Annotated in this window: 117 protein-coding genes (1 of these 117 running past the window's edge); 27 read left to right on the top strand and 90 right to left on the bottom strand. The window is 44.7% G+C overall.

Going from position 1 to position 115,343, the window contains the following annotated elements; genetic code table 11:
* A protein-coding gene (locus SFC25_RS11645; RefSeq protein WP_411215440.1) for a cation:dicarboxylate symporter family transporter crosses the window boundary here: on the top strand, positions 1-30 show its 3' end. The gene continues 1,248 nt to the left of window position 1, outside the view; the window shows 30 of its 1,278 coding nt (coding positions 1,249-1,278); the start codon falls outside the window, past its left edge; its stop codon occupies positions 28-30.
* A gap of 22 nt (positions 31-52) precedes the next feature.
* Here the strand turns inward: SFC25_RS11645 and SFC25_RS11640 are convergent, their stop codons facing one another.
* The 4 genes from SFC25_RS11640 to SFC25_RS11625 are packed head-to-tail and all read right to left on the bottom strand — an operon-like array spanning position 53 to position 4,306.
* On the bottom strand, positions 53-1,105 hold the full coding sequence (locus tag SFC25_RS11640; RefSeq protein ID WP_411215439.1) for a DUF871 domain-containing protein: 1,053 nt from the start codon (positions 1,103-1,105) through the stop codon (positions 53-55).
* Positions 1,106-1,153: 48 nt separating this feature from the next.
* Positions 1,154-2,530: a PTS transporter subunit EIIC gene (locus SFC25_RS11635; protein ID WP_411215438.1), complete on the bottom strand. Its 1,377-nt coding sequence runs from the start codon at positions 2,528-2,530 to the stop codon at positions 1,154-1,156.
* A 15-nt stretch (positions 2,531-2,545) separates the two neighbouring features.
* Entirely contained in the window at positions 2,546-3,436 is an 891-nt protein-coding gene (gene murQ / locus SFC25_RS11630; protein ID WP_411215437.1) for an N-acetylmuramic acid 6-phosphate etherase, read from the bottom strand.
* Positions 3,437-3,445: 9 nt separating this feature from the next.
* Positions 3,446-4,306, bottom strand: a complete 861-nt coding sequence (locus SFC25_RS11625) for a MurR/RpiR family transcriptional regulator (RefSeq protein WP_411215436.1) — start codon at positions 4,304-4,306, stop codon at positions 3,446-3,448.
* Positions 4,307-4,620: 314 nt separating this feature from the next.
* On the opposite strand from SFC25_RS11625, the gene SFC25_RS11620 reads away from it, so the two are divergent.
* The 7 genes from SFC25_RS11620 to SFC25_RS11590 are packed head-to-tail and all read left to right on the top strand — an operon-like array spanning position 4,621 to position 8,185.
* Positions 4,621-4,968 (top strand): YwqH-like family protein, encoded by a 348-nt coding sequence (locus tag SFC25_RS11620; RefSeq protein WP_411215435.1) that lies wholly within the window; start codon positions 4,621-4,623, stop codon positions 4,966-4,968.
* A 14-nt stretch (positions 4,969-4,982) separates the two neighbouring features.
* Complete coding sequence (locus SFC25_RS11615; RefSeq protein ID WP_411215434.1) at positions 4,983-5,267, top strand: DUF5344 family protein; 285 nt, start codon at positions 4,983-4,985, stop codon at positions 5,265-5,267.
* Complete coding sequence (locus SFC25_RS11610) at positions 5,264-6,688, top strand: T7SS effector LXG polymorphic toxin (protein ID WP_411215433.1); 1,425 nt, start codon at positions 5,264-5,266, stop codon at positions 6,686-6,688. Before SFC25_RS11615 ends, SFC25_RS11610 begins: the two co-directional genes overlap by 4 nt.
* 22 nt (positions 6,689-6,710) lie before the next feature.
* Positions 6,711-6,947, top strand: a complete 237-nt coding sequence (locus SFC25_RS11605; RefSeq protein ID WP_411215432.1) for a hypothetical protein — start codon at positions 6,711-6,713, stop codon at positions 6,945-6,947.
* Entirely contained in the window at positions 6,947-7,255 is a 309-nt protein-coding gene (locus SFC25_RS11600) for a DUF4176 domain-containing protein (protein WP_411215431.1), read from the top strand. The genes SFC25_RS11605 and SFC25_RS11600 overlap by 1 nt, the downstream gene beginning before the upstream one ends.
* Positions 7,245-7,640, top strand: coding sequence for a DUF4176 domain-containing protein (locus SFC25_RS11595; RefSeq protein WP_411215430.1), 396 nt, complete (start codon positions 7,245-7,247; stop codon positions 7,638-7,640). Before SFC25_RS11600 ends, SFC25_RS11595 begins: the two co-directional genes overlap by 11 nt.
* Before the next feature lie 41 nt (positions 7,641-7,681).
* Entirely contained in the window at positions 7,682-8,185 is a 504-nt protein-coding gene (locus SFC25_RS11590; protein ID WP_411215429.1) for a hypothetical protein, read from the top strand.
* Positions 8,186-8,543: 358 nt separating this feature from the next.
* Here the strand turns inward: SFC25_RS11590 and SFC25_RS11585 are convergent, their stop codons facing one another.
* From SFC25_RS11585 to SFC25_RS11500, 18 genes are all read right to left on the bottom strand, one after another.
* Positions 8,544-9,251 (bottom strand): ABC transporter ATP-binding protein, encoded by a 708-nt coding sequence (locus SFC25_RS11585; RefSeq protein ID WP_411215428.1) that lies wholly within the window; start codon positions 9,249-9,251, stop codon positions 8,544-8,546.
* The gene (locus SFC25_RS11580) at positions 9,248-10,036 is read right to left on the bottom strand and encodes an ABC transporter ATP-binding protein (RefSeq protein ID WP_411215427.1); all 789 of its coding nucleotides are present in this window, start codon (positions 10,034-10,036) and stop codon (positions 9,248-9,250) included. The genes SFC25_RS11585 and SFC25_RS11580 overlap by 4 nt, the downstream gene beginning before the upstream one ends.
* A complete protein-coding gene (locus tag SFC25_RS11575; protein ID WP_411215426.1) occupies positions 10,017-11,318 on the bottom strand; it encodes a branched-chain amino acid ABC transporter permease in 1,302 nt (433 codons plus the stop codon). Before SFC25_RS11575 ends, SFC25_RS11580 begins: the two co-directional genes overlap by 20 nt.
* 7 nt (positions 11,319-11,325) lie before the next feature.
* Entirely contained in the window at positions 11,326-12,285 is a 960-nt protein-coding gene (locus SFC25_RS11570) for a branched-chain amino acid ABC transporter permease (protein WP_411215425.1), read from the bottom strand.
* Between the two features lie 63 nt (positions 12,286-12,348).
* The gene (locus tag SFC25_RS11565) at positions 12,349-13,521 is read right to left on the bottom strand and encodes a branched-chain amino acid ABC transporter substrate-binding protein (RefSeq protein WP_411215424.1); all 1,173 of its coding nucleotides are present in this window, start codon (positions 13,519-13,521) and stop codon (positions 12,349-12,351) included.
* A gap of 227 nt (positions 13,522-13,748) precedes the next feature.
* Complete coding sequence (locus tag SFC25_RS11560; protein ID WP_411215423.1) at positions 13,749-14,717, bottom strand: sugar phosphate isomerase/epimerase family protein; 969 nt, start codon at positions 14,715-14,717, stop codon at positions 13,749-13,751.
* Complete coding sequence (locus SFC25_RS11555) at positions 14,714-15,775, bottom strand: Gfo/Idh/MocA family protein (RefSeq protein WP_411215422.1); 1,062 nt, start codon at positions 15,773-15,775, stop codon at positions 14,714-14,716. The genes SFC25_RS11560 and SFC25_RS11555 overlap by 4 nt, the downstream gene beginning before the upstream one ends.
* A 24-nt stretch (positions 15,776-15,799) precedes the next feature.
* The gene (locus tag SFC25_RS11550) at positions 15,800-16,621 is read right to left on the bottom strand and encodes a carbohydrate ABC transporter permease (protein WP_095224178.1); all 822 of its coding nucleotides are present in this window, start codon (positions 16,619-16,621) and stop codon (positions 15,800-15,802) included.
* 19 nt (positions 16,622-16,640) lie between these two features.
* Positions 16,641-17,969 carry a carbohydrate ABC transporter permease gene (locus SFC25_RS11545; RefSeq protein WP_411215421.1) on the bottom strand — a complete coding sequence of 443 codons (1,329 nt, stop codon included), beginning with the start codon at positions 17,967-17,969 and terminating at the stop codon, positions 16,641-16,643.
* Between the two features lie 13 nt (positions 17,970-17,982).
* Complete coding sequence (locus tag SFC25_RS11540; RefSeq protein ID WP_411215420.1) at positions 17,983-19,257, bottom strand: ABC transporter substrate-binding protein; 1,275 nt, start codon at positions 19,255-19,257, stop codon at positions 17,983-17,985.
* A 217-nt stretch (positions 19,258-19,474) separates the two neighbouring features.
* A complete protein-coding gene (gene pfkA / locus SFC25_RS11535; protein WP_095224181.1) occupies positions 19,475-20,440 on the bottom strand; it encodes a 6-phosphofructokinase in 966 nt (321 codons plus the stop codon).
* A 91-nt stretch (positions 20,441-20,531) separates the two neighbouring features.
* Positions 20,532-21,542, bottom strand: a complete 1,011-nt coding sequence (locus SFC25_RS11530) for a zinc-binding alcohol dehydrogenase family protein (protein WP_411215419.1) — start codon at positions 21,540-21,542, stop codon at positions 20,532-20,534.
* 66 nt (positions 21,543-21,608) lie between these two features.
* A complete protein-coding gene (locus SFC25_RS11525; RefSeq protein WP_374074937.1) occupies positions 21,609-22,337 on the bottom strand; it encodes a ThuA domain-containing protein in 729 nt (242 codons plus the stop codon).
* Positions 22,338-22,496: 159 nt separating this feature from the next.
* On the bottom strand, positions 22,497-23,027 hold the full coding sequence (locus SFC25_RS11520) for a chromate transporter (protein ID WP_411215418.1): 531 nt from the start codon (positions 23,025-23,027) through the stop codon (positions 22,497-22,499).
* Entirely contained in the window at positions 23,024-23,578 is a 555-nt protein-coding gene (locus SFC25_RS11515; RefSeq protein ID WP_411215417.1) for a chromate transporter, read from the bottom strand. The genes SFC25_RS11520 and SFC25_RS11515 overlap by 4 nt, the downstream gene beginning before the upstream one ends.
* Before the next feature lie 14 nt (positions 23,579-23,592).
* On the bottom strand, positions 23,593-25,203 hold the full coding sequence (gene ggt / locus SFC25_RS11510) for a gamma-glutamyltransferase (protein ID WP_411215416.1): 1,611 nt from the start codon (positions 25,201-25,203) through the stop codon (positions 23,593-23,595).
* Positions 25,204-25,242: 39 nt separating this feature from the next.
* Positions 25,243-25,998, bottom strand: a complete 756-nt coding sequence (locus SFC25_RS11505) for a Cof-type HAD-IIB family hydrolase (RefSeq protein ID WP_411215415.1) — start codon at positions 25,996-25,998, stop codon at positions 25,243-25,245.
* 24 nt (positions 25,999-26,022) lie between these two features.
* Entirely contained in the window at positions 26,023-26,715 is a 693-nt protein-coding gene (locus SFC25_RS11500; RefSeq protein ID WP_411215414.1) for an HAD family hydrolase, read from the bottom strand.
* A 90-nt stretch (positions 26,716-26,805) separates the two neighbouring features.
* Here SFC25_RS11500 and SFC25_RS11495 point away from each other — a divergent pair, with 90 nt between their 5' ends.
* The gene (locus SFC25_RS11495; protein ID WP_411215413.1) at positions 26,806-27,540 is read left to right on the top strand and encodes an alpha/beta fold hydrolase; all 735 of its coding nucleotides are present in this window, start codon (positions 26,806-26,808) and stop codon (positions 27,538-27,540) included.
* Here the strand turns inward: SFC25_RS11495 and SFC25_RS11490 are convergent.
* From SFC25_RS11490 to SFC25_RS11455, 8 genes are all read right to left on the bottom strand, one after another.
* Positions 27,531-28,004, bottom strand: coding sequence for a hypothetical protein (locus SFC25_RS11490; RefSeq protein WP_411215412.1), 474 nt, complete (start codon positions 28,002-28,004; stop codon positions 27,531-27,533). The genes SFC25_RS11495 and SFC25_RS11490 overlap by 10 nt on opposite strands.
* A gap of 161 nt (positions 28,005-28,165) precedes the next feature.
* A complete protein-coding gene (locus SFC25_RS11485; protein ID WP_411215411.1) occupies positions 28,166-29,074 on the bottom strand; it encodes a hypothetical protein in 909 nt (302 codons plus the stop codon).
* A gap of 63 nt (positions 29,075-29,137) precedes the next feature.
* Positions 29,138-29,944, bottom strand: a complete 807-nt coding sequence (locus SFC25_RS11480) for an alpha/beta fold hydrolase (protein WP_411215410.1) — start codon at positions 29,942-29,944, stop codon at positions 29,138-29,140.
* Between the two features lie 2 nt (positions 29,945-29,946).
* Positions 29,947-30,144 carry a hypothetical protein gene (locus SFC25_RS11475; RefSeq protein WP_095224191.1) on the bottom strand — a complete coding sequence of 66 codons (198 nt, stop codon included), beginning with the start codon at positions 30,142-30,144 and terminating at the stop codon, positions 29,947-29,949.
* Between the two features lie 103 nt (positions 30,145-30,247).
* On the bottom strand, positions 30,248-30,658 hold the full coding sequence (locus SFC25_RS11470; protein ID WP_411215409.1) for a hypothetical protein: 411 nt from the start codon (positions 30,656-30,658) through the stop codon (positions 30,248-30,250).
* 99 nt (positions 30,659-30,757) lie between these two features.
* Complete coding sequence (locus SFC25_RS11465; protein ID WP_411215408.1) at positions 30,758-33,415, bottom strand: MMPL family transporter; 2,658 nt, start codon at positions 33,413-33,415, stop codon at positions 30,758-30,760.
* Positions 33,412-33,861 carry a MarR family winged helix-turn-helix transcriptional regulator gene (locus tag SFC25_RS11460; protein ID WP_411215407.1) on the bottom strand — a complete coding sequence of 150 codons (450 nt, stop codon included), beginning with the start codon at positions 33,859-33,861 and terminating at the stop codon, positions 33,412-33,414. The genes SFC25_RS11465 and SFC25_RS11460 overlap by 4 nt, the downstream gene beginning before the upstream one ends.
* Positions 33,862-34,203: 342 nt before the next feature.
* Positions 34,204-34,752, bottom strand: a complete 549-nt coding sequence (locus tag SFC25_RS11455) for a PadR family transcriptional regulator (RefSeq protein ID WP_411215406.1) — start codon at positions 34,750-34,752, stop codon at positions 34,204-34,206.
* A 104-nt stretch (positions 34,753-34,856) separates the two neighbouring features.
* Between SFC25_RS11455 and SFC25_RS11450 the strand changes: the two genes are divergently transcribed.
* Together SFC25_RS11450 and SFC25_RS11445 are read left to right on the top strand one after the other, a co-directional pair.
* The gene (locus SFC25_RS11450) at positions 34,857-35,309 is read left to right on the top strand and encodes a DUF3237 domain-containing protein (protein ID WP_411215405.1); all 453 of its coding nucleotides are present in this window, start codon (positions 34,857-34,859) and stop codon (positions 35,307-35,309) included.
* A gap of 13 nt (positions 35,310-35,322) precedes the next feature.
* Positions 35,323-35,811: a phenolic acid decarboxylase gene (locus SFC25_RS11445; RefSeq protein ID WP_411215404.1), complete on the top strand. Its 489-nt coding sequence runs from the start codon at positions 35,323-35,325 to the stop codon at positions 35,809-35,811.
* 40 nt (positions 35,812-35,851) lie between these two features.
* Here the strand turns inward: SFC25_RS11445 and SFC25_RS11440 are convergent, their stop codons facing one another.
* Positions 35,852-36,208, bottom strand: coding sequence for a nuclear transport factor 2 family protein (locus SFC25_RS11440; protein WP_411215403.1), 357 nt, complete (start codon positions 36,206-36,208; stop codon positions 35,852-35,854).
* Positions 36,209-36,352: 144 nt separating this feature from the next.
* Between SFC25_RS11440 and SFC25_RS11435 the strand changes: the two genes are divergently transcribed.
* A complete protein-coding gene (locus SFC25_RS11435) occupies positions 36,353-36,619 on the top strand; it encodes a hypothetical protein (protein WP_411215402.1) in 267 nt (88 codons plus the stop codon).
* Positions 36,620-36,647: 28 nt separating this feature from the next.
* Here SFC25_RS11435 and SFC25_RS11430 read toward each other — a convergent pair whose 3' ends face one another.
* The 5 genes from SFC25_RS11430 to SFC25_RS11410 form a co-directional block, all read right to left on the bottom strand.
* Complete coding sequence (locus SFC25_RS11430) at positions 36,648-38,555, bottom strand: BglG family transcription antiterminator (protein ID WP_411215401.1); 1,908 nt, start codon at positions 38,553-38,555, stop codon at positions 36,648-36,650.
* A 64-nt stretch (positions 38,556-38,619) separates the two neighbouring features.
* Positions 38,620-38,952: a PTS lactose/cellobiose transporter subunit IIA gene (locus SFC25_RS11425; RefSeq protein ID WP_411215400.1), complete on the bottom strand. Its 333-nt coding sequence runs from the start codon at positions 38,950-38,952 to the stop codon at positions 38,620-38,622.
* A gap of 12 nt (positions 38,953-38,964) precedes the next feature.
* Positions 38,965-40,311, bottom strand: coding sequence for a PTS cellobiose transporter subunit IIC (gene celB / locus SFC25_RS11420; RefSeq protein ID WP_411215399.1), 1,347 nt, complete (start codon positions 40,309-40,311; stop codon positions 38,965-38,967).
* Positions 40,312-40,316: 5 nt separating this feature from the next.
* Positions 40,317-40,628, bottom strand: a complete 312-nt coding sequence (locus SFC25_RS11415) for a PTS sugar transporter subunit IIB (protein ID WP_411215398.1) — start codon at positions 40,626-40,628, stop codon at positions 40,317-40,319.
* Positions 40,629-40,764: 136 nt separating this feature from the next.
* Positions 40,765-41,643, bottom strand: coding sequence for a TetR/AcrR family transcriptional regulator (locus tag SFC25_RS11410; protein WP_411215397.1), 879 nt, complete (start codon positions 41,641-41,643; stop codon positions 40,765-40,767).
* Between the two features lie 203 nt (positions 41,644-41,846).
* On the opposite strand from SFC25_RS11410, the gene SFC25_RS11405 reads away from it, so the two are divergent.
* Complete coding sequence (locus SFC25_RS11405) at positions 41,847-45,095, top strand: efflux RND transporter permease subunit (RefSeq protein WP_411215396.1); 3,249 nt, start codon at positions 41,847-41,849, stop codon at positions 45,093-45,095.
* A 131-nt stretch (positions 45,096-45,226) separates the two neighbouring features.
* Here the strand turns inward: SFC25_RS11405 and gvpU are convergent, their stop codons facing one another.
* The 18 genes from gvpU to gnd form a co-directional block, all read right to left on the bottom strand.
* The gene (gvpU, locus tag SFC25_RS11400; RefSeq protein WP_411215395.1) at positions 45,227-45,598 is read right to left on the bottom strand and encodes a gas vesicle accessory protein GvpU; all 372 of its coding nucleotides are present in this window, start codon (positions 45,596-45,598) and stop codon (positions 45,227-45,229) included.
* Between the two features lie 13 nt (positions 45,599-45,611).
* The gene (locus SFC25_RS11395) at positions 45,612-46,235 is read right to left on the bottom strand and encodes a hypothetical protein (protein ID WP_411215394.1); all 624 of its coding nucleotides are present in this window, start codon (positions 46,233-46,235) and stop codon (positions 45,612-45,614) included.
* Between the two features lie 13 nt (positions 46,236-46,248).
* The gene (locus SFC25_RS11390; protein ID WP_411215393.1) at positions 46,249-46,557 is read right to left on the bottom strand and encodes a gas vesicle protein; all 309 of its coding nucleotides are present in this window, start codon (positions 46,555-46,557) and stop codon (positions 46,249-46,251) included.
* 4 nt (positions 46,558-46,561) lie between these two features.
* Positions 46,562-46,858 (bottom strand): gas vesicle protein K, encoded by a 297-nt coding sequence (locus SFC25_RS11385; protein ID WP_411215392.1) that lies wholly within the window; start codon positions 46,856-46,858, stop codon positions 46,562-46,564.
* Positions 46,809-47,105, bottom strand: a complete 297-nt coding sequence (locus SFC25_RS11380) for a gas vesicle protein (protein WP_411215391.1) — start codon at positions 47,103-47,105, stop codon at positions 46,809-46,811. Before SFC25_RS11380 ends, SFC25_RS11385 begins: the two co-directional genes overlap by 50 nt.
* Positions 47,106-47,118: 13 nt before the next feature.
* Positions 47,119-47,928, bottom strand: coding sequence for a GvpL/GvpF family gas vesicle protein (locus tag SFC25_RS11375; RefSeq protein ID WP_411215390.1), 810 nt, complete (start codon positions 47,926-47,928; stop codon positions 47,119-47,121).
* 5 nt (positions 47,929-47,933) lie between these two features.
* A complete protein-coding gene (locus SFC25_RS11370; RefSeq protein WP_411215389.1) occupies positions 47,934-48,203 on the bottom strand; it encodes a gas vesicle protein GvpG in 270 nt (89 codons plus the stop codon).
* Positions 48,200-48,955 carry a GvpL/GvpF family gas vesicle protein gene (locus SFC25_RS11365; protein ID WP_411215388.1) on the bottom strand — a complete coding sequence of 252 codons (756 nt, stop codon included), beginning with the start codon at positions 48,953-48,955 and terminating at the stop codon, positions 48,200-48,202. The genes SFC25_RS11370 and SFC25_RS11365 overlap by 4 nt, the downstream gene beginning before the upstream one ends.
* 13 nt (positions 48,956-48,968) lie before the next feature.
* On the bottom strand, positions 48,969-49,244 hold the full coding sequence (gene gvpO, locus SFC25_RS11360; RefSeq protein WP_411215387.1) for a gas vesicle protein GvpO: 276 nt from the start codon (positions 49,242-49,244) through the stop codon (positions 48,969-48,971).
* A gap of 46 nt (positions 49,245-49,290) precedes the next feature.
* Positions 49,291-49,554, bottom strand: a complete 264-nt coding sequence (gvpJ, locus tag SFC25_RS11355) for a gas vesicle protein GvpJ (RefSeq protein WP_411215386.1) — start codon at positions 49,552-49,554, stop codon at positions 49,291-49,293.
* Between the two features lie 15 nt (positions 49,555-49,569).
* Entirely contained in the window at positions 49,570-49,986 is a 417-nt protein-coding gene (locus SFC25_RS11350; protein ID WP_411215385.1) for a hypothetical protein, read from the bottom strand.
* Between the two features lie 303 nt (positions 49,987-50,289).
* A complete protein-coding gene (locus SFC25_RS11345) occupies positions 50,290-51,066 on the bottom strand; it encodes an AraC family transcriptional regulator (protein ID WP_411215384.1) in 777 nt (258 codons plus the stop codon).
* 19 nt (positions 51,067-51,085) lie between these two features.
* Complete coding sequence (locus SFC25_RS11340) at positions 51,086-51,661, bottom strand: LysE family translocator (RefSeq protein ID WP_411215383.1); 576 nt, start codon at positions 51,659-51,661, stop codon at positions 51,086-51,088.
* 147 nt (positions 51,662-51,808) lie between these two features.
* A complete protein-coding gene (locus tag SFC25_RS11335; RefSeq protein ID WP_411215382.1) occupies positions 51,809-53,266 on the bottom strand; it encodes a sodium:solute symporter family protein in 1,458 nt (485 codons plus the stop codon).
* The gene (locus SFC25_RS11330; RefSeq protein WP_411215381.1) at positions 53,263-53,463 is read right to left on the bottom strand and encodes a DUF3311 domain-containing protein; all 201 of its coding nucleotides are present in this window, start codon (positions 53,461-53,463) and stop codon (positions 53,263-53,265) included. Before SFC25_RS11330 ends, SFC25_RS11335 begins: the two co-directional genes overlap by 4 nt.
* Positions 53,464-53,754: 291 nt before the next feature.
* The gene (locus tag SFC25_RS11325) at positions 53,755-55,077 is read right to left on the bottom strand and encodes a GntP family permease (protein ID WP_411215380.1); all 1,323 of its coding nucleotides are present in this window, start codon (positions 55,075-55,077) and stop codon (positions 53,755-53,757) included.
* A gap of 59 nt (positions 55,078-55,136) precedes the next feature.
* A complete protein-coding gene (gene gntK / locus SFC25_RS11320) occupies positions 55,137-56,663 on the bottom strand; it encodes a gluconokinase (protein ID WP_411215596.1) in 1,527 nt (508 codons plus the stop codon).
* Positions 56,664-56,698: 35 nt separating this feature from the next.
* Positions 56,699-57,595, bottom strand: coding sequence for a phosphogluconate dehydrogenase (NAD(+)-dependent, decarboxylating) (gene gnd, locus SFC25_RS11315; protein ID WP_411215379.1), 897 nt, complete (start codon positions 57,593-57,595; stop codon positions 56,699-56,701).
* A 134-nt stretch (positions 57,596-57,729) separates the two neighbouring features.
* Here gnd and SFC25_RS11310 point away from each other — a divergent pair, with 134 nt between their 5' ends.
* Entirely contained in the window at positions 57,730-58,575 is an 846-nt protein-coding gene (locus SFC25_RS11310) for a MurR/RpiR family transcriptional regulator (RefSeq protein WP_411215378.1), read from the top strand.
* Between the two features lie 19 nt (positions 58,576-58,594).
* On the opposite strand, the gene SFC25_RS11305 is transcribed toward SFC25_RS11310, so the two are convergent.
* Genes SFC25_RS11305 through SFC25_RS11280 form a run of 6 tightly spaced genes read right to left on the bottom strand, consistent with a single transcriptional unit; the run spans position 58,595 to position 62,823 of the window.
* Entirely contained in the window at positions 58,595-59,308 is a 714-nt protein-coding gene (locus SFC25_RS11305; protein WP_411215377.1) for a GntR family transcriptional regulator, read from the bottom strand.
* Positions 59,283-59,447: a hypothetical protein gene (locus SFC25_RS11300; protein WP_411215376.1), complete on the bottom strand. Its 165-nt coding sequence runs from the start codon at positions 59,445-59,447 to the stop codon at positions 59,283-59,285. Before SFC25_RS11300 ends, SFC25_RS11305 begins: the two co-directional genes overlap by 26 nt.
* A complete protein-coding gene (locus SFC25_RS11295) occupies positions 59,411-60,826 on the bottom strand; it encodes a glycoside hydrolase family 1 protein (RefSeq protein WP_411215375.1) in 1,416 nt (471 codons plus the stop codon). The genes SFC25_RS11300 and SFC25_RS11295 overlap by 37 nt, the downstream gene beginning before the upstream one ends.
* A 1-nt stretch (position 60,827) precedes the next feature.
* Positions 60,828-62,156, bottom strand: a complete 1,329-nt coding sequence (gene celB / locus SFC25_RS11290) for a PTS cellobiose transporter subunit IIC (protein ID WP_411215374.1) — start codon at positions 62,154-62,156, stop codon at positions 60,828-60,830.
* Between the two features lie 23 nt (positions 62,157-62,179).
* On the bottom strand, positions 62,180-62,512 hold the full coding sequence (locus SFC25_RS11285) for a PTS lactose/cellobiose transporter subunit IIA (protein ID WP_411215373.1): 333 nt from the start codon (positions 62,510-62,512) through the stop codon (positions 62,180-62,182).
* On the bottom strand, positions 62,509-62,823 hold the full coding sequence (locus tag SFC25_RS11280; protein ID WP_411215372.1) for a PTS sugar transporter subunit IIB: 315 nt from the start codon (positions 62,821-62,823) through the stop codon (positions 62,509-62,511). The genes SFC25_RS11285 and SFC25_RS11280 overlap by 4 nt, the downstream gene beginning before the upstream one ends.
* A 288-nt stretch (positions 62,824-63,111) precedes the next feature.
* Here SFC25_RS11280 and SFC25_RS11275 point away from each other — a divergent pair, with 288 nt between their 5' ends.
* Positions 63,112-64,173, top strand: coding sequence for a tetratricopeptide repeat protein (locus SFC25_RS11275; RefSeq protein WP_411215371.1), 1,062 nt, complete (start codon positions 63,112-63,114; stop codon positions 64,171-64,173).
* Positions 64,174-64,217: 44 nt separating this feature from the next.
* Here SFC25_RS11275 and SFC25_RS11270 read toward each other — a convergent pair whose 3' ends face one another.
* The 3 genes from SFC25_RS11270 to SFC25_RS11260 are packed head-to-tail and all read right to left on the bottom strand — an operon-like array spanning position 64,218 to position 66,713.
* Entirely contained in the window at positions 64,218-64,595 is a 378-nt protein-coding gene (locus SFC25_RS11270) for a hypothetical protein (protein WP_411215370.1), read from the bottom strand.
* 15 nt (positions 64,596-64,610) lie between these two features.
* A complete protein-coding gene (locus SFC25_RS11265) occupies positions 64,611-65,465 on the bottom strand; it encodes a pentapeptide repeat-containing protein (RefSeq protein WP_411215369.1) in 855 nt (284 codons plus the stop codon).
* Between the two features lie 15 nt (positions 65,466-65,480).
* Positions 65,481-66,713: a PucR family transcriptional regulator gene (locus tag SFC25_RS11260; RefSeq protein WP_411215368.1), complete on the bottom strand. Its 1,233-nt coding sequence runs from the start codon at positions 66,711-66,713 to the stop codon at positions 65,481-65,483.
* A gap of 216 nt (positions 66,714-66,929) precedes the next feature.
* Between SFC25_RS11260 and SFC25_RS11255 the strand changes: the two genes are divergently transcribed.
* Complete coding sequence (locus SFC25_RS11255) at positions 66,930-68,933, top strand: methyl-accepting chemotaxis protein (RefSeq protein ID WP_411215367.1); 2,004 nt, start codon at positions 66,930-66,932, stop codon at positions 68,931-68,933.
* Positions 68,934-68,993: 60 nt separating this feature from the next.
* Here the strand turns inward: SFC25_RS11255 and SFC25_RS11250 are convergent, their stop codons facing one another.
* From SFC25_RS11250 to SFC25_RS11220, 7 genes are all read right to left on the bottom strand, one after another.
* Positions 68,994-70,040 carry a family 20 glycosylhydrolase gene (locus SFC25_RS11250; protein ID WP_411215366.1) on the bottom strand — a complete coding sequence of 349 codons (1,047 nt, stop codon included), beginning with the start codon at positions 70,038-70,040 and terminating at the stop codon, positions 68,994-68,996.
* 228 nt (positions 70,041-70,268) lie between these two features.
* Entirely contained in the window at positions 70,269-71,444 is a 1,176-nt protein-coding gene (locus SFC25_RS11245; RefSeq protein WP_411215365.1) for a GTP-binding protein, read from the bottom strand.
* 3 nt (positions 71,445-71,447) lie between these two features.
* Positions 71,448-71,717 carry a 30S ribosomal protein S14 gene (rpsN, locus tag SFC25_RS11240; protein ID WP_411215364.1) on the bottom strand — a complete coding sequence of 90 codons (270 nt, stop codon included), beginning with the start codon at positions 71,715-71,717 and terminating at the stop codon, positions 71,448-71,450.
* A gap of 16 nt (positions 71,718-71,733) precedes the next feature.
* Complete coding sequence (locus SFC25_RS11235) at positions 71,734-72,936, bottom strand: GTP-binding protein (protein WP_411215363.1); 1,203 nt, start codon at positions 72,934-72,936, stop codon at positions 71,734-71,736.
* 60 nt (positions 72,937-72,996) lie between these two features.
* Positions 72,997-74,004, bottom strand: coding sequence for a CobW family GTP-binding protein (locus SFC25_RS11230; protein ID WP_411215362.1), 1,008 nt, complete (start codon positions 74,002-74,004; stop codon positions 72,997-72,999).
* 917 nt (positions 74,005-74,921) lie between these two features.
* Positions 74,922-76,469: an L-glutamate gamma-semialdehyde dehydrogenase gene (gene pruA / locus SFC25_RS11225; RefSeq protein WP_411215361.1), complete on the bottom strand. Its 1,548-nt coding sequence runs from the start codon at positions 76,467-76,469 to the stop codon at positions 74,922-74,924.
* Positions 76,470-76,489: 20 nt separating this feature from the next.
* Entirely contained in the window at positions 76,490-77,407 is a 918-nt protein-coding gene (locus tag SFC25_RS11220; RefSeq protein ID WP_411215360.1) for a proline dehydrogenase family protein, read from the bottom strand.
* Positions 77,408-77,652: 245 nt separating this feature from the next.
* Between SFC25_RS11220 and SFC25_RS11215 the strand changes: the two genes are divergently transcribed.
* Both SFC25_RS11215 and SFC25_RS11210 read left to right on the top strand, forming a co-directional pair.
* Positions 77,653-78,690, top strand: a complete 1,038-nt coding sequence (locus tag SFC25_RS11215; protein ID WP_411215359.1) for an endo-1,4-beta-xylanase — start codon at positions 77,653-77,655, stop codon at positions 78,688-78,690.
* A gap of 18 nt (positions 78,691-78,708) precedes the next feature.
* Positions 78,709-80,967, top strand: coding sequence for a glycosyltransferase family 2 protein (locus tag SFC25_RS11210; protein WP_411215358.1), 2,259 nt, complete (start codon positions 78,709-78,711; stop codon positions 80,965-80,967).
* Between the two features lie 542 nt (positions 80,968-81,509).
* Here SFC25_RS11210 and SFC25_RS11205 read toward each other — a convergent pair.
* The 8 genes from SFC25_RS11205 to SFC25_RS11170 form a co-directional block, all read right to left on the bottom strand.
* A complete protein-coding gene (locus tag SFC25_RS11205) occupies positions 81,510-82,175 on the bottom strand; it encodes a hypothetical protein (protein WP_411215357.1) in 666 nt (221 codons plus the stop codon).
* A 121-nt stretch (positions 82,176-82,296) separates the two neighbouring features.
* A complete protein-coding gene (locus tag SFC25_RS11200; protein WP_411215356.1) occupies positions 82,297-84,414 on the bottom strand; it encodes an RNA degradosome polyphosphate kinase in 2,118 nt (705 codons plus the stop codon).
* Between the two features lie 84 nt (positions 84,415-84,498).
* Positions 84,499-86,046, bottom strand: a complete 1,548-nt coding sequence (ppx, locus tag SFC25_RS11195) for an exopolyphosphatase (RefSeq protein ID WP_411215355.1) — start codon at positions 86,044-86,046, stop codon at positions 84,499-84,501.
* A 108-nt stretch (positions 86,047-86,154) separates the two neighbouring features.
* Positions 86,155-86,871: a hypothetical protein gene (locus SFC25_RS11190; protein WP_411215354.1), complete on the bottom strand. Its 717-nt coding sequence runs from the start codon at positions 86,869-86,871 to the stop codon at positions 86,155-86,157.
* The gene (gloA2, locus tag SFC25_RS11185; protein ID WP_411215353.1) at positions 86,868-87,266 is read right to left on the bottom strand and encodes an SMU1112c/YaeR family gloxylase I-like metalloprotein; all 399 of its coding nucleotides are present in this window, start codon (positions 87,264-87,266) and stop codon (positions 86,868-86,870) included. Before gloA2 ends, SFC25_RS11190 begins: the two co-directional genes overlap by 4 nt.
* A gap of 90 nt (positions 87,267-87,356) precedes the next feature.
* Positions 87,357-89,897, bottom strand: a complete 2,541-nt coding sequence (locus SFC25_RS11180; RefSeq protein WP_411215352.1) for a winged helix-turn-helix domain-containing protein — start codon at positions 89,895-89,897, stop codon at positions 87,357-87,359.
* Between the two features lie 172 nt (positions 89,898-90,069).
* A complete protein-coding gene (gene bglH / locus SFC25_RS11175) occupies positions 90,070-91,482 on the bottom strand; it encodes an aryl-phospho-beta-d-glucosidase (protein WP_411215351.1) in 1,413 nt (470 codons plus the stop codon).
* A 3-nt stretch (positions 91,483-91,485) separates the two neighbouring features.
* Positions 91,486-92,391, bottom strand: coding sequence for an ROK family protein (locus SFC25_RS11170; RefSeq protein WP_411215350.1), 906 nt, complete (start codon positions 92,389-92,391; stop codon positions 91,486-91,488).
* 132 nt (positions 92,392-92,523) lie between these two features.
* Between SFC25_RS11170 and SFC25_RS11165 the strand changes: the two genes are divergently transcribed.
* On the top strand, positions 92,524-93,513 hold the full coding sequence (locus SFC25_RS11165; protein ID WP_411215349.1) for a helix-turn-helix domain-containing protein: 990 nt from the start codon (positions 92,524-92,526) through the stop codon (positions 93,511-93,513).
* A gap of 33 nt (positions 93,514-93,546) precedes the next feature.
* Here SFC25_RS11165 and SFC25_RS11160 read toward each other — a convergent pair whose 3' ends face one another.
* Both SFC25_RS11160 and SFC25_RS11155 read right to left on the bottom strand, forming a co-directional pair.
* A complete protein-coding gene (locus tag SFC25_RS11160) occupies positions 93,547-94,893 on the bottom strand; it encodes a UDP-glucose dehydrogenase family protein (RefSeq protein ID WP_411215348.1) in 1,347 nt (448 codons plus the stop codon).
* Positions 94,894-95,059: 166 nt separating this feature from the next.
* Complete coding sequence (locus tag SFC25_RS11155) at positions 95,060-95,578, bottom strand: sigma-70 family RNA polymerase sigma factor (RefSeq protein ID WP_411215347.1); 519 nt, start codon at positions 95,576-95,578, stop codon at positions 95,060-95,062.
* Positions 95,579-95,930: 352 nt separating this feature from the next.
* Between SFC25_RS11155 and SFC25_RS11150 the strand changes: the two genes are divergently transcribed.
* A complete protein-coding gene (locus SFC25_RS11150; protein WP_411215346.1) occupies positions 95,931-96,551 on the top strand; it encodes a LysE family translocator in 621 nt (206 codons plus the stop codon).
* Here the strand turns inward: SFC25_RS11150 and SFC25_RS11145 are convergent.
* Positions 96,528-97,820 carry an amino acid permease gene (locus SFC25_RS11145; protein WP_411215595.1) on the bottom strand — a complete coding sequence of 431 codons (1,293 nt, stop codon included), beginning with the start codon at positions 97,818-97,820 and terminating at the stop codon, positions 96,528-96,530. The genes SFC25_RS11150 and SFC25_RS11145 overlap by 24 nt on opposite strands.
* A gap of 467 nt (positions 97,821-98,287) precedes the next feature.
* Here SFC25_RS11145 and SFC25_RS11140 point away from each other — a divergent pair, with 467 nt between their 5' ends.
* Positions 98,288-99,937, top strand: a complete 1,650-nt coding sequence (locus SFC25_RS11140; RefSeq protein WP_411215345.1) for a Na/Pi cotransporter family protein — start codon at positions 98,288-98,290, stop codon at positions 99,935-99,937.
* Between the two features lie 61 nt (positions 99,938-99,998).
* Here the strand turns inward: SFC25_RS11140 and SFC25_RS11135 are convergent, their stop codons facing one another.
* The 5 genes from SFC25_RS11135 to SFC25_RS11115 all read right to left on the bottom strand — a co-directional run bounded on the left by SFC25_RS11135 (position 99,999) and on the right by SFC25_RS11115 (position 104,267).
* Entirely contained in the window at positions 99,999-100,748 is a 750-nt protein-coding gene (locus SFC25_RS11135) for an SDR family oxidoreductase (protein ID WP_411215344.1), read from the bottom strand.
* The gene (locus SFC25_RS11130) at positions 100,741-101,766 is read right to left on the bottom strand and encodes a zinc-dependent alcohol dehydrogenase (RefSeq protein WP_411215594.1); all 1,026 of its coding nucleotides are present in this window, start codon (positions 101,764-101,766) and stop codon (positions 100,741-100,743) included. The genes SFC25_RS11135 and SFC25_RS11130 overlap by 8 nt, the downstream gene beginning before the upstream one ends.
* Positions 101,766-102,434 carry a bifunctional 4-hydroxy-2-oxoglutarate aldolase/2-dehydro-3-deoxy-phosphogluconate aldolase gene (locus SFC25_RS11125; protein ID WP_411215343.1) on the bottom strand — a complete coding sequence of 223 codons (669 nt, stop codon included), beginning with the start codon at positions 102,432-102,434 and terminating at the stop codon, positions 101,766-101,768. Before SFC25_RS11125 ends, SFC25_RS11130 begins: the two co-directional genes overlap by 1 nt.
* Positions 102,435-102,447: 13 nt before the next feature.
* Positions 102,448-103,398, bottom strand: coding sequence for a sugar kinase (locus SFC25_RS11120; protein WP_411215342.1), 951 nt, complete (start codon positions 103,396-103,398; stop codon positions 102,448-102,450).
* Positions 103,399-103,487: 89 nt separating this feature from the next.
* Entirely contained in the window at positions 103,488-104,267 is a 780-nt protein-coding gene (locus SFC25_RS11115) for an IclR family transcriptional regulator (RefSeq protein ID WP_411215341.1), read from the bottom strand.
* 209 nt (positions 104,268-104,476) lie between these two features.
* Here SFC25_RS11115 and SFC25_RS11110 point away from each other — a divergent pair, with 209 nt between their 5' ends.
* Genes SFC25_RS11110 through SFC25_RS11090 form a run of 5 tightly spaced genes read left to right on the top strand, consistent with a single transcriptional unit; the run spans position 104,477 to position 109,271 of the window.
* On the top strand, positions 104,477-105,487 hold the full coding sequence (locus SFC25_RS11110; RefSeq protein ID WP_411215340.1) for a C-terminal binding protein: 1,011 nt from the start codon (positions 104,477-104,479) through the stop codon (positions 105,485-105,487).
* Entirely contained in the window at positions 105,475-106,386 is a 912-nt protein-coding gene (gene dapA / locus SFC25_RS11105) for a 4-hydroxy-tetrahydrodipicolinate synthase (protein WP_411215339.1), read from the top strand. The genes SFC25_RS11110 and dapA overlap by 13 nt, the downstream gene beginning before the upstream one ends.
* Before the next feature lie 22 nt (positions 106,387-106,408).
* A complete protein-coding gene (locus SFC25_RS11100) occupies positions 106,409-107,437 on the top strand; it encodes a TRAP transporter substrate-binding protein (RefSeq protein WP_411215338.1) in 1,029 nt (342 codons plus the stop codon).
* A 15-nt stretch (positions 107,438-107,452) separates the two neighbouring features.
* Positions 107,453-107,980 carry a TRAP transporter small permease gene (locus tag SFC25_RS11095; RefSeq protein WP_411215337.1) on the top strand — a complete coding sequence of 176 codons (528 nt, stop codon included), beginning with the start codon at positions 107,453-107,455 and terminating at the stop codon, positions 107,978-107,980.
* Between the two features lie 13 nt (positions 107,981-107,993).
* Positions 107,994-109,271 carry a TRAP transporter large permease gene (locus tag SFC25_RS11090; protein WP_411215336.1) on the top strand — a complete coding sequence of 426 codons (1,278 nt, stop codon included), beginning with the start codon at positions 107,994-107,996 and terminating at the stop codon, positions 109,269-109,271.
* Between the two features lie 141 nt (positions 109,272-109,412).
* Here the strand turns inward: SFC25_RS11090 and SFC25_RS11085 are convergent, their stop codons facing one another.
* A complete protein-coding gene (locus SFC25_RS11085) occupies positions 109,413-110,360 on the bottom strand; it encodes an LCP family protein (protein WP_411215335.1) in 948 nt (315 codons plus the stop codon).
* A gap of 219 nt (positions 110,361-110,579) precedes the next feature.
* Between SFC25_RS11085 and SFC25_RS11080 the strand changes: the two genes are divergently transcribed.
* Positions 110,580-112,565, top strand: a complete 1,986-nt coding sequence (locus tag SFC25_RS11080) for a hypothetical protein (protein ID WP_411215334.1) — start codon at positions 110,580-110,582, stop codon at positions 112,563-112,565.
* A gap of 74 nt (positions 112,566-112,639) precedes the next feature.
* On the opposite strand, the gene SFC25_RS11075 is transcribed toward SFC25_RS11080, so the two are convergent.
* The 3 genes from SFC25_RS11075 to SFC25_RS11065 form a co-directional block, all read right to left on the bottom strand.
* Positions 112,640-113,404 carry a tyrosine-protein phosphatase gene (locus SFC25_RS11075; RefSeq protein WP_411215333.1) on the bottom strand — a complete coding sequence of 255 codons (765 nt, stop codon included), beginning with the start codon at positions 113,402-113,404 and terminating at the stop codon, positions 112,640-112,642.
* A gap of 96 nt (positions 113,405-113,500) precedes the next feature.
* Complete coding sequence (locus SFC25_RS11070) at positions 113,501-113,914, bottom strand: acyltransferase (protein WP_411215332.1); 414 nt, start codon at positions 113,912-113,914, stop codon at positions 113,501-113,503.
* Positions 113,915-114,226: 312 nt separating this feature from the next.
* Entirely contained in the window at positions 114,227-115,141 is a 915-nt protein-coding gene (locus SFC25_RS11065) for an LCP family glycopolymer transferase (protein ID WP_411215331.1), read from the bottom strand.
* Positions 115,142-115,343 lie beyond the last annotated feature (202 nt).

The raw sequence follows: 115,343 nt of genomic DNA, 5'->3' as shown, positions 1-115,343 counted from the left end.
GGCGGTACAGAAGAAGTAAAAGTAGGCTGAGGATTTTCCTCGCCTACTTTTTTTATACCCATATGATCCTGAAATGCCTGCTTGCTTCGATATAGTTTAATAGTGGAACATCCTCCGATACAACCTGTCCGATCACATTGACCTTATCGTCTTGCGGTAAGTTTCTCCTAGTGATTTGTATTTCCCCTTTATAACGCATGTACAGATCATTATCGATGGTTATACTGCCTTCGTTTCGTTCGATACGGTTGAACGGTATCACCTGTACGTCCTGGAACATTCCGCTCAATCTGGATTCCTCCGATCGAACCACATCCCGTGCCCTATCAGGGCGGTTATGTGTTCCCCTTTCCAGCAGATGATGCGCTTCCGTTATTTCACCATAAGGTTTTGCGCGGAGCGTTATTGTGTTTGTTGCATCTTTCAGCTGCATTAAAGCCTGATCTGACACATCTGGATCTCCAATCAGGATTTTGTCCACGTTGTATGCTTTCAGTTCTGTATAGGCTGCAAATGTCCCATACGAACGATGCTGTTCCAATGTCGGCAGACCTCGATGAAGCGGTCCCCGCAGGTTACGGTCACCTGGTATGAAGGCTTGCACCTTGAGTCCATATGATTGGAACAGCTGATTTTTTGCCAGGAAGTCACTGAGTGCAAGCCCTGTTTCCGGCCGAGGGTAAAAATTATGCCAGACTTCTGTGTGGGTAGTACGCAGGCCTAATTGAATAAGTCTCTCTAGCTTATCTTTTGCAAGTGTACTAGCATTCAAAGCGACCTTCATCTTTTGCGATAAGCGGACAATAACATCATCTTCTATCCCGTAATCGATCCGCAGACCTGTCAGTCCCCAACTCAATACTGTTTCTGCAGTATCCCAGTCCAAATCGAGCTTCTCCATCGAAGCAGTCGAAATATCCGCAATCAACTCCATATCCAAGGCAGAGGCAATAGAACCAAGAAGCTGCAGCTTTGTCCGGTAAGCAGAAGCATCTTCCTCTGGGATGTGAAGTGATGTAAACAAACTCCGGAATCCAGCATCATAAAATCTTCTGATTTTTTCTTCCTCTATCCGTTCCTGTAAATACACAGATATCCCTAACACCTTATCCCTCCTATGTACAAAAAAGGCGTCATAAAGACGCCTTGATAATTATATATCCTTTGCCATGTCTTCCTTAAACCCGAAGAAGTAAGTAAACACGAACCCGGCAATATATGCGACAAATATACCAATCAAGTACTGCAGATACTTTCCTTCTGCGATGAGCGGCGTTAAGGAAAGTCCGGAGACACCGATTGAAGTCGCTCCTGTCGCAAACAGCGCTTGTGTAGCTCCACCGACAGCTGCCCCAAGACATGCAGTTAAGAACGGGCGTCCGAGCGGCAAGGTTACCCCGTATAAGAGCGGCTCCCCGATACCAAGGAATCCGGCCGGCAAGGCACCTTTGATAATATTCCGCAGACGTTTATTGCGCGTTTTGACGAAGACGGCAATAGAAGCTCCGACCTGACCGCCGCCAGCCATCGCCAATACCGGAAGCAAAGCTGTAAAGGTGAACGTCTGGATCAGTTCCATATGAATCGGTGTCAAGCCATGATGCAAGCCAACCATAACGAGCGGGAGGAAGAATCCTGCAAGCAAAGCACCTGCCACAACACCGCCGACATCAAGAATAGCGTTGATTCCGGAAGTGATGCCATCTGACAGCACACCGGCAACCGGCATGATGACAAGCAATGATGCAACACCGACAAACAGAACAGTTAATATAGGAGTAAAGATGATATCAATACTATTAGGCATGAATTTTCTTACGCGTTTCTCGATGAAACTCATCAGCCATGCAGCGAAGATGACGCCGAATAATCCGCCCCGGCCTGGAACGAGCGCTTCACCGAACAGCGTGATATTCGCCAGCGCAGGATTGAACAAGATCATACCAGCAATAGCACCAAGTACTGGAGAACCGCCGAATTCCTTGGCTGTATTCCACCCCACCAGAATTGCTAAAAAGCTGAACAAACTGCCGCCGATCAGCTGCAGGATCTGGATGATACCGAGCGTAGGATCCGCACCGGCATTGACCGCAAAGCTGACACCCCCATTGATGATACCGGAAGCAATCAAACCAGGGATAAGCGGAATGAAAATATTACCGATACGTTTCAATAAGAACTTGACCGGCGTCTTATTTTTCTCCTTCATGTTCTCCCGTTTGAGCTGTGCTTTTTCCTCAAAAGTAAGATTATCGATTTCGGCAGCTTCTTCCCCGACACCAAGACCAGTGATTCGGCTGATTTCATCGGAGACTTTGTTTACAGTTCCAGGGCCGACTACGATTTGAATCGTATCATCTGCCACTACGCCCATGACGCCGTCAATTCGTTTCAGAGCATCAAAATTCACCTTATTATCATTCTTAACCCGTAAACGCACTCGTGTCATACAATGTGTCAACGAAACGATATTCTGCTCTCCTCCGACTTCGCGGAGAATGTCTTCTGCCAATTGCTTCATCTTCGCCATTCTGATTCCTCCCCTTTACGCTTTTATCGCTGAACGGACAAACCCCTCTGCATCACGAAGCTTCGTCTCTGCCTCCTCTTTTGCAACATCAAGCAGCAGCATCACGATTGCTGTTTTAACCTGACCATCTGCTTGATCAAAAACCTTCTCTGCTGCATCATAGTTCGCACCAGTTGCTTCCATTATGATGCGTTTTGCACGCTCCTGCAGCTTGTCATTTGTCGGCTTCACATCAACCATCAAATTCTTATATACTTTCCCTACACCAACCATGCTGGCAGTGGAAATCATATTGAGCACCAGCTTTTGCGCTGTTCCGGCTTTCAGTCGTGTCGAGCCGGTCAGTATTTCCGGACCGGTTTCTACCTCAATGCTGATTTTTGCATATTTTGAAATAGCCGCCTCTTTATTGCAAGCGATACTGACCGTTGCAGCGCCTACAGCTGCCGCATAATCCAGCGCCCCGATCACATACGGCGTTCTGCCGCTTGCAGCAATGCCAATCACGGTATCTTTTGCCGATAATCCGATTTCCTCCAGCTCTCTCGCTCCAAGCTCTGGATTATCCTCTGCCCCTTCCTTCGCTTTACGGAAAGCGGACATACCTCCAGCCAGCAGTCCTTGCACCATGTCCTCCGGTGTACTGAAAGTCGGCGGGCATTCTACTGCATCCAAAATACCAAGTCTTCCGCTTGTTCCTGCACCAGTGTAGATGAGTCTTCCGCCAGCCTGGAATGTAGTGATTACTTGTTTCACTGCTGCTTCAATTTCCGGCAGCGCTGCCTCCACCGCGTCAGGCACTGTTCTATCTTCCTTATTCATCAGCTGCAATACTTCCTTCGTCGTAAGCTGATCCAGCTTCATCGTACTTTCGTTACGCTTCTCTGTCGTCAGTTTATCTAGCATTGTTTCCCCTCACTTTTGCTCTGCTTGGAATGCTTGCTGAATTGCCTGCCGTGATTTTTCCAGTGCTTCGATTGTGTGCTCGTAATCTCTTCCTGCCACTGCTGTGTAGATAATATCCATTAAATACATTTGGACAATTCTGGAGCTTGTTGCCGCGCTGCGTATACGGGCTTCTTTTGCCACGGTAAACAGCTGGATATCAGCCAGCTCCTGCAGCCGATTCGGTCCAAGCTTCGTCATCGCAATCGTTGTTGCTCCTGCTTCCCTTGCCTGCTTCAATACAGGCAACAGCTGTTCCGTTTCTCCGGAGTAGCTAATAAGAAAAGCAACATCCCCATACGTCAGATTAGCCGCCGAAGCCAGCTGCTGATGGGCATCACTATAAGCCGTGCACCATTTACCGATCCGGCCAAATTTCTGCTCACCATCTTGTGCAACAAGATAGGAAGCTCCAACTCCATAAAAATCAATCTTCCTTGCTCTGGAAATCATAGACACTGCCTGCTCAATTGCTGCGGATTCATTCACCTGCATCGTCTGGCTGATTGACTGCGTATGTTTCTCCGCAATTGCATCCATCAAATGCGCAACAGTATCATTCGGCTCGATTTCTCCAAACACATCTTTGTTACCGCTTTCATTTTGCAGATCTCCCGCAATCTTCAGCTTCAGTTCCCGGTACCCTGTCACGCCGATTGATTTACACAGACGGATAACGGCAGCCTCACTGGACCCGCTTTTCACTGCCAGTTCCTGCACCGAAAGCTTTACCACCTCAGCTGGATGGTCAAGTATGTAGTTGGCAGCATTCTTTTCAGAGGGCTTGATCGAAGGTAAGCTTTCTCGAAGCAGTGTTAACCCGCCCTTCACTGTCAGATCACCCGCTTTCAATATAAAATTTAAATTCATATTTAGATTATATTACTAAAATAAAATTTCATGAAGTGTTTTGTAAGAATTATTTACATATTTTTTCCTGGAAGTAGTTTGATAAGAAATAAACATGGGTATGGAATGTTGTTTACATTAAATGGATTTTTCGAATTCCTTCATCATGGGCATTTAGTTTCATAAATTTGTTCTAAATCACTGAAAATGAGTAAGTTTTTCCTGTTTATAACAGCATTTACCATTTGTTATTATACCTATAGTAATATTAAAAATTACCGATAGTAGGTGTTTTCATGTCCTTACTGGCATCTTTAATGGCTGGCCGCGCTGATAAGTTAGAGCAGCTTTCACGTCTTCGTTACGTTAAATCCTCTATAGAATCCCTTCAAATTGACATGGTTCAGCATAGCAAAACTATTACTGAACCAGCACTTCCCTCCAATGCATGGAAAGGAAGCACAGCAGATAATTTTGACGAGAAACGTGATAAAGCCTTACGTTCTTATAAGAAAATCTCTCAAAATGAGATGGACGATGCAATTAGGTTAATCGATAACAAAATCAATACGATTCAAACCAGTATTCATACTACTGATTTTAGAATAGAAAAAGAAAAACAGCGTATCGAGAAAGAAAAGTGAAGGGTGATAATCAAATGAGTGAAGAAATAAAAGTCGCCTATGAGGAGGCAAACAAATTAATTAGTAACATTCAAAGCAGTTCTGACAGCCTTGATTCAGATTTCTTACAATTATTTGCTGATAAAAATGAATTGAACGCAGTAAAAAAAGTAAGGGAATCTAATGAAGCATTGATTAAAGTGACGGAAGCATATAAACGGCTACTGACACAAAATAACGGAGCAGCTCTAAAAGCAATTGAATCTTTCCGCACGATGGATGATTCTCTATCTAATTCAATTAAGGGAGTGTCCAAGTGAAACAATTACATAACCACTCTCTGCATACTGACATTAATCAACTGCTGAACCAGTTAGACACAAAATTAGATCAAATGGACCAGCTTAGAAATGCTATAGTTGAACTTGTAAGTAACCAAGATTCCTTCACTGGAGCAACAGGTAATTCCATCAGAACCTATTATCAAAATATACACCTTCCTTTCATCTCTTTTTACCGTGTCTCGCTTGAAAACTATAAGTCCAGCCTTCAGAAACTTAGGGAAACATCTTTAGACTTGGAAGTAGATAAGAACGGTGTAATTATGCAGAAATTCCTAGAAGGAGAATTGACGGATAGTCTGGACAGAACAAAAAGAAAAGCAATCGATCTAGTTGATGAAGCAAATAGCACTTTTAGTTCCATAAGTGATATAGTCCTCATTAATCATTTGAACGCGGACAACTTTACAAGCAGCATGGATGAAGCACAAAAGGCAACTGATGACACAATAGAGGATCTTTTCGACTTCGATTCCAAAAACAGTGAAGGTTTGGAAACTGTCGGAGACGACATTCAGTTGATGGAGCAGTATGTAGCTGAAATGGAGAGCATGGTTAAGGACGGTACGTTGAGTGTGGAGGCTTATACACCGATACAATCTAAATTATCTTTAGCACATTCATCTATAAAGCATTCCTTAGAGTCAAGTTTAAATACTCATAATTCTATGAGTTTAACAATTAAAGATCAACTTGAAGCGACTAGGCTTCTTTATACAACTAATAATTACATAGTAACCGGAGAGAATGGAAAAGCGGCATCAGCTTACGTAGTTTCTCCTAAATCAACAAATGAGTATGAGTATGAATATAATCTGACGGATGGCTGGGAGGACGGTGTGGGAAATACTGAAGTACTAGCAAACATTAATTTAGATGATAAAGATATCAGTTTAAATACATCTGCTTCCATAGTAAATACAGAGTATAAAGATGAAGGTTTAGAAAATCTCAAAGCAAAGGTACTTTATGGCGAGACTAAATTCTATGCACCATATGGATTTGATTCACTAAAAGATAATTTTTTATACGGACAACATATTGGACAAAAAATTGAAGCAGGTGTTGGAAAAATTGAGGTTTCCCATGATAACTCGCCCCTATCAAGTACTATTAACTTTGGCCAAGTTGAAGCAAAAACTAATTACGAAGACTATACAGCAAGTGCAGGTATTAACGCATCAATAGCTAAAATAGAGTTTAAATTGGAACCATTCAACTTTTTCGGATATGATGCCTTGGAAGAATGGTTTGGTATAGAGAAAGATCCATATTTAGGATTTGATGTTTTACTTGGCTCTGCAGGAGTTGGCGGGTCCATAGGACAAGAAACTGGCATATATGCATCTCTAGGTTTGGGGTTTGGTAGTAAATTTGGAATTATGCCTGAAGAAGAGTGAAATTTAAAGGGGACTAAGGACTATGTTTCTAAATAAAAGAGATTTGAAGAAATTAATGCGATATGCATTACTTTTATACAGTATACTAATTGGACTAGGCGGTACGATTAGTATCGTATCTGCCATCCTAATTATTCCCAAAGAAGAATTACCTTATCTTATTGAGCCTTTTGTAGTAATGGGTATCTTTGTATACGGATCTTGTGCAATTGCATTATTTATAAGAGCGAAATTCTTCAATAGGGAGAAAATTAAATAATGAGTAGCAGCATTAAAATTGAATTAATACCAATAGGCAGTGTAGTTAAATTAAAAAAAGTCGAAAAGCCCGTCATGATATATGGTAGACACCAAATACAAACCAAATCCAAAAGAATATTTGATTACATAGCAGTACCATATCCGGAAGGGAACTTGACTGAAGATTTTAATGTCTTCTTTAATAGAGAATCAATAGAGACTGTTCTGCATAGAGGATACGATTCACCAATTGAAATAATGATGAAAGAACAAATAGAAAAAGATTTATCCAACAGCAGAAAGAATGGTATGAAACATGAAGATTAAAAAACTTATATCCTTTTTTTTCCTCACTCTATTCCTAACTGGCTGCAGTGTCGGATTCACTACTTCATCTGGTGATGATGGATCCACCGAACAGCCACCGAATGTAGAAAATGTAAATACTGAAAACCTTATCCCAATAGGATCTGTTGTAAAGTTAAAGGAAGCAGAAAAGCCGGTAATGATTCATGGTTATGAACAGCAGGAGTACGGATCTGAGAAACTCTATGATTACATATCCGTGCCGTATCCAGAAGGACATATCAGACCTGATTACAGCATCTTTTTTAACAGGGAAGATATTGAAGAAGTTTTGCATGTTGGTTATGCAACATCTGAGGATGAAAAACTTCGGGAAGAAGCTGATAGCAGGTTGAAAGAAAAGTAGAATGCTTAAACAGCTAGGAATCAACAAAGTGAGGTGCCTGCATGTTTCCGAATAAAATATGGTTTAGAAGTGCAATGCGTTTTGGTCTGCTTTTTTACAGTATCTTTGCGAGCATAGGAGGAACAATCCCTGTTCTTACTCTTTTCATATTTGATACAACTGCCGAAGAAGTGCCAAAGATGCTTATACTTGCAGCAGTTCTTTTACTACCTCTCTATATAACTTGTATTATCGCATTGTTTATTAGAGCAAAATTCTTCAAAAAAGAAGACGTCACACTATCTGATAAAGGTACCCTAACTCAAGATGAGATGGTTCTGCTTCAGGTTAAATCCTTTGTAAAGAAAGCACTTCGAATAGCTCTATTAATTTATTCGATCATTTTTAGCATTATAGGGACTATTATGTTTGGCATATTTATTTTCTGGCTTATACCAAAAGAAGACCTTCCAATGGCTATAACACCTCTATCTGTTGCTGCAATCTTTTTATACGGAACTTGTATTCTAGCAATGTGGTTCCGCACAAAGCTTCCCAAACAATAAACTACATATCAAAGAGGCTGGGACAAAAAGTGTTAACTAGATAAAAAAACCGAATTTATGCAATTCTTCTTACGAAAATTTGCATAAGTTCGGTTTTTTGATTCGTTGTCTAACCTAGCGTAAGTAGAACACGGAGACTCCTCGAAAATACCAATCAATTTTCTTCGTGCGATGTAAAGCTGTCGAAGCATTCCTTGTCCTACGGGAACAGCGCGTGATGAAGACCACGCAGTGGTGCACTTTCCACGAGGAGGCTGAGGCCGTGCCCGTGGAAAGCGGAGTTTTCTGCCGAAGCGGCACCCATGAATAAAATTCGGTTTAAAGCAATGGGCTTTAGTTATGTTCCAGCGGGTCTTTCCTATGCCAAATACGCTTCCGTAATCGTCGGATCTGCCAGCAGTGTCTGGCCTTTGCCGCTGCGCCAGATGCTGCCGGTTTGGAGGACGTAGCCGCGGTGGGCGACTTTGAGTGCTTGGAAGGCGTTTTGTTCGACGAGCAGGATGGTCATGCCGTCGTCGTTCAGCTCTTTGATGATGTGGAAAATCTGTTCAACGATGATTGGTGCTAGGCCCATCGATGGTTCGTCGAGCATGAGCAGATCAGGATCCATCATCAGCGCCCGGCCGATGGCGAGCATTTGCTGCTCTCCGCCGCTCATCGTACCGCCCAGCTGATAGAGCCGTTCCTTCACGCGCGGGAAGTAGCCGAAAACTCTCTCCATCCTTTGTTCGATCAGCTTTTTATCTTTTACCCCGAATGCGCCAATTTGCAGATTTTCCTTCACCGTCAGCTTCGGGAAGATTCGTCTCCCTTCCGGTACATGTGCCACACCAAGCTTCGTCGTCTGGTGGGCTTTTCGGGAAGTGATATCTTTTCCTTTATATAAGACAGTCCCTTCCTTTACAGGAACAAGTCCGCTGATCGTTTTTAAAGTAGTAGATTTCCCTGCTCCGTTGCTGCCGATCAGCGTAACGATTTCCCCTTCCTCTACTGTTATATCAATTTGCTTCAAGGCTTGGATAGCGCCATAAAAGGCAGTCACTTGTTTCAGCTCCAAATAGCTCATCCTTCTGCCTCCTGTTCCTCGGCTGCTCCTTTACCCAGATACGCTTCGATAACCTTTTTATCATGACGGATTTGAGCAGGCAGTCCATCTGCTATCAGCTCTCCATGGTCCAGTACGTAAATATAATCCGAAATTTCCATGACGAGCTTCATATCATGCTCGATCAAGATGATCGTCATATCCATCTCTTGTTTGATTTTCTGGATAAGACCCGTCAGATCCGCGGTCTCTTTTGGATTCATTCCGGCTGCAGGTTCATCGAGCAGCAGGACAGAAGGCTTCGTCGCAAGTGCCCTGGCAATCTCTAAACGCCGCTGACTGCCATATGACAAACTCGCAGCTTCATCATTATAATGTTCTTCCAAACCGACATATTCTAAAAGCCGATATGCTTCCCGTTCGGCAATTCTCTCCTCCTTATCCACTCCTGGCAAATGAAAGATGGTCCCGAAAATACCTGCTTTCAAATGGGTATGCATACCGACAAGCACATTTTCCAGAACCGTGATCGGGCCGAACAGGCGGATATTCTGGAATGTACGCGAGATACCTTTTTTCGCAACCGTATGCGGTTTTAGGCCACCGATTGATTCTCCGCGCAGTTTGATAGAACCCGATGTTGGTTTGTACACGCCGGTAATCATATTGAAGAAAGTCGTCTTTCCGGCACCATTCGGTCCGATAACTGCTGTGATCTTATTTGCTTCAGCTTGGAGGCTGATTTCCTTATTGGCAGTCAATCCTCCAAACGTTTTTGTCAGCTTCTCAACTTCCAGTATGGCCATGTTCATCCTCCTTTGGTGCGGCAACGGATTGCAGTCGTTTCTTCGTGCCTTTCTCAGACAGGAATTTCCGTTTATCGTATACAACATTCTTTGCCGGTATCAGCCCTTTCGATCGATACAATGCAAACAGAATGAGTAATGCCCCGAAAAAGAAGCGCTGCATTTTCACCGGCGACATAGCCTCCGGCAAGGTGATGATACCCGCTGTGCTCAAGCTGTTGAACCACATGGTCAATTCATTCAGCACCTGTGCGTTCAGGATTGTCACGACAGCTGCACCGAGGATGACGCCTGGCACACTGCCCATTCCTCCGAGCAGAACCATGACAAGGATATTGATGGATTGAAGCATAGTGAAACTGGTCGGATCGATGAATGCTTGCTTGGCAGCAAAAACAACTCCCATCATACCAGAGAATGACGCGCCGATTGCGAAGGCCATCAGCTTCGTCTTTACAAGCGGGATTCCCATCGCTTGAGCTGCGATTTCATTTTCACGGACAGCTTTCCAGGAACGGCCCAGCTTCGAATGCTCCAAACTGCGGACAGCGAAAATGACGAAGAGCAAAATGAACAAGACGACAAAATAAATCTGATTGGAATAAAGCAGCTCGATACCGAAGATTTGAGGTGGTGCGATCGAAGACAAACCTAGTGCACCATTCGTAATATTGACTGGCTGGTCCATGTTGTTGAATACGATCCGGATGATTTCCCCGAACCCGAGTGTAACAATGGCCAGATAATCACCCTTCACCCGCAGCACCGGGATTCCAAGCAGCACACCGAACAGTGCAGCAACGAAACAGCCGATGATGATGAAGATCCAGAAGCTGTTCCCCGATAATGGATACGTACCGAAAGGCATGAAGTTGGACGCCTGCGCTGTGGCGAAAATACCGTATGTATAAGCCCCGACGGCAAAGAAGGCCACAAAACCGAGATCCAGTAAACCCGCCATTCCGACGACGATATTCAATCCAAGTGCCATGCTGACGTAAATGCCGACAAGTGTTGCCACATCCATGTATTCCTGGTAAGCAGGTCCCTGCATCGCAGAAAACGGAAGAATGAAGAACATGATGGCAAGTCCGATTGCCCATTTAGACCAGTTTGGCAGCTTTGTATAATAAAGCAGCAAGAACGATAACAGCAGCAGCAAAAATGCTGCAACCGAACGCTGTGCCAGCATCAAGCTAAGCGAAGTAAGTGCGATATAACCGACTAACAGTCCCAGCTGGAGCCATTTGTTGCCGCGGATTTTTTCCAGGATTTTTTTCATATGTCACCTACACTTTCTCGATTGCGGCTCTGCCGAACAAGCCTTCAGGCCGGAATATCAATACGAGGATAAGGATGGCGAAAGCAAACACGTCTTTGTACTCGGAGCTGAGTACACCTGCAGTAATCGCAGATAGATTTGCTGCTGCGAACATTTCCAGTAATCCAAGCAGCATACCGCCAGCCATGGCACCCCGGATATTCCCGATGCCGCCCAAGACCGCTGCAGTAAAGGCCTTCAAACCGAGGATGAAGCCGATATATGGGTCGATCGTGCCATAATGGATGGCGAACAAGACGCCTGTCGCACCGCCTAGAGCAGAACCAACAAAGAAGGTGACGCTGATCACTTTATTTACATTCACACTCATCAAGGAAGCTGTATCCTGATCCTGCGCTACAGCACGCATGGCCAATCCCCACTTTGTCCGGTTGACGAAAAACTCCAATAGGACCATCATCAGAATCGCAACGATGATAACAACAAGGAAGGAATAGCGAATGTTCAAGCCGCCAAGCGACAAACTGCCTGGGAAAAGCGATGGTGTATTGACAATATAGTTATTCTGCTGTGTCTCAGTAATAAAGCGGACAATATCCTGCAGCAGGAAAGAAACACCGATTGCTGTAATCAAGGTAATCAGCTTCGATGCTTTCCGGAGCGGGCGGTATGCAAGTCGCTCGATTCCCATACCGAGCATGCCAGTGAGCCCTCCTGTAATTACCAATACAAGCAGCAAAACAAATATAGCTGGCATGACCGCAACCCAGCCAAGACCAGTCAAGCCGATCAGGACTGCTGTTCCAATAAATGCTCCTGCCATGAAAATTTCTCCGTGGGCAAAGTTGATCAGCTCCAAAATGCCGTAAACCATCGTATAGCCGAGAGCAATGATCGCGTATATAGCTCCAAGCGTCAGGCCATCGATCAGCACCTGCGGCAGTGTATCCCAAACCTGTGTCATCATTCCAACTCCTTTCTTTTTGTAATGGAAAAGGATATGGTACCGTGACCATATCCTTTTCACCTCTTACTGTGAAATTTCGCCTTGGATTTTGGCTGGATAGCTTGCTTCATCGAATTTGTATATGAATATTTTAGCGAATTCGTTGTCGCCTTTATCGTCAAAGCTGACCTGGGTCATCTCCCCTTCATAATCGTCGACTGCACGTACTGCAGCTGCGACTTTATCTTTCTCAGGAAGCTTGCCTCCGTTCTCCTCTGCTGCATCGAGTATGCCTTCCATCAGTACCTTGGCTGAATCATAGCCATAGATGGAGAAGGATTCGGGTTTGCCTCCATATTCTTCTTCATAGTTTTTGGCAAACTCAGTCGCACTGGAATCGCCTGCTACAGAAGTCAAATACACATTATTGACTGCGTCACCAGCAATCTCGACAAGTGTGGAGGAATCCATTCCGTCACCGCCCATGAAGGCAGCATCGATACCATTGTCGCGTGCCTGCTTGATCAGCAACCCGCCCTCAGAATACAGACCGCCAAAATAGACAAGATCCGGGTCAGCTGCTGACACCTGATTCAGGACGCCATTGAAGTCTTTCTCCCCGACTGTGATTCCTGCTTCGCCGACGATCTCGGCTCCTTCTTCTGCTGCAGCTTCAGCAAAAGCGGTCGCCAAGCCTTGCCCATAAGCTGTTTTATCATTGATGACGAAGATTTTCTTTGCGCCGATTTCCTGGACAGCATATTCCGCACCTGCTGGTCCTTGGAAATCATCGCGTGCTACAATCCGGTTGACCGATTTCAATCCGCGGTCTGTCACATCCGTTGCTGTCGAGGCTGGGGAAACAGAAGGAATATTATAACGCTCATACACTTCACTCGAAGGTATGAATACACCTGAGTTCAAATGGGCTACGACGCCGTACACATCCTGATCGGAACCGATGATTTGTGCGTTGGAAACCCCTTTCTGCGGATCACCCTGATCATCGTATTCCACTAGCTCCAAACTGAAACCAGCTTCCTCGAATGCAGCTTTTTCCTCTTCGACTGCCATGGCTGCTCCATTCTTGATTGCTTCACCTAATGTCGCACTGCCGCCAGACATAGGTGCTTGGAGAGCAATCTTCACCGTTTCACTGCTTCCCCCGCCTGATGCAGAATCCGTATTACCGCATGCTGCCAAAAAACCAAGTGCCAATGTACTCGTCATCGCTAAAGCCATTACTCGCTTCCTCATCTGTCTTCCCCCTTTGCTTCTTTCAGCGTTTGTCAATTATGTACGTCTCGCCTCGAAGTTAGGTCTAATAATATACAGGCCAAAGAAGCAAGTCAAGATAGTTTTTAGAAAATTAATAATATTATGTATATTTGTCAGAAACCCTGACACACCGCGGTTTTTGGCAGATGTTAGCGCATCTGACAAACAAAAAAAGCATCTGCCATCGTGGCAGATGCTCTCGATTTTTATGACCACCACATTGTAGTGGCGGGTTCATTTATCACGACATTTTTCAGGTTATCGACTGCGCGCTGGAATCCTTCTTCGATCGACATGAGCGAGTCTTCGTGCTCAATACTGATAACATAATCGTAGTCATACGTGCGCAGCGCACTGATCATCTTGTTCCATTCCTCTTGGCCGTGTCCAAGCCCGACTGTACGGAAGTTCCATGCCCGCTGCTTGATATTGCTGTATGGCTGCATATCAGTCAAGCCGTACATGTTCACATTATCAGGATCGATGTACGTATCTTTGGCATGGAAATGATGGATGGCGCCGGCTTTTCCGAGTATCTTGATGGCTGCAGTCGGGTCGATGCCCTGCCACCACATATGACTCGGATCAAAGTTAGCCCCGATTGCATCACTTGTCAGCTCACGCAGCTTCAGCATTGTATAGGGCGTGTGGACAAGGAAACCGCCGTGCAGCTCCAACGCGATTTTCACCTGATGCTCCTCCGCAAATGTGCCAAGCTCTTTCCAGTAAGGAACAAGTTTCTGCTCCCACTGCCAGTTCAACACATCTCCATATTCAGTCGGCCATGCTGTAACCGGCCAGTTCGGCTTTGTGGCACTCTCCTCGGAACCTGCCACACCGGAAAAGCAGTTTACAACCGGAACTCCCATTTTGGCAGCAAGCTTAATTGTCTTGCGCAAGGTCCAATCCGACTCTTCCGCAAATGCCTTGTCGGGTGAAATAGGATTGCCGTGGCAGCTGAAAGCCCCGATCGTAACCCCGTATTTCTCAAACGTCGCTTGGTATTGCTTTAATGCATCCTCACTCTCCAGCAGCTCATCGATCGGGCAATGCGCATTGCCCGGATAGCCGCCGGTACCGATTTCGACAGTGTCCAAACCGGCTTGCTTTACGCGCGCAAGCATATCCTCGAGTGAAAGCTCCTGGAACAGAACTGTAAAAACGCCTAATTTCATACTTGTTCCCCTTTCTCTGCAGTCTCGGGTGCAAGTGAGATTATTTTTTTCGTGCCATTGGAATCCAAGGCTGCCAGGATGACAGCTAGCGCAGACCGGCCTTTTTCTGCTGTGATGGGGCATTTGGAATTGTTATCCAGCACACAGCTGGCAAACGCGTCCACGACGCCGGAATTGGATTGTGTTTCAGAATCATTCGTCTGGATCGCGCCAAGCGAATGATTGCTGCGGTCTCCGTTGTGATACTCGACTACCAAGCTGTATTCAGGGCTTTCTTCGAGACGGATGACCCCTTTCTCTCCATAGATGATCGTGGAATTATCCTCTTCCGCCACATACGACCAGCTGGCAGTAAGTGTACCGATGATCCCTGATTTTGTACGCAGTACAGCGACTGCATTATCATCCACATCTGCGTATGGCTTTGCCAATGTATCGACAAAGGCCGCCACTTCCTGGATCGGTTCATCCAGCAGGAACTCAATCAAATGGGATTTGTGCACACCCAAATCACCAAGTGCCCCGATATAGGCTTTGTCTTTATCAAAGAACCAGCTGTTTTTCCCATCTATGCTCCACTGCTCCGGACCTCCGTGGCCGAAGGTAGTCCGGAAGCTGTAGATCTTGCCGAGCTCACCGTTTTGAATCATCTTCCGCGCCTTTTGATGAGACGGGACAAAGCACTGATTATGCGCAATCAGCAAAAGCTTGCCGCTCGCCTTTTGTGCAGCGATCATGTCATCCGCTTCTTCCAGTGTCGTTGCCATCGGCTTTTCACAGAGTACATGCTTTCCTGCTTGCAAAGCAGCGATCGATACAGGTGCGTGCAAATGGTTGGCCGCACAGACGATGACCGCATCGATACGAGGATCCTCGATCAGTTCTTCGTATTCGGTATATGCTGTTGCGTTATATTCTTTGGCAATTTCCTCTGACCGGCTCGGGACCACATCACATACAGCAGTGATTTCCGTGTGCGGGTTTTGTTCCAGCTCCGGCAAATGGCGATTGCGTGCGATACTTCCTAGTCCGACTACTCCTACGCGTAAGGTTTTCATTATCCAGCAGTACCTCCAAGTTTATTATTCTTTGACAGATCCGCTTGTCAGTCCAGCGACGATACGACGCTGGAACAAGAGTACAAGAACAACAATCGGGATCGTCACGATAACGGTTGCGGCAGTGATATCTCCCCACGGAACGGTGTATTGACTTTGATAGAATGAGATACCGACTGGTATCGTGCGCCAGCGATCATCTGTGTTGATCGTCAAGGCAAATAAGTATTCATTCCAGGCAGCGATAAATACAAGAATCGCTGTTGTAAACACGCCTGGTGCTGCCAGCGGGAAAATGATTTTGCGGAACGTCTGGAACGGAGTAGCTCCATCCAGCTTCGCTGATTCTTCCAATGCCAGCGGAATCTTGATGAAAAATGTCGATAGAATCCAGATTGCCAGGGGCAAACTGATTGTAATGTACGGGATTACCAGACCAAGATAGCTGTTGCGCAAGCCTGCATCGGTGACGAAGTTGAAGATAGGTGATAGGACTGCGATTTGCGGAAACATGGATGCAGCAAGCACCAATCCCAGGATCAAACCTTTGAAACGGATCGGCAGCCGTGTGACCGCATAGGCTGTGAATGATGCGACAATGATGGAGATGATCGTGGTGAGCGTTGCCACAACAAAGCTATTCAGCATGTACATAAGCAGCGGCCTTGTTTCCAAAGCTGATGCATAGTTATCCAGTGTCATATTGCTTGAGAACCATTGGAAGGAGGAAAAAATTTCTCCCTGTGGTTTGATAGAGGTCAGGAACACCCAGATAAACGGGAACATGACCAGGAATACAAAGATAATCAAGAAAATGTAGAAGCCGACTCCAGCACGTTTTACCATACTAATCTCCTCCTCCGTCCTATTGTTTTAGCCTTCCGCTGAACAAATCCGAGCCGATCAGCTTGATGAAAATCGTACTGAGCAATGCCACACTCAAGAATACGATCACACTCAAAGCAGAGCCTGCACCGAAATTCTGTTGTTCAAACAGCAGTTTGTAAGCATAGACGCTGATTGATTCCGTCGAGTTGGCAGGACCTCCGCCAGTTAGGACGTAGATAAGGTCGAACACACGGAATGCATCCAATGCACGGAATAAGACTGCAACTAGGATTGCCGAACGGATCATCGGCAAGGTAATGGAGATGAATTGCTGGAATTTATTTGCGCCATCCACATCTGCTGCTTCATACAGGGAGCGTGGAATCGTCTGCAAGCCAGCCAAAAGTAAAAGTGCCATATACGGTGTCGTTTTCCAAATATCCGCAAACATGACGGAGAACATACCGCCTGCTCCAGTGGAAAGCAGTGCACCTGGATCATCGATAAGACCAAACTGCGCCATATAATGGGCCATGATGCCTGACTGACCGTCAAACAGGAATGTCCACATCATTGCTGCTACCGCTGTCGGAATCGCCCATGGTACAAGAACAGCAGCCCGGACGAGCCCGCGTCCGATGAAGACACGATTGATCAGTAAAGCAACGGCCAATCCAACGGCAAGTTCAACACCTACCGTAACGACAGTGAACAATAATGTGTTCAGCATCGCCGTCCATGTCCGTCCATCGCCAAGGTAATTTGTATAATTCTTCACCCCGACAAAGTTCGGCTCCAGGATCGAGCCTTGTGTATTCGACAGCTGGGATTCCAGATCCGTCAACGGCTGGACAGCTTCCTCAGGAGCGTTTTCCCGCAAAGCCTGGACTGCGGCTACCTGATCATCCAACGTGTTTGAAAATCCATCTGCCCATTCTTCCGGAACCTCTGTCAGCCGGAGTTCCTCATCATTTACAGGCTGGAAATTTTCCAGCATAGTGTTGACTTCTTCATAACGCCCTGCAAGTCCTTCATCGGTATTCAATAATGTTTCATGCTGTTCATCCAGAGCTGTTGTAATATCATCCAGAGTCGCGCCCGCATCCGGCATCGCGTCTCTGACATCATCCATCGTGTCATAAACCAGATAGCGGTTATCGGCATATGTCTCGAGATTTATACTTAGAGATGAAATCCGTTCTGCTTTGGCCGGGTCATTCAAGCGGTAATCAAACAAGCTGTTCCAGGCTGACAACATAATCGGCCAAATGATGATGACGGCAATAAGAATGATAGACGGTGCGACCATCGCGTAACCAAGCTGCCGCTCACTCAGCTGAAACCGTCTTTTTTTCGGTTGCTTCATACACTCAGCTCCTTTAATTGGTTACGGATTCCAACGCAGCTTGCATTTTTGTCTCCATACGTGCCACCGCCTCTTCAGCAGTTATATCTCCTGCCAACGCGCGGGAAAGCTCGATTTGCATGATATCGGAGATTTCCGGATAAATTGGCGTGATCGGACGTGGTATCGCATTTTGCAAGGAATCATAGAAATCCTCGCTCGCAAGCACGGCACTGACATCCGTGATCTCTTTATCATCATATAAAGCTTCCAATGTCGGAGCCTTTCCGCCTTCGAGGGCACTGATCTTCTGCCCTTCTTCTCCGCTCATCCATTTCACGAACGTCCAGGATGCTTCCACTTCATCGGAGTAGCGGTTGATCATCCGCATCCATCCTCCCAGCGAGGATGCTGCTCCTTCACTTCCCGCAGGAAGCGTGGCGATGCCGACATTACCTGCTACTTTTGATATCTCTGGATCGTTGGCTGTATCATTCAAATATGGCCAGTTCCTTGCATATACAGCATTTCCTTCGTTGAAGGAAGACTCTGTGTCGATTTCCATGAAGTTAAGTATATTGTTTGGTACAAAATCGCTATTCGTTATGTCGATCATCTTCTGTAAGCCTTCTATTGCTTCCGGACTGTTAATGACAACGTTTCCATTAGCATCCAGCACTTGACCGCCGTAGGAATAAATATACTCTATGGCATTGGTCACGATTCCCTCATACTGAGCCGCCTGCATGAGATAACCAAATTTGGTGCCTTCCTTGCCCATATTCTCTTGAGCCAGCTGCTCCAGCTCATCCCATGTTTCAGGCACTTGATCGGTTATATCCTTCCGATAATAAAGCAATCCTGCATCGGCATAGCCAGGCATGGCATACTGCCTTCCGTTATAACGGCCAGCTTCTACCGTAGCCGGGAAATAAGCATCCATATCCACCTGATCCCGCTCGATCAGCCGGTCCAGCGGCAGCACGTAGTTTGCCTGACCGAACTCTGCTGACCAGACAATGTCTGCATCAAATACATCAATCTCCGGGCTTCTGCCGCTGAACATGGTCACATACTGGTTATGTGATTCCCCAGTATCAGATGGCATTTCCCGAACCACCACATCGATGTCCGGGTGCTCCTTTTCAAATGCTTCGACTAATACATCCGTAGCACCAGTCGTATCCGTCCCCCTCGCGTATGTAATCTGGACTTTGTCATCACTCGCACCATCTCCGCTCGTCACAGCCGAGCAGCCTGCCAGCCCAATACCGGCTAGTAAGGCAACCATCAGAAAGCTTCGCTTCATCACAGCTCCTCCTCGCATTTTGGTAAACGCTTTCTTTAGTGCGGTTATCTCATTCCCTCCTTTTTGTAAGATTAAGCCTATCCCCCTAATTTTTGTCTTTTCTGCAGAAGTTATAAAAAGTTTATCATAATATTGCAAACGCTTTCAACGATATTGTATATACAAGTTTCGCCAAAGAAAAAACACGCCTGTCTCAGGCGTGTTCCGTTTCGCTTACTTATATCGTATGCAATAGCATATCAAGCAAATCATAATTTGCTTGTTTATCAGTTTTCTCATCGAGCATCGTACGCAAATCCTTCTCGATCAGCTGATTGGCTTTGATTCCGATTGCATAGCCAGATTGCCCTTCCATCAGCATATTCACTGCTTTGACACCCATTTTGTTTGCAAGAATCCGGTCAAATGCAGACGGTTCACCGCCGCGCTGAATGAATCCAAGGACCGTTGTACGTACTTCGATATTCATCTGTTCTTCAATGAATTTCTGGAGTTCATCCAAATCATACATCCGTTCCGTGACAACAATGATATTATCATTCCGGCCCTTGGAAATTTTGTCTTGGAGCTTCTCACAAATCTGTTCGAAGCTAAGTTTATATTCAGGTGTGGAAATGATATCTCCTTCTCCTGCAACAGCTGTGAACAATGCCAGATCACCGCAATGTCTGCCCATTACTTCGACGATGGTCGTCTTGTTATGCGATAGACCAGTATCCTTGATTCGGCCGATGGAGCTGAGCACTGTATTCAATGTTGTATCGAAACCGATAGAGTAGTCAGTGTAATCCAGATCATTGTCGATCGTTCCCGGAATGCCGATGACTCGGATGCCCAATTCATGCAGCTTTTGTGCACCTTGAAGTGAACCTTCCCCACCGATGACGATAACATCGGCAATACCATAGTTGCGAAGCACTTCCACTGCCTGCTTTCTGCCAGACTCATCCATGAAAGCAAGCGAGCGTGACGTTTTCAGGATCGTTCCGCCTTTATTGGCGATCGTCTCTACATCAGGTGTACGGATGATGGATAATTTATCCTCGATCAGACCCTGATAACCGCCTTCCACACCATACACTTCGATATCATGATAATTTGCCGCCTTTACGATTGCCCGGATGGCAGCATTCATGCCCGGTGAATCTCCACCGCTTGTGATAACAGCTACTTTATGTAACATCGGTTCACCTCTCCACCATATATGTCTTACCTTCATTATACAACAAATTTGGCAGGAAACAGAACAAAGACAGGCTTAACGCCTGCCCAAGTCACACAGAAATGACCAGTTTCCCGATCATGCTGCCATCTTCCAATCGTTTATGCGCTTTCTGCACATTCTCGACGGTAAGGCCTTCCAGCTCCTCCGCTTTCGTCGTGCGAATGCGTTCATCCTCGACCAGCTCTGCCACTTTGGACAATATTTCCCCTTGTTTATATTTGCTTGGTGTCTGATGGAGCGTGCGTGTGAACATATACTCCCAGACAAGTGTCAGGCTCTTGGACGTCAGATCCGTCAGCTTGATATCCTCAACCGGGCCTGTGATGGCACAGATGATACCTTCTGGTTTCACGACTTCGATAATATCATCCCATGCCTTGTCCAGCTGATGCATACAAAAAACATAGTCGACACTATCTATCCCCAACTTTTCCAGCTGCGGATGGAAGCGTTCATGATGATTGATCACCCGTTCGGTACCATGCTGCTTGGCCCATGTAATCGTCTCTTCCCGTGAAGCCGTTCCGACTACATTCAGTCCATATAATTGTGCGAACTGTGAAGCAATCGAACCAACACCGCCGGCTGCATTGACCAGCAAAATCGTTTTGTCTTTATTCGCTTCCGCATCCAGCGGGATATGCATCTTCTCAAACATAGCTTCCCACGCAGTCAATGCTGTCAAGGGCAAGGCCGCTGCTTCTGCAAAGCTTAGATTTGCAGGTTTTTTGGCAATGACTTTATGGTCGACAAGCTGGTACTCACTATTGGATCCTTGACGGGTAACAGATCCAGCATAATAGACTTCATCTCCAGGCTGGAATCCCTCTACATCCTCTCCGACTTCCTCAATGATTCCTGCTGCATCGAAGCCAAGAATGCGGAATGTACCATCGTCCTCTTTCAGCTTGCGCTGTTTTGTATCAACTGGATTGACGCTGACAGCTTTCACTTGGACAAGCACATCCCCACCTGCTGCAGTTGGCTTATCCACCTGTTCTTCTGTAAAGCTGTCTGCCTGATCCACGGATGTATGTTTGTATATCCCGATTGCACGCATCTATTTCTCCTCCTCTATTTTGTATCTGTTTTATGTAAAAGCCGTCGTTTTGGGACGGCTTAATACTCACTTCTTCGCTAGGCGCAGTATCGGCTCCAAGGCTTCTGACTTTCCATAGTGCGGGACGACAGCTGATGGTGCTGCTGCCCACTCGCAAGCATTTCGGATAACAGTCTGCACATTTTTATCATGGTAAGTCGGGTACGTTTCATGACCGGGCCGGAAATAGAAGATTTTCCCTTTTCCTCGATTATACGTGCAGCCGCTGCGGAAAACTTCGCCGCCTTCAAACCAGCTGATGAACAGCGTATGGTCTGGTTCTGGTATATCGAAATGCTCTCCGTACATTTCTTCTTCCGGAAGCTCGAAATACTCCCCAAGTCCTCTCGTGATCGGGTGACTTGGCTGAACCACCCAAATGCGTTCCTTCTCGCCATCCTGTCTCCATTTCAGGTCACATGTTGTACCCATCAGGTTACGGAATATTTTGGAGAAGTGGCCTGAATGAAGGACAATCAGTCCCATACCTGCCAGAACACGCTGCTTCACTCGCTCGATAGCATCGTCATTTACTTCATCATGCGCCTTATGAGCCCACCAGATAAGGACATCCGTTTGTTCCAGCGTCGCTTGGTCCAATCCTTGCTCCGAATCATCAAGTGTCCTGGTTTGTACTGCAAAGCCTGCTTCCTCCAGGAATTCGGCTATTGCTCCATGAATGCCTCGGGGATAGATGCTTCTCACCTGGTCGTTTTCCTTCTCATGACGGTATTCGTTCCAAATGGTAACGCGCATAAGATGCTCCTTCTTGTTTTTTTATCCTATTCCCCTTGTTAAGTAGCTACCCGGTTCCCTACTAGATTATGCAGTGAATTTTATTTTACTAATTACATTAGCCCTTTTCCTTCCATCTCCTGCCCAGAGAAAAAGATCCTGCAAAAAAACTGCAGGATCTCATCCGAGAAGCAGGGCGCCATACACCAAAGCGCCAAGGATCACAAAGGCTGGATGCACCTTCCATCTTTCCATGAGCAAATAGCTTAACACAACCAAAATGATTGTATGTATCCAGCCAGCACTTTCATAGGATGTGCGGAAAAAGCTGATTGCCATCCCTGCCAGCAGCACAGCGATTGTCGGCCGGATATATGCTGTCATTCGCTTAACCCGGGGAGAATCCTTGAACTTCGCTAAAATACTTAATAATCCAATCATTAAGATGAGCGAAGGTGCTACTGTAGCGAATAAACCGATTGCCGCACCCAGGAACCCGGCTTGCTGGAAGCCGATCACCCCTGCCAGCTTAGTGGCAATCGGGCCGGGAAGTGCATTGGCCAGTGCCAGCATCTGGCTGTAATCAGCTGTTGTCATCCAGCCATATCTGTCCACCACTTCATTTTCGATGAGCGGAATGGTAGCCGGACCACCACCATATCCGACAATTCCAGGTATGAAGAAGGCCAGGAATATCTGCCAGTAAATCATGCTCCCTCCTCCTCCTTCCGTTTCTCCGGTTTGACAAGTGCAAACAGGAGAAGCGCCAGGATAAGGAATGCTGGATGGATATGAAGCAATTCAATCAGCACGACAGATGCAGCTAACAAAGCAACGATCTGCCAGCTCTTCAACCCATTACGGGATTTTTTAAGAAAGTCCAATGTCATCACTGCAAGCATGACCCCTACTACTGGGATGACAGCTGTTGTCATTCCGCTGAGCCAAGGCTGATCGCTCAAGGCATCAACAAAATAAAACAGCACGATGAGCAGCACGACTGTCGGAATGACAGTCGCAATCAATGCGCTCACCATCCCGATCCAGCCGCCGACTCGATAGCCGATGTAGCCTGCCAGCTTCGTTGCAATCGGTCCGGGCAAGCTGTTGCCAAGTGCCAGTGTGTTCCCGAACTCTTCGTCATCCATCCACTTATACTGTTTGACGACTTCCTTTTCCACCAGCGGGATCGATGAAGGACCTCCGCCGTATCCAAGGATGCCGACACGGAAAAATGCCATAAATAATTGCCAGTAAATCATGTTGTCCAACCTTTCTAATACGAAGCGATACTGCCGTCTGCTCGCGCTTCTGTTCCTCCATATAATGTTCCGTTATCCGGGTCGCGCCAAATGACTTGTCCGCGCCCGAATGTGGATCTGTCCGCTTTTACTTCGATATCATGCCCTTTACGGATCAGCGCCTCCGCAATATGCTTCGGGAAATCGGCTTCTACATGGAATGTCTTGCCTTTGATCCACTGCCAGCGAGGTGCGTCCAAAGCTGTTTGCGGGTTAAGCCCGAAATCAAGCATATTCATGACCACCTGGGCATGCCCCTGCGGCTGCATGAATCCGCCCATTACCCCAAAAGGTCCTATGGCTTGATCATCTTTCGTCAAAAAGCCTGGGATGATGGTATGGAAAGTCTTCTTTCCGCCTTGCAGACTGTTGGCGTGCTCTGGATCAAGACTGAAATTATGACCGCGGTTTTGCAGCGCAATACCTGTTCCCGGTACAACCAGCCCAGAACCAAAGCCATGATAGTTGCTTTGAATGAAGGAAACCATATTTCCATCGCTATCCGCCGTTGCCAAATAAACCGTTCCGCCTGCTTTCGGTTCTCCAGCTTCTGGTTCCTGGGCTGTCTCCCCGATTTGGTTCCTTCTTTTAGCTGCATAAGCATCGGACAACAATTCCTTCACAGTCACAGGCATATGCTGTTCTTCCGTTATGTATGCATGACCATCAGCGAACGCAAGCTTCATCGCTTCCATTTGCTTATGATAGGTATCAATCGATTCTTTTTCCTGGAAAGAGAAGCCTTTTAATATATTCAGGGCAGAAAGAGCAACCAACCCTTGGCCGTTTGGCGGAATTTCCCACACATCGTAGCCCCGGTAATGAACAGAAATCGGCTCCACCCATTCCGGTTCATAGGCTGCCAAATCCTCTTTTGTCAGGAAGCCGCCATTATCCGCAGAAAATTCCGTCATTTTGGCAGCCAGTTCTCCTTCATAAAAAGCAGCAGCATCTGTACGTGCTATTTGCCGGAGCGTTTCCGCATGATCTGGCGATCGCCATATGTCTCCAATCTTCGGATACTCTCCATTAGGAGCAAACGTGTCAAACCATCCATTGTACATGGTATCTGTACAAGAGGTGCTGAACTTTTTATATGCGCGTTCCCACAGCTTGGCAACTGTCGGTGTTACCGCAAAACCATTTTCAGCATAGTATATTGCTGGCTGCAGCACTTCTATCAAAGGAAGTTTGCCGAAGCGCTTGCTGAGGGCAGCCCATCCGCCTGGTGCACCTGGCACAGTTAATGGCAGAAAGCCATGTAATGGCATCTCTTCATGTCCAAGTTCTTTTACTTTTTCTATACTGATTGATTGTGGTGCTGGACCGCTGGCATTGAGCCCGTAGAGCTTGTCCTTGATCCAAACAAGCGCAAAAGCATCACCGCCGATTCCATTCGAAGTCGGTTCCACTACTGTCAGCATGGCTGCAGTCGCGATCGCGGCATCTACGGCATTGCCGCCTTTTTTCAGCATATCCAGCCCTGCTTGTGCAGCGAGCGGCTGTGATGTGGCTACCATTCCTTGTCTGGCAACAGTCGTCATTCGCTGCGAATGATATGGGTAATACAAATGATCTGTCTTCATTCTGTCTCCCCCTTATGTAAGAAGCCCGGAATACCGGGCTTATGACCATCCTAGCAGATGATGGATCGCTTTTGCTACCCCATCGGCTTCATTTGTATCCGTTTGATAGTCGGCAACTTCCTTGACTGCATCCTGGGCATTTCCCATCGCTACGCCGCATCCGACAGCTTCAATCATCTTGATATCGTTCAGGCTGTCACCCATGGCAATCACTTGCTCCATTTTGATATCAAGCCTGTCACAGACCTTTTGCACTGCTTCGGCTTTGTTTATTCCCACTGCATTGACCTCGATATTTGTCGGACTGGAGTTGGAAAGCTCCAGTTCATTTTTATCGGACAATGCTTTGACAATCGCTTCCCGCTTTTTATCATCGAATGTATCAAAGCCGAATTTCAGCCAATCGTATTCTTCCATATTGGCAGGGAAATTACCGCGGAATACATGTTCTGTGCTGACTGCCCAATAATGCGTGTCATACTCATCAGCCAGGCGTTTCATTTTTTTGATCAAATCATCCTCGATCAACACACGCTCGAGCAGCTCGCCATCAGCAGTCCAGATTTCACTGCCATTTACTGTCACCAGGAAGGATTGCAGCCCAAGATCATCCGCATAAGGCTTACATGTCCGAATGCCTCGGCCTGTGCTCAAGATGACATGGACGCCTTCCTCCTGTGCTCGTTGTATCGCCTGTCTATTCGCATCCGATACCTCTTCGCGCGGGTTGAGCATTGTACCATCCATATCAAGTGCGATCAGTTTGTAATCCTTTTGTTTAACGTTCTCAGCCATCCAATCTCCCCTTTATGTAAATGCTTAGTCCATGTCCATTATAGTATAGTCCCCATTATTTTTCCTTTCAGACCGATTCCAGTTAGCAAGCAGAGCTGGGAGCACACGCCAATCTGAAAAACTAGGCACACCTTCCAGCTTCCCGTCAAAGAAAACCGGCTGCAAGCCTGCATTTTTGCTGCCTGCAATATCCACTTCTGCATGATCACCAACAAAAACAGCTTCTGATGCTGCTGCCTCAACCTCGAGCAGCGCCATCTCAAAGATTGCCGGATCCGGCTTTCGCAAGCCGACTGCTTCGGAAATGATCAAGCTTTGGCAATGCCAGTACAAGCCAAGCTGTTCGATCACCTGCTGCTGAAGCAGAGCTGGTCCGTTCGTGACGACACCCAATGTATAAGACATACTCAATTCCTGCAAAGTCTCAAGCGCATCCGGAAATGCGACTGCGAACTGCGCTACCCTATCAAAGTAATCAGCTGTCAATACAGGCTCCATGTTTGGATCTAAGGAAAAGCGGCTTAACAGCTCTTTATACACAATCGGTTTCTCCACATAACCGTTTTGATCCAATTCCAGAAAAGCTGCTGTAAAACCTGATTCACTGACACCATGCAGCTCAGATTGAAAACGCTGGAATTGATCTGTTAAAAACCGCCGTAATGTAGTATGCCTGTCATGAATTGTTCCATCCAAGTCAAAAAGTATTGCTTTCATCCTGTCTCTCCGTTTCTCTTTTTCTCCATCATACGCCTTTCGAGAAGGATTGTCAGTACTGCGCTATACTTACAATAAGAGGTGAGAAAAATGAAAATATCTATCTATCATGATCATCAGGAGCAGACACTGCTATTCCTGCATGGAGGAGGTGTGGGTGGCTGGATGTGGAGAAAGCAAATCGTACATTTTAAAGACTACAGATGCGCTGTGGCTGAGTTGGACTTTGGGGCAGAAAATGTGTCCATAGAACACTTAGCGAATCAATTGCTGAATTGGGCAGAAAATAAGAAGGGCAGCGGTAAGTTATCTCTAATCGGATTTTCCATTGGCGCACAGATTGCCTTGCAGATGGTAAGCAAGCAACCTGAATTATTCTGTTTTACGATGCTAAACAGCCCTCTTACAATTCCAGTCAATCTGTCAAAAAATATTATACGAAATACTGTCCCCATAGTATATCCATTGGTCAAAATCAGAAGTTTTGCAGCTTTGCAGGCGCGCACCCTGTCTATTCCTACCGAAGACTTTGATACTTACTATCAGCATAGTTTGCAAATATCTTCTATGGCTCTTATTAAAATGCTTGAAGAAAACATGCGGTTTTCTATTCCCAAAAATTTCTCTAACGTTAAAACCGACATTCTTGTAACAGTAGGTGAAAAGGAGAAAAAAATCATGAAAAGATCTGCAGCTAAACTAACAAATGAAAATCCCTATTGCACCTGCCTTATAATCGCCGACATCGGACATGGCTTTCCTGTGGAACAGCCTCTGTTATTCAACCATCTGCTGCGTCAAAAGCTTGCCGATTATCAACTCTGATTTCGATAGTCCCATAGAATACGCCATTCTCCCTTTTCCTTTGTCACGTAGACATACTGCACAAAAGAAAATCGGCCGTACTTTCCTTGATAATTCTGTTTGACTGTATAGGAATAGACATCCTTATAGGTCTGGCCATTCGGTTCTGCCCGCCATTTCTTCTGCTTTTCCCCCTTTTCTATTTCAAACGAAAAAGTATCTGCACCAAAATGACTCATAAATACATGGGAACGATCCGTCACATAATCCTTAAGCGGGAAACGTACCTGCAAATCCTTATGCAGCAAACCCCATGAGGCAGAAAATTCGCCCTTCTGTTCCAATGTATAAAAGTCTTCCACAGTCTTTTTCGCCTGATTGGGAGAAGCGTTTTTCAGTAAAAGGGCAAACAGACAAAGCAGCAGCATAATCAGCAGGCATATGGCTATCAGCTGCTTTCGTTTGATTCTCCGGTAATGATGCATAAACCAAGCCCCCCTTCAGGACTAGCTTATTCACGACCGGCAGAAGGTAGTATGAAAAAATAATGGCGATAAAAGCGTTTAGTCAGCAAAGAATCCAAACCTGGACAAAATTCTTAAGGAAAGATTTTGCGTGAGTTTGGATTCTAAATCTATGCCCGGGGTTATTGCTTCTGCATCTTACCGAAGGATTCATTCGTAGCATAAAAGCCGCTTCCTTTACCGGTATACACCGACAAATCCTCTTCCTCCTCTTCTGTCGTTTCCCCTCTTAAACTGAGGAAATAAAGGAAACTCACATCCATCTCCTTGTCCTCTGCACTGCCTTCTGGCTCCGGCTGATGCTGACGAAGTTCCTCCGCATCCGCTTCCATCCCCCATTTAATATGGTTATATAAGTTTTCGAATGTCCTTTCTGCATCAGGCGTTATATTCTCCGCCATATACTCTTGTTTTACTTGCTCGAGGGTATGCGTCCGGATATAGTCGATAAACTCCTTCCCATCACCATATTGGAAGAATTCTCCCCAGATGGTTGGCGTCTGCTCTCCCAATTGGAACAGCAGCAAATATTTGATCTCGAAACGTTCTCTTTCCTCAGCGTGCCGCCCACCTCGTTCAGAAGCATCCTCGGTAATTTCCCCCTCAAAGAAATCCATACAAAACTGTTTGTATTCGTCTTCAAACTGGCGCATCACTTCCCATAGACGGTGGATTTCCTTACCAAATAATTCCTTGCTGCGAAAAACGGATGCAAGCATAAAGAAACGGAATAATCCCCGGAAATGCATGTTGATTTTTTTCTGGCTCCAATCGTAATGTTCTTTCCGAAAGGCATCATTAACCTTATCTAAATAGTCGAAATCCAATGCTCGTTTCATCCTGTCGAAATGCTCTTCATCCACTATTCCAGTTGGGCGCACTTTTAATGTGTCATACTGCAGCTTCAGCTGCTCCCGGTGGCGATCTGAATTCTGCATGGGACGTTTACGTGCCCCCGTATTGTAGAAAATAGCTATTCCCACAAGTATAATCACAACTGCCAGCCCTATAACCGTAACCAGTCCATCCATTAGCTTCTCCTCCTGCCCATGACAAATAGAGCTGACTCACTCGTCAGCTCTATTATGATTCCATTAGCTTCGCAATACACGCAGCAGCTCTTGATTGAATTTTTCTTTCTCATCGAACATCAAGCCATGACCGCTGTTTTCAAAAGGAATGATTGTCGAATTGACAATTCCGCCTGTTATTTCATTAGCGAAATTAAACGGACAAATCTCATCCTTCTGACCGTGGAAGATATACGTCGGTGTGCTGATCTGCACTAGTTCAGCGCGAAGATCTTCATCACGAAGTGCTTCCATCGCTTGAATCGTACCATGCCCGCTAGCTTCCAAACCTAAATGGAAGAACCATTCTTTGAATGGCTCAGAATGTTCTTGTGCGAAGAACATCTCTCTGAAATCCTGCAACGTTTTTGGACGATCTGCCTGGATTTGCGCAATCATATCATCTGCTTCTTCCTTCTTCATACCGAACGGATAAGCATCACGCTGTGTGAACACAGGAGCAGCGGCTGACAATAGAAGCAGCTTGTTCACTTTCGCAAGACCGTACTTATTCATATACCGAATAGCAATCGGACCACCCATCGAAAAGCCAGCCAAAACGAAATCATTCAGCCCTAGATGCTCCACAACAGCGTGTACTGCTTCTGCTTGTGCATCATAGGTGTAGCTGTCCCATGGCTTATCCGATTTACCAAATCCGAGCAAATCGATACCGATGAAGCGGAAGCCTTGCTCCGGAAGCTCATTCATCTGGTATTCGAACATCTTATGGTTTACCGGCCACCCGTGTATAAAGACGACAGGAATACCAGAACCAATATCCTCCGCAAATACGTTATACCCTGATTCTGTTTTGATGACATGTCCCATTATTATCGCCCCTTGCGGTTATAGTCTCTTTCTCTTGGTTCTTTCTTCTCTCTCGTTCTCAATTCTCTGAATAAGAAAAATGCCCCTACTACACCTGAAAGAATAGTGAGCAGAAGAAATAGCGTATTCGTTGTGAATGCAAAGATCAGCAGGAAGACAAGCGCCAGGATGAAAAATCCAAAATAGCCTGCTATCTTCATACGCCTCACTCCTTCCAATTATGTTCTATATTATGTTCTTGATGTTATATACCCGTTAGCAGCCAGCTTTAAGCAAAAGAAAAAGCATGCCTTGTCAGCATGCTTAGTGTGTGTGCAGCACTGTGCCTTCCGGTCCGATCAAATGAACCTCCATTTCGATTTCACGGCTGATGTCATCTTCCAGATCATGGGCTTCCACAACATCGGCCGCTTCGCCTTTTACTTCCTCCCAAACAGTCACCATATGATGATCAACTTCCTCGCCCTCGCTCTGGATGCGCAAGCTGATGATGCCTTCCGGCTGAAAACCGACTCCCAGTACTTCATACGTATCATAAACAGCTAGTTCCTCGACTGCTGTATCGTTCACTTCCTCCAATGCGTGGCGGATCATCTCTTCGTGGACATCATTATACGGAACAGGGTGGGTGGATCGGTCAGTGAAGAAAAAGAGCAGACCAGCCATCACCATTGTCCCCGCCAGTACAAGACGCAATCCTAGGCTTCGTTTCATCAGAATACCTCCATTCCTTGCTACTATATGCAGCGTGGTAAGAAAACTTGTCCATAGAAAAAAGGAGTACGCCTAGCGGCGAACTCCTTTTACTTTTCCTTATTTATCTTCTTCCCTACGCTTACGTTTGAACGGCCACCAGTTCAGTTCGCCAAGTGTCGTAGCAATTGCCGGGATAAGCAGCGGCAGAATCACAAGTCCATACAATAACAAACCGATGATGATGACTGTCGCAACTTCCAGAAGCGTCAAGACACCTGAGGGCATCATCGCAGCAAAAGTACCTGCTAGAATAATTGCAGCAGTGATGATGACTCCGCCCATTTTCTTCATGGAGTGAACCATGCCCGCCTGCAGATCGTCACGCGCTTCTTCGGTGAAACGATCAAGCAGGAAGATGGAGTAATCGACTCCAAGAGATATCAAGATTACGAAGCTGAAGAACGGAACAGCCCAGCTTACACCTGCATAATCCAACCCGTTGACAAAGATCAATTCGGTAATGGAGATAGCAGTATAATAGGTAAGCAGCAAGGATCCGATCATATAAGCCGGAATGACCATGGAACGGAACAGCAAGGTCAGGATGATGAATAAACCAACCATCATGATGACCATCGTCCGGGAAAGATCGGAGGTAGATAGATCCTCCAGATCAGCGTTGGTGCTTGTTACTCCGCCATACACGATTTCCGCATTTTCATACGGTGTATCCTTCACTTCGGCATCGACACGATCCTTGATTGTCTGTAATGTTTGAATCGCTTCCTCGGAATATGGATCAGCATTCAATACCACATCAAGTGTCACACCTTCTCCATCACGGAAGGCATACGTATCGATACTTTCCTGGAAGTCACCTTCCAGAGCATCTTCCGGAATATACATCCCAGTCTCACGGACTGTTTCGCTGTCGCTGATATCACGGAGTGTATCAGATGCAGTTGTCAGTCCATCTGAAACTTGTGTCAGCCCTTCGTTTGCAGAGCCAACCCCATCAGCAAGCTGCTGCAGCGTTTCAGTAAGTGTTCCAACCTGTTCCTGCTGCCCTTGAAGTTGCGTATCTGCTTGTTCCAAACCTGATTGAATCTGCCCTAGCTGTTCGCTGATACCAGCCAGTTGAGCAGAAGCTTGCTGGACATTACCAGTCTGCTGCAACTGAGCTGTTACTTGCTGCAGCGCAGTATTGACTTGGCCCAAACCTTCTGTCGCATCAGATAGTCCGCCGCCGCTTGATGAACCGGCACTGCCAGCCTGACCGGATATCTGATTCAGTCCATCTTGTACCTGTCTCAAACCATCCTGTACTTCTCCGATTCCATCCACTGCATCGTTGATACCATCCGCGATTTGACCAGTTTGGGAATCTACATACAAGTCATCGATTTTCTCCCCTGTAGGCTGTGTTGCTGTACGGACTTTTTCCACGCCATCTATCTTGCTGATCGCATCACTCAAGTTATCAAGATATGGCAGTGTGTTTGCTGTTGTCAGGTTCTCATCATCATTGATGACAACCTGTATCGGCATCGCTTCCCCTTTACCGATAGCGTCTCCAATAGCATTAAGTCCTTTGATTGAATTATAATCACTGCTGATTTCTTCAGTAGAGTTAAAGGAAACTTGCTCATCATACGTAAGCACAAACGGCACTGTGATTGCTGCTGTGATTGCCAGGAACAGCACCGGTCTTGCAACCGAATGACGCCCAAGGAAGTGCCAAAGCTTATTATCCCCATGAGAGGCAGCCTTTTTGGAAGGCCAAAACAGTTTCTCACCAAGCGTTACCATGAATAGCGGCAATACTGTCACAAGGACAATCAGCAATACCGCAACCCCTACTGCCACACCCACTGCAGATTGGAAGATAGCAAACTTCGCGAAGAAGATGGATGCAAATCCTACGAATACTGCAATTGCACTGATGAATAATGTGCGTCCTGCTGTCCGGTATGCCGTAACGGTCGCTTCGACTTTATCATGACCATTGGCAAGCTCTTCCCGGAAACGGCTGAGCAGCAGGATACAATAGTCGGTCCCGATACCAAATAGAATCGCAACCAGGAACGTCTGGGTAAATGTTGAAATCGGGAAGTCCAATGTGTCTACCAAAATAGCCAGGATTCCCTGACTGATCAAGTATGTAATACCTACTGTGATCAAAGGAACGAATGGTGTCACGATGGAACGGAACACAATCAAAAGCAGCGCTACGATAATGAACACCGTAATCAGCTCTGTCTTCTTCAAGCCATCTTCTGATGTATTAGCAAAATCTTGGTTGATCAATGACGCACCTGTTACATATGCCGTAGCATCTTCCGGTACCGCATCATAAATTTCGTCTGCAATTTTTTCTACTTCTTCATCGGAGCCCTCGACTGTTACCGGCATCATCACCGTCTTTTTATCTTCGGATGTCATCTGATCCTGAATCTCTTGATTATCTGTCAGCGGTGTTGTAATCTCGCTTACACCGTCGATTTGTTCCACTTTATCGATGACACTTTGAATCATGTCTTCACTATCTTGATTCAACGCCTCGTCGAGTTCGAAAACGACACTGATGCTATTACTATTCTCACCGGCATCTTCCAGGATATCGCTTGCCCGGATGGAGATCGCATCTTCCGGAAGCTGTGTCTGTCCCTTATCTGATGCCAGCTGGGTCAGATTGGGTGAAAAAATCGTCAGCCCAACCGCGATTAAGATAACTGCAATCGCAATGACCCATTTGAAACGAATGATTGTCCTCAATTTTCCTTCTCCCCTTTTTCAAGCTGTTCTTTTACATCTGTGAAAATTCGGATGAATGCTTCTACATCTTCATCCTTAATATGCTCAAAAAGCCCGCAAAATCTATCGTAGATGGCTTCCTCTGCTTTTTTCAAAATCTCTTCCCCATCTTCTGTGATTTGTACAAGCTTCGTCCGCTTATCCCCTTCCGAATCGATCCATTCCACCCAGCCCTTTTCGTGCAGCTTTTTTAACCGATTGGAAATCGCACTCTTATGTACTTGCTGCACGATAGCCAAATGGCCCGGTGAGGACGCTCCATACAAGCTCAAGATTTTTATCAACCCGACCTGCTGTGGTGATACTTCCTTGAACACGTCATATGCGGAGCCCTTTTTATGGAACAATTCGGTAGCCATGAATGATACCTCATTGAAAAGATCTATTGCTTCTTTCAATTTACTCACATTAGTTTACCCCCTATACCAATTCAGTTTATACCCTAAACTATAAGCAGTCAAACCTTTTTGCCTAGCGAAGAAGTAAAAATTATGTAACCGATTTGAAAAAGACATAACTCGGAAGAATGTATTCCCTTTCTGCCAGGATTAGAATGTACGCTAAAAAACTTCATTAGTTACACCCCCTTCTTGAAAGAAAATAATTGGAAGGATTAGATTATGCCTCCTTGAATGAAGGAGTATTTGAGAAATCAATGAAACAATGCAACACAAAAAACCGAACTTACGTATCTCTTTATGTAAGTTCGGTTTTCATCAACTGAAGCATTATAGACCATTGTAGTATCACTAATCCATGAATTGTAGACTTCGCTCCAACCATTGCAGATACCCTTTTTCTCTTTCTATAGCCCTTGTCAGAACTAAATAATGACCGAAATCAGGTGAGGAGAAATGGATATGTTTACTTCCGCACTCCGCTTCAAGCTCTGCTAACGTCCTCATAAGCCCATCCAGCTTACGCTTACGACTATTCAGCTGATTGGTAAATAACTCCTTGGCTTCTTCCTTCTCCATACTGGATATGAAAAATGTCTTCAACATGAATTCATCTTTATGGGAAACGTCGAGAGCTTCGAGCCGCTGCATCCATTCTTTTAGTTCTGCTTCCCCCGATACTGTCAGACTATATAGCTTTTTCTCCAGTTTCTCCCCTTGGATGACCGTTTCATATTCTATCAAACCTTCTGCGACCAGTTTTTTCAGTTCAGGATAAATTTGACTGTGTTTTGCACTCCAAAATTGACCGAGCGCCCCCTTGAACGCAGCCGCAATATCATAGCCTGTCTGCTTCTCCTGTTCAAGCAGTCCTAATATTGCATATTTCAAAACACGCATGGAAGTTCTCCTTCTCTTTTCATTTGACACAAGTATACCATAGCGTTAGACTAAACATGTAAATAGTTACATGTTATATTTTACTCAATAGGGAGATGAATAGTATGACACCGTCCTTGGAAAAAGTCGCCACCCTTACAATAGATGTGGCAGCACCGCTAAGCGCAGGACAAACAGGCTTAGGCTTGCGGCGTCTAATCCCGATTGAAACAGGTACCATCACAGGAAAAATAGAAGGCCGCATCCTGCCAGGCGGTGCCGATTCCCAAATCATCCGCCCGGATGGGCGCACCGATCTGTCGGCACGTTATGTCATTGAAACATCATCTGGCGAGATCATCTACTTAGAGAATAACGGAATAAGGCAAGTAGAAGCCGCTTATCGAAATCGCGCAGCCCAAGGCGAAATCATTCCAGCGGAACATGTCTATTTCCGGACAGTTCCAACCTTTGAAACCGGCAGCGAGCAATACCGTTGGCTGATGGATAAAATCTTCATCGGTGCAGCAATGCGTTTGGAGAAACAAGTGCTGCTGGACATCTATCAAGTTAATTAAGGAGGAAAAGAAAATGGAAGAATTCATTGGAAGTCATATGATTTATACATATGAAAACGGCTGGGAATATGAAATGTATATCAAAAATGAAGATACAATCGATTACCGTATCCACAGCGGGATGGTAGGAGGACGCTGGGTCAAAGATCAAAAGGTCGACCTTGTCAAACTGACAGAGGGTGTGTATAAGGTATCCTGGACAGAGCCTACCGGAACAGACGTGTCCTTGAATTTCATGCCAAGCGATAAACGAATGCATGGCATTATCTTTTTCCCAAAATGGGTGCACGAACATCCGGAAATCACCGTCTGCTATCAAAATGACCACATCGATCTTATGCATGAATCACGCGAGAAATACGAAACATATCCGAAGTACGTTGTACCGGAATTCGCTGATATCACATATATAAATAATGCTGGTGTGAATAATGAGCGTATCGTAGCGGAAGCACCTTATCCTGGCTTGACAGATGATATCAGAGCAGGAAAATTAAAATGATCCATAGAAAAAGGCGGTCTGCTTCATGCAGCCGCCTTTTTTATTTTCCTGCTGGTGTTCCTTGGTGGAATAACATACGCCAGCCGCCCGGCTGATAACGCCAAATGGAACTGCGCAGCTGTTCTCTCCCCGATGCTGCGTCACAGGTCCGAAATGTAGCGAGGACTGTGTCTTCAGATAGAATCCGTACATCGAAATCCCTGATATCCAAATCTACTGCATCCAATCCATTTGTAACGATATCAACTTTACGGAATGCTTGACCGGATGATCCATGTTCCAAAAAGTCTTCCGTCAGTAAGTTGCCGACAGCGTCTGATGATAGTCTCGTATCATCTTCCAGCAGGGACCTTTCTAATTGCAGGATAGTCTCTTTCACTTGCAGCTGTTCATCCATCTCGACTCGCCTCGCTTTTTCTTTGATTATACCCTTACGTCCATTCTATGAAAAGGGTTTCAAAATACAACAAAAAAGACTTGCCGACCCTATTTGTATACAATTGTGAAAACTGGTACAGTATTTAGAAGATGAGGTGACAAAATGGAATTCAAAAGAACACCGCTCGTTGCGGCACTATTGAGCTTTTTATTTGCTGGCTTGGGTCAGTTTTATAATCAGCAGCATTTGAAAGGGACTATTTTCGTCCTGATCAATCTGATCAACTTGTTCCTGATGTGGTTTGTTGTCGGTTTGTTCACGTTTTTCATTTTTTGGATCTATAATATCTTTGATGCCTATAAAATGGCAAAACGTGCGAATATGAAGCTTGCCCGTCAGAGCGGAAAAATCGAGCCTTCCACTAACTAAAACAGCTGCCCACCCAAGGCAGCTGTTTTCATATCGATACAAGCGCCCTATGGAAGTCTTCATATGACTGGGCTTCTAATAGTTTCCCAACATGTTCCGGCTCCTCGATGATGCGGACAAGCTGCTGATACATACCGGTGAAATCCTCGTCGCTTTCCTTCTCGATACATAATAGACATACAAACCGCACTTGCTTGCCAGCCCAGTCAATCGGCTGTTTCAACGTACAAATAACCCACAACGTTTCTTCCACACTCGCTTCAATCGGATGCGGCACAGCTACAAGATTCCCAAAACTGGTTGGAGCCATGGACTCTCTCTCATATACAGCTGCAAGAAAATCCTCCCCAATCTTCCCATCAGATTGCAGCACCTCTGTTAAATAAACCAACACTTCTTCCTGGCTCCGTAAATCCTGCTGCAGAAATACATAATCCGATTTGATGTAGCGGATTTGCTGACCAAAATGAAGATAAGCTTCCAGTTTAGAAATTGCCTCTTTATCCAAGATGACCGGTACAAGTATGACCGGTACTGGTGTGACTGTCGATTCAATCGGGATTGTGCTGATAATCAAGTCAGCTTCCCACTCTTTTTCGCGCAGCAGCCGATAATATTCAATCGTATCAATGATGTCCAACTTGTCCGGAAAAAGAGATTGCAGCTTATACCGCAGCAGCTGCGCACTGCCTGCACCTGAGGCACAGACTAGCAAACATCTGATTTTCCGTCCCGCTTGCCTGCTCCGCTCCAAGGCAGCACCGATATGCAATGCCAAATATCCGATTTCCTCCTCTGCCAGCTGAATGCCAATCTCTTTCTCAACCGCACAAGCACCAATGACAGCTGCTTCGAATGCAAGCGGGTAATGCCGTTTTATATCTTCCAGCAGTGGATTTCTCACATTCATAGAATACAGATGACGATGCACAGCGGGCTTAAGATGCAAACTCAACCCCCTCAGCAGCTCCTGATCCAGCCTGAGATCCAGTCCTGTCTTATCATATATCCTCGTTACAATTGCTGCTGCCAAGTCCTGCATCCCCATGCGCCCATCCAATTTACTTTCGGATACATAATCTGTCCCCATCAAATGAATCGTCATATAAGCCACTTCCACTTGCGGAAAAAACAGATGAAGCTCCGCTTCCAGCATAGCAGTAAGCTGGGCCGCTTCCCGGAAGGCTGGCTGCTGGATGATATCTTGCATGGCATCAGGGGCGAGCTCAACATATTGTTCATCCTTGATTCTCCGGCAAGCAATTGCAATATGTGTAACCAAGTTCTGCACAGCTACATCCGACAGTTTCAATTGATTTTCCGTCACAAACTTATGCACAATATCATGTACATAGCGAATTTCCGCCTCAGAGATAATAGTGTCCGGTAAGCTGTAAGCCTTATGCAAGTCCGCCTGCTTCGAGAAGAACGCAGATAGGAAATACCGTTTCTCCGTTTCTGTTCCTGTGATCCTGATGCCGTATTTAGGCTTTTTCTCCAGATCCAGCCCGGATTGCTGTAATAGGGATCGCACTTGCTTCATATCGTTTTGCACTGTCGGAAAACTGACAAAACAAGCCTTTGCCAGATCTTCCATTTTAATAAAGCCATCTGCTAATAATAACAGCTGCATAATATGGTTTACTCTTTCTGCAGGTGTCTCTACCCTTGAATACAGACGTTCCTGCTTCGCTCGGATAGTTTCCTGCAAGTAATGCTGAAAAAGTTTTTCCTGAATCACAATCAGCTTATAGCCTTTTCCTCGGATCGATTCGATTTTTGCATAGTCTCTCGGCAGTTCCTGCTGCAGCAGCTTGATATCAGAACGCACTGTCCGTTCAGAAACAGCCAGTTTCCTTGCCAGCTCATCCGCTGTCAGCGTACGCGATTCAGATGAAAGGAAAGTCAATAATTCCAACAGTCTTGGTTGCAGCAAAACAGATTCACCCCCATATCCTCCATGCCTATGCAAAAAAGGCGATCAAATGACCGCCCTTGCTTCAGACTGACCCTTTAGCTGCTGCCTGTTTGGCCAGCTCCTCCTGCAAATAAATGATTTCTTCTGCCAATTCCCTCACTGTCATGGCATTCATCAAGTGATCTTGCGCATGCACCATCAACAGACTTAGAGTTGTTTGTTCGCCGCCTGCCTCAGCTGTAATCAGCTCTGTCTGGACGTGATGGGCCTGGTTGATCGCTTCTCTGCTGGCTTCGATTTTCTGTCTCGCCTCTTTAAATGCATGCTGTCTGGCAAGCGCCATTGCTTCCATCGCATAGCTGCGGCCATCTCCGCCATATAAGATCAATTGAAATGCTTTCTCTTCTAGATTCATTGCCTTCCTCCTTTAGCTGACCGGATCTGCGCCGTCTTCTGATGCTGCCACTTCACGCTGTCTTGCTTCTTCTTCCTTCATCTGGTTCTTTTCTAGCGCGCGGAAGAATGGATAATAGATAAGCATCGCAATCCCCAGGTTGATCAGCTGGATAACAGCACCCGAGATTTTCCCTCCTGTTGCCAGATATCCCGAGATAAATGGCGGCATGGTCCAAGGAACAACAATCCCGGCTGGTTTAGCTACCAGACCTGTGCTCATTCCGATATAAGTGGTGATGACCATTATAAGCGGAACAGTGATGAACGGAATAATCATGATTGGATTCAATACAATGGGAAGACCGAAAACAATCGGTTCGTTGATATTGAAAATTGCCGGGCCAGTCGCCAGCTTGCTTAGCTGTTTATTTTGCTTTAGCTTTGCTCGCCAGATCATGATCAGAACCAAACCTATTGTCGAACCAGATCCCCCGACGTGTATGAACACTTCAAAGAATTGAGCTGTGAATATGTGCGGCAGATCTGTTCCGGCAGCAAAAGCTGCAGCGTTTTCCGCTGTTGCCTTCAGCCAGATCGGGGACATGATTCCACCTACGATATTGGCGCCATGCAGACCGCAAACCCAGAGCAGCACAATCATCAATTCTGCGACAAAGCTTCCGATAAAGGAGGAACCAACAAGCGTAAGCGGTGAACCAATAACAGTAGCGATTAGATTATGGATATCTCCAAAGGATGTTGCTTCTACAAGCAAACGAATAAGCCATACAAGGATGATGACAGCAAAACCTGGAATAAGTGCGATGAATGACCGGGATACAGCCGGCGGTACGCCATCTGGCATCCGGATGACGATATTCCTTTTAACAATGAATCGATACACCTCGGTAGCGAACATTGCCACTAGCATTCCGACGAACAAGCCGCCGCTGCCAAGCAAAGAAACCGGCACGAAATTGGCAGTAGCTTCCCCGACTTGAAAAGGAGTGTAAGGTGTCGCAAGCAAGAATGCAGATAGAGCGATTGCCCCTGAAGACAGCGGATCAACGCCATCTGATTCATATGCTTGTGCCAGTCGGTATGCGATACCGAAACAGGCAAATAACGCCATTACATCAAAGGTTACATTAACGGGATAGGATAGTTTCGTACTCCATGACTCGCCGAAGATGCCAGCCATGAAATCAGCGTATCCCGGTATCGGCAAGTTCCCGAGAATCAGGAAAAGTGATCCAACAATGATCAGCGGCATTGTCAGGATGATACCATCCCGCAATGCTACCAGATGCCGCTGAGCTGCGATTCTCCCAGCAATCGGCATCATCTTCATCTCAAGAAAATCATTGAACCGGCTCATCTGCTTCACCCCTTCTTCGCAAATAGCGATTCAGCATGATGAAGCACGTTCTTTCCATTCCCAGTACCATAATCGACGCTGTTGATGACATCAACCGGAATACCGCGCTCTTCTCCCAGTTTTTTCATTTGCGGCAGCATGTAGCGTACTTGCGGACCAAGCAATAGTACTTCAGCTTGTTCGATATGTTTTTTCGCCTGATCGGCTGATACAGCTTGGATATGGTAAGTTTTCGATTCTGCTTCTGCTGCCTTTTGCATTTTTGAGACAAGCAGACTAGTAGACATTCCAGCAGCACACACGAGTAAGATATTCATTTTTTTACCCCCTTCGTTTCTTACTCTCAATATACTATGAAAGCGGTTACAATTCCTGCTATTCTTTTTCCGTATCCCTACGGAAACTTGTTTAAGTACACGAAAGCCGGGTATGCATGCTGCACCCGGCTTTCCCCTACAGTACCTTTATATGCAATAATTTCGCCAATTCCTGACGCAGGTCTTCCAGTTCCTTGATGCCCTTGAAGTTAGCAATCAGGCCTTGGATGAGCAGCTTCTTCGGCTCTTTTTTCTGCATCTCTTCCTGGATCAGCTCAACTACTCCCTGCAGCTCCTGCACATCTTGCACATCGGCATCCAGCGTTAGAATAACAACCTGTATTCGATCTAAAACCTGTTTTGCTTCCCGTTCCTTCATCTCTCTTTCGAAAATCGAAGTTGAGACAGGTGTTGCATCAGTCACAAGCGGTTCGGCTTTCCTTTTTAAAAGACCTTCCACCATATCGTCCATACGTTCGAGAATATAAGAAGCAGTCTTGTCCAGATCCAGGATCAGCCCATGAAGAAGCATGTCCCCGATGATTTGTGCAAGGATCCCTTCCTGTATTATCCTCAGATCCTTCAAATAAGGCTTACTTTCCTCTCCGTACACCTCCAGCAAATCAAGCTCTGTCTTGCGCCTTCCCTTTTCCATTTCCTCCAGGAAGAACAGTTCCATCTCTTTCCCTATATCGGAATCAATATCGTGCCGTTGCATGATGATGAAGTTCCCGCGTTTGACGAGTTCGCGCATCATCGTCGACAGACGCAGCTTTGCTTTTTCCCGGCTATCCAAATCCAGCTGATCGACTTTCTCGATTTCCTCCGTTATCAGACGGATATGGTAGCGCAGGATTTCCGCCATCAGCTCTTCCTTCGATTTGAAGTAAAGGTAAAATGCCCCCTTGGAAAGCTTGCTCGCTACGGCAATCTCTTGGATACTGGCAGCGTGATATCCCTTTTTGGCAATAATCTCCGTTGCTCGTTCAATTATCGTGATTTTTTTCTCTTGCATCTGGCCTTTCCTTTCGACTGACCGGTCGGTCATAAGTATGTTAAGAGACTGTGAATAATATATGAATTCTTAGATAAAAGCTGGTTTTAAGCTATTGAACTTCCTTATATCCCTGATATAATTGTTGCATTGTGATGTGGTTGCCTATATAGTATAGAGGACTAATGACCAGTCGGTCAAATGGAGAATAAAGGAGCTGGATCGTGAGAAAGTTTATCAACTTTTCCTTGAAAAATAAGGTTGCCGTATGGTTGCTGACCATCATGGTTGTAGTGACAGGGATTTATGCTGGAACAAATATGAAACTGGAAACACTTCCGGATATCAGTGTACCAGTCCTCACCGTAACGACTACATATCCTGGCGCACCGCCAGAGGAAGTAATGGAAAATGTAACAGAACCGATCGAACAGGCAGTACAAAGCTTGGATGGCGTAGAGAATGTAAGCTCTACATCCTTGCAGAATGCTTCAACCATCCAGTTGGAATACGCCTATTCCAAGAATCTGGATGATGCAGAAACAGAAGTAAAGGAAGCACTTGAGAATGTACAGCTTCCAGAGGATGCAGAAGAACCAGAAGCTGCACAGATCAACCTGAATTCCTTCCCAGTCATCACACTGAGTGCTTCTAACAGCAATCAGTCGATTGAAGAACTGACTCAAACTGTTGAGTCTGACCTCCAGCCAGCACTGGAAGGCATTGAAGGCGTCGCTTCTGTCGGTATTTCCGGACAGCAAGTGCAGGAAGTACAAGTCACATATGATGAAGATGCACTGGCTGAGAATGGTTTGACACAGGATACTGTCGGTCAAGTCATCCAAAACAGCAGTGACTCTTACCCGCTCGGCTTGTACCAATTCGGTAACAGCGAGAAAAACGTTGCTGTAGATGGCAACATTGTAACAATCGATGATTTGCGTAATTTGGAAATTCCGGTTACAGGCAGTGCAAGTGCACAACAGGCACAAGGCGCTCAACAAGCAGCAGCAGGCCAAAGCCCTCAGGCAGCTGCAGGCGGCCAAGATGCTGCAGCAGCACAAGCGGCTCAGGCCGCACAAGCACCAACTGAACTTCCGACTGTCCAGCTGCAGGATGTAGCTGAAGTGGAAGTTATCGGTGAAGTGGAATCTATTTCCCGTACAAATGGCGAAGATTCCATCGGGATCGACATTACGAAGGATCCAAACGCCAATACTGTAGAAGTTGTCAATGCAGTGAAAGATGAAATCCAGCAGTTTGAAGATGATAATGACGGTATGACGATCACGTCAACAATGGACCAGGGTGCACCAATTGAGGATTCTGTCCACACGATGGTGAACAAAGCACTCTTCGGAGCTATCTTCGCTGTGATCATCATCCTCTTGTTCTTGCGTAATATCCGTTCCACAATCATTTCCATCATTTCGATTCCATTATCGATTTTGATTGGTCTGATTTTCCTATACGAAATGGATATCAGCTTGAACATTATGACATTGGGAGCTATCACCGTTGCCATCGGCCGGGTAATTGATGACTCGATTGTTGTTGTAGAAAATATCTACCGGCGTATGTCATTGGCAGATGAGAAACTGCGCGGCAAAGAATTGATCATTGATGCAACTCGCGAGATGTTCATCCCGATTTTATCTTCTACTGTTGTAACAGTAGCCGTATTCCTTCCGCTTGGACTAGTCGAAGGACAAATCGGAGAATTGTTCCTCCCATTTGCATTAGCTGTTGTATTTGCTTTGCTGGCATCCTTGCTCGTAGCGGTTACCGTTGTGCCGATGGTGGCACATACACTATTCCGCAAACGATTGGATCGCGGCACTAGCGAAGAAGAAGCGAAAAATTATGTACACAAAGAAGAAAAACCAAGCAAACTGGCCAATTTCTACAAGCGTGTCCTGAACTGGAGCTTGTCGCATAAGATCATCACTTTCGTTATTGCTCTTGTTTTACTGATCGGAAGTCTGTTCCTGGTACCTTCGATTGGTGTCAGCTTTATTCCTAGCACCGGCGAGAATATGGTCGTTGCCTCTTATTCACCTGAACCAGGCCAAACACGTGAAGATATTCAAGAAGTTGCTAGTGAAGCCGAGGATATGCTGCTTGACCGCAATGGCGTAGAGACATTGCAGTATACAATCAGCAGCGGAGGTAACCCGCTCTCAGGTTCAACTGGCGATTCTGCCCTCTTCTATTTGGGCTACAGCGATGATTATGAGGATATCCAAAGTGAAACAGAAGCAGTAGTCGATGATTTGCAAGCCTTGACAGACCAAGGTGAGTGGGGATCCATCGACATGACAGGCACAGGCAGCAACACAACGGAATATTACATCTACGGTGATAACGTAGAAGATATCCAAACTGCGTCCCAGCAGGTTATCGATTTGATAGAAAATGATGATAACTTCACAAATGTAGATTCTGATGCTTCTGAGCAATATGACAAATATACAATTGTAGCCAACCAGGAAGAATTGGCACAGTTAGGTTTGACAGCAGCTCAAGTTACAGCTCAGCTGTCCAACATCGGCACCCAGCCGTCCATTGCCACTATCCAAAATGATGATGGTGAAGCATTGGATGTTTATGTGCAAGTAGCAAACGAATCATTCGAGGATAAAGAAGATCTGGAAAATACTACGATCCAAACATCACTTGGAACAGAAGTAGCTTTGAACGAAATTGCTGAAATCGAAGACGGTCAGTCTCCGAATACATTGCAGCGACGTGATGAAAAGCTATACGGTTCAGTATCTGCTGATATCACAAGCGATGATATTGCAACTGCTACCAGCGGCTTGCAAGAAGAAATCGATGACCTTGATTTGCCGGATGGCGTAAGTATCGATCAGGGCGGGGTTTCTGAACAAATCAACGAATCATTCAGCCAGCTAGGTCTTGCTATCCTGGCAGCAATTGCGATTGTCTACTTCGTACTAGTGTTGACATTCGGCGGAGCACTGGCACCATTTGCCATCTTGTTCTCCTTACCGTTCACAGTGATCGGTGCGTTGGTCGGATTGCTCATCGGCGGTGAAACAATCAGCGTTTCCTCCCTCATCGGGGTGCTCATGCTGATCGGTATCGTTGTAACAAATGCTATCGTCCTAGTCGACCGTATCATTCACAAGGAAAAAGAAGGCATTCCGACTCGCGAAGCAATTCTCGAAGCCGGTGTAACTCGTCTTCGTCCGATCCTGATGACTGCCATTGCCACAATCGGTGCCCTTGCACCACTTGCCTTCGGCTTCGAAGGCGGCGGTTCCGTCCTTATCTCGAAAGGACTCGGTATCACCGTAATGGGTGGTCTAATCAGTTCTACCTTGCTGACACTCGTTATCGTACCTATCGTGTACGAAGCAACAACACGCTTCAGCCTGCAAGAGCATCATAAAGCAGAGCGCCAGCGACGTAAGGAAAGAAAACAGGCGAAGAAAGCAGCTAAAAATTAATAAAAGATTGAAAAGCCTGCAGTTTAAAAACTGCAGGCTTTTCTATTCCATTGTAAGATTCCTTCACCCCGTATGTAGTAAACATCTTTCCAGCATAAGAAAACTCCGGCTACCAAATGCCGGAGCTTTCTTTATTCTTCATCTGACATTCTTCCAAGGAAGAATCCGTCTATCTCACTTAATTTTCCGCGCCATAAAAGGTCAGCGTCAGAGGGTGTAGTCTTACTTTCAGCCACATATGTGGCCATATTCTTCAAATGGATATACTCCGCATCGCTTTGGTTGCTGTCAGCCGATTCCTCCGCCTGTTCCAAGGCTTCCTTCAATTGCTTCGCTATATCGTTTTCTTCAGAGATGCTCTCTTTCAAATTGGAGAAGTAAGAGGCGGCTGATATGATTGTGCCAGTGACCAGCGCACCTTTCACATGCAGTGTAATATCCGTGGAGAAATCATGGTGATTGGCTGCTTGTACAAAGAACGACAAAATTTCATCTTTAGCCATTTTCAAACCTCCTTCATTTTGTTACATCGTCTTGTCTGACAATTGAGATTCCATTACTGTTTGCGGCAACTTCTTCTTTCAACGAGTTATCTTTTTCATTCAGAAGCTTATTCAATTTGTCTTCCAGTTCTTCGATTTTCTGCTTCAGATTTTCATTCTCATGTCGAAGATTTTCGTTCGCTTGGTTATCCTGATTGCTTTGATCCATGTGGGTATCCTGATTGCTGTGTTCCTGACTGCTTTGATCCTTCTGATTGTCCTGGCTGTTGTCATTTTGGTTTTCATCGTTGTTCTTATCATTCTGATTAGCAGCATTCTCGTTCTGTTTGTCTTGTTTTTCCATATGGTTATCTTCGTCGGAACTTTTGTCTTTCTTAAATTTATCCTGTACCATATTGAGGGTGCGGTCTTTCATCTGTTTAGCAGATTCGCCTAGGTCTTTCTCTTTCACCTTTGTTTTCGCTGACAGGAAAGTGCCCTTGATTTTCTTTCCGATCTTCGGGCTGGTCAATAGTCCGATTGAGGCACCGGCTAAACCGCCCGCAATTGTTCGATTCCACGTATTATCTATTTTATTTACTTTATCTGCTGCTTTAACTACTGCCTTGTTTACAACTTTATCTTTCATCTCACTCATTTTCTATTCCACCTTAATCTGTCATTTTTTGTTCTAGCAATTCCAGACGTTTCTGGAGCTGTTCGTTTTCTTCTTGTAGTCTTTTCGTGTGGCTGTCTGCTGCTTTAGATGACAGATATGGATCTGATTCCCACCAGTCCAAGCCGATTTCTTTCGCTTTATCAACTGAAGCTACAATTAAACGAATCTTGATGGTCAGCAGTTCGACATCGGCAATTCCTACTGTGATATCCCCGGCGATGACGACACCTTTATCCAATACCTTTTCCAATACATCGACCAAGTTACTCGTGTTGCTCTGAACGACTTGCTGCTCTGCCATGTTTTCACTTCTTTCCTGGTAAAAGATTTCCCAATGGGCCTAGGTCTATATTCAAATCTTCATCCTTCAAGTTGAAGATCATTTTCAGTTCTTCCATCTTTAATTCCAAATTCATCAATGCCATGCCAAGATCCTCGATTTGCTGATCGGACAGTGTTCCTCCTTCCACCCGACGGATAGCATGACGTTCGACAATCTGACGCAGCAATTCAATCACTGTCATGACTAATTGCGCCAAGCCATGCTCCGCATCATCGGGATCTAAATGGATTCGGCCGCTCTTCGGCTGCTGCACTTCCATGTTCCAGTTCCTCCTTCTGTTTATCAAATGCTTCGGATGTAATATTCATCCGCGTATTACCAGATTGATTTTGAACTAGTGTTTCAACAGATGAAATCAGGACCCGTAAGTCCAAATAAACCAAGTCGACTCCGGCAATGGAAATTATTAAATCTCCTTTAATCGCGACACCCTTGTCCAAAATGACATCAAGTATATCTATCAAGGTAACATCCTTGTTTCTGGCGATTGTTTCACGTGTATTCATCTTGCGCCTCCATCTAATAGACGAAATGATAAGCCGGCCAAGGTCCAGTTGCTTCGAATCTCCAACCGGACGAAGCACTTTCCTCATTTTTCTGTTGAATAAGCTCTAAGAAAGCATCTACTTGATTCCCTTGGATAAGATAGACACTGTTCCAGCTCATCTCCAGCTCCTTGCCTGTAACGTCTTTGCTCCAGTTGGTTTTTACTTTCTCCTCTAAAGCAATTTCAGTCAGCTCAGCATGTATTTGTTCACAGAATTGATTTTTCTCTTTTTCTAACTCAGTCTCGACAAGCTGATCGATTTTCCGCTTTTCAAAGAATTGACGGCCGGGAGGCAAACTCTCTATTTCCTGCATCTTTTCTTTGATACTGGGGCTGTACTGCAGTACGTGCTCACGGAGGGGTTCATCATCACAGTAGATTTTTAGATTCCATTCTTCACTGCCTTCAATTCTTGTAAACAGGCTTTGTATGGTGTCTGCTTGTTCACGCAGTTTCTCTTCCAGACTTTCTTGACTCAGATAGATTGTGCAGAATTTCATTGGTATCAGGGTATACTGATTTTGCAGGGAAAGCAGCACTTCATGATGGTGCATCGCACTCTCCTGAAGCCATTCGAGGTCGTCTTTCATTCTGGTCTCAAGTGCTTCTCCTTCATACGCTTCTGCATCCACTTCCGTATATATAGCAGCAATTTCCCCGTTTGCTGCAACCGTTGCTTGCTGTTCTTTATCGATGCCAGCAAATGGAGTAAATGGTGTTTTATCCAGTTCATTAACAGGTACAATACCGTATAGATAAATATAATTTTCCTTTTGTCCCATATTCCCTACCCCTTATCCTCTTCTTCGTCTTCAGCAAGCTTTTCCCACTGCTCAATTTCCCGCTGCTTGGCCACTTCATAGCGCAGCAGCAGCTCCTGCTCTTTTTCTTTGTATGCTTCTTCCGAGATCTCCTCTAATTCATACAGCATCTGCAGCTGAATCAGTTTCTGCTGTATGACGGAAATATCGAAGTACTCTTTATCAGCTTCATCCTTGATCTTCTGCCCGATCTTTATCAGTAATTTAATTGGTGCAGAGACCAGAAAAGGTATCATGACGTCTTTTCAACCTGTAAACGGATGTTGATAAAGTTGTATGCAGGCCATGGGCCGGAATATTTGAAATCCACTTTTCCTTCCCATTTGTCATGAAGTTCATTGACTGCCTCATCAAACTCGGCCTCTTTCTCTTTGTCCAGCAAAAACGCACTGTTCAGCAGCATCTTCTCACTGATCGGATCATTTGATTTAACTGCTGTAGCAATCTTCTGAAGCGGCATCAGAATCTCTTCTTCCATTTGACGGCGCTTGTCCGTAAAGAATTTCTGTGTAAGTTCACCAAGCTTCATCCGGTCATAATATCCAGCTTCCTTGGATTTCCTGTTCACGGTTTCTTTTAGTTTGGTAATGACAGGATCTCTATGAATCTCTTCCTCCAGCCACTCCTGTTTGCCGATGACTTTCAATCCTAGCTCAATCTTATTGCGAATCTCTGGAAATAGTTCTGTGAACTGAGGTTCGAGCTTCTTCAGTATCACCTTCGCATCCTCATCCGTCTTAAAGACATTGCCAAAACTGACAGGGATCATCTCTTCCTGATTCTCCATCACAGAGGAAAGGATTGCTTGGTGAGCCATTAAATTATCCTTGGTAGGATGATAGATCTTTTGCGGAACTCGAGCCACAACAAATGCCATATCCCCGTGAGGGATCATATATGTGCTTCTTGTAACACCATCCAGTTCCACATCTCCAAAGCTTGGCTGAACCGGGTTTTGTACCGCACAAAATACATACGTTCCATCCATTCTATTACCTCCTTTATCTATGATCTACCGCGCTTCTGTAACGCGTACTTTGCCTTGCATAAGATTCAATTTCTGCATCGCTGTTCAGTGTGACAGCATACACACCAAGCATTTCATCCTTTGCATACTTCTTCATATAATCCCGCTCTTCATATACTTCAATCGTGACATCCCAACCGTCTGTACTATCTTCCCCTCGTCTTGGTTCCACTGCCGTGATCTTATGAGGAGGCGCAATATTTTCTTCGAAGAAGCTGCTTACTTTTTTCATGATATCGGTAATGTTCATATTTCCCCTCCTTTTAATGAGGAAACAGGCCTAAAGCCTGCTCTCCTCATACACTAAACAAGGAATTGCTTCGTTCATTCTTTTGTTCTGGCAATCCTTCGTTCTGTACCTCGTCACGCAATAGTCCGACTGCTTCTGCATAGCGCAGCCATGTATCCACACTGGCGATAACGACCCTCGCCTCAACAGTTAAGATCTCAATCCCTACTACAGAGACCCGGACAAATGCGTCGATTACAATCCCTTTATCTAAGATGCGGTCAATTACGTCCGCCAAGCTGGAACTATCCGTACTTTTTTGAACAGCCATGTTAAACACTCCTTCTTATTTTTTCTTCACATCGCTCCATTTTTTTGCTGCTGCCGGCCCTTTTACATCCCGGTAGCTTTTTATATCCTCAACATGTTTGATTTGGGCTGCCGATTTGACCTGTGGACCTTTCCTGTCAGATCCCCGATCACCCTCTACCTTGTCCTTCATCTGCGTTGCTGTATCTTGGAGTTCACCTTTCCAATCAAGTAATTTCGTCCGCAGCTTATCGGCCGTTTGCTGAGCCTTTTCATGCACGTCAGTACTTTTGTTTTCCTTGATATCCTCCAGTTTGGAAGCAGCAGAGTCGGCTTTTTCCCCTACCTTATTCGACAGGGAAGCTTCCATTTGTTCCTTTGCCTTCTGCCCGATCTTTTTCTGAAGTTTCTCTTTCTGTTCCTGAGGAATGGCTCTTTTGAGGATACCGGTCACGAGCTTTGTTGCAGCCTTAGCTATTTTGGGCTTAGTAGCTTTGACGATAGCTCACCTCCTGTGCATATAAAAGTTTTGTTCCCCGATTTACACATGTTTAATGTAAATTTTACGTAAATGAATAAATTGGCAAGTTTGGAAGGTTTGAAAGACAAAAACCGCACTATCATTGACGATAATGCGGTTATAAATATTCACTTCTATTCATTTTTCCGGGAATTTTACCATACTTTTCATTTTTATTAATAGAAAATTCTTACAATATATCTATAAATTCTATAAAATGACACGACGTAACTTCTCTTACCTCATGTTCGTCATATATTCATATGCAGTCGTTCCATAGATACTTTTAAAATGTCTGTTCAAGTGGGCTAAATCCACAAAACCACAAGCAGCCACAGCTTCGTAAATATCTTTTTCTTTCCCTATTATTTGCTTCGCATGTTCTACCTTGCTATTTAAGAAATACTGATATGGAGAAATTCCAGTATACGCTTTAAAAAGTCTAATAAATTTGTATTTGGAGAGGTTTAATTCAAAACTGATTTCATCCAGTTTAAGTACATCCTGCAGATTGCTATGCATCATTTCCTTAGCCTTCAGGATTAGCTTATTATCTTTTTTGCTGCTTTTATCCAATTCTGTTTTTGTAAGTCTGTCCGTCAGCGTAACTGCCAGTTCATTGCACAGGACTTCTTCTTTTTCATTTAGTATTGCCTGAGCCAGTTTCAAAATCTTATGTTCGAGTCCCGCATCGTACAAGATTGGATCTGCAAAGCGGATTAATTCCTTTTGCCCTGTTATTTCCTGCAGTAACTCAGGCTCCAAATAAAGCATCACATACTCCAGCCCAGTCTCATCGTGTGCCATGCCGTCATGTGTCTGTTCGGGATTAAAGAGCATCACGCCATTAGGATAAGACAATTGCTTATGACCATCCAGGTTATATTGTTGTATACCGCGCAGCGTAACACCCATTGCATACTCTCTATGCGCATGTTTCTTATATGTGAATTCCTTCATGCTTGCCGACAAAGCAGTGATACCCGCCGACTTCTTGTAAATGAATTTTTCCATTTTCATCACCTCTGGCTATCTAAATCCATATCATGCAAGCCGCATAGAGTAAAAAAGCTGCCATAAGTATATTTACTGCTTTCGTATGTTTCTGCAGGAATCGCTTAAAGATTGTTCCAAAAAGCACCCATCCAATGAAAGCCAGGAAACCGATTATTGTTATAACAGCAACGAAGATCAGTATCACTGTACTTTCCGTATAGTATTTCATAACGAAACTCGGAATGACAGTCAGTGTAAAAATGATTACCTTCGGATTCAAAAACTGCATGAAGAACCCAGATAGAAATGTGCCGTTCAGTTGGCCGTTCTTCTTTGAGCTATCCGACTTATATATTTGATAAGCCAGGTATATCATGTACAGACTTCCGACTAGTTGTAAGAAAACCAGTATCTTCGGCAGTACTGTCACAAGCACTGCATTCAGTATAGCAGATAGAAATAATAGTAAACCAAATGCGAGAGTCGCTCCATACGTATAGCGCATCGCTTTTCGAGTACCGAATTGATGCACCGTTGATAAGATGACGATATTAGTAGGTCCGGGTGTGAATGTCACGATAAAGCAGTAGATAAGAAAAGAAGTGATATTCATGCTGACTCTCCTTTTTCAGTGGTCTTACATGAATATAAACGCTAAAACCTGCTGTTATATAGTACATTATTGCAAATACATCCGATTTCTAATGCATGACTCCAAAAAAAAAGACTGCCCTATAGGCAGTCTTTACTTGCTTCAAATTCACGCAACGTCGTGATATTTTCTTTGTGTAACCAAACTTACTATAACCATCACCACACAGTTGACGACCAATGCAATGATCCCTGTATTCAAATCATTCCATGAGGCTGGTAAGACTGGGATAAGATCCACTACGGTCGTTTGACTGATTGTGATATAAGCGACAGTTGCCAGTCCGGCAATGATACCTGCTGCAGCTCCGTACTTATTAATGAAGCTGCGCTTCCACAGACTGCAGAATAGGGACGGAGCGAGCTGTGTCATCAGACTGTAGCCCATCAATATGATATTTGATAAAGTTGCTCCTCCGTGCAGTGTAAAGTAGACTGCCAGCAAGGAAACGGCCGGAACAAACAGTCTGGCTAATTTACCTATTGTTTTGTCACTTGTTTTAGGCGCGAACACCTGATAGATATTTTTCGCGAGTAAAGTAGCTGTGTTCATGATCAGCAAGGACCCTGGCACCAATGCTGTCAGCAAACCTGCGCCGCCGATGATACCAATTACCCAAGGATCGAATGTTTCAATCGACAATCGCAATAAAGAGAGATCCACATCTTCCCCTTGCAACCCCGGCACAGCCAAAATCGCAGCTGTACCGACGAAAAAGACGAACAATAGCATAAGCGTATATAACGGGCTGATGATCGCGTTTTTCCGGAAGACTCTCTCGTTCTTCGCTGTATACGTAGAACTGAAAACTTGCGGCCACATATAGAACCCTAGCACTAACAGCAAGACGGTTGAGATGACCCAGGTCATGCTGTAGCCTTCGTCCGGGAACTTTAAAAATTCGGGGTTTGCGGCATGGACTGCCTCGAACATAGGCTGGAAACCGCCATAATAATGCAAAGGCAGATAGATACCAAGAAAACAGATGACGACTACCATGACAATATCCTTGATGGCAGCTGTCCATGCCGAACCATGCACGCCGGATAGCATTACATAAATGGTTAAGCTGATGGCGCCGATCCATACTGCAGTTTGCATCGAGATAGCGCCATAAGAAGCCTGCGAAACGATGATTCCCAAGCCCTTGAGCTGCACGACTATGACAGGGATCATACCGATTACCCCAACAAGCGCAACAAGTACACCCAGATACGGGCTGTTGAACTTACTGACGAAGAAATCAGATTGCGACACAAGTCTATGTTCCTTCGCATATCGCCAAATGACCGGCAAAAGCCAATAAGACATAACATACGACAAGCCGATATACATAAGCACATATAAAGCCGGTGCACCTTTCCCATACGCCCAGCCGCTTCCGCCAAGGAAGGAAAATGTTGTATAAATTTCTCCTGCCATCAGCAGGAAGACAAAGATGCCGCTGAAGCCCCTGCCTCCGACTGTCCATTGCTCCAGATCCATATCCTTACCTCTTGTGGAGCGGATTCCTAAAAAGACTGCTAAAAGCAAAAATCCCAATATAATAATAAGTGCAATATTCATTTTTTCTCATCCTCTTTGTTCCGTGGATCTAATTTGTACATAATAGCCAATACAGCTGATGTAAGAATAGTCCATAGGACAATCCAAAACATCACGAATGGCATGCCAAGTACAAATGGTTCCACTCTATTTGCGAACGGGAGGAATCCGAGCATCCCGATAAAGGGAATGACAGTGAGAAAATATAAACGTTTCATTTTTTGATTTCACCATCCAAAATAGTAGTTACAACTGCTTTTTCTCTGAAAAGCACATGATGATATCATAATCCTTCTGCTCTTGATAAGCAAAATTAATTTAGCGAAGCAACAATACTTCCGTGTACCGCTTCGACAGATTACTTCGCTTTCCAATTAAAATGGTATCTCGCACTAAGAGAATAGGAATAAATAAAAAAATCCGAACTTATGCTAATTTCTATCAAGAGAAAATTGCATTACAGTTCGGATTTTTTGTGCTGAATACTGCTTCAGCTTATTTTAGGTTTATCAAACAAATATATCCATGATCAATACGCCGCCGAATGCCACAAACGACAGGATTGTCTCGAGGACGGTCCATGTTCGGAATGTTTCTTTTACGGTAAGTCCGAGGTATTCTTTGACCATCCAGAAACCTGCGTCATTGACGTGGGAGAACATAAGGGAACCAGCTCCTGTAGCGATGACTAGAAGCTCCAGGTTCACACCTGACATATGCGTGATGATAGGAGATACAATTCCTGCTGCTGTTGTCAGCGCCACTGTCGCCGAGCCTGTCGCAATACGGATCAAGCCGGCAACGATGAATGCGAGTACGATCGGAGAAAGAGATAGATGCTCTGACATTTGCGCAATGGTATCACCAACTCCACTGTCGATAAGCACCTGCTTGAACCCTCCGCCAGCACCAATGATCAAGATGATGGAACCAACCGGAAGGATGCACTCCTCCGTCATTTTCTTCAAACGATCTTTATTCATACCCTGACGGAAACCAAGGAAATAGTAAGCCGCAAATACTGCAATCAATAGAGCTACTAATGGACTGCCGACAAAGACAAGCAGTTTCTCAGCTAAACTAGGAAGCGGAAGATAAGGGCCGACTGCTGACAAAATCATCAAGATAACCGGAAGCAAGATAACGAAAAAGCTAATACCCGTTCCCGGCTTGCTCTCAGGCTGGGTTACTTTAATGAGATTAGGCTCACCTTCCGGAATGACGCGCTTATGCACCCACTTGGCAAATACCGGTCCGCCCAGGATACCTGCCGGGATAGCGATTATAAGGGAGTACAATAATACCATCCCAAGATCCGCTTCGAAAATGCTGATAGCCGCAAGTGCACCAGGATGCGGCGGCACAAGTCCGTGCACAATGGAAAGACCAGCAATGACCGGCAAAGCGATTAGCAAGATATTCTGCTTTGTCGTCTTGTAGATGCTGATAACGAGCGGAAGAACTATTAGAATACCAACCTCAAAAAATACTGGGATTCCGATGATGAAACCAGCTATGAACATTGCCCATGGCAATTTTTTCGGCCCAAACATCTTCACAAAGAAATCTGCCACCTGATTACCGGCACCGGAATCCGCCATCATCTTACCAAGTATCGTACCGAGTGCCAGAATACCGACTAGATGCCCAAGTACGCCGCCGACACCAGTTTCATAGGCTCCGACAATCTGATCAAATGACAAACCGGCGGTGATGGCCAGGAACAGACTGGCCACAGTCAAGCTGATAAAAGCATGCCATTTGAATAGCGTGACACCGATGATGACGATCACGATCGATAACAATGTCATGAGTAAAAGATAGATATCCATCTCTCGATTTCCCCTCTCTCTATTTAAGCGCTTTCAAACCTATAGGCGGAAGTTGCTGCTTAGTGCAGCATCCTCCGCTGGAAATCAGCGATTCGTTCATATTCTGTTTCGAAGCTTCTTGATAACTGAATGTAGATACTCATGAGTTCCTGGTACACTTCAACACAGTCTGGATCTGGTGTATGATGATGCGTTTTGCCGATCATATCGTTCACCACTTCAAAGGAATCGATATCTCCCAAGCTGTACAATCCAAGGACTGCTGCACCTAAGCAGGAGCTTTCATAGCTTTCCGGAATATGGACTTCCTGGTCGAAAATATCCGCCATCATTTGTCTCCACATCTCGGAGCGTGCAAATCCGCCCGTCGCTTGAATCCGTTTCGGTTTGCCGGTTAGTTCTGTCAAAGCCAGCAGTACAGAGTACAGATTGAAAAGCACACCTTCCAGGACTGCCCGGATCATATGCTCCTTTTTGTGATGCAGACCAAGTCCGAAGAAAGAGCCGCGTGCATTGGCATCCCATAGCGGTGCCCGCTCCCCCGCCAGATACGGATGGAACAGCAAGCCGTCTGATCCTGGTTTCACCAAAGAAGCGATTTTCGTCAGTACCTCATATGGGTCGATACCGAGCCTGGCAGCAGTTTCTGTCTCAGCTGCACCAAGTTCATCCCGCACCCAACGGAGTACGACCCCGCCGTTATTTACTGGACCGCCAATGACCCAGTGATTCTCCGTCAAGGCATAACAGAAAATTCGGCCCTTCGGATCTGTCGTCGGCTTGTTCGTTACAGCACGGATTGCACCGCTCGTTCCGATTGTGACAGCTACTACACCTTCATCGACTGCTCCTACACCTAAATTGGATAGGACACCGTCGCTTGCACCAATAATGAATGGCGTTTGCCGAAGCACGCCAAGCATTTCAGCCATTTGCTCTGTAAGACCAACAAACTGATACGTTGTCGAAACCGGCTCAGAAAGTTTGTCCTCTGTCACTCCGGCTACTTCCAGCGCTTCTTTATCCCAAGCAAGATTCTCCAAGTTAAACATTCCAGTTGCAGATGCGATGGAATAATCGACCTTATAGCTGCCAAACAGCTTGAAAAAGACATACTCTTTAATCGAAATGAATTTAGCTGCACGTTCGAATGTAGCTGGATGCTCTTCCTTCAGCCAACGCAATTTTGATAGAGGCGCCATCGGATGGATCGGTGTGCCTGTGCGCAAATAAATGCCATGGCTGTCCGTCTCTTCTTTAATTTTTTCCGTCCATTTCGTTGCTCGGTTATCCGCCCATGTAATGCATGCTGTCAGCGGTTTATCGTCTGTATCCACTGCAATCACACTGTGCATTGCCGAACTGAAGGAGATACAGCGGATCGCTGCTTTGTCCACGCCGCTTACCTGGATGGTATCCCGGATTGCTGTGACAACAGCCTGGTAGATGACTTCCGGATCTTGTTCTGCTGTTTCAGCTGTGGGCGAATGCAAAGGATATTCGATGCCTTCCTTTGCAATCACCTCGCCTTCGGTCGTGAACAGGACTGCTTTCGTACTTGTTGTGCCCATGTCCACACCGATCATATAGGAAGCTGCCAACGTCTTCCCCTCCCTTTTCTTTAGCGTTTCACCACTGCATGTCCACCGAATTCATTTCGCAGTGCTGCGACTACTTTTCCAGAGAAAGTATCTTCGTCCAAGGAACGGTAACGCATCATAAGTGACATTGCGATAACAGGTGTCGCTGCTTGTAATTCAAGTGCAGTCTCCACAGTCCATTTTCCTTCACCAGAGGAATGCATCACACCGCGAATCGCATCAAGCTTCGGATCTTTGCTGAAAGCAGATTCCACAAGTTCCATCAGCCAAGAACGGACAACAGAGCCATTGTTCCACATTTTCGCAACTTGCTCATAATCGAAGTCATAATCACTTTTCTCTAATACTTCAAAGCCTTCGGCAATCGCCTGCATCATGCCGTACTCGATTCCGTTATGGACCATTTTCAGGAAGTGGCCGCTGCCGCTTTTACCAGCATAGTGGTAGCCATTTTCCACACTGATTGCTTGGAAGATAGGCTCAATTGTTTTAAACACTTCTGCATCTCCGCCGATCATTGTGCAGACACCATTACGGGCACCATCCGTTCCGCCGCTCGTACCAACATCAAAGAAATGTACGCCTAATTCAGCGAAAACTTTGGAACGTTCAACGGATTGCTTGTAGTTGGAGTTACCGCCATCCATTAAAATATCACCTGCAGAAAGATAGCCTTTCAATTCCTCCAATACTTTATCAGTGATTTCACCAGCCGGTACCATTGACCAAACGATTTTAGGGCTTGGCAGCTGTTCGACCAATTCTTTTAAAGAACCAGCAGCTGATCCCTTTGATTCAGCGAATTTAGCACGTGCGTCTTCACTTACATCAAAAGCTGTAACATCGAAGTTATTATCCAACAAGTTCAAACCAAGATTGAAACCCATTTTTCCCAGACCGATTAATCCTATATGCATGATAAATTAGCTCCTTCAAAATAATTTTCTATTTATGATACCATAATACGAAAATAATTTTCATATAGCAACCGCTTTCAATCAATTTGTGCTATACTGCTTATAACAAATAGGACGAAAGGCAGCTGATTTTCTTGGCACAGCAAGGTTTAACGGGGATTCGTTCCCACTATCCAAGACTGAGTGATAAAGAGAAGAAAATAGCAGATTTCATTTTGGAGCACCCGGAAAAAATTGTTCACCAGACTATCAGCCAAGTGGCAGATCAGCTGGAAGTTGCCGATGCGACGGTATCCCGTTTTTGTAAACGCATCGGATACAAAGGCTTCCAAGCATTGAAAATTGCTTTAGCACCTGAAATCATCGCTCCCAATAAGATGCTGCATGAAGACGTAAACGATACGGATGAAGCAAAATTGGTTGCGGAAAAAATTTTTCAATCCAATATCCGGACATTGGAAAACACATTGCAGGTTCTGGACAAAGCGGAGCTGGAGCAGGCTGTCACCTTGCTCCTGAAGGCAAGAAGAGTGGAGTTTTACGGGTTTGGCGGATCAAATATGGTTGCGATGGATGCCTATCACAAGTTCGTCCGCTCCGGCGTTCCAGCTTTTGCGTTTCCTGATGCCCACCTGCAGCTCATGTCTGCCTCCCAGCTGACCGATCAGGATGTCGCTTTTATCTTTTCTCATTCAGGTGCGAGCAAGGATGCCTATCAGCTGCTTCAAACCGTCAAGAAAACAGGCGCCAAAACCATTGCAATCACAGGATTTCCTAAATCGCCTATCGGCCAGCAGGTGGACGTTGCCCTGCACACCAGCTCAGAGGAAACAGATTACCGATCTGAAGCCCTCGCATCGCGGATCGCACAGCTGAGTATCATCGATGCCCTTTATGTGACAGTCATTATGCGGCAGAAAGACAAAGCCCAAACTTCCGTCGAAAAGGTACGGAACGCTATCGCTGCAACAAAAATGTGACCCGCCAGGAGCTGACGGGTCACTTGCCATTTATATTTACTGTTGTAATTTCGAACTTGTCAAAACGATGTCTCGCAAAAGAATACTCGAAGGCGATGCCAGTGTTGAGGTACGCTACCTGCTCTATCACAAGTACAGGTTCGTTTTCCGATAAACCCAGTTCTTCCATGTCTTGTGCTGTTGCTTGCTCCGCTCGTATTCGGCGGCGCGATCCCGCTATCTTCAAGCCAAGCTCTTTCTCCATGTATGCATACACAGAGTTATGCAGGATTGTCGGAGTGATACCTGGAATGAGCGGCGTCGGCATATACGTTTCCTCGATTACATGGGGATTATCATCAACGCAGCGTACACGGATGTGATGATACACTGGAGTATCTTCCGTGATGGCTAAATAAGATGCTACTTCAGCTGAAGGCGTTATCATGTCAAACATAAGCAGCTTCGAGGTGACTTGCTTATCCTTCATCAAATTGGTGAATCCGAGTGTTTCATTCGTTCCCACGTGGATATAATCCGATTGGAAGGAAGACTGCACAATGAACGTTCCGTGTCCGCGCTTGCGGAAAACGATTCCTTCGGATGCAAGTACATCAAGCGCACGTTTAACTGTCATCCTGCTGCAGGAGAATTCTTCGACAAGGCTATGCTCATCTGGCAACGGCTGGTCCAGAGGGTAGAATCCTGATTCGATACGGTGTCTGATTTCATCTGATATCACTTGATATTTCATAGTGTTCCTCCTCTGCTGCCGGTCTGTTTGTTGTTAGCTTATCAAAATACTGGAATTGCAGCAATCTGCCAATGAAAATGACGGCCTTGATGGCCGCCATTATCAGAAACCGTTTCGCTGTACGACTTGCTTCATCCATTCGCCGCTTTTCTTGATTGTGCGCTCCCCATCTTTCTCCAGGTTAACCGAAACAAAGCCGTAGCGATTTTTATACGCATTCGTCCAGGACCAGTTATCCATGAACGTCCACAGGTGATATCCTTTTACATTAGCTCCTTCATTCAATGCTTTGTGCACCCAGCGTAAATGATCCTTGATGAAATCAATCCGATAGTCATCCTGGATGATTCCGTCCGTATCACGGAACTTCTCCTCCCCCTCGACACCCATACCATTTTCAGATATGAAACAAGGGATATTTCCATAGTTATCGCGCAGGTTTACAAGAATATCGTAGATCCCTTTTTCGTAGATTTCCCAGCCTCGATGCACATTCATCTTCCGGCCAGGCATTTCATAGGAATCGAAATATCTGTCCGGCATGAACGGTGCGTCTGGATGGACGCTATGTTCCTTTGCCTTCACACGTCTTGGCTGATAATAGTTCACACCCAGCAAATCCACTGTATTCTCCCGAATGACTTGCAGATCCTCTTGCGTGTAATCTGGCAAATAGCCTTCCTGTCGGAGTATGTCTACCAGTTCCTCTGGAAATTCACCTTTAACGGATGGATCCAGGAAGGAGCGGTTAAAGAACGCATCGGCAATACGTGAAGCTTGCAAATCTGCCGGATTGCTGCTGCGCGGATAGGATGGAGTCAGGTTCAAAATGATTCCTATCTGACCGTCCTGTCCTTGTTCCCGATACGCCTGAGTAGCAAGGGAACTTGAGAGCTGTGTATGATAACCCACCTGCACAGCTCGCCTGAAATCTACCACATTCGGATAATGGAAATCATACAGATAACCGCCTTCTACTGGCACAATCGGCTCGTTATGTGTAAACCACTTCTTCACTTTGCCGCCAAAGAGACGGAAGCATGCTGCCGCATATTCTTTGTATGCCTCCACGACTTCCCTGCTTTCCCAGCCGCCTTTTTCCTGCATGACCATCGGCATATCAAAATGGAATAGATTTACGAATGGCTCAATATCGTTATCCAGCAGTTCATCAATTACGTCCCGATAAAATGCCACAGCTTTTTTATTGATTGCTCCTGTACCCTCAGGTATCAGCCTCGACCAGGCAATCGAGAATCGGAAAGAGTTATGGCCCACTTGCTTCATCAGGGCGATGTCTTCTTTGTAACGATAGTAAAATCCGGATGTATCGGCAGGGCCGATACCGTTATGAAATCGATTCGGCTCCTGCTCATACCAGTAATCCCAAATATTCTGTGTCTTCCCGTCAACATCTGCTGCTCCCTCCATCTGCGGTGCCGAAGAGGAAGAACCCCACCAGAAGTCCTCTGGGAATAGATAGTTTACTTGGTTCTTTTTCTGTTCTGTCACTTCCATATCAAATCTTCTCCTTTGGTACTTGCATATCCGATTTTGCATTTTGCTGTTCCGCTTCTCTTTCCTGCTTTATATTCATCCGATCGATGAACTTTAGGAATGGGAACCAAATGGCGAATACAATCAAGACGTTAACGAGCTGCAGCAGTGAGCCGGCAATTGAGTTGGTTGCCAGGAATCCACTGATGAAAATCGGAACCGTCCACGGAATCGTTACCCCAGTCGGCGGCGGCACGAGACCAATCGCCATCGCTATATAGCTGACAACAGTTACAATCATCGGCGCAATGATCCATGGCAGCAGAATCAGCGGATTCATCACGATCGGCAGTCCGAAAATAACTGGTTCGTTGACATTGAAAATACCAGGCCCGATCCCAAGCTTACCAACCTGCTTCATCTGCTTACTCCGCATGAACAGGAGTATTGCCACCAGTACGGCCAGCGTCATCCCTGTCCCGCCCGCGCCAACAAGATACACCTCGATGAACTGTTTATTGATGATATGCGGTACTTCCCCACCAGCTGTATAAACTTGCAGGTTTTCCAAGGACAATGTGTTCCAAATTGGATCCATCACCGAGTTGATGATGATTTGTCCGTGCAGACCGAAGAACCAAAGAATTTGGATGAAGAATACAGCAATCAACGTCGCTGTAAGCCCTCCTCCTAAACCAACAAGAGGTGCTTGCACTGTATTGAAAATAACATCATGCAAATTCGTGTTGAAGACTTGTGTCACAATGATATTAAGTACCAAGAATACCGACAGCGTAACAACCGCCGGGATGAGGGCAGCGAATGATTGCGATACAGCTGGCGGAACGCCCGCCGGCATCTTGATGACAATTTTCTTTTGTGTGATAAAACGATAAATTTCACCCGAAAGGAATGCGACGATCATACCCAGGAACATTCCCTTGGCTCCAAGACGGTCGACAGCTAGTACATTACTTACCACTTCGCCGCTCTCAGTCGATACGACAAATGGTGTCAGCAAAAGAAACGCGGTCAATGCTACAGCTCCGCCGAAAATAGCTTCCACTCCATAGCTTCTCGCCAGGTAATATCCAATACCAAATACAACAAAAACAGAGGCGATATTCATCGTGGCATTCGGTGCTGGTCCAAGCGACTCTTGAATACCAGCGAGCAGGGATTCACTCATCACATTGTCCAGGAATGGCAAGTTGGCCAATACAACCATGATGGAACCGAAAATCGTTAATGGAAATGCCAGCATAAACGCATCGCGCAATACACCGAGATAGCGGTTATTATTCAGCTTACCGGCAATCGGTATCAAAAATTTACTTAACTTATCAAACATTGCCTGCTTCCTCCTTTAGCTCTTCAGCTCTTCAGCTCTTGGAAAATAGGTATCATTTCTTTGACCATTTCCTTCATTGTCATCGTCGACATGAAATGGTCCTCTGCATGAAGGAACAATAGGGAAAGTTCCTGCTGATGGCCTGCCGCTTCCTGCTGTACCAGCTGGAAATGTACCTTGTGTACGAGTGAAAGATCATCTTCTGCGTCTGCCAGCATCTCATTCACTTTCTCTATGTCACCCTCACGGTAAAGCCGAAGGGCCTGCAAAACTTTACTTCTGGCATTACCGCTATGCAGGATCATCTGGAAACAAATCTGCTCCTCGGTCAGCTCCTCCAATTTCAACTCACTCATGATGTGGCTCCAATCAGACCAAGTGCCTGTTTATATGCTTTCTCTCCATCTGCCATTCCATATGCCATCATGTCGATCACTTCAACTTGGATACCATATTTCTGTGCCTCAGCTGCTAGTTCCCCTTTGAGAAAGCTCATTTGCGGACCGATCAGGACAACATCAGCTTCAGCCATTTCTTTCTTCGCCTGATCCTGTCCCACTGCCCAAATCTTCGCTTCTTCCCCAATCGAATCTGCAAACGCTTGCATTTTTGTGACCAAAAGACTTGTGCTCATACCGGAACTGCATGCTAAAAGGATTCTGTTCATGTCATAACACTCCTTGGTTTTATTAAAAGCGCTTTCATTTGTATTATATATCTAAATTTCCATTTGTCTAGACATTTAATAATAAATGTTTAGACTTTTAATGAAAACTAGCTGCTGATTAATGGATAATATGGATAGGCTTCCAGTGACTTGATATGTTAAACTAGCTTTATCTTTATAGGGACGGTATAGCTGCTTTGAATTGGATAAAGCAGCTTTCTTATTATCGCAGTCTATCAACCCCACACTAACCGTCCAGCATATTATGACTAATAGGAGTATCGGTATATGGCTGTTATTGAAAGTGCGGAACAATTTGTCACCCATCTACACACCTGGCATAAAACAATTAAAACACGTGATTGTGCCGAGTCAGCAAAACTGCGCGAGGAAGCACACGCCGCTTTGCATGCAGGTGAATTTACAGATGAATTATGGGATCGTTTTTTGCTGCTTGATGCACGGTTTGATTTTCTAATGGGAGAGATTGATCTTTGCGAGGAAAAGCTGCAGAGATTGAACCCGGATGAACTGAATGATTACCAGTCTTTTTTCTACTATAGTTTTCTGGCAATCGTGAAGTACAGCCGAAAAGAATACTTTACGGCTATTGATTTATTGGAAAAAGCAGAAATACATATGGATGCAATTGAGGATGAAGAAGAGCATGCCGGCTTGCATTATAATAAAGCGATGCAGTTCTATTATTTGGACATCAATGCCTTGTCCAGTTTTCATTTGGACAAAGCTATAGCCATCTACGCGAAATATCCTCAGTACGAACTGAAGGTAGCCAATTGCAAATCCCTCCAAGGATTAAACCAAATCGACCTGCGGGAGTTCGACAAGGCAGAAAGAAATCTCCTTGAAGCCCTCTCCATTTCTGAAAAACTCGGACAGGAAGATATGGTTGTTGCTTGCGGATTCAATATTGGTCTCATGTACCACAAGCAGCAGGCAGATGAGAAAGGTATTCCATACCTGCAGCAGTGTGTTACCCATTCGGAACATCCCTTGTATGTGCAGGCACTGTTCACACTGACTCGCTCCCTCTATATTTTAGGAAGACCTGATGAAGCGGAAACCTATTATAAAACTGGTATGCGTGTATGCGATGAAAAGGGAGACCTGGAGTATCGCTGGCAGTTCGCCATTCTTTGGGCAAAATATGTGGAGCGCGACACAATGGATTATGTATACGATTCCGCTATTACGTATTTCAAAGAAAACGGCTTGTTCTACTTGATGCGTCGTTATGCCCGCGATTATTCTCAATTCTTGTGGGAAGCGCAGCAAATTGAGCAATTCCATTATTATCACAAACTTGCATTATCGAATGACTTCCAATAGAAAAACGGCTCATCTCCTGATGAGCCGTTTTTCTGTGATATCTATTAACCTTCTGCCAAAACAGCATATCTAATCAATTCACCATCAACTTCTGCCAGCAAAATAGATCCATTTTCGTTAGCAGAATAAATAGATGTACCTACAGGTAAATGTGTCGCAGACCCATCTCCAAAGGATGGACCCTCAGTGGAAGAATCTTTGATCTGACCTACCTTTTCTTTTTTCGTAATGTCTTTTTCCTCCAGCCAATCCATACCAGTCTGATAGACAGCCCCATTATGCTGCAGTATATCTGCACCCTCGTCCGATTCCAGAATCTCTTCAGCAGTAGGATTGCCAATAGTAACCACTTCTTCTTCACTGCAAGCAAATAAGAACACCAGACAAAACAGCAATATCGTATATTGCATAATCTTCATCATAAAATCCCCCTATGCTTAAGATGCCCAATGGGATGGCTGCACCAAATATGCAGGCAACTGCGTTTGTTTGTTACCTTTTGCCGAATTGATCTGCATCTGCGTCAAGAACATACTGGTAGACAGATCTGCCCCTTCCAAATTCGCATCCCGCAAATCTGCTCCAATAAAGTCGACAGCCCTTAAGTCTGCATGTTTTAAGTCTGCTGCAATTAAATAAGCTCCTCTAAAATCTGCTGCTCTCAGGTCTTTTCCTTTTGCGTTCTTTCCTATCCAATCTGCCCCTCTATAGTCCAGTTTCCGTTTTCCAGGCATGGAATTCGTTATTGTGCCACGTATATGAACGCTCGTCTTGGAGAGCAGTTCATTGATGGGCATGCGAAGCTCCATTATATCTAAACTCTGCAAGTTGTCAGCATCAAGCTTTATTAGGTTTTCTAATTCGCTTAGCTGATAAGTGAGTTCTATATGCAGCTCCTTCGGTACTGGGTAAGACAACGCCTCTATAACATAGGCCAGCATCTCATACAGCTGAATCATCACCGGGAATACAGAGAACATTTTCTCAGCAGTTTGCGTATTCCCTCTCCAGTCCTGTCCATTGAACGTAATTTGGGAAACTTGTTGACCGGCACCGAAGCAATCAAAAACAGTACAGCCTTTAAATCCCTTCCCCCGCAGCTCACTATGGATCTGACAACGAAAATCGGATTGCAGGTTAGGACATGGAGCACCTGCAGGTTTATTTATAGCAAAGTCGCTGGATGCAACGATATGAAGTGCTGTACAGCATAAGCCAAAACAGTTTGCACAATCCGCCTGCAAACTCTTTCTATACTCCCCGGCAGCAAGGGTATCAATCTGAGAAGACATAAGCATTCTTCCTTTTCATGTATTCTTTACAACTCTTCCCCTTGTCATCAAATCCAGCAGCAGCTGGAATCTCTGCAGCACATCCGTCAAATCAAGCTGCAGCGCTTCATTGATCTGATTGATCCGATAATTTACCGTATTTGGATGGACAAAGAGTTCTGCTGCAGTCGGTTTGATTTTGCAGTTGTGGAGAAGATATATTTCAAGTGTTTTCAGGAGTTCCTTTTTATCGTTCGGGTCGAGCTTTCGAATCTTTTGCAAGTGTACACTTTCATAGCCAAGCTCGTCATTTTTATCAGCAATAGCCTGCAGATAACGATATACATGCAGATCTTTGTAATAAAGGGATACTGGGCGGTGCGTCAGGATACCGGCTTGGATGACTTCTTTTGCTTGGTTTGCACTTTTCAGCAAGTCAAGAGGATGGTGATAGATACTTCCAACACCGCTCCTGACTGTTGCATTTTTATCCTTCACATAATCACGGATACGCTGGATGACTTCTCTTGCTAATGCTTCGATTGGTGCATCAGCCCGCTTTCCTCCAAGTACGATGAGCAGGATACCTTCTTTGATGAGAACATGATGCAATTTATCCTCGAGCTGCAAGGAAGTCTGGGCAACCTGCTGCAAATCATAAAGAAGCCTTTCATCCTGCTCAGTCAGCTCGACAGCTGCGACAGCAAAATACTCCGGCAGCTTCACGCCAAATTCCTTTGCCCCCCATTCCAGATCAGAAGCTGATTTATATATTCCATTAAAAATATTCTGATAAAACTGATCCTCTTTTTCCTCTTGCTTCAGCTTTGACTTTTGTATATCAAAAATGAGCCTGCCGATGTGGTAGGAAATATCGTGTAGAAAATCGAGACCTTCAGCAGGAAGTGGGTCCTCCATCTGCTGAATCCAAATATAGCCCATGATGCGGCCTTCATGCTTTGCACTTACAACAATTCTCGTATTCAAGCCTATTTCCGGCATTGCTTCTACGAGAAATGGACGCTCATATGTTTTCAGCTTATTTACGACACCCGCTTCAATAAATGTTTCATAGATTGGCAGTGTCCACTTCTTTGTGAAAATTGTTTGCTGGTTTGCTTCATCAAAATGTTGGATGTAATGCGAATTATACGCAAGCAATGTATAGTCGGCACTCTCGACAATCACTGGCCGCTCCAGCTCGAAGCTAAGCAAATCGATGACAGCATCCAGATCATTGATGGATAATACACGATCGAATAACTCCATAGCGCATACCCCTAAGCATTTTCTTTTATCATACTCCAGCAGAAGAGCTTTGCCTAGATGCTTCCTTTTTTTCAATAACAACCAATAATATTGATAAAATTTAACTAAAAAATAGTATCCTTTGATTTTTTTAATAAGGAAACTACATAATTCTATTTACCTACCGATAAATAGATGTAGCCGTAATACAAGCAAAGAGAGGAACAAAATAAAATAATGGAAGAAAACAAAAAAAGAGGTAATTTCTTTACCCGTAAAATTTTACGCAAAATCCTTTATCCGATTCTTGCCATGTTTATCATATCAGGAGTAGTAACAGCATTTTTCGGTTATGAATTCAGCCGTAATATGGTGCTTGAAAGCCAGACTAATCAAATGGAAGATCAAACGGTTGTTCAGCTGAACAGCATTTATGATTTGTTCCTGGACAATATCGAGTCTACTTTAGGAAGTATCAGCCGGACACAATCTTTACAAGAAGATGATATGGACCGGCTAGCTGTAACGATGGAAAGCTATACAAAAGACAATCCAAATATCAGTACCATTTTTTATCAGCCTATTGATGGCGACATGGTGGCTTATCCGCAAGTCGATTTGCCAGATGATTATGATGCAACTACACGTCCGTGGTATCAGCTGGGGCTTGAGCTTGAAGAACGCGCTGGTTATACTGACCCATACGTGTCAGCCGATTCAAGTGAACCTGTAGTTGATGCGGTAAAGCCGATCTTTGACAATGACAATCAGTTAAAAGGGATGGTTGTCGTCGAATTCAAGCTTTCTCGTCTAAAGGAGCTTACAAAGCAGGTTAAAGTTGGCGAAACAGGATTTGCTGCGGTATTCGACGGTACAGGACATTTCCTATCCCATCCAGATGCTGAAAAACTAGGTACTGACGCAACGAAAGAAGAATTCTGGAAGAAAATGCAGTCCACTGGACGCGGCGGGATTGTCAATTATGAATTTGAAGGCGAAAAACGTGTACTTGCCTTTACGACGAATGACAGAACTGGCTGGACAATCGCTGCCATTGTACCAGAACATGAGTTCAGCGACTTAGCGTCGGGGATCATTCTTCCTTTGACCATCACTGTACTGATTGTCCTGGCGATTGCACTACTAGTTACCTTCTTCGTCGTGAACTCGGTAATACAGCCAATCAAACAACTACGTGACAAGATGAAACAAGTAGAAGACGGCGATTTGACTGTTAAGATGAACAACCGGTCTGCTGATGAAATTGGTGATCTATCTGACAGCTTCAATAATATGATCGGGAACATCCATGGCATGATGCAGCATAACACTGCTATCTCGGCAAATGTCCAGTCCGCATCGCAGGCACTGGCAGCTAATGCAGAAGAGAATGCTGCGACTTCCGCAGAAGTAGCGGCAACGATGGAAGAGATTTCTGCCGGAACAACAAGTCTTGCTGAAATCATGGAGCGTAATACTGTTGCGACAGAAGCATTATCCGAGAATATCAAACTAGTAAATGCACACAACCAGCAAGTATACGAAGAAGCACTGGAAATGACGGAATCCGCTAAAGTCGGTGGTTCCCAGATGCAGCAATTGATTGAGCAATCAAAAGATGCTATCGAAGCTACGGGCAAGATCGAACACGCTGTACAGAACCTGCAGCAAAAATCAGCTAATATCAGCGGAATCGTAAATACAATCACAGATATTGCCGGACAGACGAACCTGCTGGCGCTTAATGCAGCTATTGAAGCAGCACGTGCCGGCGAGAGCGGCAAAGGCTTTGCTGTTGTAGCAGATGAAGTGCGCAAGCTGGCAGAACAGACAGAACATGCACTCCGCGATATCGGTTCTATCGTACAGGAAATCCAATCTGAAACAGCTGAAACAGCAGCCTTCGCTACAAGAACTGGCGACGTTGTCCGCGGACAAGAAACAGCAGTAAATAATACGAAAGAAATCTTCATCCAGATCCAGCAGGCAATTGCACATAATATGGAATTGACTGCCCGGACGAAGGAAGAAATGAAACTTATGATGGAAAGGGAAGCTACTCTGGCAACCAATACTGGTGAAATTGCTGCTATCAGCCAGCAAACAGCAGCTGGTACAGAAGAAATCACGGCATCTGTAGCGGATCAGACCCATTCCATGGATCAATTGAAAGAGCTAGCTGAAAAGCTTGAGCAGGATGCTAATACATTACAAGAGCAGCTGCAGCAATTTAAATTATAATAAAGATTATATAGCTAAAAAATCCCCTCTAATACGACTTAGAGGGGATTTTTATATGTTCTATAAGCTCAGATAAGTCTGTATCAAACGTTTCTCTTGTTCAAGCAATTCCTCTTGGCTTAAGCCATCGGCATTCTCGCCCCAAAAAACCAAACTGGATCCTTTTATATTAGATGCTTCCACATGCTTGTAGTAATCTGAAATATAGAAAAATTTATTATAGGCGTAAGCCCATTGCATATAGTCCATCTGTTCTGTTATATCTTCCTGTGTAAAACGGGTTGAAGGCAAGAAATATAAAGAGTACGCATTATAGTTATATACGGGAAAACCCTCGTCTTCAAAGTCTGTTACTTCTAAACCCTGCACACCGTTTGAAAGCGTACTTTGCTTCCAATAAAGGATGGAGAAGCTTTGAGCCAGATTATGAATGCCTTGTGCAGTAATGCTGTCATTCCACATCTGCGGTTCATAACTTCCAGCTTTAGCTGTATCGGCAATTTGATTCATAAAACGTATAAAATCCGTTTGATGTACTTCACTTCCCGGGACTTCATCCCCGCCAAGTACTATCCTCTGTTTTCCTGCGAACTTTGGCTGATAGAATAAATCAAGTACTTCATTCAACAGCTGGTTAGCAGTATGCAGAGCATCTGCATTATTGTGATAATCAAGCGTCTCTTCACTGTAATCCGTCACGATATTAGTATATAACCCGTGATCTTTCACTTTCATTAACTCTAACCAGCCTCTGGAATGCGACGGCAGATCAATATCAGGAATAACCTGTATATCTCTATCATTGCAATATGCTATAAGTGATGACAGTTCTTTTTTGGTTAAGTATGTGTTGTTTGGAGTTTCACTGTTTTGGCCAAGGAATTCTGATGAAATAGCATAGCTTTCATTATCTGAGAAATGCAGCTGCAAGTAGTCTCCGCCATTTGCACTTATTTCGTCTGCAATTGCTTTTAATGTTTGAATCGAATAGTACTTTCTCGAAATATCGATTGTAATTCCTTTCTCGTGATCCTGTGCTTGAACGGTGTTCGCCATCGTTAGAAATAGGAGTACACTAACTGTTGTAATAGAAAGAAATTTAAACAATGCCGCTTTCCCCTCTTCTTCAGTTTAATAAAAGTATTGTGCTAATAGTGAGACACCAAAACACGTGTAATCTTTCCCTTATTCCTGCCACCCTAAACTCTAAACCGAGATGTTCCTCCCTCTCCATTGAAAAAACACCCTCAAGTATTATTTCGGATAAATATGATCCGTATTAAACCTTGAAAGTGTTTTATTTGTTTCAAATTAACGGGAAGTCCCTGTCAAACTTTATACAAAGGCTGGCAGCGGATCAAAAAATGCGGCACTATCCTGCTGCATTTCCTCATTGGTCAGCAGACACGTATCCAAATCCCTTGTTATTCTTTTTTTATCTATACCAATTCCGATAAAAACCAACTCTGTCATTCTGTCCCCATAGAAGGGATGCCATCTTGCTTCCAGTTCCTTGTCCTCGGCTCGCACAGCTTCCTGTTCCTCCAGTGGATACGTACTGATCCACGGTCCAGCTGCTTCGATCGCCAGCGACTGTCCAGCCTGGGACAGCAATCCGCTTGTATCCGGTCGGGATGCGAGCCAGAAAAAGCCCTTCGCCCGCACCACATCACTTGGCCATTTATCCAGCCACTTCATCCAGCGCTCCGGATGGAAAGGACGTTGTCTGCGATAGACAAAAGATGAAATTCCGTACTCCTCTGTTTCTGGTATATGCTCACTGTTCAATTCTTTGATCCAGCCGGCAGACTGGCTGGCTTTTTCAAAGGAAAACTTCTTTGTATCCAGGACAATACTGGGATCTACTTTCCCAAACTCTGTTTGATGGATATCCGCTTCTGGATTCAGTGTATGCAGTAAGCTGTGCAGCTGCCTCAGTTCCTCTTTATTCAGCTGGTCTGCCTTATTAAGCAACATAACATCTGCAAATTCGATTTGGTCGAGCAGCAAATCGGAGATTTCCCGTTCGTCCTCTTCTATTGCCTGCTGCTTCCGATCCATCAAGGACTCTCCTGATTGATAGTCCTGCCAAAAGCTCCCGGCATCCACGACTGTTACCATCGTATCCAAGCGGCATTTTGCAGACAAATCAATTCCGAGCACATCTTCTTGGTACGTAAAGCTTTGCGCTACAGGAATGGGCTCAGATATACCGGTAGATTCCACAATGATAGACTCGATATCCAGATCTGCCAGCTTGTCGATTTCGATGATCAAATCTTCTCGGAGCGTACAGCAAATACAGCCATTCTCCAGCTGAATCAATTTCTCATCCGTACGCTTCAATCCCCCCTGCTCGACCAAATGGGCATCAATATTGATTTCACTCATGTCATTGACGAGCACGCCTATTTTCATTTGCTGCTTATTGGCAAGCAGATGATTAAGCAAGGTAGTTTTGCCTGCTCCAAGATAACCGCTCAAAACAGTTACCGGTATCCGTTTATCCACCGATCACCAGCTCGCTTTCTTTACACCAGGCACCTGCCCTTTATGAGCATACTCACGGAATTTAATCCGGCTCATGCCGAATTTCCGCATATAGCCGCGCGGACGTCCAGTAATTTCACAGCGATTTTTCAAACGTGTCGGAGATGAGTCACGCGGCAGTTTCTGTAATGCCTCGTAATCTCCCTTTTCCTTCAGTTCCCTTCTTAGTTCCGCATACTTCATCACTAGTTCCTGTCTTTTTTTCTCTTTTGCGATTTTCGATTTCTTTGCCATTCTTATTTCCTCCTATTTATTGAGCTGTCTGTATATTCCAGCGAAATGGATCTGCCAGCTGGGACCAATCGCCTGCAAGCTCTGATTCCGTCAGCAGGCAGCTGTCCAGTTCCTCCGTTATTGCTTGCTGATCTAAATCTGTTCCGATGAACACAAGCTGTGTTTTTCTGTCTCCATATTCGGGATGCCATTCGTGATTGATCGATGGATTTTCCCTTCGAATGATCTGCTGCCGTTCCTCTTCCAATGATGCAACCCAATAAGATACCGGCTCGATATTCGCTGCCGGACCAGCTTGTGAGAGCAGCAAAGCAAATTGATTCCTCGTCGAACACCACGTTATTCCTTTGGAGCGGATGATGTTTTCCGGCATTGTTTCTACAAATTGCATAAAGCGCTCTGAATGAAAAGGATGCTGTCGGACATACGTGAAAGATCCGATGCCATATTCTTCTGTTTCGGGTGTGTGCTGTTCCGGTCCATTCTCGAGTTCTTTCAGCCAGCCCGCCGAAGAGCTGACTTTTTCAAAGTCAAACAACTGCGTGGACAGAATTTCTTTTGGATCCACTTTGCCGTGTATCGCCTCGATGATTTTCGCTTTCGGCTGCAGCAGACGCAGCACATGCTTCAGTTCACGCAAAGCCTTTTCTTCCACAAGATCACATTTGTTAAGAATCAGCACATTGCAAAATTCAATTTGATCAAGCAGCAAGTCAGCGATCTCCCGTTCATCATTTTCGGCAACCTCCTGCTGCCGATCCAGCAAACTCTCTCCCGAGCCAAAGTCATGCCAGAACCGGTTTGCGTCCACTACTGTCACCATCGTGTCCAATGCAGTAAAGTCGGACAGATTGATATTCAATTGTTCATCGATATACGTAAACGTCTGCGCTACGGGTACCGGTTCACTAATACCGCTGGATTCAATAAGGATATAGTCAAAGCTGCCATTCTTCGCCAGCTTTTCCACTTCGACCAGCAGATCATCGCGCAGTGTGCAGCAAATGCATCCATTGGACATTTCAACCAGCTGTTCATCTACTCGCGATAACGTCCCTTCGTTTTCCACCAAGCCAGCATCAATGTTGATTTCGCTCATGTCATTGACAATGACCGCAACCTTCAAGCCTTCCCGATTGTGCAGGATATGATTGAGCAGCGTTGTTTTCCCAGCTCCAAGGTACCCGCTTAGTACTGTTACAGGTATTTTCTTTTTCATGATATGCCTCCTCTAAGTGTAATTATTACGATTTAAAAATGAAGAAATTTTTTTAGTGCGTTATGCACCTTTTATAAGAAGTTCTTCCATATCACCGAGACAATAAGAAAAGCCAGCTCGCAGTTCCTCTTCATCCAAATCCTTACCGATGAAGACTAGTTCGTTTTGCTTTTCTTCTCCTTGCTTCCACTCTCTATCTGCAGTACTTGCGAACAGCATATGCACGCCCTGGAACAGCAAGCGCCGGCTCTGCCCTTTCACATGGAGAATCCCTTTATAGCGGAATAAACTTTCACCTTTTACTTGGACCAAATAAGAGAACCATATATCCAATCGCTTCGGATCGATCTGTCTCTTATCCTTCAGCACAATTGCCTGAATGTCATCGTGATGATGGTGGTGATGATCCAGCATATCAGGACGAACACTTAATTTTTGATCCAGTGAAAAACTGAACACATCCAGCAATTTAAATAACGGAACCTGACTGTTTTGTGTAAAGAAAAGTTCTGCCTCCGGATTCATTCCTTGTATACGTGATGATAATTGATCCAGCTCTGTTTTCGAGACAAGATCCTGTTTATTGATGATGATTTTATCTGCAAATGCAATTTGCTCCCGGGCAACTGCGTGCGCATTAAGCTGTCTGTCGGTATGTAAAGCATCCACGACTGTACACACACTGTCCAGTTCAAACCAATACCGCATAACATCATCCATCAGGAAAGTCTGGATGACAGGCGCAGGATTCGCCAAACCAGTCGTCTCAATGATTAAACGCTTGAGCTCCGTTCCTTCCTTATGGGCACGAACCAGCATGTCTTTGAGTATCCTAATCAAATCACCGCGTACATTGCAGCAAATACAGCCATTGTTTATTTCCACTATCTCTTCCTTTGTCTCCTCGACAAACTTGCCATCAATTCCTGTTTCACCGAATTCATTGATGATAACAGCCGTATTGCTGTTTCGCACATCGCGAAGCATTCGGTTCAATAACGTCGTCTTCCCTGCTCCAAGAAATCCCGTTAAAATCGTGACCGGAATTTTGATTCTTCCATTAGACATGATACACCTCTCAAACCTAATTCGTAATTGTTACGATTTAAATCATACAGGATGAAAGACTGCTTGTAAAGTCTGTCCACATAAAATTGTTAGGGAGATAACTTTACAAAGTGTTTGTTAGATTGATGAAGAGTCTGTAAAATTGGTTTCAATATATCCTGCATCGGGTATAATCTGGTTGAAACACCGAAAAGGAGAGATGTAACATGATGAACAAACTAGAAGAGACACCAAAAGTTATCCATTGCAAAGATGATGCCGAGTTCAGAGATTGGCTGACAAGATTGAGCGAACCAGAGAACGAAGAAGAGTTAGACGGCTAATCCCCTTCTCCTCTATCTTCCTTCTTTTTTATTTCCCCATATATAAAAAGCGTGCCTGTGAGGGCACGCTTTTCTTCGTTTTTGGACGAGCTTTGCTTGGCGGAGCTGTCTAGCTGCGAAAGCCAGGAACTGCGCCGGAAGTGATAAATCCCTGCGTAAGGAAAATACACCTTACGCAGGGCTTTCTCTCTTCCTTCTCCGTTCCTAAACGGCTTTCTCCGCTTTTCGGCGCTGTCCAGCTACAGAAACCAGAAACTAGAGTATAAGCGCTAAATCCTGCGTGGGGAAAACACCCACTCCGGGCTTTTTCGCTTATCCTTACGTCCCTAAACGGCTTTCTCCGCTTTTCTTTGCTGTCTAGCTCCAAAGACCAGAAACTGCGCTGTAAGCAATTAATCCCTGCGTGGGGAATTCGCCCACTACGGGCTTCCTTGCTTACCGCTTCGTTTCTAAGCGGTCTTTTCCGCTTTTTAAGCTGTCTAGTTCCAGAAATCAGAAACTATGGCTTAAGCGAGGAATCCCTGCGTGGGCAGAACACCCACTCCGGGCTCCCTCGCTTAATCCGCCGTTTCTAAACGATTTCTTCCACTTTTCTTAGTACATCTCACTAACAGTCTTTGCCAGCATATGAAGCTGCAGATAATCCGGGCCGCCTGCTTTGGAGTCAGTTCCTGACATTTTGAAGCCGCCGAATGGGTGGTAGCCTACGATGGCGCCGGTGCAGTTGCGGTTGAAGTACAGGTTGCCGACGTGGAAGCGTTCTTTCGCATATTCAATGTGGGCTCTGTTTTTCGTGATGACTGCGCCTGTCAGGCCGTACTCCGTGTTGTTAGCAACGTCGATAGCTTCCTCGAAGCTGGATACTTTCGAGAATCCAAGGACTGGTCCGAAAATCTCTTCCTGCATGATGCGGGATGTCGGAGACAGTTCAGAGAAAATGGTCGGCTGGATGAAGAAGCCTTTGCTGTCATCACTGGAACCACCGCTTACGAGCTTGCCTTCCGTTTTGCCGACTTCGATATACTCGGTAATCTTATCGAAGGAAGGTTGATCAATGACAGGTCCCATGTACACATCTGCACTTTCCGGTGCGGCTGTGATGCGGGATTCTGTGATTTCAATTACGCGCTGAAGCACAGCATCGTATACCTTCTCATGCACAACAGCACGGGAGCCAGCCGAGCATTTTTGACCGGCAAATCCGAATGCGGAAACCGCAATTGCATCAGCAGCAAGTTCGATGTCGGCATCTTCATCGACAACGATCGTATCCTTCCCGCCCATTTCCGCAATGACGCGTTTCAAGTGCTGCTGTCCTGGTTGTACCTTGGCTGCTTTTTCGAAAATACGAGTACCGACATCACGAGAGCCAGTGAACGTAATGATGCTGGTTTTCGGATGCTCGACTAGATAATCACCTACTTCCGCACCGCTTCCTGGTACGAAGTTAATGACACCTTTTGGAACACCTGCTTCCTCAAGCACATCGACGAACTGCGCAGCGATAACTGGAGTTGCACTTGCCGGCTTCAGTACTACCGTGTTACCTGTCACCAGCGGTGCAACAGTCGTTCCAGCCATGATCGCGAACAAGAAGTTCCAAGGGGAAATGACTACTGTGACGCCTGTTGCTGTATAAATATAGCGGTTCGCTTCCCCTTCACGAGACATGACGGCTTTCCCAGGAGCAAGCTCCATCATCTGACGCGCATAATATTCCATGAAATCAATCGCTTCTGCTGTATCCGCATCTGCTTCCTTCCATGGCTTGCCTGCTTCCTTCACAAGAAGCGCTGAGAAATAATGCTTTTTGCGGCGGACGATTGCTGCTGCACGCATGAGTATGTGCGCACGTTCCTCAGGTTTCGTATAACGCCATGTTTCAAAAGCTGTCGCTGCTGCTTCGATGGCACGTTCTGCATGCTCCTGGGAAGCTTTGGAAACCTCACCGACTACTTCTTCTTTATTTGCGGGATTGATAGAGACGATTTTCTCATCGGTCGTCACTTTTTCACCGTCAATCACAAGCGGGTACGATTCTCCCATCACCTTCTGTACCTGCTCCAGCACTTTCTGGAAAGCCTGCTGCTCTTTTTCCTCTGTAAAATCGGTGAACGGTTCATGCTTATAAGGTGTCGTCATGATCAATCGCTCCTTTTCCTTTATTTTTGGGTCATGCCTTTGAATGCGAATGCGATATTCGCTGGCCGTTCTGCCAGCCTGCGCATGAAATAACCATACCAATCATCACCATAAGGCAAGTAGATCCTGACTTTATAGCCTTGCTTGACCAATTCCTGCTGCAGCTGCTGCCGCATGCCGTACAGCATTTGGAATTCAAATTTGTCTTTCCCTATCCCTTTTTCCAAGGCATAATGTTTAGCAAAGGACACCATCCGATCATCATGCGTCGCAATTGCTGTATAGCTGCCGCTGTCCAGCTGCTTCGCAATCAGCTTGCGATAGTTCGCATCTACATCCCGTTTTTCAGGGAACGCGACGGATTTCGGTTCTTTATATGCCCCTTTGACTAAACGAATGAACGGCTGCAGATGCTGCAGACTGTCCAAATCATCGCTGCTGCGGTAAAGATACGCCTGGATGACAGTACTCACATTCCGATACTCGGATTTCAGCTCCTGGAACAAATCCAGTGTCTTTTGACAGCGTTCCGAATCCTCCATATCAATCGTCACCATCACATCCAGACGATCAGCAGCCGTAAGGATACGACGCAAATTCAAACGGACAAGCTCCTCACTGATATCAAGTCCCAATGACGTCAATTTCAGGGATACTTGTGCATCCAGATTCGCAGACTTAACCATCTCAAGTGCTGCGACTGCTTCACCAGCTCGTTCCACGGCTGTATGCGGATCTGCTACGTATTCGCCGAGATGATCAACCGTGACACTCATCCCTGCTTGATTCAGTTGCTGGATGAATGGAACTGCTTGATCGAAGGATACACCTCCGACGATTTTTCCTTTGACCATTCGAATGCCATATAAATTAGCCAATTTGTTCAATGGCTGGTTTTTTGATAAATACAAGAAAAAATTGCGAGATAAAGCTTCCAACTGTGACACCTCCCAATCCACTTGCACATGTGCTATACCTTTATTGTAGAAATCTATTGAAGGGCTTTCAATATGCAGAAAAGACAAACAATTCCCGCGTTTTTGTGTAAAATACACAAAAATGGTCTTGTGAGGAAAGTTACATTTTTGGGTTCGCTGGTTTACTGCAGGGTACTTTTGGAAAAAGGTACATAATCGCCGATCCCATCCGATAATTACATTAATAAATAATGGAGGATTTTCTTGTGAAAAAGCGTAAATGGATTTGGATCGGAGGAGCAATCCTCATTCTCGTTATTGCAATAGGAGGATATGTAATGGAGAAACAGACACTGCGCAAGCTTGCCGAAAACGATGATTTGCTTATTGGCTCCTCGATTCGTTATGATGCACTGCTGGAGGATGCTACATATCAAAAACTCGCCACCACAGAATTCTCCAGCTGGACGATCGAGAACGAAATGAAAATGGATGCCATGCAGCCGGAGCAAGGAGCCTTCAATTTTGTAAAAGTAGACGAGATGGTACAAATGGCAAAGGAGCATGACATCACACTCCGGGGACATGTACTTGTCTGGGGGGAAGCGCTGCCCGCATGGGTAACCCAGCAGGTCGTGGATCGTGCTTCCGCAGAGCAAGTGCTCAAAACCCATATCCAGGAGATCGTGACACATTACAAAGGCAGCATCGACACGTTTGATGTTGTCAACGAAGCATGGAATGACGATGGTACCCTGCGGGATACGATTTGGCTCCGCATGATTGGACCTGATTATATTCCTCTTGCCTTCCAGTGGGCTCGTGAAGCCAATCCGGACGCCAAGCTCTATTACAATGACTTTGGTAATGAAATGTCCAACAGCAAATCAGAAGCGATGCTGGAAGCTTTAAGCAATTGGAAAGAAGAAGGTGTCCCTATTGACGGTATCGGCATGCAAACACATGTGGATGCCGCTGATCCCCGCTTTTCAAAGGATCGCATCCAGGAATGGTTTACCCGTGTGGAAGATGCAGGCTTTGATATTGCTGTCACAGAAATGGACGTGAAGCTGCAGAATCTCAACAATGGAGATGCCAAGAATGTCCAAGCTGAACGTTACGGAGATGTTATGGAAGTCTGTCTGGATACACCTGCCTGCGGGGAATTCACCGTATGGGGTATTTCTGATAATCACAGCTGGGTTACCGAACAGGAATCCCCTAATGGCAAACCACTCCTCTTTGATGAGAATGGCCAGCCGAAGAAGGCCTATAACACACTGAAACGACAATTATTATTCTAAGCAAGGAAGTGATACATCGTGCAAACTTCAGAAATCATTTGGCTAGTCGCTTCCACCGCCATTCTGCTCGTGCTTTATGGTTTAGCCCGGAAACATTTAGCTGCTAAGTATTTGCTGCTGGCTGCCTTTCTCGGGATCAACCTCGTTTACTTGATATGGCGGACCGCATTCACATTACCGACGGTAGGCATACTCAGTCTGATTGTGGGAATCCTTCTTCTCATTACCGAGTGGGCAGGATACTTACAATCCGTCGTCTTTACTATCCTTTCCTGGAAACCTTTCCAGCGGAAGACGATTCCTCTTTCGGAATTCCACGAGCTGCCGACCGTCGATGTGTATATTGCCACCTACAATGAACCTGCTGATCTTTTAAAGCGGACCATTGCAGCGAGTCAAATGATGACGTATCCAAAGGACAAACTGAAAGTCTATGTCTGTGATGATGGCAGACGAGCAGACATCAGAAAATTGACCGAATCAATGGGTGCCTATTATCTTGATCGTCCAGATAACAAACACCAGAAAGCCGGGAACCTGAACCACGCGATGACAAAAACTGACGGTGAAATCATTGTCACGATGGATGCGGACATGGTGCCGCGGGCCAATTTCCTTGAGCGGACGCTCGGCTATTTTACGGATGAAAAGGTCTCCTTCATCCAGGCACCGCAAGTGTTTTACAACGCTGATGCATTCCAGTACAACCTATTCTTCGAGGATAATATCACGAATGAACAAGACTTCTTCATGCGCCGTTTAGAAGAAGGGAAGGATCGTTTCAATGCGACGATGTATGTCGGAAGCAATGCTTTGTTCCGCCGCAGCGCATTAGAGGATATTGGCGGATTTGCAACAGGGGTCATTACCGAAGATATGGCAACAGGTATGCTCCTCCAGACGAATGGGCAAAAAACTGTCTTTGTTAATGAGACGTTAGCTGTTGGCTTGTCCCCTGAAACGTATGCCGATCTGCTGAAGCAGCGCGATCGCTGGTGCCGGGGCAATATCCAGGTCATCCGCAAATGGAATCCGCTCACCATCAAAGGTCTGAGCTTCATGCAGCGTCTTTTGTACATGGATGGGATTCATTATTGGTTCTTCGGTATTTATAAGATGGTGTATCTGCTGGCTCCATTATTGTTCCTGCTATTCTCCATCTATAGTTTGCAGACCGATTTCTCGACTCTATTGCTCTTCTGGCTGCCGGCATTCCTATCATCCCAGCTTGCGTTTCGACGGATGGCAGATAACAAGCGGACGACGGTCTGGAGTCATATATATGAAGTGGCACTCGCCCCTTACATGGCTGTATCCGTGCTCACAGAAATATTCTTCCGGAAATCGATCAAATTTAACGTTACCCGTAAAGGGATATTGAATAATCGCCGCCATTTCTTATGGCGGACAAGCACACCATATATCATTCTGCTTGCGATGAGCGTCATCAGTATGATCATGATCGGAATCGATCTGTATACACCAATAAAGATCTACGATAGTGTCGATATGCTGTATATCAATATTTTCTGGGTGCTGTACAATGCTGTTGCGCTCGTTATGGCATTGATCATTTCAGTAGAACGCCCGCGCTTCCGCGAAGCAGAGCGCTTTGACGTAACACTGGAAGCAGAACTGCATGACAGTGTGAACGACAGGGTATACCCAATACAGATCATTGACTTAAGTGAATATGGGGCACGGTTGGAATTGCTTGATGTAAAAGCAGCCCACCTGCTGTCAGCAGGAAGCACACTGACGCTTTCGTCTGGCCCGCTCCAAGGTTTGAAGCTCCATAAGCACTGGGTCTCCCAGCAGGGAAGCAGCTATTATGCGGGCGTATCATTTGAGGACGTCACGCAGGAGCAATACCGAGCCCTTGTAAAAATTCTTTTCGTTGATGCACCAGATATCTATACAAGCCGGGAGTATGTGAATTCAACATTATGGAATGCGACTTCCCGCTTTTTCCGCCAGACAAAAGCCGAACCGAAACAAGCCGAGCGGCAGAGTATCCGGGAAACTATCTCGGTTCCAGGCATCCTCCATTTTGCAGACAATAGTAAAGTGGAAACCACTCTGACTGATTACAGTCTGAGCGGCTGTCAAATCGAACTGAGAAAACCGATCAAACCTGGTCAAGTGCTGCGTCTTCACACCGATCACAATAGCTTCCGCGAAAGTGAAGTACGTGTCCAATGGGTACAAAAACGCGGACGCAAATATTTGGCAGGATTGAGATTCCTGACGGAGACGGCTGATTCAGATACTGCTTGATCATAATAAATACATGCACACAATAATTGGATTAAAATACCCCCTCCATGATGGAGGGGGTATTAATATTATTTGATATGGTTGGATTAACGAGCTTTAAGATAGAAATCCTTCATTTCATGATGTTCTTTACGATAACTTCTCACGTAACCGCACTTACAAGAATCCGTGATTGTGTCGATCTTATGCCGTCCTCGCATTTTGCACACGAGTTTATGGAAAAATTTAATACTTACACCCGCTTTCTAGTATATGGTAATATTATACGCTTTTCGTCCTCGTTTTCAAGTAAAATAACCCAACTTTAGTATTATACTCTCATCAAAAAGTCCTGTATGCAGAAGAATCAGCTTAACATGAGGCGTTTGCTGACCATATATTATATTCGTAAAGCATATAACTTTTGTGTATCTTTTCTCTTAGAAAATAATATGATTGACGCTTACATTTAGTTATAACGTCATGTTTTACCCGTTTATCAATTTATTTAGCTTGAAGCACAAAAAAAGCAGAAGGAACTAATCGTCCTTCTGCTTCTCTTATCATCCTTTAATATAAGCATACAGCTCTTGTGTTTCCGTTTCTGCTCCAAACGCACGTGTTGCTCCCCAGATTTTATCCACTTCTGCTCCATTGATTTCTGCATCCATGTCATGGAAAATCCGATGTACATAACGCAGACTGTTCAAGTCCGCGCTGTCTGTTGCGATTCGCATGAATGCTTCAGCGTTCCACATGTCATTCACAGCTTCCGATGGTGCGAATCCTTCTGTCCGGAGCCGTTCGACATCCTCCTGGAGCCGCTGCCATTCATCTGATTCAGCTAGATAATCGATATCTACATTATCGATGTGACCCCAGCCAGTAAGATCATTCAAGTAGGCATGCTGGTCACTGATTATTTGTTTGACGAGTTCTTCGTTCTGATAGGCAATTTGTTCATCAAAGGATTCATACGTGAACGTAGAAAGGAAATCCTTCGTATCGCCAGATAGCTCTTCCAGCTGGGAAGCTCCTTCTCCTTTTTCAACCGGTTTGAGCTCTTCTTCTTCTTCCAATGCCTCAGCCGGCGATTGTTCTTGCTGTGATGCCTCATTCTCTTTCCCGCTTGTTGTATCGGTTTCGTCTTGAGATAAGAAGAAATAGATACCAGTACCGGTTATCGCAAGTACACAAATACATAATAATGTTATGAAAAATGCCTTCACTGCCATACACTCCTCTGCTAGAATGAATTTCCAGTTTAAGATTGCTAGAATTCATTATAGCAATAATTCCCAGCAGTTTCTGTCGAAAAGCAAAAAAATAGGACGCTGCTGCGTCCTATTCTCATTCCTCGTCATCCATTACATGATAGGCTTCGTTAAATAGAATCAGCTGACTATCTATCAGCTCTTCTTGATCGCCACGTTTCACATAGTGATAAACCCCGTTTTCATCCTGCTCTCTTGCTTTACTGTTATCTTGCAGCATGACATCCAGGATGCCGCGGATGCGTCGCTTGATAGGCCCATCGAAAATCGGGAAGAGGATTTCCACCCGCTTCTCCATATTCCTCGTCATCATATCTGCTGAGGAAAGCTGTATCTTTTCCTCCCCGTTATGATGGAAGTAATAGATTCGCGTATGCTCCAAATATCTGCCGACAATACTCCGTACACGTATATTCTCGCTCACACCCTTGATGCCCGGGCGCAGGCAGCAAATACCTCGGATGATCAAATCAATCCGGATTCCGGCAATGGAAGCTTCATATAGCTTTTGGATGATTGGTTTATCGGTAATCGAGTTCATTTTCATAATGATGCGACCGTTGCCATGCCGCTTATGTAAGCGAATCTCTTCATCTATCATGGAGATGATATCAGAACGGATATCAAATGGAGCTACCGACAGATGGTGGAAGGTCGGCTTCTCCGTGTAGCCGCTTAGATAATTGAAGAAGTTAGTCGCATCAATCCCGAACTTGCGCTTGGAAGTGAACAGCCCCATGTCTGTATACAGCTTGGCAGTCTGATCATTGTAGTTGCCTGTCCCAAGATGGACAAAGCACTCAATACGATTATGCTTCTTCCGTACGACAAGGGTTATTTTGCTGTGTGTCTTCAGATGTGTCATCCCGTAGATAACGTGACAGCCGGACTTCTCCAGTTCCTTTGCCCACTGCACATTGTTCTCCTCATCAAATCGCGCTTTCAGTTCGAACAGCACGGTAACCTGCTTCCCCTTTTCTGCTGCCCGTTTCAATGCATAGATGATAGGAGAGTCGCCGCTCACACGGTATAATGTCTGCTTGATAGCCAGTACATCGGGATCATCCGCTGCTTTTGAAACAAAATCAACGATTGGTTCGAATGATTCATACGGATGATGCAGGAAAATATCCCGATCATTGATGGCATCGAATAAATTTTCATCAGTGCCTATTTCAGCAGGCGGCTGCGGGATGAGTGTCTCGTAAACGAGGTGCTCCCGTTTTGCAGCAACAAGCTTATAGAACTGCATCATTCTTGTCATGTCGATTGGGCCATCGATTTCGTAGACATCCTTCCGGTGGATATCCAGTGTCTCCGTCAGGAAGTTGATCATCTTGTAATCGTACTCTTTTTTGGGGATTTCCAGACGGATAGCCGCCCCCCACTTGCGTTTCTTGAGTTCTTTCTCTATTTCCTTCAATAAATCGCGTGCGCCCTCTTCATGGATTGTCATGTCGGCATTGCGCGTAATGCGGAAGACAGTGACGGACTTAATCTGATAGCCCCGGAATAGCTTGTAAATATAGTGACTGATGATATCTTCCAGCAGAACGAAATGAAGTTCGTCTTCCTTTGTGTCCTCAAGCTGTATAAAGCGATCCAGTACAGCCGGCACCTGCACGATTGCTGTCTTATGCTGCGCATCTTTATCCAACTCATGCTCGTCCAGCAGGGATACAGCCAAATTCAGACTTTTATTCAATAGCATTGGGAACGGACGATACGCATCGACTGCCATTGGCGTAAGTACCGGGAATATCTCTTCTTCAAAGTATGTTTCCAAACGCAGCAGCTGGGCACTCGACAGCTGCTCCATCGTCAATAATTCTACTTTCTCTTCCTTCAACTCCGGGATAATGACATCCTGAAACAGACTGTTTTGCATCTCTACAAGACGGTGCGCCTTCGCGCCGATTTTTTGGAGCTGCTGTTTCGGCGTCATACCAGCTTTGTTTTCCGGCCGGTTGAATCCGGCTTTCACCTGATCCTTCAAACCAGCCACCCGCACCATGAAAAACTCATCCAGATTGGAACTGAAAATCGACAGGAACTTTAGCCTTTCCAACAAAGGGTTGCGCTCATCAAGCGCTTCCTCCAGCACTCGTTCATTAAAAGCAAGCCAGCTCAACTCTCGGTTATTATAATTTTTCGGGTTATTCAAATCCACCCGCAGCTGTTCCTCTGTTCTCAATTTCCATGCACCACTTTTCGACAGTATTCTTCACTTCTAGTATATCAGCCAGCAAAAAGAGAGATTATGAAGTTATTGTAAATTTTAACTTATATGGGAAGACGTTTCTTCACGGAATACCAGCTCTACATTTCGCCTCAGCTGTTTTTCCAGATGCTTTTTCTGTTTTTCTACTTGATACCATTCTGCACGCCAGTCTTTGTTGCATATGACAGTAAGCAGCAGGTCGTCTCCATCTGCCTGCAATTCGATGTCAGCTACTATATTCCGCTTTGTCGCGTGCAAACTGTTGGCCAGTTTGATAATCGCTCCCAGCAGACGGTAGTGGGCGAGCTCCTCTTCCTTGAACCATGATTTGAATACTTCTGCGTTGCGATTATAAAATGATTTATTTTTGAAGGATGCAAGCAGTGCCAGAATGATACGATCTTTATGCAGCAAGCCATCAATCGTCCGGTTTGCCAGCAGATAGAACGTATGCTGGTTTCCGGATTCTGTATCGATATAAGCTCCGACATTATACACATAGGCAGCGTACTTTACGAGGAACGAATCATGATCATTCAATTCCACAAGCCCCTGTTCCTCCATCAGCTTCGCCAGTAATACAGCTGTTTTTTGCCGCTGCAGTGCATGCGTCCGATCAATCTCGAAATCCTTTGCAAGCTCCTCAAAGCTGCGCTCCAGTACATCCGTGAATAACGTCATTTCATTACGGCGATGCAGCACCTCATACAGCAATCCGTCCCGCAATCCTTTCCGGCTGAGGACAAAATCATTCGTCCCTACAATATCAAGCAAGCAGCGAAATACTTGGATCGCCGGCAAGATGATATCCGCTCTATCCTTCGAGAGACCATCCACTTTTTGCAGCTCGGAAAAGCCGAGCGGTGCAAGCTCAGCTTGCATATTTTCGATATCCTGCTTCTTCATCTTGTATTGATGCAGTCCAGCTAATGGATAGCCTACCTCTTCCTGATGTATTTGGACGACATTACGTGCGCTTCCGCCGATAGCGATGATTGGCAGCTGCTTATCCGGCAGCCAATCCAGCGTCTGCAGCTGTTCACATACAAATGCATGGATATGTTCCAGTTCTTCCTCTGTCGGCTTCTCTCCTGCTGCAAATTGCCGCTTCAGCGATAAAGCCCCAAATGGGAAGCTGTGATAGAATAGCAGCTTGCGATTCTCAAAATACGTCACCTCCGTACTGCCGCCCCCGATATCGACGGTAATACCATCCTGGAACGGCGTGCTGTTCGCGACAGCTAAATAACCGAGGTATGCTTCTTCATAATCTGATAGAACCCTGATAGTAAAGTCGGTTTCCTTATCCACCAGCTCCACTATATCCTGCTGATTCTTCGCATGCCGGACGGTAGCCGTCGCAACACAAGTTGTGGACTCCAGCTCATAAAAGCGTGTCACTTCCTGGAAGCTATGCAGTGTTTTGACGAGTGTCTGGATTCCCTTTTCATCCAAGACACCATCTGCTGTCAGATAATTGCGCAGACGCGCGACAACCTTCACATTCTCTTTTTCTTTAATTCTGCCACTCTTGTCACGCACGTACACGACAAGACGCATTGTATTCGATCCGATATCTATAATGGCATAATATTTTGTCTTCATAACAAGTCCCCTCACATCGAAAGCCTTTCTTTCCATATTACCCAAACTGAAGCTCCCGTAACATTGTCTCTAAAAGAAAAGCCGCACAATTGTGCGACTTACTTTGTATCATTGCTCTTCTTCTATCTTTCCAGCTTCCCCTGCGCCATCAGCAGGATCAGCAGAGATATCCGGCTCTGGTTCAGGATCTGATTCCGGTTTATCTTCAGGCTCTGCCACAGGCGGCTTGGATTTTTCAGCAGGTTCTTCTGCTGGTTTCTCTTTGGAAGGTACCGGCTCCTCTGCAGCAGGCTTTTCCGTGTTTCCTCCTGTAGAGCCCTTGTTAGTCGAACTGTTTCCGCTGGATGAGGAACCGCTTGTCGAACCTCTGCCGGAAGACCAGCCACTATTGCTGCTGGAACTGCCGCCACCGCCACCGCTGTAACTTGACGAACTGCCGCCAGAAGAGCCGCTTGCAGGTACAGAGTAGCTGGAGCTGGGTGCTTGATAACTAGAATCAGAGCTAACCTCTGTTTCGTCTTCCGTAACAATTGGTTCTTCCGTTGTCTGAACTTCTTGCTCCGTCTGAGGCTCCAGTTCAACTGCTTGTTCTTCCTCTGCCGCAATCATTTCCTTCTGGAGAGCAAATTCACCATCTATATGCTCGATTTTCACTTCTTTCGGTTCTTCCGTTAGTTTCGCTTTGGCAGCATAGGATTGCTCTTTCTGCTCATTCGCCTTTAATGAACTGTTCGTCACGGATTTGTTCTGTACATAGAAGAAAGCTGAGACAGCAATACCAAGGAAAAGGATGAATGTCCCGATCAGCAGCGTCTCCTTCTTCACGCTTTGCCAGCCTCCTCTTCATACAGTTCAATTGGTAATCCATCAGGATCCTGGAAGAAAGTAAATGCTTTTTCCGTGAAAGGATCTATCCGGACAGGTTCGGTCTTCACACCCATTGCTTGAAGTCGAGCTGCTTCCTTTTCGACATCATCTACTGTAAAAGCAAGATGGCGCAGTCCAGATGCTTCCGGATAACTCGGACGTGCCGGAGGATTCGGGAAGGAAAATAACTCAATGACATATGTATCCCCAAGTGCAAGATCCAATTTATACGAATCCCGCTCTTTCCGGTAGACTTCCCGTATACTACGCAAACCTAATATTTCGGTGTAAAATCGCTTGGATTCTGAATAATCCGAGCAGATAATTGCAATATGATGCACAGCACGCAGCATAATGCCGCCTCCTTCCCGTATTTCCATTTCTTCCATTCTACTACAAATAATCCCTGTATTCAGCACCATTCTGCAAAATCAATTGCTTCTTTACAATATGCTGGTAAAATCGATTCCAGCTGCCAATTCCCTAGCCTGCTTGCGGTTTTTGACACCAAGTTTTTCATAGATTCGATGGAAATATACTTTTACCGTACCTAGTGATAAATCCAATTCTTCCGCTATTTCATTGTTCCGTTTGCCAAGCTGGAGATGATAGACAAGCTGCAGCTCCCGATTTGTCAGCTTATTTTGCAGCTTCTGCTCTGTTGTCTCCTCTGACCAGTATGCCAGGATCTGCTCGACATACTTCCGGTGTTTCTTTGGTACTTCATCTTTTTCCATCAGTTCATCAAGCATATCGCGCACTGTCTCCCCATTTTTCCAATAGGTGCGCAAATATTTATGATCGGCACTGAGACGAAGCGCATCTTTCATAGAGATGTACGCTTGATCACGATCGGTTGGGTACAGCAGCACAGCTTGGATGATGTAGAGTTCAATTTCTGCACTTAGACGATGGCCGAATTTTACGAGCGGCAGCAGCTTCTTGATGTAATGCTGCGCTGCTTCAGTGTCTCCCATGGCCTTATAGGACAACACAAGTGTTATGTATTCAAACAGGCTCTTTTGCTGGATTGGCGGCTCCTGGAGAACGAATAGAGACAGCCAATTCTGTATCCGTCTTGTGTCGCCTTGATGAATAGCGATACGGATCCTTGCTGCTTCTGCCTTTTTGAACCAGTCAGCTGAAGCATTGCTCCTTGTCAGTAGATCCTTCAATGCATGCAGCGTCGCTTTGGCTGATTGGGCATCACCTTGCTGTTCCAACTCATGCCTTGCTTTCAATATGTATGCCGGTACCAGCAAACCTGGCAGTCCGAACAAATCAGCAATAGCCAAAGCCTGTTCCAAGTGGCTTTTTGCTTTAGTCGCCAAGCCTACTTCATACGCTAGCTCTGCCAGACTCAGATGGTAATAGCCTCTGAAAACGGATTCGTCTGTGACTGTGTGAGCCAGTCCTTCGTATACTCGCTGAATCGCACGTAAATCGCCGCCTCCTCCAAGCGGTGAGTGGAGGATAGTAGCATCATGGCGATTATAATCGAACGAATGGGAAAAATACTTGCTGGAATTTTCACTGTAAATCAGTGCTTTACTAGCATGATCCATCGTACTTTTGGCATCATCCTCCAGCAAAGATATAAAACTCTTCAATGTATACAAATCAGCAAAGTGACGTTTTTCTTCCTCTTCAGAAAGCTGCAGTTCCCGACGCAGTAGCTGTTCTTCCATCATATAAGCATGCCGCTGGGCACTCTCCGGCTGAAAGCGCAGGCATTCGACCCAGCCATAGATGATCCCCAGCTCCAGCTGATAAATGAACTTGCGCGGTAATTTACTGATCCATTCCTGCAGCTGATCGGTACGACCTTCCCTTAAAAGACTAGGTGCCGCCTCGATAAGGAGCTGTTTGACACGCAATTCATCCCCGGCCTTCCAGGCGTACTGGATAGCCATGAGCAGCATTTGCTCATTTTCGTACCACATACTCGCTCGATGGTACAGCTCATTGATATTCGCTGCTTGCCTATCGAGCATTTCCTTCAGGTATGTACGAAAATGCTTATTATAGGTGAACCAGCCAGGTGCCTCCTGGTTCTCAACAAGCAATCCCTGTGACCTTAGCCGCCGCATGATCACCCTGCCGCGTCTTGTTCCTACTATATAATCACATAAACGGACATGCATCGTATTCAAGATAGACGTGGAAAGCAGATAGTTCCGTTCATTGTCTGGAAGGCTATGGACAATTTCCTGGATAAGCTGCCTTGCCACTACAACATTCGAAAACTGCAGCTCCGAATAATCCTCCCGAAACTGCTGCTCATACATGTGGATAAGCTGAAGCCCGGCAGCCCACCCTTGCGTCTGCTGGATGATAGTTGTGACTATTTCCTCCGAAGGCTCCTTATGCAGATGCTTCTTGATATACGACTCGATCTCTTCGGGCGTGAAAATCAAATCACGCTTTGTGATTTGCAATACTTTTTGCTGGCGCAGCAGCCTTCTCAAAGAAAGACCTGGAAATACCTGACCAGCTAAAATGATGTGAAATGTATCCGGCATCTCTTCCAATAATGATGTTAATTCATACAGTTCATTGGAGTTCGTCATCAAATGAAAATCATCCAGTATCAATGCAGCCGTCACTTGGTACTCACGCAAATAAGCACAGCACGTTGCAATGAAATGGGTTGGCGAATAGGAAGCAGACTGGATTATATCCAATAGATTCTTCCGTTCCCGATCAGGCAGACCTGGCATATGTAAAATCATCTTTTTCCAGAAAGCGACTCGCTGGATATCTTCTTCCTCGAGATTCACCCAACCTACTTCCAAATCTGTCTTTGCTGCCCATTCCTGGAGTATTGTCGTTTTGCCATAGCCAGAGGGAGCTGTCAATGTCGTCAGCTTGCACGTTTCGATCTTTGTCCAGACACTGTCCGGCTTGATCCGTTCTAATCTCATTTGTCCAATCTTCACAGCAGACTCCGCCATTTCATTCCGACTAGCATCATGTTCCCGCATCTCCATCAACCTTTTTTATCTTAGTTGCTCTTAGTATAGCAAAATTTGTAGAAATTTGGTGGTACATTCTAGCACTATTGTATCTATAATGACAATTCATAGTAGTTCAATGGATACGCACCCATAATATACTAAAAAAAGCACCCGCTGCTGCGCAGCAAGTGCCTTACAATCAAAGTTCCTGTCCGTTAGTCTCGATAACACGCTGATACCACGCAAAACTCTTCTTCTTTGTTCTTTCCAGCGTGCCATTGCCTTCGTTATCACGGTCCACATAAACGAAGCCATAACGCTTTTTCAATTCCGCAGTCGAGGCACTGACTAGGTCAATTGGTCCCCATGTTGTATAGCCGATCAAATCGACACCATCAGCTACTGCTTCTCTCATTTGTTCAATGTGCGCACGCAGGTAATCGATGCGGTAATCATCCTGGATACTGCCGTCTTCTTCGACCTTGTCCACGGCACCCAAGCCGTTTTCCACGATGAACAAAGGCTTCTGGTAGCGATCATAAAGAACATTCAGTGTCGTACGCAAGCCCTTCGGATCAATCTGCCAGCCCCATTCGGAAGATTTGAGATAAGGGTTTCTTACTCCTGTCATCAGGTTCCCGGCAGCAGCTTCCTTCAGCTTCTCTTCATCAGTTGTCGCAATGAAACTCATATAATAACTGAAGCCAATATAGTCGACCGTGTGCTCGCGCATAAGTTCCTCATCACCGTCAGCAATCTTGAACTCGATATCATTTTCAGTGAAATAGCGTTTCAAATAAGTAGGATAGTAGCCGCGTACTTGCACGTCGGAGAATTGCAATGTTTTACGATCCTGCTCCAGAGCTGCAAAGACGTCATCTGGATGCGGTGTCAATGGATACGTCGTCATAGACGCGATCATACAGCCGATTTGTGCTTCCGGATTGATTTCATGGGATGCTTTTACCGCCAATGCACTGGCTACAAATTGGTGATGCGCAGCCTGATACATAATGTTCAGCTTGTTCTCGCCCTCTTCGAACACCAGACCGCCGCCAGTGAATGGCGCATGCAGGACAACGTTGATTTCATTGAATGTCATCCAGTACTTCACCTTGCCGTTATAGCGCTCCAGTACAGTTCTGGCAAACTTCTCATAAAAGCCAATCACTTCACGATTGCGCCAGCCGCCGTATTTTTTCACTAGATTCAACGGCATCTCATAGTGGGAGATGGTAACGACAGGCTCCATGCCGTGTTTCCGCATTTCATCGAATAAATCGTCATAGAATTTCAAGCCCGCTTCATTCGGCTCTGCATCATCCCCATTCGGGAAAATGCGCGTCCACGCGATGCTTGTACGGAAGCATTTAAAGCCAAGCTCGCCGAACAATGCCAAATCTTCTTTGTAACGATGGTAAAAATCGATACCATCATGATACAGATTCAATTTAGCTGGATCCTCAGATGCTGGATACATGATACCGTCAGGTGATACATCAGCTGTTGAGAGGCCTTTGCCGTCTTCTTGATATGCTCCTTCCAGCTGGTTGGCTGCCACAGCGCCTCCCCATAGGAAACCTTGTGGAAATTCTTTTTTCACTTCTGCCATGATTCAGTTCCTCCCTATTCTTTCGTGTTCCGTCAAATAATGATAGAGTGCACCATATAAATTCGCATCACTTTGATAATGGCAGCTGACAATCGTTGGATCAGCTGCATGGAATGGATTTGCTTGTTTCAGCTCTTGTAGGCTATGCTGAATTCGTTCTGTCACGATTGGCTGCGCGCTGATGCCGCCGCCAATGGCAAACACTTCCGGATCGAAAATATATTGGAGATTCAAAATCTGCACAGCAATGCTCATGCAAAATTCGTCGAAAATCCGATTTGCAGCAGCATCACCAGCATGGATAAATTCGAATGCCTTCTTGCCATCTGTGACATCCGCAACTTCTTTTTCCTTATTGATCCGTTTAATCATATTGACCGCTGAACCAGTCGAACCGAAAAAGGCAGCTTTCTTGGATTCCGCGTCAACTGATTCCATCACATAACTCAGTTCCCCAGCCAACAGATTCCGGCCATGATGGACTTTGCCATCCATGAGGATACCGCCGCCCACTCCGCTGCCAAGCACCAAGACAATCGCATCACGCTTGTCCTTGAGGCTCCCGAGCCAAAGCTCTGCGAGTGCTGCACAGCGGCCGTCGTTCTCAATCGCAACTGCTACATCATAACGCTCCTTGAGCTTTTCTTTCATATTCACACCATGCTGGAACGGGAAAGACCCGCCATTGTAAATAACACCGGTGTCTATGTCGACTGCCCCTGGCGTGCTAACTGCAATGCCACGTACTTCCTCGCTGTACATGTCATCGATGCTAGCAAACAGTATCTTATCGAAAGCTTCGATATTTTCCCTGGAAGACGGTCGGCTGTCTTTTTTAATGATTTTGCCGCCTCTATCCATTAAAGCGGTCTTAACCAAGGTCCCGCCGATGTCAACTACAAGATACATGCTCAAGCCCTCCTCCAGTTGTCCTATTACATTACCACTACATATGTATGATATAATGATAACGATTACATTTCTGGTATTAATTTCGTTTTTTTGGTAGTTACTTTCTATTTTCTGCAATGGAGGTTCCCTATGCCGAACGACTGGTCCACCGTCACACGATTACTTCATCAAACTTTTTCTATACCTGTTACCTATCAGTCAGAATCGACACTCTCCAGCGTTCCTTATCTAAAGGAAGAAACTTCAGGGTACTCTTTTTTCATACCATTTGAAGATAACGGCGGTATGCTGCAGCTAGGCCCAGCATCAGAAACAAACCTATCAAAGGAGAAACTGATCAATATCGGCTCACTTGCTTATTACATGCTGTACCAGCAGGAGCTGGATGCGGCTGCGCTGCAAAAGCCTTCTTTGGAGCTGCCGATGATCCAATCAGCTGAGAACAGACAGAATATCACTTTTCACCATCACCCTTATTTAGAGGAAAAACTCTTCGACTGTATTCGTGCCGGCAAGCCTGAACTCGTGAAGAAACAGCTGCAGAGCTTCCCCGATGAATTAAGCGGAACATTGGCAAAGCAAAACGTATTGAGAAATCGGAAGAATTTAGCTATAACAGCCATTACATTGGCAACCCGCGCTGCCATCAACGGAGGACTGGCTCCTGAGCTTGCCTTTACAATGAGTGATGTGTATATCCAGCAGATCGAAGAGAAGACAAATCTCTCAGCACTTATACACCTACAAACCGAAGCACTGTGCGCATTCGCTGACAAAGTAAATGAAATAAAAGCAGGCACATATTCGCGTAAAATCGCGCATTGTGTCCATTATATCTACCAGCATCTTTATGAAGTGCTGACATTGAAACAGCTGGCCGATATGCTGAAAATGAATCCGACTTACCTTTCTGCCCGGTTCAAACAGGAAGTTGGCATGCCGATACGAACTTATATCCAGCATCTTCGCATTGAGGAAGCCAAACTTTTGCTTAGGACGACAGATCAATCCTTGCTGCACATTTGTGCGTTGCTTCACTTTCACGACCAAAGCTATTTCACAAAAGTGTTCAAGAAACATACTGGCCTCACACCTCGGAAATTCCGGGAGCAAGCATAAAAAAAGCCGACAGCATTAGCTGTCGGCTTTGGATTAGTTTGCTGGCTGATTGGATTTTTTCGCTTGGATGACAGAAGGACGTCCGATAGAATAGTAGTCGATGTTCGCCGTTTCTACATAGCTGAGCGGATAGCAGTTACGGCCATCGATAACGATTGGCTGCTTCATCTGCTGTTCGAAAACAGTTAGCGGGAGATCCTTGAATTCATCCCACTCTGTCACGATGATCGCTACATCTGCGTCTTGGAGTGCTTCCTTCGTGCTCACTGCATAATGGACAGTCTCTGGAAGCAATCGCTTCGCATTGTCCATAGCGATTGGGTCAAATGCGGAGATGTTCGCACCAAGGTCCGTCAATTTCTGTGCAAGCACAATACTTGCTGATTCGCGCATATCATCGGTATTCGGTTTGAATGCAAGACCAAGCATGGCAACTTTCTTGCCTTCCAGTCCGCCGCGTACGACCATTTGCGCCATATCGACAGGAATTTGCTGCTGCTTGTTGTTTACATTGATAACCGATTCCAACAAGTCAAATGTGTGATTCACGCCGCCGGCAATCTGAACAAGTGCTTTCGTATCTTTCGGGAAGCAAGAGCCGCCATAACCGATACCAGCATTCAGGAATTTATCACCGATACGTTTGTCCATCCCCATTCCTTTGGCAACATCTTCAATGTTGGCACCAAGCTTGCCGCAGATCGTACCAATTTCATTGATGAAGCTGATTTTCGCTGCCAGGAAAGCATTGGACGCATATTTGATCATTTCAGCGCTTTCGATATCCGTACGGAATACCGGCACACCGAATGGTTTATTGATTTCTTCAATTAGATTTGCTGCTTCTTCAGATTCTGAACCGATTACGATACGGTCACCATTGTACGTATCATGTACAGCAGAGCCTTCCCGAAGAAATTCGGGATTGGATACAACTTCAATCTTCACGTCGCGATCAAGCGCCTCCGAGATCCAATGCTTCACAAGTTTATTCGTGCCAACAGGAACCGTACTCTTTGTGACAACAACTGCTCCTTTATCCGTTACATGCGCAGCGATATCCCTTGCTACCTGCTGTACAAAGTCAAGATTAGCAGAACCGTCCGCTCTCTCCGGGGTACCGACAGCAATATAGATAGCATCCGCATCATGGAAGGCGATGCTGTGGTCAGTCGTGAAATGAAGTCGATCTGCATGCATATTTTTATGAATCAATTCTTCCAACCCTGGCTCATAGATTGGGGAAATTCCGAGATTTAACTTATCTATTTTATTTGGATCTACATCCAAGCAATATACTTGATGTCCAATATCAGAAAGCGCTACTCCTGTAACCAGTCCCACATAACCTGTTCCGATTACTGCGATTTTCTTCTTCATTGAGGTCACATCCTATTTGAATAAAGTATGTTTGTATGAAGCATTCTAGCACCGAATTTCCAATAAATAAGCATATTTACACAAGCTTTAAAGTATCTTCGTAAACTATAGAATCCCTTTACATAAAAAAAGCACCTTTCCCAAAAGGAACGATGCTTTTTACCTCTTACTTCTTCCTGCATTCCTGAATAAATGCACTATCCCGCAGCTTGCGTTTCACTTCTTTCCCCCAATTCTTCACAGCATCTTCTGTCGTCTGCTCGATTGCGGCGATTTCCTTCACTGCATACCCATGGATTATGTACCAGTACACCCATTTCCATTGCTTATCCGTGAGTGTATGTTTGACACGCTTCCAGAATTCTTGTTTTTCAATCAAGTCGAGTTCTTGCTGGATTGCTTCTTTTGTGTGGGCTTCATTGATGATGAGGTCGGTTTTTTCTTGTTCGCGGATGATTTTTCTGAGGTAGTCGATGAGTCGGTGACGGATCATATGGCTGGCATAGGAATCGAAGGTGCCTTTTGTTTCCTCATAGCCATTGTAAGCAAAAAATAATGCCATTACGCCTTCCTGTAAAAACTCGTCGTGTGTATCCCGGATACCCAATCGGTGGATATGGTAATGGATCATATTCTTGTACTGTTCAAGCACTGTATGAAAATCAATATTGCGGATGTCCGACATCGGTATCTTCTCCCTTAATTTTTTATGGGCAGAACAGCTTATAAACCTCTCTCCTCCTTTACAAAAATTAGGACTTTTTGTTCACCCCTCGCTATTCTGTCTTATAATCGAAAGTTTTGCAAGAAAAGGGTTAATTTACCATGTTCGACATCTTGAAGCAGAAAACGCCTGTTTTTACAGGAACTTAACTGCAGAATCTGTCACATTTACTGGAACCAAAACGAAAACACGCATATTCCATTAAGAAATGCGTGTATCAAAATAGTGTATTAATAATTTGTAAAATAAAAAGAGGGACTACCCTTCACATGCTCTGAATAGGCTGTACAAGTCAGCCAAAAGGAGGCCAAGCATGGGTAATATACTCAATTATATATTATTGGGAGTGAGTCTCTCCGCACCAGTAGGTCCAGTCAATGCCGCTCAAATGGAAAAAGGAATCCGCGGCGGATTCCTGCAAAGCTTATCTGTCGGGTTCGGTGCGATGCTGGCAGATATTCTGTATATGCTGCTTGTGTATCTTGGATTTTATCATGTCATCATGATCCCTGTTGTTCAGTCTTTTCTTTATTTCTTTGGCAGTTTCGTCTTCCTTTTTCTTGGCATTGAGAGCGTCTTAAAGACTCGTACATTGACCCGTGCTAGCATGACAACAGTTGCTCCGCTCCAAGGACTCCGGTATGGATTCTTTCTCGCTCTCGTTAATCCGATCAGTATTATGTTTTGGGTTGGCGTTTACGGCTCCGTTCTTGCCAAGATCGTCGAGCAAGGCGAGGCAGATCATTTGCTGCTTTACACGATAAGCATCTTTGTTGGTGTGTTCCTTTGGGATAATGTGATCGCCCTTTTATCCAGCAGTTTGCGTCGTTTCCTGAATGACGGTTTGCTGAAGCTGATCACATTTGTTTCCGGGATGTCTTTGCTCGGTTTTGGTCTCTATTTCGGATATTTAGGCATTTTGAGTGTGCTGTGATTTTTTGCGTTTGACCCAGATGCCGATAATCAGAATAAGGACAGCGAATCCGGCACTTACATATAAGCCTGGACGTACTTCAGCTTCTACTGCTGTTCCGCTGATACCTGCGAACAGCAGGATGGCTGCTATTACCGTCACCAGCTTATTGACCATCTTGAACTTTTCAATTTTCCAGGCAGATGCCAGTATGAACAGCCAATTGTACAACAGCAGCAGCCCTGCCGCGGTAGTGATATACTCATATATTTTCCCGGGCAATAATAAAGCGGTGATAATACTCGCGAGCAAACCCACTGCCGCCAGCAGCATACTTGCCAAAGGAAGGTCCTTATACTTCAGTTTCTTAGCAAACAGCTGCGGCGCATCTTTGTCCTTTGCCAAAACGACAAGCAAATTCGTTACCGCAAAAAGTGCTGCACATAAAGTGGAGAACCCTGCTATGATGACAGCAGCATTGAACACATGCGGGAAGAAATCAAGCGGCGTTTTCGACAGCGCAGTGACAAACGGACTTTCATTCATCTTGAAGTCATGTGTCTTCACCATGCTGATAGCCAAAAGCAACGAAACCACATAAAGTATCGCCAGCCCGATCAGCATAATTGTCCCTGCCTTTGCGGCTTCTTCCTTCTTCTTCAGCTGCATAGACATCATTCCGATAACCTCAATACCCCCAAAAGCATAAAAAGCATAAATAAGTGATGCCCATAACCCCTTATAACCATCATGCAGGAAACTTTCCTCAAAAGGCTTATACGTCGATTCTGTAGAGATAACGTTAAATAACACAAGTGCAGCCAATATAATAAACATCGTAATCGCAGCTGTCTTGACGACCGCAAAGACATTCTCCATCTTATTGAATCCCTTTGCACCTGTCAGGACCACAATAATTGCCAGCACAGCGTAAATGGCGGAAAACACCCATAATGGCACATTCTCAAACCAAAATTGGCTTAAAAGTGAAATCGCCGTCAGCTGGCTGCCCATGATCAGGATATTGGAGCACCAGTAGCTCCATCCGCAGCTGAAAGCTGCCCAGCCGCCAAAAGCTTTGCCGGCATAATAGCAAAACGATCCTTCCTGCGGATCATTTGCCGTCATCTTTGCAAGAGATAAAAATACGATCAGTGTACCTATCGCAGCCAATACGAAAGAGATGATGATGGAAGCACCAGTCAAATGGATGCCGATAACGGATCCGAGGAAATATCCCGTTCCGATCGTACAGCCTATCCCGACAAGCGACAGCTGCCACCATTTCATATTGCCTGTATTGGATGTTTTACCTTGTCCTTTATTACCTGGATGCTTTTTCAAGTCCGTTCCCTCCTCGTCCTGTTAGTATGAGGAGTAACGATGGAATTATGTAAGACAAGCATGGTATGATGTTATTATTGATTACGCAAAAGGAGCAGTATAATGGATTCTAAACCATCTAAAGGTAAAAAGGCATTCTTCTACACGATGCTGATATTACTCGCTGTAATGATGATCTTAACAATTTACTTCGTAATTGACGGATATAGTGATTTGCTTTGATTTTAAGAGTTGTTCCAACTGGGAACAACTCTTTTTTTGTATTTTACTTGCTTATATGACACTTTTTTACTTTTATCCACATAGTTTTGTAAAGGTTTTGTAAATAAATTAACCATCACCTTTACACATGCTTAACATTTAGACATAATAGTCGTGTTTGCAGCAGATAATTAACCTTAGGGGTGAAAAGTTTGGATATAAATGTACAGGAATTAATCTTCTCGTTCATCGGGGGATTAGGTATTTTCCTATTTGGTATTAAGTCGATGGGAGATGGACTGCAAAAGTCGGCCGGTGACAAATTGCGCGACATCTTGGATAAATTTACGACAAACCCGCTCATGGGAGTACTTGCTGGTATTCTTGTGACGGTTCTGATCCAGAGCAGCTCTGGTACGACTGTTATCACAGTCAGCTTGGTAAGCGCTGGGTTCATGACGCTGCGCCAGGCAATCGGTGTCATAATGGGTGCCAATATCGGTACTACAGTCACCGCTTTTATCATCGGTTTGGATGTCGGTGCATACGCACTGCCTATTCTAGCTGTCGGCGCTTTCATGCTATTCTTCTTTAGAAACAAAAAAATCAACAATATCGGTCAGATCTTCTTTGGCTTTGGTGCATTGTTCTATGGTCTTGAGCTGATGAGCGGAGCAATGAAGCCGCTTCGCAGCCTGGAATCTTTCCATGATCTGACGGTGCAGCTAAGCGACAACCCAATCTTGGCGGTTGTGGCTGGTACAATATTTACAGTAATCGTTCAAAGCTCCAGTGCAACAATTGGTATCCTGCAAGGTCTATATTCAGAGGGACTTGTTGATTTGCAGGCAGCGCTGCCGATCCTGTTCGGGGATAATATCGGAACGACGATTACAGCTGTACTTGCTTCTATCGGTGCTTCCATTGCAGCCAGAAGAGCAGCAGCAACACATGTACTATTCAACTTGATCGGAACCTTGATCTTCTTGATCCTGCTTATCCCGTATACTGCACTCGTAAATTGGATGCAGGCAACGTGGGATTTGAACCCGAGTATGACGATTGCGTTCGCACATGGAACATTTAACATTACGAACACGTTGATCCAGCTTCCATTTGTAGCTGTACTCGCGTGGATTGTTACGAAATTGATTCCAGGTGAGGATAAAGTGGTAGATTACAATACAAAGGGTCTGGATCCAGTCATGATCCAGCAGTCTCCTTCTGTGGCATTAGGCAATGCGAAGCAAGAAGTGGTACGCATGGGTGAAGTGGCTGTCCAGGGCTTGGAAGAAACAAACCAATTCTTGCAGACAAAACAAGTGAAACATGCTAATAATGCTTATCAAATTGAAGAAGCTATCAACAACTTCGACCGCAAGATCATGGACTATCTTGTCCAAATTTCCGCTGAGTCGCTATCTGCACAGGAATCGGAAGAGCATGGTGCATTGATTGATGCCGTCAGCGATATCGAACGTATCGGTGACCACTTCGAGAACATCATTGAGCTTGTTGAGTACCAGCAGTCGAACAAAGTCAAAATCTCCAGCAGTGCAATGGAAGATCTGACAAATATGTTCCTTCTTACAACTGACACGGTACGTGATGCGATGCTGGCTTTACAAAACAATGATAAAAATCATGCAAAACAAGTGGTAGAACAAGAAAATAAAATCGACACGCTTGAGCGCAAGCTTCGCAAGCAGCATATCCAGCGCTTGACGGAAGGCTCCTGCAGCGGCCAGTCTGGTGTCGTCTTCATAGATATCATCAGCAACCTGGAACGTATCGGGGATCATGCAGTGAATATCGCAGAAGCTGTACTTGGCGAATCCAAGCATATGCATTCTGCTACCTAAATTAATTCAGAAAAAGATCAAGCCTTCATGAAGGCTTGATCTTTTTTAATGAAAGAGCATATTATCTTCCAAGCCACCCACCATCAACCGCCAGCAAGTGTCCATGCACATAATTTGATGCTTTGGATGCTAAAAACACAGCTGCACCTTTGAAATCTTCTGCGTCACCCCATCTTCCTGCAGGTATACGCTCGAGTATCTGACGGCGTCTCAACTCATCATTGATTAAAGCTGTATTCATTTCAGTTGAGATATAGCCGGGGACAATCGCATTGACGTTTACATTATACTTTGCCCATTCATTTGCTAGTGCTTTTGTCAGTTGTGCAATGCCTCCCTTTGCAGCCGCATATGCAGGAACTGTGATACCACCCTGAAAGGAGAGTAAGGAAGCAAGATTTATGATCTTCCCGCTTTTCTTTCCTACCATGATGCGACCAGCTTGCTGCGATAGCAGCCACACACTCTTCAAGTTGACGTCAATTACCCGATCCCATTCTTCTTCGGTAAAGTCGACTGCAGGGGCTCGAGATTGAATACCGACATTATTAACCAATATATCGACATCTCCCAACTTGTTTAAAACCTCAGGTATAGCTGCTTTTACTTGCTCCATATCATGAAGATCACAAGGTATGATTTCACACTTCCTATTATAGGACTCAATAATTTCTTTAACCTCTTTATTAGCAGGATTGCGCTGCAAAAGTGCTATATCTGCACCTGCTTCGGCCAGTGCAATCGCAATTGCCCGCCCGATACCTCTTGTTGCTCCTGTTACAGCTGCAACTCTCCCTGTTAGATCAAACATCAGTATCCTCCTCCGGATAAAAAAGGATTTTTAATGCAGCTTCCGGATTTTGCATGAATTTAAATCCTTCCTCCAGTCTGCTTAGCGGCAGTTTATGCGAAATGAGCGGCTCTACATTGACTTGTTTATTTGTTATCAATTTTATTGCGGTCTTAAAATCGTCTTTGCTATAACAACGAGTTGTCAGTATGGAAAGCTCTTTAAAATGCATAATAGCCAAATCTACTGCCGGTGCTTGTTTATATACACTAACGACCATGATCTTCCCTTGTATTCTAACCAGCTCAGTCATCTGGTTAGCTGTTATCTGATTGCCAGCCACCTCGAAAACTATATCTGCCATTTTCCCGTCAGTTTTGGCGTTGACTATTTCAGCAACAGATTCTGTTCGGGCATCGATCGCTGTAAAGCCAAGTTCCTTCGCTTTAGACAGGCGGTAAGGGCTTATATCAGAAATCAACACTTCTCCTGCGCCAGCTTGCTTTGCAACGAGTCCGATCAGCAAACCGATCGGTCCGCCTCCTAATATGATGATTGTATTTCCAATCTGCAGTCCGGATCGTTTAATTGTATGGACTGCTACCGCAAGTGGTTCTGTCAGTGCCGCATGTGAGAGCTCCACGTCGGGCGCTTTGATCAATTTATTTATTGGTACAACAGCAAAGGAAGCAAATCCGCCGTCCATATCTATCCCAATCAACTTTAGATATTTGCAGACTTGATGTTGGCCTGCTTCGCAAGCTTTACACGTACCACAGCTAAGTGTCGGCTCTATTACTACTTTATCACCCTTGCTAAAGCATGATTCGCTGCCTAAAGCTTCAATCGTTCCACTGAATTCATGCCCCATGATCAATGGGGCCTTTGCACGAGGATGCTTGCCTTGGTAGATCATCATGTCTGTGCCGCATATTCCTGCATAAGCTATCTTGATTAAAGCTTCTCCCTTACCGGGAGATGGAATCTTTCTTTGTTCCACACTTAATGTTTCTAGACCAATATACGTGCCAGCTTGCATCAATTGATTGTCTCTCCCTTCTTTGCTAGTTTTCTTGCTTGGACCTGCGATACAAAGGTTCTAGCCAACTCTGTCAGTCTTGCATAGTCCTTGTTTTGAATTAATTCTTTGTCCAACAGGCTCCCACCCAAGCCGATTGCTACTGGATCATGATCGAGGTATTTTTGTATATTATTTAAAGCGATACCGCCAGTCGGCACGATAGCAAGATGGGGTATCGGTGCTTTCACATTTTTCAGGTATCCTGCGCCCATGTCATCTGCTGGAAACACTTTTACTAAATCGCTTCCCCATTCCAGAGCTGTCAGCATTTCTGTCGGAGTCATTACCCCAGGGACTGATATTTTGCCATGACGCAGCGTCGTTTCCACTACTGTTCTTCTCAATGTAGGACTAAAGATGAATTCAGCACCATGCTGAATAGCAAGTAATGCCGATTCACTATCAAGTACCGTTCCTGCACCGACAATAGCTGTGTCTCCATACCTTTTTGCCAGACTCTGGATAGCTTGTAAAGCCCCACGAGTAGACATCGTATATTCCAATGCTGTCACACCGCCTGCAATCAGACTATCCGCTACATCGATAAGCTGCGTCTCTGGAATATCCCTTATCACTGCAATAATGCCGCCTTCTTCTATCATCTTTAATCGGTCCCATTTATACATAAGTCCTCATCCTTTACCGATAGATTTCTTTTCTGATCAAGGCTACATCATCTACGCTGGACCAATATGGGTATCCTTCGACGTCTCCTTTGACAGTAAGTGCAAATGCCCCAATTCGATTCGCAAGCTGAATAGATTTTCGATAATCCCATTTACGAAGCAAGCCGGTAAGGAAACCGGCCATGAATCCATCTCCAGCTCCCACAGAGTCCACAATCCTGTCCACTGGGTAACCAGGTATTGTCTCAGCGTGGGTCCCATCCGAGTAAAACGCTCCTGCTTCCCCAAGTTTGATGACGACTAGCTTGGCACCATTTCTTATCAGCACTTGTGCTATTTTTTCGGGATGTTGTTCTTCTGTAAGTAAGCTGCCTTCCTCAAGCCCAGGCATGACGATATCGCATTGGCTGGCAATGGACAATAACTCTTTACGAGCTTCATCCTCACTCCAGAGCTTTAGTCGAATATTCGGATCGAAAACCGTGGTAACCTTGTATTTCTTTGCAAGTCGTAATGCATGGTGCGTTGCTTGCCGGCACGACTCGCTTAAAGCAGGAGTGATACCGGTCAGATGAAGAAACTTCGCGGAGCCAATATAAGAGGCGGATAGGTCATCGGGTGAAAGAAAACTAGCAGCAGAGTCCTTGCGATAGTAGAATACTTTGGAATCGGTTTCATTAACTCGTTCCTTAAAGAAAACACCTGTTTGTTTGTTTGCATCCAGGACAACCTGTCTTGTGTCTATACCTTCTCCCCGTACATAGTGAAGGATATAGCGACCAAAGTCATCATCTCCCAGTCGGCTAATCCAGCCTACCTGTACACCCAATCTACTTAAAGCAATTGCTACATTCGATTCCGAGCCTCCAATTGTTTTTTCAAATGAATGACTGAATTGAAGAGATGTACCTTCCGTAGCTGGTGTGAATAATACCATCGACTCGCCAAATGTCACAACATCCATTTTATATGCTCCTTTCTCCTCTATCGTTCCTTAATAAGGAACACCGTTCCGCTAATTCAACAAAAAATAAATATACGTTATACGTACATTTATTTTAAGTAGCCCAGACGCCTTGATATTTCTTGGGCATTCTGCTGCAAGACAGGAATGATCTGTTGTATTTTAGCATCAGTCATGCGATCAACAGGTCCCGAAATACTGATACCAGCTGCTATCGCAGTACTATTATCGAATATCGGTACAGCAGCACATCTAATCCCAAGTTCATGTTCCTGTTCATCCAGACTATATCCTTTTTCTTTTATTTCCGCAAGCGCATTCATCAAATTACTTTCACTTGTTATCGTATATTCCGTAAATCTCCTTAATCCCCTTACCCGGATAATAGCTTCCACTTCTTCTGTATCCATGTGTGCAAGCAGAATCTTCCCGATACCTGTGCAATGAAGAGGAGCTCTTTTACCGATTCTGGATATCATCCGTATCGTTTCATTGCTGTCAATTTTATCGATATAGACCACTTCGCCCTGATCTGGGATTGCCAAATGAACTGTTTCATTAAACTCATCAGCGAGCGCACGAAGCATATCTGCTGCAGCTTGCCTTAAGTCTATTCCCTCTAAAACAACAGCTGACATCTCAACGAATTTTAAACCGAGTTTATACTGCTCTGTCATGTTATCCTTGATAACATACCCTTTAGTAAGCAAGGATGTGAGCAGCCGATGAACTGTGCTCTTCGAAAGATCCATATGATGCGACAGTTCTGTTACACCTATCCCGCTGGGGTTATTTTTAAGCAGTTCAACAATCGTCAGCGCACGGTCAACCGCCTGTACGGAGTTCTTCGTTCCTGTTTCCCTATTCATACATGTCTCCCGCAATCTTTTTCTTTCACAATATGCGAAGCATTTACTTCTGTCAAATTTGTGTAGAAGAGAAATTTTCTTGTTGACAGCGAGGTTACTTTAGGATATCTTTTCCATATCCGAGATTATTGTTAGCGCTTACTTAAGCGTCATTCTTTTTAATATTATAGCGGAACAATGTTCCGCTATAAGGAATAAGGAGGAAAACGATGGTTTTTAAAGTAGTCGTCACAGATTATGAATTCGACTCCATGCAAATTGAACATGAGGTACTGCAGCAAGCGGGGGCAGAACTAATTCTTACACAGTGCCACACAGAAGAAGAAGTGGTAGCAGCAGCACGGGATGCTGATGGAATCATCAATCAATATGCCCCACTATCCCGAAGGGTCATCGAGAACTTAGAAAACTGCAAAGTAATTGCCCGCTATGGGGTTGGAGTCAATACAATCGATTTGGATGCTGCGACTGAAAAAGGAATTATAGTATCCAATGTGACGGATTATTGTCTGGATGAAGTTGCTGATCATGCCTTCGCCCTGTTAATGGCATGTGCTCGTAAGACAGTACGCTTGAATGAACAAGTCAAAGCCGGCAATTGGGATTTTAAAGTTAGCGTCCCGATTTTCCGTTTACGAAATAAAGTTCTTGGGTTAGTCGGTTTTGGCAATATCCCTCGTAACCTGGCCCAAAAAGCACAAGCTTTCGGACTTCGCGTCATTGCTTATGATCCTTACGTTTCTCCTGATATTGCAGATAATGCTCATATTCGTCTAGTCACCCTCGAAGAATTATGTCAGCAGGCTGATTTCATTTCTGTCCATGCTCCACTCACTAATTCAACAAAAGGATTAATCAGCGACAACCAATTCAATCTGATGAAAAAAGAAGCCTTTATCATCAACACTGCCCGCGGACCTCTCATAGACGAAAAAGCATTAATACATGCCTTGGAAACTGGGAAGATTGCCGGTGCTGGGCTTGATGTCACAGAGACAGAACCCATTTCACCAGATAACCCGCTGCTCAAACTGGAGCCAGTGATCCTGAATCCGCATGCTGCCTGGTACTCAGAAGAATCCGAAGCAGAATTAAAACGAAAAACTGCTCAGAATATTGCCGATGTGCTGCAAGGCTTTTACCCAGCTTACCTTGTGAATCAAAAAGTGAAAGAATCAATTCAACTAAACATGAAGGAGGAAACAACATGGAGCAAGTAACCCAGTTTCACGGAATCATTCCGCCCGTTTCCACAATAATGGATGAAAAGGGACAATTGGATAAGTCAGGCATGACGACATTGATTGATTATCTGATTGATTCCGGAGTAAATGGCTTATTCTTCCTTGGAACTGGCGGCGAATTCAGTCAAATGTCCAAGGAACTTCGCAAAGAAGTAGCAGCCTTTGCAATTGAACACGTACAAAATCGCGTTCCTGTTCTCATCGGTACCGGAAGTCCAAGCACAACCGAAGCGATCGAATTAAGCCAGCATGCCCAAAAGGCCGGTGCAGATGGTGTAGTCATCATTAATCCATATTACTGGTCTTTGTCCGAAGCAAATCTATTCCAGCATTATCAAGAGATTGCAGAACAAATAGAGCTGCCAATCATCCTGTATAACTTCCCTGCTCTTACAGGGCAGGATTTAACACCTGACATGGTTCTCCGTTTAGCTACACAGTTTCCACATATCATCGGTATCAAAGATACTGTCGACTCCATTGCTCATACGCGTGAAATCATCATGAAAGTGAAGCCTATTAAACCCTCATTCAAAGTGTTCTGCGGTTATGATGATCAACTGCTGAATACTTTGGCACTCGGAGGAGATGGTGCCATTCCAGCAACAGCTAATTTCGTCCCTGAACTGACTACAGGAATATACAAAGCATTCGCTAAGCAAAATTACCAGGAAGTCATGTCCCTGCATCAGCAGTTAGCACCTCTCATGGAACTGTATAAGCTTGATTCTCCGTTCGTTGGCATTGTCAAAGAAGCGTTAAGACAGCGAAATATCGCCGTTTCACCATATGTTCTACCTCCTGCCGCTCCACCGAATAAGGACTTGAAACAGCAAATAAGCATCATCCTGCAATCCAGCATACCATCCATCTGATCTATCTACGGAGGTGTAAAAGATGAATCTAGCAAGCGTGCGGGCAGGACTCCTTTTCATGGTGATGACCCTGCTCGTATTAAGCGGCTGTCAAGCTTCCACTGTCAATGGAAACGGCCAGGAGGTGCATACGATTGTCGTGGGATCTCCTATTGCAGAAACTCATCCTGGCCATGAGGCTTTTAAACGATTCGAACAGCTTGTTGAGGAACGAAGTGAAGGAAGGCTTGATATTAAAATCTACGGGAATGGCGTTTTAGGCGATGATCGGGAATTGACGGAATCTGTCCAGCGGGGGACGATCCATATGACCGTATCGTCTACCTCCCCTGTTGCCAATTTCGACCCTTCCTTTTATATTTTTGATTTGCCTTTTTTATTACCCGATAGAGAAACAGCTTACAAAATACTGGATGGAGATATCGGACAAAGGTTATTGCATAACTTGGAATCCCAAAACATAGTCGGTCTTGGATATTGGGAAAATGGGTTCCGGCAAATCACTACTAGTAATAAGCCAATCGACTCTGCTGAGGATCTGCAAGGTATTAAGATTAGAACGATGGAGAATCAGCTTCATATAGCAGCATGGCGAGAATTTGGGGCAAATCCTACCCCGATGTCATTTGGTGAACTATTTACTGGTCTGCAGCAAGGAACCGTGGACGGACAAGAAAACCCGCTTGCACTTATTGAAACAAATAAATTTTACGAAGTGCAAGAACACCTTATCTTAAGCAATCACATCTATACTCCCTTCGTTGTCATGATGAATAAAGAATTCCATGATGAACTGCCAAAAGACTTACAGACGATCATCAATGAATCCATGCAGGAGGCAAAAGACTATCAGCGTGACATGATGATTGATCAGGACGAACGCATCCTGCAAATTGTAACAGAAGACGGTGTACAGGTCTCCGAACTTCCTGAGGAAGAAAAGGAAAAGCTACGAGAACTTTCTGAACCTGTGTACGAATCCGGCAGAAAAATGGTAGAAAATGATCAACTTGTAGATGAAGTAATTGCTGAGATTGATAAACTCCAATGAGTTAGGAGGTCAATAATGAAGCTTTTAAAGAAGATAAATGCTCATGCAGAAGAATACTTGCTTGTTCTGCTCCTTGCTTCCATGACATTCTTTATTTTTCTTCAAGTATGTATGCGATATCTACTGAACGATTCTTTGTCATGGACAGAGGAACTTGCACGTTATTTATTCATCTGGATGGTTTATATCGGAATCAGCTATGGCGTGAAAACGAACCGCCACGTAAAAGTAGAGGCACTTCTGCTTGTGCTTTCCGACAAGTGGAAAACTCTAGTTCGAATTGGTGCTGATGTACTTTTTATGGTCTTCTGTCTAGTTATCATCGGTAGAGGATTTGATTTGGCTTTTGATCTGTTTCAGTATGAACAACGCTCAGCCGGATTGAATCTGCCAATGGGCTATGTTTATTTAGCTGCACCAGTAGGTCTATCGTTAGTAGTCATTCGATTAGTCCAGAGCATCCTGACGACTATCAGATCATTGCGCAATCAGGATAATGAAGAGCTAAACCCATTGTCACCAGATAAGACGATAACGAAATAAATGAGGTGAGAAGATGATAGCAGCAACTCTGTTCGGGAGTCTATTTCTCTTTCTGATACTATCTGTTCCGATTGGAATTGCCTTGGGACTCGCTGCCATATTGGCAATGCTAGTAGAAGGCCTGCCAATTGATCTACTATCCCAAGGTTTGATCACATCTGTAGATTCCTTCCCATTGATGGCAGTCCCATTTTTCGTCTTAGCAGGCGAACTGATGAGCAAAGGTGGGATTACGAAGCGGCTGATCAATGTAGCGGACACACTGGTCGGCAGACTGCCTGGGGGACTTGCGATTGTTACTGTGCTGGCTTCCATGTTTTTTGGCGCTATTTCCGGATCAGGACCAGCAACCGTAGCAGCAATGGGGGCGATGCTAATACCGGAGATGGTACGGATGGGATACGATAGAAAATTTGCAGCCGCTTCCGTTGCCGCTGCTGGAACAATCGGTGTTATCATTCCGCCAAGCATACCCATGGTCATATACGGCGTTTCTACAAGTTCATCAATCGGTGATTTATTCATGGCTGGGATTCTGCCGGGTATACTGGTTGGTATCTTTCTGGTTGCTTGGTGCTTTTTCTATGCTAAACGTAAAAAGCTTCGTGGTTCTGGTACGAAGTTCACTGTTAAAGGTTTTCTTAAATCCGTAAATGAAGCAAAATGGGCTTTGATTGTTCCAGTCATTATACTAGGTGGGATATATGGAGGTATTTTCACTCCTACCGAAGCAGCGGTTGTAGCTGTCGTCTATGGACTGCTCGCTGGACTATTCCTGTATAAAGAACTTGCAATAATGGATTTGAAATCGATATTCGCAACATCCGCCCTTACTACAGCTACCGTATTAATCATCGTAGGTACAGCAGAAACATTTGGACGTCTTATCGTTATAGAAGAAATACCAGGAATGCTCGCAAATGGTATTTCAGCCATCTCAACAAACCCGATCATCATCTTACTTCTCATCAATCTTCTATTACTGATTGTCGGTACATTCATGGATACATTAGCAGCTATCATCATTCTATCTCCGATTCTGCTTCCAGTGGCAGCGGAAGTAGGGATAGACCCGATTCATTTCGGCATCATTATGGTTGTCAATCTAGCCATCGGATTCATTACTCCACCGCTAGGTGTCAACTTGTTTGTGGCTAATGGTATTTCAGGTGTTTCTATTGAACAATTGTCCAAATCGATTGTTCCGTTCTTTTTCGTCCTGGTTCTGGCATTAACTCTCATCACGTTTCTTCCACCTATTTCCATTGGAATTCTAGGTTTCTTGGAATAAGAAAACCCGGTGTCACTCTTCTATAAAGAGTAACGCCGGGTTTTCTTATATGCTAATGAAATTACTTTATTTCGTTCATTCTGCGATTTTCATGAATATACACGTCATCGATTATAATAAAAGCATTCCATGTAAATCGTACTACTGATTCAAGAAGGATTGTGCTTCTTGTGCATTCTGTTCCAGTCCACCAACATTGAATTCCAACACAGCTCCAACGTCGTAACGGTTATCATGGTATGTGTCATCCATTGGGATACGCATTGTCTTAATATCTGCAGTTTTCCCTCTCAAGACGTCTGTACCCATAGATAACAAAAGACCGTTGCGGACATTCGTACTCACATAACCATTCGCAATTCCAATCATTTTCGGCAGCTTCGCAACAGTCGTCACACTAGCAACTTCTTCCTTCAGCTTGCTAAGGACTTCCTGCTGGCGCTGAACTCGGCCATAATCACCATTTGCGTCGTGACGGAAACGGCTATATGCCAAAAGCTCCTTACCGTGCAATTTTTGCGTTCCTTCGGTTAATTGCACTCCCAATGCTTTCTCATCCGTCGTCATTTCCGGAGTCACTGTTACTTCGATTCCGTCCGGTACTACTGCATCAACAAGCTTTTCAAAGCCTTTAAAGTCAATTTCTGCGTAATAATTAATGTCGATCCCAAAGTTTTCTGTAACAGTTTTCCGAACCAGCTCTGGTCCGCCGATTGAATAAGCGGCGTTTATCTTATTATATCCATAACCCGGAATATTCACATACGTATCACGCATGATCGATATCAGCTTGGGTTGTTTTGAGTCTGAACTGTAATTGGCAATCATGATCGTGTCTGCCCGGGCACTATCTCCTCCGCGAGAATCACTGCCTAGTACAAGCACATTCACATTATCTACATTCTCATCTGAGCCATTAAATTCGACTTCATCACTGAGATTATTATCTGCATTCGCTGCTCGCGAAGCAGAAATATATTCATAAGCAGCATACCCTCCGATTGCTAAGAAAGCAATCAGGAATACCATCATAAACACTCTGAATTTACGCACTTTTTTCTTCTTGCGCGTTTGACGCTGTAGTGTCACGTTAATCCGCCTTTCTAAAAATACCTACTAAAGATAATAGCATGAAAAGCAATAGTGGAATATAGTTTTCATACGTTTTGCAAAAAATATCCACCTTGAATAGACAGAAAAAAAAATACTTTTGTCTAATTTTGTCACTTTTGTCATATATAAAAGAAATTTATAGTAATATATACTTATAATTTTTGTAACATATAACAATTAAAAGGAGCGGTTAAAGTGGAGGAATTATCGCCTATTGAACCAGTTGTCCGGCAGCCTGTTTTCATTGGCCGGAATAAAGAACTTACTATATACAACAACTGGTTAGCACAAGATCAGGCTGTCTCCACATTGTTCGTCGTATCGGGCATGGGTGGAATTGGTAAAAGTGCCCTCTTGGCAAAAATGAACCATGATACAAAAGAAAAAGGAATACATACAATTTTCCTAGACGGTAGTATATGCCCACACGCTCCATCCGGTTTTATGGAGTATTTGCATATGTTAATCCATCCTTATCAACATGGTGCATCCATTGATGTACTTATACATAATCCGCTGGAACGGAAAATCATTTTATACTTAGATCATTTTGATGAACTGACAGCCCTGCACAGTTGGTTTATCAATGCATTCCTTCCACACTTGGCAGCTAGTGGAATCGGTATTGTCCTTGCAACAAGAAAATCAGTAGCTTCTCCGCTTATCAGGACGATTTCTTTACCGCTGACACATTTTACTTATGAAGAAACTCTAAAATATATTAATGCTGTTTCAAGTTTACCGTTGAAACAGGCTCATCAATTAGCTTCCAAGTCGGATGGATTTCCATTAGGACTTGCCCTAGCTACTGATATGATAACTAAGAGCCGGAAAGCTGATATACGCATTGTGAGTCAAACAATCAGTGCCAAATTACTCAAAGAAGTGACCGCTGCTTCCCTGCATCCGTTAATGGAAGTATTGATTGTGATGGAATATGCTAATCAGGAGATGCTAGCAGCAGTATTACAGCGCCCAATAGGTCTTGAAGAGTATCGTGCTATGCAGGAGCTGTCATTTGTAGACTTGCATCCATATGGCCTGAAGCTGCACGACATTGCAAAGAATTATCTAAAACAAGACTTTCAAATGCGCGAACCAAGCCGTCTAGCAAGCCTTCGTAATACTTGTATGCAAGTCCTGTATCAGCAACTAACAGACACTTCCTCTACAGATAGAGCCGTTATCACATCTGCGTTACTCAAAATGAACAGAGATATATGGCCAAAAAATAACGCATATTTAAACTTCGCCTCTACCACTACTAAAGTGGAGACAGATCATATCGTCGAAAGTGATATACCGATTTTGCATGATTTAGTAGAAGACTGGTGTTCATATAGTGTAGATCCTGAACATAACCAGAATTATCATGATTTCCTGGATGCATTGATAGAACTGGACCCTGAAAGTATCCTTTTATTACGTAATCAGCAACATCTGCCAATAGGGATGTTTATCACGGTGCATTTTACAACAAAGACTGCACCGTTATTATTACATCATTTCCGCGCAGATTTGGAAGCCTGCTTCACACCAGAAGGCTGCAGGCAAGCGGCTTTGCAAGCAGATACGTTTGTACCGATCCTTATAACAGCAACCGAGCACCATCTCCCCTATACAAGACAAGAACTGACAGGCATGCTTATGATGGAGCAGCTTGCCAAGCTGGAGCCCGGCAAACGCGCCATCCTTGTCGCAACGAATGAGTCTCTAAGGCATTTCCTTCGAACCATTGGCTTTAAAAGCCGTCCAGCAGGAGATATACGCTGTGATACATCCTGGGCAAAGGCAGAGGTGTTGGAGTTGGATCTTCGCAAAGGGGCATTTGAGGACTGGATCTTCGATTTGGTGCCGTTTAAGCAAAAGCAGATTTCTAGTTTGACAACAGAAGAAACACGGAAAATACTGCATTCTATCAAATCAACAATCGAGTTGGAGAAATACACAGATCACTTTACTGATTGTGCGACTGGACATGCTGTCCAAACGAAAATTATGTCTATCATGGAACAATCAGAACAACTCACTTCCGACCAGCGTGATGTTCTTTGGAACAGCTTTATCCGCTTTCCAGACAATGCAGTGCGCGCTGCCGAAATGTGCAATATGAGCAGAGCTACATTTTATCGGTATCAGAAAAAAGCTATCCATCAGCTTACCAATATATTATCATCATAAAAAAGCTATCCATCAGCTTACCAATATATTATCATCATAAAAAAGGCACACAGGGCTTCCTGTGTGCCTTTTGATTAAAATATCCGTTTCATTCCTCGTCGGTTGATCTTCACTGGTTCGTCCCGAACAACAACTGCTCCTTCAACCATCTTCCAATTGTTCTGCATCAGCATATACGCCATCTCATTCCCGAACTGTTTGGCCACTTCCTGGTACGCCTTCATCAAGCCAAATCCTTTTCCGGATCTATGATTATTCGAACCAATGAAATGTACCAAATTCGCCCCGATTAACTGATGTGTGAATTTCCGTACTTTTCCCCCAAGATCGCCATTCACACTTGCAGCTGTAATCTGCACAAGACAGCCATTCTTTACAAGATCATATAGAAAATCGGAATGCTGCGTGACGTAAGGATTCTTCTCCGGATTGGCAATCACAGGATGGAAACCTGTAGCCTGCATTTCCCGAACCAACTGTTTGACGTAGCTAGGCAGCGGCTTCTCTGGCAATTCCAAATAAATATAGCTCGTATTCACATTTACCGGAAGCAGATCCAGAAAATCGCGTTCACTCAATAATTCACTTGATACAAAAGCTTCCTGCCCTGGAAGCACCTGCAACGGGATATTTTCTTCACGAAGTGCCTCATTCAATTCATCTATTGCAGCGAATATTCTTTGTCTATGATTCACCGAATTATCTACTCTATCATGCGGTGTCGCTACAATCGTATCAATTCCCTCGAAAACAGCCTCCTCCGCCATTTTCAAGCTCTCCTCTATTGTACCAGGTCCATCATCCAAACCAGGCAGGATATGGCAATGTATGTCTATCACCCGAAATCCCCCATTTCAGTATATCTAACTACTAAAATGGTAACATGAGACAAGGAAGAATTTGTCTCATGTTCGTCTCATATCTTTTGTAAACCTTTATTCTACAAATCCTATCTTACCGTCAAGATCTGTAGCCATCTCATCTTTCATGTCTTGGGATATACCCCTATGTATAGTCCAATTATAATCCCATACAGGCGATGTCTTTATCATATTATTATTTTTACTTATATAGTCATCTATTGAATATAATTTCTTAGCGGGATTTCCAGCTACTACAGTATTCTCAGGAACGTCCCGTGAAACCACACTTCCTGCCCCGATAACAACATTATTTCCAATATTTACGTTGGGCAATATTGTGCTATTCGCACCAATAAATACATTATTTCCAATTTCTACTTTACCTATTTTAGTATAGCCTGTAAGTGTTTTTGTACTGGCATCGTGTGCTAGTATATATACTCGGGAAGCTATCGTAACATTATCGCAATGGATATAAGCCAGCAATGAGGTGGATCTATAATTACTCCTCCTAGCCTATTAAAGTTTTTCCCAACTTTTAAACCTTTTTTAATCAATACTTCTGTAGATGCCTCTCCTCTTAACCTTAACAGCATATTATGCAATTTACTCTTTATCTTCAAATCGAAACCTCTTCTACTAATTTTTCGTTATCTTTTATCTATCAAACAGTTATACCTTCACGTTATTAATGTATTAGTGCTAAAACTTTTTCTTCACAGCGCAATCAATAAAAAGATTGTAGAGAAAAGTCACAACTCTCTACAATCTTTACTTTGTAGTATTATATTAATTTTCTCATTTCAAAATCATTTCATGTACTTTATCTTTTTCTTCCTGCGCAATTTCATAATAGTAAACTCCATCAATTGTCGTTCCTGTTCCCTGCATCTGGTAATTTTCTGTATTTTTCCGTACGTTTCTGTAATTCTGGAATAAATCAGTCATTGTTTTGAAGTCAATATTTGTTTGTACATTATTTCCTAATATATCAAGCAAATCATCGATTTTGTTTACAGATTTTATACTTGCTCCTTTGTCTATTACAGCTTGGATAACTTGGCGTTGTCTTGCATTTCGCCCAAAGTCACCATTTGGATCTTCTTTTCTCATTTGAACATAGGCCATGGCTTTATCGCCGTCCATATTAGTTTCTCCTTGAGAAAAATTATACCCATTCGATGTGAATTCTAATTGGCTATCAACTGTAATTCCGCCTACTGCATTTACTAAATCTACTAAGCCTTCCATATTCATCTCAACGAAATAATCCAAATCTATATCTAAAAATTTCTCTACAGAATTTATAGACATATCTACTCCGCCTCTAGCATAAGCATGATTGATTTTTTCTACAGTTCCATTACCCACTATCTCCGCACGTGTATCCCTAGGTATACTAATGATCTTCATAGTATCATTTGTAGGGTTTAAAGATAACACCATTATAGCATCTGAACGTCCAGTATCTCCTTCTCTTTTATCTACCCCTAACAAAATAATATTGATCTTTTCTTGATTTTTTACTTTTTCTTGTACCTTTGCCTGATCTATCGCATCTGATTTTTTTTGTATTTCTCCGACTACTTGTTTTGTATTATTGTAAGTTATAAACCCTATTATAATTACAAAGGCAAACAAAATTAACATCATAGAAATAGTGATTTTGAGCCACAACTTCCTATTTTTTCTTGATTCTTTTCTGCTTGTCACATTTACTCACTCCAACTATTAGATATTATTTAAAGAAGCTATAGGGAACTACGTGGTGCCATTCAGGACGATACAAGAATATTACTAAATTATATATTCCAAAGAACAATACTACAGCATAAGTAGTTAGTACTCTTAGTAAAGAATTCTTTATCTCCTGAAGCGCATTCGGAATAAATACAATAGAAAAGATTGTATAATA

The organism is Terribacillus saccharophilus, from assembly GCF_046592595.1.
In the GTDB taxonomy this organism is placed as follows: domain Bacteria; phylum Bacillota; class Bacilli; order Bacillales; family Amphibacillaceae; genus Terribacillus; species Terribacillus saccharophilus_C.
Note: the sequence above shows the minus strand (reverse complement) of the source record. Positions and strands in the feature narration are given on the sequence as shown.

Coding starts and splice junctions, on each gene's coding strand:
- SFC25_RS11635 (WP_411215438.1), bottom strand. CDS start 2,530: ATGGCGAAGATGAAGCAATTGGCAGAAGACATTCTCCGCGAAGTCGGA.
- murQ (WP_411215437.1), bottom strand. CDS start 3,436: ATGCTAGATAAACTGACGACAGAGAAGCGTAACGAAAGTACGATGAAG.
- SFC25_RS11620 (WP_411215435.1), top strand. CDS start 4,621: ATGTCCTTACTGGCATCTTTAATGGCTGGCCGCGCTGATAAGTTAGAG.
- SFC25_RS11615 (WP_411215434.1), top strand. CDS start 4,983: ATGAGTGAAGAAATAAAAGTCGCCTATGAGGAGGCAAACAAATTAATT.
- SFC25_RS11605 (WP_411215432.1), top strand. CDS start 6,711: ATGTTTCTAAATAAAAGAGATTTGAAGAAATTAATGCGATATGCATTA.
- SFC25_RS11600 (WP_411215431.1), top strand. CDS start 6,947: ATGAGTAGCAGCATTAAAATTGAATTAATACCAATAGGCAGTGTAGTT.
- SFC25_RS11595 (WP_411215430.1), top strand. CDS start 7,245: ATGAAGATTAAAAAACTTATATCCTTTTTTTTCCTCACTCTATTCCTA.
- SFC25_RS11590 (WP_411215429.1), top strand. CDS start 7,682: ATGTTTCCGAATAAAATATGGTTTAGAAGTGCAATGCGTTTTGGTCTG.
- SFC25_RS11585 (WP_411215428.1), bottom strand. CDS start 9,251: ATGAGCTATTTGGAGCTGAAACAAGTGACTGCCTTTTATGGCGCTATC.
- SFC25_RS11580 (WP_411215427.1), bottom strand. CDS start 10,036: ATGGCCATACTGGAAGTTGAGAAGCTGACAAAAACGTTTGGAGGATTG.
- SFC25_RS11575 (WP_411215426.1), bottom strand. CDS start 11,318: ATGAAAAAAATCCTGGAAAAAATCCGCGGCAACAAATGGCTCCAGCTG.
- SFC25_RS11570 (WP_411215425.1), bottom strand. CDS start 12,285: ATGATGACACAGGTTTGGGATACACTGCCGCAGGTGCTGATCGATGGC.
- SFC25_RS11565 (WP_411215424.1), bottom strand. CDS start 13,521: ATGAGGAAGCGAGTAATGGCTTTAGCGATGACGAGTACATTGGCACTT.
- SFC25_RS11560 (WP_411215423.1), bottom strand. CDS start 14,717: ATGAAATTAGGCGTTTTTACAGTTCTGTTCCAGGAGCTTTCACTCGAG.
- SFC25_RS11555 (WP_411215422.1), bottom strand. CDS start 15,775: ATGAAAACCTTACGCGTAGGAGTAGTCGGACTAGGAAGTATCGCACGC.
- SFC25_RS11550 (WP_095224178.1), bottom strand. CDS start 16,621: ATGGTAAAACGTGCTGGAGTCGGCTTCTACATTTTCTTGATTATCTTT.
- SFC25_RS11545 (WP_411215421.1), bottom strand. CDS start 17,969: ATGAAGCAACCGAAAAAAAGACGGTTTCAGCTGAGTGAGCGGCAGCTT.
- SFC25_RS11540 (WP_411215420.1), bottom strand. CDS start 19,257: ATGAAGCGAAGCTTTCTGATGGTTGCCTTACTAGCCGGTATTGGGCTG.
- pfkA (WP_095224181.1), bottom strand. CDS start 20,440: ATGTTACATAAAGTAGCTGTTATCACAAGCGGTGGAGATTCACCGGGC.
- SFC25_RS11530 (WP_411215419.1), bottom strand. CDS start 21,542: ATGCGTGCAATCGGGATATACAAACATACATCCGTGGATCAGGCAGAC.
- SFC25_RS11525 (WP_374074937.1), bottom strand. CDS start 22,337: ATGCGCGTTACCATTTGGAACGAATACCGTCATGAGAAGGAAAACGAC.
- SFC25_RS11520 (WP_411215418.1), bottom strand. CDS start 23,027: ATGATTTACTGGCAGATATTCCTGGCCTTCTTCATACCTGGAATTGTC.
- SFC25_RS11515 (WP_411215417.1), bottom strand. CDS start 23,578: ATGATTTACTGGCAATTATTTATGGCATTTTTCCGTGTCGGCATCCTT.
- ggt (WP_411215416.1), bottom strand. CDS start 25,203: ATGAAGACAGATCATTTGTATTACCCATATCATTCGCAGCGAATGACG.
- SFC25_RS11505 (WP_411215415.1), bottom strand. CDS start 25,998: ATGGCTGAGAACGTTAAACAAAAGGATTACAAACTGATCGCACTTGAT.
- SFC25_RS11500 (WP_411215414.1), bottom strand. CDS start 26,715: ATGAAAGCAATACTTTTTGACTTGGATGGAACAATTCATGACAGGCAT.
- SFC25_RS11495 (WP_411215413.1), top strand. CDS start 26,806: ATGAAAATATCTATCTATCATGATCATCAGGAGCAGACACTGCTATTC.
- SFC25_RS11490 (WP_411215412.1), bottom strand. CDS start 28,004: ATGCATCATTACCGGAGAATCAAACGAAAGCAGCTGATAGCCATATGC.
- SFC25_RS11485 (WP_411215411.1), bottom strand. CDS start 29,074: ATGGATGGACTGGTTACGGTTATAGGGCTGGCAGTTGTGATTATACTT.
- SFC25_RS11480 (WP_411215410.1), bottom strand. CDS start 29,944: ATGGGACATGTCATCAAAACAGAATCAGGGTATAACGTATTTGCGGAG.
- SFC25_RS11475 (WP_095224191.1), bottom strand. CDS start 30,144: ATGAAGATAGCAGGCTATTTTGGATTTTTCATCCTGGCGCTTGTCTTC.
- SFC25_RS11470 (WP_411215409.1), bottom strand. CDS start 30,658: ATGAAACGAAGCCTAGGATTGCGTCTTGTACTGGCGGGGACAATGGTG.
- SFC25_RS11455 (WP_411215406.1), bottom strand. CDS start 34,752: ATGCGTGTTTTGAAATATGCAATATTAGGACTGCTTGAACAGGAGAAG.
- SFC25_RS11450 (WP_411215405.1), top strand. CDS start 34,857: ATGACACCGTCCTTGGAAAAAGTCGCCACCCTTACAATAGATGTGGCA.
- SFC25_RS11445 (WP_411215404.1), top strand. CDS start 35,323: ATGGAAGAATTCATTGGAAGTCATATGATTTATACATATGAAAACGGC.
- SFC25_RS11440 (WP_411215403.1), bottom strand. CDS start 36,208: ATGGATGAACAGCTGCAAGTGAAAGAGACTATCCTGCAATTAGAAAGG.
- SFC25_RS11435 (WP_411215402.1), top strand. CDS start 36,353: ATGGAATTCAAAAGAACACCGCTCGTTGCGGCACTATTGAGCTTTTTA.
- SFC25_RS11425 (WP_411215400.1), bottom strand. CDS start 38,952: ATGAATCTAGAAGAGAAAGCATTTCAATTGATCTTATATGGCGGAGAT.
- celB (WP_411215399.1), bottom strand. CDS start 40,311: ATGAGCCGGTTCAATGATTTTCTTGAGATGAAGATGATGCCGATTGCT.
- SFC25_RS11415 (WP_411215398.1), bottom strand. CDS start 40,628: ATGAATATCTTACTCGTGTGTGCTGCTGGAATGTCTACTAGTCTGCTT.
- SFC25_RS11410 (WP_411215397.1), bottom strand. CDS start 41,643: ATGCAAGAGAAAAAAATCACGATAATTGAACGAGCAACGGAGATTATT.
- gvpU (WP_411215395.1), bottom strand. CDS start 45,598: ATGGCTAAAGATGAAATTTTGTCGTTCTTTGTACAAGCAGCCAATCAC.
- SFC25_RS11395 (WP_411215394.1), bottom strand. CDS start 46,235: ATGAGTGAGATGAAAGATAAAGTTGTAAACAAGGCAGTAGTTAAAGCA.
- SFC25_RS11390 (WP_411215393.1), bottom strand. CDS start 46,557: ATGGCAGAGCAGCAAGTCGTTCAGAGCAACACGAGTAACTTGGTCGAT.
- SFC25_RS11385 (WP_411215392.1), bottom strand. CDS start 46,858: ATGGAAGTGCAGCAGCCGAAGAGCGGCCGAATCCATTTAGATCCCGAT.
- SFC25_RS11380 (WP_411215391.1), bottom strand. CDS start 47,105: ATGAATACACGTGAAACAATCGCCAGAAACAAGGATGTTACCTTGATA.
- SFC25_RS11375 (WP_411215390.1), bottom strand. CDS start 47,928: ATGGGACAAAAGGAAAATTATATTTATCTATACGGTATTGTACCTGTT.
- SFC25_RS11370 (WP_411215389.1), bottom strand. CDS start 48,203: ATGATACCTTTTCTGGTCTCTGCACCAATTAAATTACTGATAAAGATC.
- SFC25_RS11365 (WP_411215388.1), bottom strand. CDS start 48,955: ATGGATGGAACGTATGTATTTTGTGCGGTACAAAACCCGGTTCAGCCA.
- gvpO (WP_411215387.1), bottom strand. CDS start 49,244: ATGAACATTACCGATATCATGAAAAAAGTAAGCAGCTTCTTCGAAGAA.
- gvpJ (WP_411215386.1), bottom strand. CDS start 49,554: ATGGCTGTTCAAAAAAGTACGGATAGTTCCAGCTTGGCGGACGTAATT.
- SFC25_RS11345 (WP_411215384.1), bottom strand. CDS start 51,066: ATGGAAAAATTCATTTACAAGAAGTCGGCGGGTATCACTGCTTTGTCG.
- SFC25_RS11340 (WP_411215383.1), bottom strand. CDS start 51,661: ATGAATATCACTTCTTTTCTTATCTACTGCTTTATCGTGACATTCACA.
- SFC25_RS11335 (WP_411215382.1), bottom strand. CDS start 53,266: ATGAATATTGCACTTATTATTATATTGGGATTTTTGCTTTTAGCAGTC.
- SFC25_RS11330 (WP_411215381.1), bottom strand. CDS start 53,463: ATGAAACGTTTATATTTTCTCACTGTCATTCCCTTTATCGGGATGCTC.
- SFC25_RS11325 (WP_411215380.1), bottom strand. CDS start 55,077: ATGGATATCTATCTTTTACTCATGACATTGTTATCGATCGTGATCGTC.
- gntK (WP_411215596.1), bottom strand. CDS start 56,663: ATGATCGGTGTGGACATGGGCACAACAAGTACGAAAGCAGTCCTGTTC.
- gnd (WP_411215379.1), bottom strand. CDS start 57,595: ATGCATATAGGATTAATCGGTCTGGGAAAAATGGGTTTCAATCTTGGT.
- SFC25_RS11305 (WP_411215377.1), bottom strand. CDS start 59,308: ATGAAATATCAAGTGATATCAGATGAAATCAGACACCGTATCGAATCA.
- SFC25_RS11300 (WP_411215376.1), bottom strand. CDS start 59,447: ATGGATGAAGCAAGTCGTACAGCGAAACGGTTTCTGATAATGGCGGCC.
- SFC25_RS11295 (WP_411215375.1), bottom strand. CDS start 60,826: ATGGAAGTGACAGAACAGAAAAAGAACCAAGTAAACTATCTATTCCCA.
- celB (WP_411215374.1), bottom strand. CDS start 62,156: ATGTTTGATAAGTTAAGTAAATTTTTGATACCGATTGCCGGTAAGCTG.
- SFC25_RS11285 (WP_411215373.1), bottom strand. CDS start 62,512: ATGAGTGAGTTGAAATTGGAGGAGCTGACCGAGGAGCAGATTTGTTTC.
- SFC25_RS11280 (WP_411215372.1), bottom strand. CDS start 62,823: ATGAACAGAATCCTTTTAGCATGCAGTTCCGGTATGAGCACAAGTCTT.
- SFC25_RS11275 (WP_411215371.1), top strand. CDS start 63,112: ATGGCTGTTATTGAAAGTGCGGAACAATTTGTCACCCATCTACACACC.
- SFC25_RS11270 (WP_411215370.1), bottom strand. CDS start 64,595: ATGATGAAGATTATGCAATATACGATATTGCTGTTTTGTCTGGTGTTC.
- SFC25_RS11265 (WP_411215369.1), bottom strand. CDS start 65,465: ATGTCTTCTCAGATTGATACCCTTGCTGCCGGGGAGTATAGAAAGAGT.
- SFC25_RS11260 (WP_411215368.1), bottom strand. CDS start 66,713: ATGGAGTTATTCGATCGTGTATTATCCATCAATGATCTGGATGCTGTC.
- SFC25_RS11255 (WP_411215367.1), top strand. CDS start 66,930: ATGGAAGAAAACAAAAAAAGAGGTAATTTCTTTACCCGTAAAATTTTA.
- rpsN (WP_411215364.1), bottom strand. CDS start 71,717: ATGGCAAAGAAATCGAAAATCGCAAAAGAGAAAAAAAGACAGGAACTA.
- SFC25_RS11235 (WP_411215363.1), bottom strand. CDS start 72,936: ATGAAAAAGAAAATACCTGTAACAGTACTAAGCGGGTACCTTGGAGCT.
- SFC25_RS11230 (WP_411215362.1), bottom strand. CDS start 74,004: ATGTCTAATGGAAGAATCAAAATTCCGGTCACGATTTTAACGGGATTT.
- pruA (WP_411215361.1), bottom strand. CDS start 76,469: ATGACGACACCTTATAAGCATGAACCGTTCACCGATTTTACAGAGGAA.
- ppx (WP_411215355.1), bottom strand. CDS start 86,046: ATGAAGACAAAATATTATGCCATTATAGATATCGGATCGAATACAATG.
- gloA2 (WP_411215353.1), bottom strand. CDS start 87,266: ATGCTGCGTGCTGTGCATCATATTGCAATTATCTGCTCGGATTATTCA.
- SFC25_RS11180 (WP_411215352.1), bottom strand. CDS start 89,897: ATGCGGGAACATGATGCTAGTCGGAATGAAATGGCGGAGTCTGCTGTG.
- bglH (WP_411215351.1), bottom strand. CDS start 91,482: ATGGCAGAAGTGAAAAAAGAATTTCCACAAGGTTTCCTATGGGGAGGC.
- SFC25_RS11170 (WP_411215350.1), bottom strand. CDS start 92,391: ATGTATCTTGTAGTTGACATCGGCGGGACCTTGGTTAAGACCGCTTTA.
- SFC25_RS11165 (WP_411215349.1), top strand. CDS start 92,524: ATGCCGAACGACTGGTCCACCGTCACACGATTACTTCATCAAACTTTT.
- SFC25_RS11160 (WP_411215348.1), bottom strand. CDS start 94,893: ATGAAGAAGAAAATCGCAGTAATCGGAACAGGTTATGTGGGACTGGTT.
- SFC25_RS11155 (WP_411215347.1), bottom strand. CDS start 95,578: ATGTCGGACATCCGCAATATTGATTTTCATACAGTGCTTGAACAGTAC.
- SFC25_RS11150 (WP_411215346.1), top strand. CDS start 95,931: ATGGGTAATATACTCAATTATATATTATTGGGAGTGAGTCTCTCCGCA.
- SFC25_RS11145 (WP_411215595.1), bottom strand. CDS start 97,820: ATGAAATGGTGGCAGCTGTCGCTTGTCGGGATAGGCTGTACGATCGGA.
- SFC25_RS11135 (WP_411215344.1), bottom strand. CDS start 100,748: ATGTTTGATCTAACAGGGAGAGTTGCAGCTGTAACAGGAGCAACAAGA.
- SFC25_RS11130 (WP_411215594.1), bottom strand. CDS start 101,766: ATGCAAGCTGGCACGTATATTGGTCTAGAAACATTAAGTGTGGAACAA.
- SFC25_RS11125 (WP_411215343.1), bottom strand. CDS start 102,434: ATGTATAAATGGGACCGATTAAAGATGATAGAAGAAGGCGGCATTATT.
- SFC25_RS11120 (WP_411215342.1), bottom strand. CDS start 103,398: ATGGATGTTGTGACATTTGGCGAGTCGATGGTATTATTCACACCAGCT.
- SFC25_RS11115 (WP_411215341.1), bottom strand. CDS start 104,267: ATGAATAGGGAAACAGGAACGAAGAACTCCGTACAGGCGGTTGACCGT.
- SFC25_RS11110 (WP_411215340.1), top strand. CDS start 104,477: ATGGTTTTTAAAGTAGTCGTCACAGATTATGAATTCGACTCCATGCAA.
- dapA (WP_411215339.1), top strand. CDS start 105,475: ATGGAGCAAGTAACCCAGTTTCACGGAATCATTCCGCCCGTTTCCACA.
- SFC25_RS11100 (WP_411215338.1), top strand. CDS start 106,409: ATGAATCTAGCAAGCGTGCGGGCAGGACTCCTTTTCATGGTGATGACC.
- SFC25_RS11095 (WP_411215337.1), top strand. CDS start 107,453: ATGAAGCTTTTAAAGAAGATAAATGCTCATGCAGAAGAATACTTGCTT.
- SFC25_RS11090 (WP_411215336.1), top strand. CDS start 107,994: ATGATAGCAGCAACTCTGTTCGGGAGTCTATTTCTCTTTCTGATACTA.